This is a genomic window from Amycolatopsis sp. NPDC050768 (assembly GCF_040654155.1).
Lineage (GTDB): Bacteria > Actinomycetota > Actinomycetes > Mycobacteriales > Pseudonocardiaceae > Amycolatopsis.
Map to the genome: position 1 here is coordinate 57,672 of NZ_JBFAHL010000021.1, position 111,046 is coordinate 168,717.

At 71.3% G+C, this 111,046-nt stretch carries 117 protein-coding genes (2 of these 117 only partly in view); 41 read left to right on the forward strand and 76 right to left on the reverse strand.

Annotated elements, in window-relative coordinates; all coding sequences use genetic code 11:
• The 3 genes in view from AB0H62_RS41810 to AB0H62_RS41820 are tightly spaced (each overlapping or abutting the next) and all read right to left on the reverse strand, a layout consistent with a single transcriptional unit that may run on beyond the window.
• Positions 1–373, reverse strand: the 5' end (the start) of a protein-coding gene (locus AB0H62_RS41810; protein WP_220238038.1) for an amidohydrolase. The gene continues 803 nt to the left of window position 1, outside the view; the window shows 373 of its 1,176 coding nt (coding positions 1–373); the start codon lies at positions 371–373; the stop codon falls past the left edge of the window.
• The gene (locus tag AB0H62_RS41815) at positions 370–1,509 is read right to left on the reverse strand and encodes an amidohydrolase family protein (RefSeq protein WP_220238037.1); all 1,140 of its coding nucleotides are present in this window, start codon (positions 1,507–1,509) and stop codon (positions 370–372) included. Before AB0H62_RS41815 ends, AB0H62_RS41810 begins: the two co-directional genes overlap by 4 nt.
• Positions 1,506–2,945, reverse strand: a complete 1,440-nt coding sequence (locus tag AB0H62_RS41820) for an APC family permease (protein WP_255637674.1) — start codon at positions 2,943–2,945, stop codon at positions 1,506–1,508. Before AB0H62_RS41820 ends, AB0H62_RS41815 begins: the two co-directional genes overlap by 4 nt.
• 89 nt (positions 2,946–3,034) lie before the next feature.
• Here AB0H62_RS41820 and AB0H62_RS41825 point away from each other — a divergent pair, with 89 nt between their 5' ends.
• Entirely contained in the window at positions 3,035–4,399 is a 1,365-nt protein-coding gene (locus tag AB0H62_RS41825) for a glutamine synthetase family protein (protein WP_360592020.1), read from the forward strand.
• A 2-nt stretch (positions 4,400–4,401) separates the two neighbouring features.
• Here the strand turns inward: AB0H62_RS41825 and AB0H62_RS41830 are convergent, their stop codons facing one another.
• From AB0H62_RS41830 to AB0H62_RS41860, 7 genes are all read right to left on the reverse strand, one after another.
• Complete coding sequence (locus AB0H62_RS41830) at positions 4,402–5,070, reverse strand: peptidoglycan recognition family protein (RefSeq protein ID WP_360592021.1); 669 nt, start codon at positions 5,068–5,070, stop codon at positions 4,402–4,404.
• Between the two features lie 52 nt (positions 5,071–5,122).
• On the reverse strand, positions 5,123–5,950 hold the full coding sequence (locus AB0H62_RS41835) for a MarR family transcriptional regulator (protein ID WP_255637673.1): 828 nt from the start codon (positions 5,948–5,950) through the stop codon (positions 5,123–5,125).
• A gap of 49 nt (positions 5,951–5,999) precedes the next feature.
• Entirely contained in the window at positions 6,000–6,794 is a 795-nt protein-coding gene (gene trpA, locus AB0H62_RS41840; protein ID WP_220238034.1) for a tryptophan synthase subunit alpha, read from the reverse strand.
• Positions 6,791–8,011, reverse strand: a complete 1,221-nt coding sequence (trpB, locus tag AB0H62_RS41845; RefSeq protein ID WP_255637672.1) for a tryptophan synthase subunit beta — start codon at positions 8,009–8,011, stop codon at positions 6,791–6,793. The genes trpA and trpB overlap by 4 nt, the downstream gene beginning before the upstream one ends.
• On the reverse strand, positions 8,008–8,817 hold the full coding sequence (gene trpC / locus AB0H62_RS41850; protein ID WP_220238033.1) for an indole-3-glycerol phosphate synthase TrpC: 810 nt from the start codon (positions 8,815–8,817) through the stop codon (positions 8,008–8,010). The genes trpB and trpC overlap by 4 nt, the downstream gene beginning before the upstream one ends.
• Before the next feature lie 154 nt (positions 8,818–8,971).
• Positions 8,972–9,484: a Trp biosynthesis-associated membrane protein gene (locus tag AB0H62_RS41855; protein WP_220247480.1), complete on the reverse strand. Its 513-nt coding sequence runs from the start codon at positions 9,482–9,484 to the stop codon at positions 8,972–8,974.
• A gap of 82 nt (positions 9,485–9,566) precedes the next feature.
• Positions 9,567–11,129: an anthranilate synthase component I gene (locus tag AB0H62_RS41860; RefSeq protein ID WP_220238032.1), complete on the reverse strand. Its 1,563-nt coding sequence runs from the start codon at positions 11,127–11,129 to the stop codon at positions 9,567–9,569.
• A 96-nt stretch (positions 11,130–11,225) separates the two neighbouring features.
• On the opposite strand from AB0H62_RS41860, the gene AB0H62_RS41865 reads away from it, so the two are divergent.
• A complete protein-coding gene (locus AB0H62_RS41865) occupies positions 11,226–11,834 on the forward strand; it encodes a TetR family transcriptional regulator (RefSeq protein ID WP_220238031.1) in 609 nt (202 codons plus the stop codon).
• A 78-nt stretch (positions 11,835–11,912) separates the two neighbouring features.
• On the opposite strand, the gene AB0H62_RS41870 is transcribed toward AB0H62_RS41865, so the two are convergent.
• From AB0H62_RS41870 to AB0H62_RS41930, 13 genes are all read right to left on the reverse strand, one after another.
• Complete coding sequence (locus AB0H62_RS41870; protein WP_360592022.1) at positions 11,913–12,671, reverse strand: DUF3592 domain-containing protein; 759 nt, start codon at positions 12,669–12,671, stop codon at positions 11,913–11,915.
• On the reverse strand, positions 12,668–13,492 hold the full coding sequence (locus tag AB0H62_RS41875) for a DUF3592 domain-containing protein (protein ID WP_360592023.1): 825 nt from the start codon (positions 13,490–13,492) through the stop codon (positions 12,668–12,670). The genes AB0H62_RS41870 and AB0H62_RS41875 overlap by 4 nt, the downstream gene beginning before the upstream one ends.
• 7 nt (positions 13,493–13,499) lie before the next feature.
• Entirely contained in the window at positions 13,500–14,228 is a 729-nt protein-coding gene (locus tag AB0H62_RS41880) for a DUF3592 domain-containing protein (RefSeq protein ID WP_360592024.1), read from the reverse strand.
• Entirely contained in the window at positions 14,225–15,043 is an 819-nt protein-coding gene (locus AB0H62_RS41885; RefSeq protein WP_220238026.1) for a DUF3592 domain-containing protein, read from the reverse strand. The genes AB0H62_RS41880 and AB0H62_RS41885 overlap by 4 nt, the downstream gene beginning before the upstream one ends.
• A 117-nt stretch (positions 15,044–15,160) precedes the next feature.
• Entirely contained in the window at positions 15,161–15,829 is a 669-nt protein-coding gene (locus AB0H62_RS41890) for a DUF3592 domain-containing protein (RefSeq protein WP_360592025.1), read from the reverse strand.
• 142 nt (positions 15,830–15,971) lie between these two features.
• Positions 15,972–16,880, reverse strand: coding sequence for a DUF3592 domain-containing protein (locus AB0H62_RS41895; protein WP_360592026.1), 909 nt, complete (start codon positions 16,878–16,880; stop codon positions 15,972–15,974).
• Between the two features lie 103 nt (positions 16,881–16,983).
• Positions 16,984–17,193: a hypothetical protein gene (locus AB0H62_RS41900; RefSeq protein ID WP_360592027.1), complete on the reverse strand. Its 210-nt coding sequence runs from the start codon at positions 17,191–17,193 to the stop codon at positions 16,984–16,986.
• Positions 17,190–17,654 carry a DUF3592 domain-containing protein gene (locus tag AB0H62_RS41905; RefSeq protein ID WP_360592028.1) on the reverse strand — a complete coding sequence of 155 codons (465 nt, stop codon included), beginning with the start codon at positions 17,652–17,654 and terminating at the stop codon, positions 17,190–17,192. Before AB0H62_RS41905 ends, AB0H62_RS41900 begins: the two co-directional genes overlap by 4 nt.
• A gap of 68 nt (positions 17,655–17,722) precedes the next feature.
• Positions 17,723–18,085, reverse strand: a complete 363-nt coding sequence (locus AB0H62_RS41910; RefSeq protein WP_360592029.1) for a DUF1304 domain-containing protein — start codon at positions 18,083–18,085, stop codon at positions 17,723–17,725.
• Positions 18,082–18,447 (reverse strand): phosphoribosyl-AMP cyclohydrolase, encoded by a 366-nt coding sequence (gene hisI, locus AB0H62_RS41915; RefSeq protein WP_220238021.1) that lies wholly within the window; start codon positions 18,445–18,447, stop codon positions 18,082–18,084. The genes AB0H62_RS41910 and hisI overlap by 4 nt, the downstream gene beginning before the upstream one ends.
• A complete protein-coding gene (gene hisF / locus AB0H62_RS41920) occupies positions 18,444–19,217 on the reverse strand; it encodes an imidazole glycerol phosphate synthase subunit HisF (RefSeq protein WP_360592030.1) in 774 nt (257 codons plus the stop codon). Before hisF ends, hisI begins: the two co-directional genes overlap by 4 nt.
• Positions 19,218–19,275: 58 nt before the next feature.
• Positions 19,276–20,361, reverse strand: a complete 1,086-nt coding sequence (locus AB0H62_RS41925) for an FAD-dependent monooxygenase (protein WP_360592031.1) — start codon at positions 20,359–20,361, stop codon at positions 19,276–19,278.
• Positions 20,358–20,798, reverse strand: a complete 441-nt coding sequence (locus AB0H62_RS41930; RefSeq protein ID WP_255637671.1) for a MarR family transcriptional regulator — start codon at positions 20,796–20,798, stop codon at positions 20,358–20,360. The genes AB0H62_RS41925 and AB0H62_RS41930 overlap by 4 nt, the downstream gene beginning before the upstream one ends.
• Before the next feature lie 78 nt (positions 20,799–20,876).
• On the opposite strand from AB0H62_RS41930, the gene AB0H62_RS41935 reads away from it, so the two are divergent.
• The 3 genes from AB0H62_RS41935 to AB0H62_RS41945 are packed head-to-tail and all read left to right on the forward strand — an operon-like array spanning position 20,877 to position 22,718.
• Entirely contained in the window at positions 20,877–21,386 is a 510-nt protein-coding gene (locus AB0H62_RS41935) for a SigE family RNA polymerase sigma factor (RefSeq protein ID WP_220238017.1), read from the forward strand.
• A complete protein-coding gene (locus AB0H62_RS41940) occupies positions 21,383–22,312 on the forward strand; it encodes a hypothetical protein (RefSeq protein ID WP_220238016.1) in 930 nt (309 codons plus the stop codon). The genes AB0H62_RS41935 and AB0H62_RS41940 overlap by 4 nt, the downstream gene beginning before the upstream one ends.
• Positions 22,313–22,331: 19 nt before the next feature.
• Positions 22,332–22,718 carry a PPOX class F420-dependent oxidoreductase gene (locus tag AB0H62_RS41945; protein ID WP_220238015.1) on the forward strand — a complete coding sequence of 129 codons (387 nt, stop codon included), beginning with the start codon at positions 22,332–22,334 and terminating at the stop codon, positions 22,716–22,718.
• Positions 22,719–22,761: 43 nt separating this feature from the next.
• Here AB0H62_RS41945 and AB0H62_RS41950 read toward each other — a convergent pair whose 3' ends face one another.
• The 4 genes from AB0H62_RS41950 to AB0H62_RS41965 all read right to left on the reverse strand — a co-directional run bounded on the left by AB0H62_RS41950 (position 22,762) and on the right by AB0H62_RS41965 (position 25,540).
• Complete coding sequence (locus AB0H62_RS41950) at positions 22,762–23,103, reverse strand: DUF1330 domain-containing protein (protein WP_360592032.1); 342 nt, start codon at positions 23,101–23,103, stop codon at positions 22,762–22,764.
• Between the two features lie 86 nt (positions 23,104–23,189).
• Positions 23,190–23,921 (reverse strand): bifunctional 1-(5-phosphoribosyl)-5-((5-phosphoribosylamino)methylideneamino)imidazole-4-carboxamide isomerase/phosphoribosylanthranilate isomerase PriA, encoded by a 732-nt coding sequence (gene priA / locus AB0H62_RS41955; RefSeq protein WP_220238013.1) that lies wholly within the window; start codon positions 23,919–23,921, stop codon positions 23,190–23,192.
• A gap of 71 nt (positions 23,922–23,992) precedes the next feature.
• Positions 23,993–24,613 (reverse strand): imidazole glycerol phosphate synthase subunit HisH, encoded by a 621-nt coding sequence (gene hisH / locus AB0H62_RS41960; protein ID WP_220247479.1) that lies wholly within the window; start codon positions 24,611–24,613, stop codon positions 23,993–23,995.
• Between the two features lie 42 nt (positions 24,614–24,655).
• Positions 24,656–25,540: a hypothetical protein gene (locus AB0H62_RS41965; RefSeq protein ID WP_360592033.1), complete on the reverse strand. Its 885-nt coding sequence runs from the start codon at positions 25,538–25,540 to the stop codon at positions 24,656–24,658.
• Positions 25,541–25,680: 140 nt separating this feature from the next.
• Here AB0H62_RS41965 and AB0H62_RS41970 point away from each other — a divergent pair, with 140 nt between their 5' ends.
• Together AB0H62_RS41970 and AB0H62_RS41975 are read left to right on the forward strand one after the other, a co-directional pair.
• Positions 25,681–25,875 carry a hypothetical protein gene (locus tag AB0H62_RS41970; RefSeq protein WP_220238011.1) on the forward strand — a complete coding sequence of 65 codons (195 nt, stop codon included), beginning with the start codon at positions 25,681–25,683 and terminating at the stop codon, positions 25,873–25,875.
• A 44-nt stretch (positions 25,876–25,919) separates the two neighbouring features.
• Positions 25,920–27,092: an acyl-CoA dehydrogenase family protein gene (locus AB0H62_RS41975; RefSeq protein ID WP_360592034.1), complete on the forward strand. Its 1,173-nt coding sequence runs from the start codon at positions 25,920–25,922 to the stop codon at positions 27,090–27,092.
• A gap of 51 nt (positions 27,093–27,143) precedes the next feature.
• Here the strand turns inward: AB0H62_RS41975 and AB0H62_RS41980 are convergent, their stop codons facing one another.
• A complete protein-coding gene (locus tag AB0H62_RS41980) occupies positions 27,144–28,043 on the reverse strand; it encodes a transketolase (RefSeq protein ID WP_360592035.1) in 900 nt (299 codons plus the stop codon).
• A gap of 5 nt (positions 28,044–28,048) precedes the next feature.
• The gene (locus AB0H62_RS41985) at positions 28,049–28,735 is read right to left on the reverse strand and encodes a thiamine pyrophosphate-dependent enzyme (protein ID WP_220238008.1); all 687 of its coding nucleotides are present in this window, start codon (positions 28,733–28,735) and stop codon (positions 28,049–28,051) included.
• A gap of 53 nt (positions 28,736–28,788) precedes the next feature.
• On the opposite strand from AB0H62_RS41985, the gene soxR reads away from it, so the two are divergent.
• Together soxR and AB0H62_RS41995 are read left to right on the forward strand one after the other, a co-directional pair.
• On the forward strand, positions 28,789–29,250 hold the full coding sequence (gene soxR, locus AB0H62_RS41990) for a redox-sensitive transcriptional activator SoxR (RefSeq protein WP_360592036.1): 462 nt from the start codon (positions 28,789–28,791) through the stop codon (positions 29,248–29,250).
• Between the two features lie 61 nt (positions 29,251–29,311).
• The gene (locus tag AB0H62_RS41995; RefSeq protein ID WP_360592037.1) at positions 29,312–29,857 is read left to right on the forward strand and encodes an RNA 2'-phosphotransferase; all 546 of its coding nucleotides are present in this window, start codon (positions 29,312–29,314) and stop codon (positions 29,855–29,857) included.
• Here the strand turns inward: AB0H62_RS41995 and AB0H62_RS42000 are convergent.
• Positions 29,854–30,429: a TetR family transcriptional regulator gene (locus AB0H62_RS42000; protein WP_220238005.1), complete on the reverse strand. Its 576-nt coding sequence runs from the start codon at positions 30,427–30,429 to the stop codon at positions 29,854–29,856. The genes AB0H62_RS41995 and AB0H62_RS42000 overlap by 4 nt on opposite strands.
• Before the next feature lie 207 nt (positions 30,430–30,636).
• On the opposite strand from AB0H62_RS42000, the gene AB0H62_RS42005 reads away from it, so the two are divergent.
• Complete coding sequence (locus AB0H62_RS42005; RefSeq protein ID WP_360592038.1) at positions 30,637–32,838, forward strand: MMPL family transporter; 2,202 nt, start codon at positions 30,637–30,639, stop codon at positions 32,836–32,838.
• A 27-nt stretch (positions 32,839–32,865) separates the two neighbouring features.
• Here the strand turns inward: AB0H62_RS42005 and AB0H62_RS42010 are convergent, their stop codons facing one another.
• Entirely contained in the window at positions 32,866–33,024 is a 159-nt protein-coding gene (locus AB0H62_RS42010; RefSeq protein WP_220238003.1) for a hypothetical protein, read from the reverse strand.
• Between the two features lie 161 nt (positions 33,025–33,185).
• Here AB0H62_RS42010 and AB0H62_RS42015 point away from each other — a divergent pair, with 161 nt between their 5' ends.
• Positions 33,186–33,689, forward strand: coding sequence for a GNAT family N-acetyltransferase (locus tag AB0H62_RS42015; RefSeq protein ID WP_255637668.1), 504 nt, complete (start codon positions 33,186–33,188; stop codon positions 33,687–33,689).
• Between the two features lie 33 nt (positions 33,690–33,722).
• On the opposite strand, the gene hisB is transcribed toward AB0H62_RS42015, so the two are convergent.
• Genes hisB through hisD form a run of 3 tightly spaced genes read right to left on the reverse strand, consistent with a single transcriptional unit; the run spans position 33,723 to position 36,759 of the window.
• Positions 33,723–34,322 carry an imidazoleglycerol-phosphate dehydratase HisB gene (hisB, locus tag AB0H62_RS42020; protein WP_220238002.1) on the reverse strand — a complete coding sequence of 200 codons (600 nt, stop codon included), beginning with the start codon at positions 34,320–34,322 and terminating at the stop codon, positions 33,723–33,725.
• Entirely contained in the window at positions 34,319–35,437 is a 1,119-nt protein-coding gene (locus AB0H62_RS42025; RefSeq protein ID WP_360592039.1) for a histidinol-phosphate transaminase, read from the reverse strand. The genes hisB and AB0H62_RS42025 overlap by 4 nt, the downstream gene beginning before the upstream one ends.
• Positions 35,434–36,759, reverse strand: coding sequence for a histidinol dehydrogenase (hisD, locus tag AB0H62_RS42030; RefSeq protein WP_220238000.1), 1,326 nt, complete (start codon positions 36,757–36,759; stop codon positions 35,434–35,436). Before hisD ends, AB0H62_RS42025 begins: the two co-directional genes overlap by 4 nt.
• A gap of 84 nt (positions 36,760–36,843) precedes the next feature.
• Here hisD and AB0H62_RS42035 point away from each other — a divergent pair, with 84 nt between their 5' ends.
• On the forward strand, positions 36,844–37,638 hold the full coding sequence (locus AB0H62_RS42035) for a carbon-nitrogen hydrolase family protein (RefSeq protein WP_360592040.1): 795 nt from the start codon (positions 36,844–36,846) through the stop codon (positions 37,636–37,638).
• 445 nt (positions 37,639–38,083) lie between these two features.
• Here the strand turns inward: AB0H62_RS42035 and AB0H62_RS42040 are convergent, their stop codons facing one another.
• The 3 genes from AB0H62_RS42040 to eccB are packed head-to-tail and all read right to left on the reverse strand — an operon-like array spanning position 38,084 to position 40,873.
• The gene (locus AB0H62_RS42040) at positions 38,084–38,752 is read right to left on the reverse strand and encodes a response regulator transcription factor (protein ID WP_360592041.1); all 669 of its coding nucleotides are present in this window, start codon (positions 38,750–38,752) and stop codon (positions 38,084–38,086) included.
• Between the two features lies 1 nt (position 38,753).
• The gene (locus AB0H62_RS42045) at positions 38,754–39,437 is read right to left on the reverse strand and encodes a response regulator transcription factor (protein WP_360592076.1); all 684 of its coding nucleotides are present in this window, start codon (positions 39,435–39,437) and stop codon (positions 38,754–38,756) included.
• 14 nt (positions 39,438–39,451) lie between these two features.
• A complete protein-coding gene (eccB, locus tag AB0H62_RS42050; RefSeq protein WP_360592042.1) occupies positions 39,452–40,873 on the reverse strand; it encodes a type VII secretion protein EccB in 1,422 nt (473 codons plus the stop codon).
• A gap of 151 nt (positions 40,874–41,024) precedes the next feature.
• Here eccB and AB0H62_RS42055 point away from each other — a divergent pair, with 151 nt between their 5' ends.
• Positions 41,025–42,104, forward strand: coding sequence for a type VII secretion protein EccE (locus AB0H62_RS42055; RefSeq protein WP_220247477.1), 1,080 nt, complete (start codon positions 41,025–41,027; stop codon positions 42,102–42,104).
• Here AB0H62_RS42055 and AB0H62_RS42060 read toward each other — a convergent pair.
• Positions 42,059–43,399 (reverse strand): MFS transporter, encoded by a 1,341-nt coding sequence (locus AB0H62_RS42060; protein WP_220237995.1) that lies wholly within the window; start codon positions 43,397–43,399, stop codon positions 42,059–42,061. The two genes, AB0H62_RS42055 and AB0H62_RS42060, sit on opposite strands and share 46 nt — an antisense overlap.
• 97 nt (positions 43,400–43,496) lie before the next feature.
• On the opposite strand from AB0H62_RS42060, the gene AB0H62_RS42065 reads away from it, so the two are divergent.
• From AB0H62_RS42065 to AB0H62_RS42075, 3 genes are read left to right on the forward strand one after another with little or no spacing between them, the layout of a single operon-like run.
• Positions 43,497–44,471 carry an AsnC family transcriptional regulator gene (locus AB0H62_RS42065; protein ID WP_220237994.1) on the forward strand — a complete coding sequence of 325 codons (975 nt, stop codon included), beginning with the start codon at positions 43,497–43,499 and terminating at the stop codon, positions 44,469–44,471.
• 30 nt (positions 44,472–44,501) lie between these two features.
• Positions 44,502–45,203: a GNAT family N-acetyltransferase gene (locus AB0H62_RS42070; RefSeq protein ID WP_220237993.1), complete on the forward strand. Its 702-nt coding sequence runs from the start codon at positions 44,502–44,504 to the stop codon at positions 45,201–45,203.
• A gap of 13 nt (positions 45,204–45,216) precedes the next feature.
• The gene (locus tag AB0H62_RS42075) at positions 45,217–46,008 is read left to right on the forward strand and encodes an SAM-dependent methyltransferase (RefSeq protein ID WP_220237992.1); all 792 of its coding nucleotides are present in this window, start codon (positions 45,217–45,219) and stop codon (positions 46,006–46,008) included.
• Here AB0H62_RS42075 and eccD read toward each other — a convergent pair.
• The 6 genes from eccD to AB0H62_RS42105 are packed head-to-tail and all read right to left on the reverse strand — an operon-like array spanning position 46,005 to position 51,473.
• Positions 46,005–47,384: a type VII secretion integral membrane protein EccD gene (gene eccD, locus AB0H62_RS42080; protein WP_220237991.1), complete on the reverse strand. Its 1,380-nt coding sequence runs from the start codon at positions 47,382–47,384 to the stop codon at positions 46,005–46,007. The genes AB0H62_RS42075 and eccD overlap by 4 nt on opposite strands.
• Positions 47,381–47,704 (reverse strand): YbaB/EbfC family nucleoid-associated protein, encoded by a 324-nt coding sequence (locus AB0H62_RS42085; RefSeq protein ID WP_220237990.1) that lies wholly within the window; start codon positions 47,702–47,704, stop codon positions 47,381–47,383. Before AB0H62_RS42085 ends, eccD begins: the two co-directional genes overlap by 4 nt.
• Entirely contained in the window at positions 47,701–48,207 is a 507-nt protein-coding gene (locus AB0H62_RS42090) for a hypothetical protein (protein ID WP_220237989.1), read from the reverse strand. The genes AB0H62_RS42085 and AB0H62_RS42090 overlap by 4 nt, the downstream gene beginning before the upstream one ends.
• A 7-nt stretch (positions 48,208–48,214) precedes the next feature.
• Entirely contained in the window at positions 48,215–49,567 is a 1,353-nt protein-coding gene (locus tag AB0H62_RS42095; RefSeq protein WP_220237988.1) for a hypothetical protein, read from the reverse strand.
• Positions 49,568–49,570: 3 nt separating this feature from the next.
• On the reverse strand, positions 49,571–50,668 hold the full coding sequence (locus AB0H62_RS42100) for a hypothetical protein (protein ID WP_220237987.1): 1,098 nt from the start codon (positions 50,666–50,668) through the stop codon (positions 49,571–49,573).
• 28 nt (positions 50,669–50,696) lie between these two features.
• Complete coding sequence (locus tag AB0H62_RS42105) at positions 50,697–51,473, reverse strand: WXG100 family type VII secretion target (RefSeq protein WP_220237986.1); 777 nt, start codon at positions 51,471–51,473, stop codon at positions 50,697–50,699.
• Between the two features lie 135 nt (positions 51,474–51,608).
• On the opposite strand from AB0H62_RS42105, the gene eccCa reads away from it, so the two are divergent.
• Positions 51,609–55,556, forward strand: coding sequence for a type VII secretion protein EccCa (eccCa, locus tag AB0H62_RS42110; protein WP_360592043.1), 3,948 nt, complete (start codon positions 51,609–51,611; stop codon positions 55,554–55,556).
• Positions 55,557–55,625: 69 nt separating this feature from the next.
• Here the strand turns inward: eccCa and AB0H62_RS42115 are convergent, their stop codons facing one another.
• Together AB0H62_RS42115 and AB0H62_RS42120 are read right to left on the reverse strand one after the other, a co-directional pair.
• The gene (locus tag AB0H62_RS42115) at positions 55,626–55,955 is read right to left on the reverse strand and encodes a hypothetical protein (RefSeq protein ID WP_360592044.1); all 330 of its coding nucleotides are present in this window, start codon (positions 55,953–55,955) and stop codon (positions 55,626–55,628) included.
• Positions 55,956–55,970: 15 nt separating this feature from the next.
• Positions 55,971–57,749 (reverse strand): Hint domain-containing protein, encoded by a 1,779-nt coding sequence (locus AB0H62_RS42120; protein WP_360592045.1) that lies wholly within the window; start codon positions 57,747–57,749, stop codon positions 55,971–55,973.
• 72 nt (positions 57,750–57,821) lie between these two features.
• Here AB0H62_RS42120 and AB0H62_RS42125 point away from each other — a divergent pair, with 72 nt between their 5' ends.
• From AB0H62_RS42125 to AB0H62_RS42140, 4 genes are all read left to right on the forward strand, one after another.
• On the forward strand, positions 57,822–59,303 hold the full coding sequence (locus AB0H62_RS42125; RefSeq protein ID WP_360592046.1) for a trypsin-like serine protease: 1,482 nt from the start codon (positions 57,822–57,824) through the stop codon (positions 59,301–59,303).
• Positions 59,279–59,758 (forward strand): VCBS repeat-containing protein, encoded by a 480-nt coding sequence (locus tag AB0H62_RS42130; protein WP_360592047.1) that lies wholly within the window; start codon positions 59,279–59,281, stop codon positions 59,756–59,758. The genes AB0H62_RS42125 and AB0H62_RS42130 overlap by 25 nt, the downstream gene beginning before the upstream one ends.
• A 204-nt stretch (positions 59,759–59,962) precedes the next feature.
• Entirely contained in the window at positions 59,963–60,670 is a 708-nt protein-coding gene (locus AB0H62_RS42135) for a trypsin-like serine protease (RefSeq protein WP_360592048.1), read from the forward strand.
• An 87-nt stretch (positions 60,671–60,757) separates the two neighbouring features.
• Complete coding sequence (locus tag AB0H62_RS42140) at positions 60,758–61,240, forward strand: hypothetical protein (protein WP_360592049.1); 483 nt, start codon at positions 60,758–60,760, stop codon at positions 61,238–61,240.
• A 3-nt stretch (positions 61,241–61,243) separates the two neighbouring features.
• Here AB0H62_RS42140 and AB0H62_RS42145 read toward each other — a convergent pair whose 3' ends face one another.
• Positions 61,244–62,716 carry an AMP-binding protein gene (locus AB0H62_RS42145; RefSeq protein ID WP_360592050.1) on the reverse strand — a complete coding sequence of 491 codons (1,473 nt, stop codon included), beginning with the start codon at positions 62,714–62,716 and terminating at the stop codon, positions 61,244–61,246.
• A 55-nt stretch (positions 62,717–62,771) separates the two neighbouring features.
• A complete protein-coding gene (locus AB0H62_RS42150; RefSeq protein WP_360592051.1) occupies positions 62,772–63,731 on the reverse strand; it encodes a hypothetical protein in 960 nt (319 codons plus the stop codon).
• Between the two features lie 226 nt (positions 63,732–63,957).
• On the opposite strand from AB0H62_RS42150, the gene AB0H62_RS42155 reads away from it, so the two are divergent.
• The 6 genes from AB0H62_RS42155 to AB0H62_RS42180 all read left to right on the forward strand — a co-directional run bounded on the left by AB0H62_RS42155 (position 63,958) and on the right by AB0H62_RS42180 (position 68,094).
• Entirely contained in the window at positions 63,958–64,302 is a 345-nt protein-coding gene (locus AB0H62_RS42155) for a WXG100 family type VII secretion target (protein WP_220237978.1), read from the forward strand.
• A gap of 21 nt (positions 64,303–64,323) precedes the next feature.
• Positions 64,324–64,623 carry a hypothetical protein gene (locus AB0H62_RS42160; protein WP_220237977.1) on the forward strand — a complete coding sequence of 100 codons (300 nt, stop codon included), beginning with the start codon at positions 64,324–64,326 and terminating at the stop codon, positions 64,621–64,623.
• A gap of 97 nt (positions 64,624–64,720) precedes the next feature.
• Positions 64,721–65,119 (forward strand): hypothetical protein, encoded by a 399-nt coding sequence (locus AB0H62_RS42165; protein ID WP_220237976.1) that lies wholly within the window; start codon positions 64,721–64,723, stop codon positions 65,117–65,119.
• A complete protein-coding gene (locus tag AB0H62_RS42170) occupies positions 65,116–66,417 on the forward strand; it encodes a WXG100 family type VII secretion target (protein ID WP_220237975.1) in 1,302 nt (433 codons plus the stop codon). The genes AB0H62_RS42165 and AB0H62_RS42170 overlap by 4 nt, the downstream gene beginning before the upstream one ends.
• A gap of 16 nt (positions 66,418–66,433) precedes the next feature.
• Complete coding sequence (locus AB0H62_RS42175) at positions 66,434–67,735, forward strand: alpha/beta hydrolase (protein ID WP_360592052.1); 1,302 nt, start codon at positions 66,434–66,436, stop codon at positions 67,733–67,735.
• Positions 67,732–68,094: a hypothetical protein gene (locus tag AB0H62_RS42180; RefSeq protein ID WP_220237974.1), complete on the forward strand. Its 363-nt coding sequence runs from the start codon at positions 67,732–67,734 to the stop codon at positions 68,092–68,094. Before AB0H62_RS42175 ends, AB0H62_RS42180 begins: the two co-directional genes overlap by 4 nt.
• A gap of 30 nt (positions 68,095–68,124) precedes the next feature.
• Here AB0H62_RS42180 and AB0H62_RS42185 read toward each other — a convergent pair whose 3' ends face one another.
• The 5 genes from AB0H62_RS42185 to nadA form a co-directional block, all read right to left on the reverse strand.
• The gene (locus AB0H62_RS42185) at positions 68,125–68,484 is read right to left on the reverse strand and encodes a hypothetical protein (protein ID WP_360592053.1); all 360 of its coding nucleotides are present in this window, start codon (positions 68,482–68,484) and stop codon (positions 68,125–68,127) included.
• 5 nt (positions 68,485–68,489) lie between these two features.
• On the reverse strand, positions 68,490–69,662 hold the full coding sequence (locus AB0H62_RS42190; protein ID WP_360592054.1) for a S8 family serine peptidase: 1,173 nt from the start codon (positions 69,660–69,662) through the stop codon (positions 68,490–68,492).
• A gap of 72 nt (positions 69,663–69,734) precedes the next feature.
• Positions 69,735–70,634 (reverse strand): carboxylating nicotinate-nucleotide diphosphorylase, encoded by a 900-nt coding sequence (gene nadC, locus AB0H62_RS42195; RefSeq protein ID WP_220237971.1) that lies wholly within the window; start codon positions 70,632–70,634, stop codon positions 69,735–69,737.
• Positions 70,631–72,271, reverse strand: a complete 1,641-nt coding sequence (locus AB0H62_RS42200; protein WP_220237970.1) for an L-aspartate oxidase — start codon at positions 72,269–72,271, stop codon at positions 70,631–70,633. Before AB0H62_RS42200 ends, nadC begins: the two co-directional genes overlap by 4 nt.
• Positions 72,268–73,278, reverse strand: coding sequence for a quinolinate synthase NadA (gene nadA, locus AB0H62_RS42205; protein WP_354863911.1), 1,011 nt, complete (start codon positions 73,276–73,278; stop codon positions 72,268–72,270). The genes AB0H62_RS42200 and nadA overlap by 4 nt, the downstream gene beginning before the upstream one ends.
• A 113-nt stretch (positions 73,279–73,391) precedes the next feature.
• Between nadA and AB0H62_RS42210 the strand changes: the two genes are divergently transcribed.
• Together AB0H62_RS42210 and AB0H62_RS42215 are read left to right on the forward strand one after the other, a co-directional pair.
• Positions 73,392–74,027: an NUDIX domain-containing protein gene (locus AB0H62_RS42210; protein ID WP_220237968.1), complete on the forward strand. Its 636-nt coding sequence runs from the start codon at positions 73,392–73,394 to the stop codon at positions 74,025–74,027.
• 39 nt (positions 74,028–74,066) lie between these two features.
• Complete coding sequence (locus AB0H62_RS42215; RefSeq protein ID WP_360592055.1) at positions 74,067–74,789, forward strand: LON peptidase substrate-binding domain-containing protein; 723 nt, start codon at positions 74,067–74,069, stop codon at positions 74,787–74,789.
• A gap of 4 nt (positions 74,790–74,793) precedes the next feature.
• Here AB0H62_RS42215 and AB0H62_RS42220 read toward each other — a convergent pair whose 3' ends face one another.
• The 8 genes from AB0H62_RS42220 to AB0H62_RS42255 form a co-directional block, all read right to left on the reverse strand.
• Entirely contained in the window at positions 74,794–75,399 is a 606-nt protein-coding gene (locus AB0H62_RS42220; RefSeq protein ID WP_360592056.1) for a DUF2567 domain-containing protein, read from the reverse strand.
• 56 nt (positions 75,400–75,455) lie between these two features.
• Positions 75,456–75,662: a hypothetical protein gene (locus tag AB0H62_RS42225; RefSeq protein ID WP_360592057.1), complete on the reverse strand. Its 207-nt coding sequence runs from the start codon at positions 75,660–75,662 to the stop codon at positions 75,456–75,458.
• Positions 75,649–76,680: a biotin synthase BioB gene (bioB, locus tag AB0H62_RS42230; RefSeq protein WP_220237964.1), complete on the reverse strand. Its 1,032-nt coding sequence runs from the start codon at positions 76,678–76,680 to the stop codon at positions 75,649–75,651. The genes AB0H62_RS42225 and bioB overlap by 14 nt, the downstream gene beginning before the upstream one ends.
• An 85-nt stretch (positions 76,681–76,765) precedes the next feature.
• The gene (bioD, locus tag AB0H62_RS42235; RefSeq protein WP_220247475.1) at positions 76,766–77,485 is read right to left on the reverse strand and encodes a dethiobiotin synthase; all 720 of its coding nucleotides are present in this window, start codon (positions 77,483–77,485) and stop codon (positions 76,766–76,768) included.
• A gap of 57 nt (positions 77,486–77,542) precedes the next feature.
• Positions 77,543–79,717 (reverse strand): bifunctional SulP family inorganic anion transporter/carbonic anhydrase, encoded by a 2,175-nt coding sequence (locus tag AB0H62_RS42240; protein WP_360592058.1) that lies wholly within the window; start codon positions 79,715–79,717, stop codon positions 77,543–77,545.
• Between the two features lie 138 nt (positions 79,718–79,855).
• Positions 79,856–82,114, reverse strand: a complete 2,259-nt coding sequence (locus AB0H62_RS42245) for a bifunctional SulP family inorganic anion transporter/carbonic anhydrase (protein WP_360592059.1) — start codon at positions 82,112–82,114, stop codon at positions 79,856–79,858.
• 229 nt (positions 82,115–82,343) lie between these two features.
• Positions 82,344–83,630 (reverse strand): adenosylmethionine--8-amino-7-oxononanoate transaminase, encoded by a 1,287-nt coding sequence (locus tag AB0H62_RS42250; RefSeq protein WP_360592060.1) that lies wholly within the window; start codon positions 83,628–83,630, stop codon positions 82,344–82,346.
• A gap of 44 nt (positions 83,631–83,674) precedes the next feature.
• Positions 83,675–84,844, reverse strand: coding sequence for a cytochrome P450 (locus AB0H62_RS42255; RefSeq protein WP_220247474.1), 1,170 nt, complete (start codon positions 84,842–84,844; stop codon positions 83,675–83,677).
• Positions 84,845–84,978: 134 nt separating this feature from the next.
• Between AB0H62_RS42255 and AB0H62_RS42260 the strand changes: the two genes are divergently transcribed.
• Entirely contained in the window at positions 84,979–85,605 is a 627-nt protein-coding gene (locus AB0H62_RS42260; protein ID WP_360592061.1) for a uridine kinase, read from the forward strand.
• Positions 85,606–85,611: 6 nt separating this feature from the next.
• On the opposite strand, the gene AB0H62_RS42265 is transcribed toward AB0H62_RS42260, so the two are convergent.
• From AB0H62_RS42265 to AB0H62_RS42280, 4 genes are all read right to left on the reverse strand, one after another.
• Positions 85,612–86,769: a glycosyltransferase family 4 protein gene (locus tag AB0H62_RS42265; RefSeq protein ID WP_220237959.1), complete on the reverse strand. Its 1,158-nt coding sequence runs from the start codon at positions 86,767–86,769 to the stop codon at positions 85,612–85,614.
• Positions 86,770–86,873: 104 nt separating this feature from the next.
• On the reverse strand, positions 86,874–87,938 hold the full coding sequence (locus tag AB0H62_RS42270; protein ID WP_360592062.1) for an NlpC/P60 family protein: 1,065 nt from the start codon (positions 87,936–87,938) through the stop codon (positions 86,874–86,876).
• A gap of 427 nt (positions 87,939–88,365) precedes the next feature.
• Positions 88,366–88,557 (reverse strand): hypothetical protein, encoded by a 192-nt coding sequence (locus AB0H62_RS42275; protein ID WP_220247473.1) that lies wholly within the window; start codon positions 88,555–88,557, stop codon positions 88,366–88,368.
• Between the two features lie 257 nt (positions 88,558–88,814).
• Positions 88,815–90,239, reverse strand: a complete 1,425-nt coding sequence (locus tag AB0H62_RS42280; RefSeq protein WP_220237957.1) for an NYN domain-containing protein — start codon at positions 90,237–90,239, stop codon at positions 88,815–88,817.
• Positions 90,240–90,381: 142 nt separating this feature from the next.
• Between AB0H62_RS42280 and AB0H62_RS42285 the strand changes: the two genes are divergently transcribed.
• Entirely contained in the window at positions 90,382–92,100 is a 1,719-nt protein-coding gene (locus AB0H62_RS42285) for a DEDD exonuclease domain-containing protein (protein WP_360592063.1), read from the forward strand.
• Positions 92,101–92,152: 52 nt separating this feature from the next.
• A complete protein-coding gene (locus AB0H62_RS42290; protein WP_220237955.1) occupies positions 92,153–92,437 on the forward strand; it encodes an Lrp/AsnC ligand binding domain-containing protein in 285 nt (94 codons plus the stop codon).
• A 111-nt stretch (positions 92,438–92,548) separates the two neighbouring features.
• Here AB0H62_RS42290 and AB0H62_RS42295 read toward each other — a convergent pair whose 3' ends face one another.
• From AB0H62_RS42295 to AB0H62_RS42310, 4 genes are read right to left on the reverse strand one after another with little or no spacing between them, the layout of a single operon-like run.
• Complete coding sequence (locus tag AB0H62_RS42295) at positions 92,549–94,201, reverse strand: cytochrome bc complex cytochrome b subunit (RefSeq protein WP_220237954.1); 1,653 nt, start codon at positions 94,199–94,201, stop codon at positions 92,549–92,551.
• A complete protein-coding gene (locus AB0H62_RS42300) occupies positions 94,198–95,349 on the reverse strand; it encodes a ubiquinol-cytochrome c reductase iron-sulfur subunit (protein ID WP_220237953.1) in 1,152 nt (383 codons plus the stop codon). The genes AB0H62_RS42295 and AB0H62_RS42300 overlap by 4 nt, the downstream gene beginning before the upstream one ends.
• Positions 95,346–96,164 carry a c-type cytochrome gene (locus tag AB0H62_RS42305; protein WP_220237952.1) on the reverse strand — a complete coding sequence of 273 codons (819 nt, stop codon included), beginning with the start codon at positions 96,162–96,164 and terminating at the stop codon, positions 95,346–95,348. Before AB0H62_RS42305 ends, AB0H62_RS42300 begins: the two co-directional genes overlap by 4 nt.
• Positions 96,165–96,218: 54 nt before the next feature.
• Positions 96,219–96,845, reverse strand: a complete 627-nt coding sequence (locus AB0H62_RS42310; protein WP_220237951.1) for a heme-copper oxidase subunit III — start codon at positions 96,843–96,845, stop codon at positions 96,219–96,221.
• Positions 96,846–96,940: 95 nt separating this feature from the next.
• Between AB0H62_RS42310 and AB0H62_RS42315 the strand changes: the two genes are divergently transcribed.
• From AB0H62_RS42315 to trpD, 3 genes are read left to right on the forward strand one after another with little or no spacing between them, the layout of a single operon-like run.
• Positions 96,941–97,366 (forward strand): hypothetical protein, encoded by a 426-nt coding sequence (locus tag AB0H62_RS42315; protein WP_360592064.1) that lies wholly within the window; start codon positions 96,941–96,943, stop codon positions 97,364–97,366.
• A 60-nt stretch (positions 97,367–97,426) separates the two neighbouring features.
• Positions 97,427–97,837 carry a hypothetical protein gene (locus AB0H62_RS42320; protein WP_220237949.1) on the forward strand — a complete coding sequence of 137 codons (411 nt, stop codon included), beginning with the start codon at positions 97,427–97,429 and terminating at the stop codon, positions 97,835–97,837.
• Between the two features lie 7 nt (positions 97,838–97,844).
• Entirely contained in the window at positions 97,845–98,894 is a 1,050-nt protein-coding gene (trpD, locus tag AB0H62_RS42325) for an anthranilate phosphoribosyltransferase (protein WP_360592065.1), read from the forward strand.
• 82 nt (positions 98,895–98,976) lie between these two features.
• Here trpD and AB0H62_RS42330 read toward each other — a convergent pair whose 3' ends face one another.
• Positions 98,977–99,948, reverse strand: coding sequence for a helix-turn-helix domain-containing protein (locus tag AB0H62_RS42330; RefSeq protein WP_360592066.1), 972 nt, complete (start codon positions 99,946–99,948; stop codon positions 98,977–98,979).
• A gap of 83 nt (positions 99,949–100,031) precedes the next feature.
• Between AB0H62_RS42330 and AB0H62_RS42335 the strand changes: the two genes are divergently transcribed.
• Complete coding sequence (locus AB0H62_RS42335) at positions 100,032–100,976, forward strand: DMT family transporter (RefSeq protein ID WP_220237946.1); 945 nt, start codon at positions 100,032–100,034, stop codon at positions 100,974–100,976.
• On the opposite strand, the gene AB0H62_RS42340 is transcribed toward AB0H62_RS42335, so the two are convergent.
• Both AB0H62_RS42340 and coxB read right to left on the reverse strand, forming a co-directional pair.
• On the reverse strand, positions 100,921–101,343 hold the full coding sequence (locus tag AB0H62_RS42340; RefSeq protein WP_220237945.1) for a cytochrome c oxidase subunit 4: 423 nt from the start codon (positions 101,341–101,343) through the stop codon (positions 100,921–100,923). The two genes, AB0H62_RS42335 and AB0H62_RS42340, sit on opposite strands and share 56 nt — an antisense overlap.
• A 39-nt stretch (positions 101,344–101,382) precedes the next feature.
• Positions 101,383–102,330, reverse strand: coding sequence for a cytochrome c oxidase subunit II (gene coxB, locus AB0H62_RS42345; protein ID WP_220237944.1), 948 nt, complete (start codon positions 102,328–102,330; stop codon positions 101,383–101,385).
• Between the two features lie 196 nt (positions 102,331–102,526).
• On the opposite strand from coxB, the gene asnB reads away from it, so the two are divergent.
• Entirely contained in the window at positions 102,527–104,461 is a 1,935-nt protein-coding gene (gene asnB / locus AB0H62_RS42350; RefSeq protein ID WP_220237943.1) for an asparagine synthase (glutamine-hydrolyzing), read from the forward strand.
• A 257-nt stretch (positions 104,462–104,718) separates the two neighbouring features.
• Here the strand turns inward: asnB and AB0H62_RS42355 are convergent, their stop codons facing one another.
• Positions 104,719–105,711 (reverse strand): carbohydrate kinase family protein, encoded by a 993-nt coding sequence (locus tag AB0H62_RS42355; RefSeq protein ID WP_220237942.1) that lies wholly within the window; start codon positions 105,709–105,711, stop codon positions 104,719–104,721.
• 145 nt (positions 105,712–105,856) lie between these two features.
• Here AB0H62_RS42355 and AB0H62_RS42360 point away from each other — a divergent pair, with 145 nt between their 5' ends.
• Positions 105,857–106,039, forward strand: a complete 183-nt coding sequence (locus AB0H62_RS42360; RefSeq protein ID WP_220237941.1) for a hypothetical protein — start codon at positions 105,857–105,859, stop codon at positions 106,037–106,039.
• 113 nt (positions 106,040–106,152) lie between these two features.
• On the opposite strand, the gene AB0H62_RS42365 is transcribed toward AB0H62_RS42360, so the two are convergent.
• Positions 106,153–106,530: an iron-sulfur cluster assembly accessory protein gene (locus AB0H62_RS42365; RefSeq protein ID WP_220237940.1), complete on the reverse strand. Its 378-nt coding sequence runs from the start codon at positions 106,528–106,530 to the stop codon at positions 106,153–106,155.
• Between the two features lie 145 nt (positions 106,531–106,675).
• Between AB0H62_RS42365 and AB0H62_RS42370 the strand changes: the two genes are divergently transcribed.
• Positions 106,676–107,323 carry a DUF3043 domain-containing protein gene (locus AB0H62_RS42370; RefSeq protein WP_220237939.1) on the forward strand — a complete coding sequence of 216 codons (648 nt, stop codon included), beginning with the start codon at positions 106,676–106,678 and terminating at the stop codon, positions 107,321–107,323.
• 192 nt (positions 107,324–107,515) lie between these two features.
• Positions 107,516–108,511 (forward strand): aldo/keto reductase family protein, encoded by a 996-nt coding sequence (locus AB0H62_RS42375; RefSeq protein WP_360592067.1) that lies wholly within the window; start codon positions 107,516–107,518, stop codon positions 108,509–108,511.
• Positions 108,512–108,547: 36 nt separating this feature from the next.
• Here the strand turns inward: AB0H62_RS42375 and AB0H62_RS42380 are convergent, their stop codons facing one another.
• Together AB0H62_RS42380 and AB0H62_RS42385 are read right to left on the reverse strand one after the other, a co-directional pair.
• Positions 108,548–109,237 carry an IspD/TarI family cytidylyltransferase gene (locus tag AB0H62_RS42380; protein ID WP_360592068.1) on the reverse strand — a complete coding sequence of 230 codons (690 nt, stop codon included), beginning with the start codon at positions 109,235–109,237 and terminating at the stop codon, positions 108,548–108,550.
• Between the two features lie 11 nt (positions 109,238–109,248).
• Complete coding sequence (locus AB0H62_RS42385) at positions 109,249–109,818, reverse strand: dihydrofolate reductase family protein (protein ID WP_220237936.1); 570 nt, start codon at positions 109,816–109,818, stop codon at positions 109,249–109,251.
• Positions 109,819–109,970: 152 nt separating this feature from the next.
• On the opposite strand from AB0H62_RS42385, the gene cobT reads away from it, so the two are divergent.
• A protein-coding gene (gene cobT / locus AB0H62_RS42390) for a nicotinate-nucleotide--dimethylbenzimidazole phosphoribosyltransferase (protein WP_220237935.1) crosses the window boundary here: on the forward strand, positions 109,971–111,046 show its 5' portion. The gene runs 4 nt beyond the window's last position; the window shows 1,076 of its 1,080 coding nt (coding positions 1–1,076); it begins with the start codon at positions 109,971–109,973; its stop codon lies off the right edge, out of view.

Consider the following 111,046-nt stretch of genomic DNA (forward strand, 5'->3'; position numbering starts at 1 on the left):
GCGGCACGCCGACGCGCCGCGCCGCCCGGCAGACGGCGACCAGCGCGGCCAGGTGCACGTCGTGGCCGCACGCGTGCATCAGTCCGGAGTCCGAGGCCCACGCCGCACCCGTGCGCTCGACGATCGGCAACGCGTCCATCTCCGCCCGCAGTGCGACGGCGGGGCCGGCGTGCTCGCCGGGCAGCTCGACCAGCCGTCCCGTCTTGGCGACGCGCGCCCCTTCGCCGGCGCCCAGCGCGGCGGCCACCACGCGCGCGGTGTCCTCCTCGTCGCCGGACGCGCGCGGGTCGGCGTGGAGCCGGTGGCGCAGCTCGACGGCATCCGGCAGCTCGTCGGCGAGAGCGGCACGCCAGCGCGCGGCCAGGTCGGTCATCGGGGCTCCAGGCGGTAGATCCGGGTGGCGTTCTCGTGGCCGGCGAGGCGGACGAGGCGCCGCGCGTCCACTTCGGACAGTGCGTCGGCGGCAAAAGCGGACCGCAGGAAGTCGGAAAGTCCTTGGCGGAACAGGGTTGTGCCGAGGTGGTAGAGCTCCGCGAGGCCGAACGCGTCGGTCGAGAACAGCAGCTTGCCGAACGGCACGAGCTCCAGCGTCTCGGCCAGGATCGCCGGCGCGCGGAAGCCGGCGTTGTGCGTGATGAGGCCCGTGTCCACGAAGACGTGCTCGAAGACCTGCGCGAGGTAGGCGGCGTTGCGGTGGAACGGGTAGTTGTGCAGCAGCAGGATCGGCACGCCCGTCTCGCGCGTGGCACGCAGGAATCCGGTGAGCAGCAAGGGATCGCACCGGTGCAGGTCCACGTCGGAATCGCCGTAGCCCACGTGGAACTGCACGGGCAGCCCGAGGTCGATACCCGTCCAGACGAGGTGGCGGTGCAGCACCTCGTCGGCCAGGCGCAGCCCCAGCCCGGCCCCGAAGCGCGAGAGCCACCGCCCGGCCGCGTCGACCACCTCGACGGCGTCGGGCCGCTCACCCGACAGCTCCAGCCCCACCCGGTACGCGGCGATCGACTTCACCCCGGCCGCGTGTTTCGCTCGTTTTTCCAGCTCCGCCTCGAAGTCCGCGGCGAACCGGCTCGCGGTCGTGCCGGCGCGCACCACGTCCTCGGCGACCTGCTCGAGCCGCACCACGTCGTGGGCACGGGCGCCGGCGAGGCGGGCGAACTCGGTGGTGCCGGTGAGCTCGTCGGGCTGGAATCCGCCGTCGAGCAGGAAGTCGGTGGTCCCCGTGCCGCGCAGGAACCGCCGGTTGACCTCGTCGGCTCCCAGCTCCGCTCGCCGTGCGAGGTACTCGTCGGCCGGCGCGTGCTTCGGCAGGTCGAGCACCGGCGCGCACCGCTCGCGCACGGCGAGCCCGATGAGCGAGTCGAACAGCGACGTTCCCAGCGGCGACACCGCGTCGGCCTCCGTGAGCATCCGCTCGAAGCCCTCGCGTTCCACCTCGCCCGTCACCACTCCGTGGCAGTGGTGGTCCACCAGCGGCGCCTCCGCGACGAAGTCCAGCACCTCGCTCATCGGCCTCCTTCGGTGACGCCCAGCCGTTCCCCCACCCTACGGGCGAAGCCGGGCGCCGCGAGGACCAAGACCACGGCCAGCACGAGCACCGCGCCCGCCGCGACGGGGAACCAGCGGGCCGGGCCCTCGGTCGGGTAGGGGACGACGTTGACGTACACCGTGTAGCCCAGCAGCGCGAGCGCGCCGAGGGGGAAGATCAGGTGCCACCACGGGACGTGCATGCGGCGGCGCACGAAGAGCAACAGGATGGCGCCGAGGGTGGTCAGCAGGTAGATGACCAAAAGGATCAACGTGCCGATGGATCCCGACCACGCGAAGGTGTCCGCCGCCGTCGCGCCGAAGAACACGGCGCACACGACGATGATCAGCGCGGCCGCCAGGGCGACGGTCGTGACGGCGATGACCGGTGTGCCCTTCGGGGACGTGCGGCCGATGCCGCGGCCGTCGAAGGCGTCGCGGCCCAGGGCGAAGAGCAGGCGCGAGCCGCCGACCACGCAGGCGAGGCAGCAGCCGAACGCGCTGATCGCGGCGCCCACACTGATCACGTCGCCGGCCCACGAGCCGACGAACGTGCTGCCCAGGTCGCCGAGCAGGGAGGGCGAGTCGTGGAAGGCCTGGGCGTCGGAGCGGAACGCCATCATCTCCACGGCCGTCACGATCACGAAGAAGGCGCCGCCGAAGATGGCCGTGCCGAGGATGGCGCGCGGGATGTTGCGGCGCGGGTCGCGGGTCTCCTCGCCGAGCGTCGCGGCGGCTTCGAAGCCCGCGAAGGACAGGAAGCCGAACACGGCGCCGAGGAACACGCCGGACAGGCCGATGTCCGGCGTGAAGGTGAACACGGACATCGTGAAGTGGGCGTCGTTGGGTGCGTTGCCGGCGATCAGGCGGACCAGGATCACGGCGGTGACCAGGAGGATCACCGCGATCGTCGCGCCTTCCACGGCGAGCAGCGTCGACGTGCCTCGGCGCGCGGGCGCCACCGCGAGCAGCCAGCTGCCGACGAGCGCGACGCCCGTGAGCACGAACGGCCCCCACCAGGGCGGGTTCGGCCAGATCCCCACCTGCGTGAGGAACGCCGTGCCGAGCGTGCCCGCGGCCGAGCTCGTGACCACGGCGTAGAAGGTGTACGTGCCGAGCAGCCCGATGCCGGACACCACACCGGCGCGCGGGCCGAGCGTCGCGCCGACGAACGCGTAGACCGAGCCCGCGTGGTGGTAGTGCTGGCAGAGGCGGACGAAGCCGTAGGCGACCAGCAGCACGCCGGCGGCCGAGAGCAGGAAAGCCAGCGGCACGGCCCGCCCGGCGGCGGCCGCGGTCTGCTGGGGGTTGATGTTGGCGGCCATACTCGGCGCCATGAGCGCCACGGACAGGCCCACGGCCTGCCACACCGACAGGGTGCGCCGCAGCGCTGGACGGGTTTCGACGATGTCTGACACGATGCGCTCCTTCGTCCGGAAGCAGCAGGTGGTCCCACGGCCGCCGAGGACGACGGCGTGAACTACACAGTGAACATCGCGGGGGCAGGATGAGCCAGCTCGATCGGGTTGAACTTTCCAGGCGGGGTGCCGAGGAGGCTGCGCTGCTGGGCCGTTCGGGGGTCGAGCTGGTGGCGCTGACCTTCGTCGACAACTCCGGCATCTCCCGTGTGAAGGCGGTGCCGGTGAGCCGGCTCGCCGAGGCCGCGGCGTGGGGCGTGGGCGCGTCGAACTCGTTCGACTTCTTCCTGTGCACGGACACGATCACGTCGGGCGCGTACTCGCTCGGCCCCGTCGGCGACCTGCGGCTGCACCCGGACCTCGACGCGCTCACGGTGCTCGACGCGCAGCGGGGGTGGGCGTGGGCGCCGGCCCTGCGCTACGACCAGGAAGGCGAGCCGCACCCGCAGGACTCGCGGGCGCTGGCGGCGACGGCGGTGGCAAAACTGGCCGGCCGCGGGTACTCGGCGCGGATGGCGTTCGAGCTCGAGTGGGTGGTCGCCGGGCCGGGCGGGGCGCCGGTGGCGGGGCCCGCGTACGGGTATTCGCGGCTGGCCGAGCAATCGGCATACGTGCGGGATCTGGTGTCTGCTTTGGACAGTCAGGGCCTCGGCGTCGAGCAGGTGCACCCGGAATACGCGGCGGGGCAGTTCGAGGTTTCCGTGGCCGCCGACGATCCCGTGCGGGCGGCGGACGTCGCGGTGCTGGCGCGGGAGACGATCCGCGCGGTGGGGGTGAACCACGGGTTGAAAACGTCGTTCACGCCGAAGTTCGCGCCCGGCGGCGTGGGCAACGGCGGGCACGTGCACTGCAGCCTGTGGGAGGGCGAGCGGAACCTGTGCGCCGGCGGCGCCGGGGTGTTCGGGCTGAGCGAGGTCGCCGAGTCGTTCGCCGCGGGGATTTTCGGGCGGTTGCCGGCGTTGCTGGCCATCGGGGCTCCGTCGGTCGTGAGCTACCTGCGGCTCGAACCGCACCACTGGGCCGGGGTGTACACCGCGTGGGGCCTGGAAAACCGGGAAGCACCGCTGCGGTTGGTGCGCGGCCCGGCGGGGAAACGGGACACAGCCGCGAATTTCGAAGTGAAGTGTTTTGATCTCACGGCCAACCCGTATCTGGTCGTGGCCGCGTTGCTGTTCGCGGGAATCGCGGGGCTCGATTCCGCGACACGGTTGCCGGAGCCGGTGGAGGTGGATCCGGGGACGTTGTCGGCCGGGGACGCCGCCGCCGCGGGAGTGGTGCGCCTCCCCCGCTCACTGGAGCAGGCCGTGGCCGCGTTCGTCGCCGACGACGTGCTGAAATCGGCCTTCGGCGCGGAACTGGCGACGACGTTGATGGACGTGCGCCGCGGCGAGATCGACGAACTGGGCGGGCTCGACGCCGAAGAGCTGTGCGACGTGATGCGCTGGCTCCACTGAGTTCAGCCGAGCAGGCCGCCGACTTCCGCACGCAGCTGCGGCAGCTTCGCGTAGAGCTTGTCGCCCGGGCATTCGGTGTTGTAGTAGTCGCGGTGGCCCTTGATCTCCTCGACGGGGATGCCGTACTGCTCGCAGACGTACGCGATGAAGACGACCAGCGAATCCCACTGCGCTTGCGGCGGTTCGACCGAGGTGTACGTGCCTTCGTTCTCGATGCCGATCGCGTTGTCGTTCTGGCCCGGGCAGTGTGCGGCGCGCACGATCTGGTTGCCATTGCGCAGCGCGTCGAGGCTGCCGTGGCGGCCTTCCATGCGGTAGCCGCCGCGGGAGATCGTGAAGTGCTGACCGGTGTCGGACCAGCCGTTGTTGTCGATGTGGTCGGCCTGGTCGTCGCGCGCGACCTGAAACGCGTGGGCCAGCGAATAGTCCGTGCTGTTGGGGCACGCGATGTGGTGCACGAGCACGCGGTTCGCCGGGTGGTCGAGCGTCGTCAACGGATCGGCGGGCGGCCGGGCGCCCCATTCGGCGCAGCTGTAGATGCGGGGCTCTTGTTGTTGGCTTTGCCCGGCTGCTCGGGCAAGGCCAGGCAGGATCAGGCCCGCGGCGGTCGCGGCGGTGAGGCCGGCGGCGCCACGGAGGAACGAACGCCGAGGGAGGTGGGTGAAGGTCATGCAGCCGAGGGTCGGTGGTGGGCGTACATGATCCATACAAATGGCCCGTTCGTCACTGTGACCCCGTGGCCACCACCTTCGCCGTGATCGGCTCGAGTGCGGCGATCAGCTCGTCGAGCTCGGCGGGCGACAACGTGTCGTACGGCGCCGCGGCGAGGTCATCGGTCAGGGTCTCGATGCGTTGCTTGGTCTCGCGCCCCGCGTCGGTGAAATGGCCCGCCGCGTCGACGAGGCCGCGTGAGCGCAGGCCGGCCATGACCGCAGCCAGCCGAGCCTTCGGCAGGTGCTGGACACGCCCGAAGGATTCCGGGGGGTGGATGCCCATGTCGAGCGCCGAGAGCACATGGGCTTCCGTGCCGCCGATGCCCGCGGCGAGGAGGGCGGCGATGTGGCCGTCACCGCGGTGTTCGCGGAGCATGGTCGCCGAGTGCCACAGGCGGGCGACAGGGTCGGTGGGCACCGGGAGGGCGCGCATGCCGGCGAACATCACGCGGCCCGCGGTGGGCGTGTTGACCGCGGCCTGGGTCGTCAGCTCGGCGGCGCGTACCAAACCCGGCGAGGAAGCCAGCTCCTCACCGAGGATCCGGCGCAACGAGGCCGCGCTGCCTCGCTCGCGCGCGGCGAAGGAGGCCTCGGGCGGGATCGTCTCCCACGCACTCGGGATGTGCCGCTCGACCTCGCCGTCGGCGAAGTTGTAGAAGGCCGCGTGCACGACCTGCGCCGGCACGCGCCCCAGCGGAGCGGCGCGGCTGGCGAAGTAACCGTCCCAGTAGGTGCGGTGGCCGAGCGCGGCCAGCTCGTCGTTGCACTCGTCGGACAAGAAGGTGACCAGGCAGATCGGTTCGAGCAGGTCGAACATGCGACGGGCGGTGCGGGTCATGGCCCGCATCGTGCCAGCGACAGGTGGCCCCCGGAGCAGAACGCCGAAGTCAGGCCCGGGCCGGAGCCCGGCGCACGCCTTCCGCGAGCTCCTCCGCCAGCTTCCGCACCCCGTCGACACTGCCCTCGGCTGCGGCCGTGACCAGGGCCGACCCGACGATCACCGCGTCGGCGAAGCCGCCCACCTGGGCCGCCTGGTCGCCGGAGCGGACGCCGAGGCCGACGCCGATCGGGAGGTGCGTGTGGGCCCGCGTGCGGCGGACCAGGTCCTCCGCGTGCACGCCCACCGCGTCACGGGCGCCCGTGACGCCCATGACCGCCGTGGCGTAGACGAAGCCGGACGACGCGGCGGTGGTGAGCGCCAGGCGCTCCTCCGACGACGACGGCGCCACCAGGAAGATCCGGTCCAGACCGTGGGTCTCGGACACGGCCGTCCACTCGGCGGCCTCGTCGGGGATCAGGTCCGGCGTGATCATGCCCAGCCCGCCCGCCGACGCGAGGTCGCGCGCGAAGCGGTCGACGCCGTAGCGGTGCACCGGGTTCCAGTACGTCATCACCACGGCCTTGCCGCCGCGCGCCGACACCGACTCGACGACCTCGAAGAGCCGCTTGAGCTTGAACCCACCGGCCAGCGCCGACTCGGCGGCGGCCTGGATCGTGGGCCCGTCCATCACCGGGTCGGAGTACGGCACGCCGATCTCGAGCAGGTCCGCACCGCCGTCGATGGTGGCGGCCAGGAGATCCTTCGAGCCGTCGACCGACGGGAATCCGGCGGGCAGGTAGCCGACCAGCGCGGCCCGGCCTTCCGCCCGCGTCGCCGCGAACAGGTCGTCGAGCGCGCTCACTGGTCCTCCCCGTCCACGAGGCCGAACCACTTGGCCGCGGTGTCCATGTCCTTGTCGCCGCGCCCCGAGAGGTTCACGACGATGAGGCCCTCGGGCCCGAGCTCACGGCCGAGCACCAGGGCGCCGGCCAGCGCGTGGGCCGACTCGATCGCCGGGATGATGCCTTCGGTGCGCGAGAGCAGCCGGAACGCGTCCATGGCCTCGGCGTCAGTGACCGGGCGGTACTCGGCGCGGCCGGAGTCCTTGAGCCACGCGTGCTCCGGGCCGACGCCCGGGTAGTCGAGCCCGGCCGAGATGGAGTGCGACTCCACCGTCTGGCCGTCCTCGTCCTGCAGCAGGTACGACATCGCGCCGTGCAGGTTGCCCGGGGTGCCCTTGGTGAGCGTGGCGCCGTGGCGGTCGCCGTCGAGGCCCTCGCCGCCCGGCTCCAGGCCGACCAGCCGCACCGACGGGTCGTCGTAGAAGCCGGAGAAGATGCCGATGGCGTTGGAACCGCCGCCGACGCACGCGGCGACGACGTCGGGCAGCCGGCCGGCCTGCTCCAGGATCTGCTCGCGCGCTTCCTCGCCGATGACCTTGTGGAAGTTGCGCACCATCATCGGGAACGGGTACGGGCCCGCGGCGGTGCCGAACAGGTAGTGCGTGGTCTCGGAGTTGGTCACCCAGTCGCGCAAGGCCTCGTTGATCGCGTCCTTGAGCGTGCGGGAACCGGTCTTGACCGGCACGACCTCGGCGCCGAGCAGCTTCATGCGCGCGACGTTGAGCGCCTGGCGCTCGGTGTCGACCTCGCCCATGTAGACCAGGCACTCGAGGTCGAGCAGCGCGCACGCGGTGGCCGTGGCCACGCCGTGCTGGCCCGCGCCGGTCTCGGCGATCACGCGCTTCTTGCCCATGCGCTTGGTGAGCAGCGCCTGGCCGAGCACGTTGTTGATCTTGTGCGAACCGGTGTGGTTGAGGTCTTCGCGCTTGAGGAACACCCGCGCGCCCCCGGCGTGCGCGCCGAAGCGTTTGGCCTCGGTGAGCAGCGACGGGCGGCCCGCGTAGTCCTTGAGCAGGCGGCGCAGCTCACCGGTGAACTCCGGGTCGCGGCGCGCCTTCTCGTACTCAGCCGCGACCTCGTCGACGACGCCGATCAGCGCTTCCGGCATGAACCGGCCGCCGTAGGGGCCGTAGTAGCCCCGCTCGTCCGGGTCGTGCTTGCTGTGCTCCTCGGTCACCGCGACGGCCTCGGGCAGGCGGGGTGCGAACCGGCGGTGACGAGCTTCACCAGCGCGCCCTTCGGGTCGCCGGAGGCCACCAGGCCCTCGCCGACCAGCACGGCGTCGGCACCCTGGCCGGCGTAGGACATCAGGTCGCCGGGGCCGCGGACGCCGGACTCGGCGACCTTGAACACCTCGAACGGCAGCCCCGGGGCGAGGCGGGAGAACACGTCCCGGTCGACTTCCAGCGTGTGCAGGTTGCGGGCGTTGACGCCGATCACCTGGGCACCGGCCTCGAGGGCGCGGTCGGCCTCTTCGGCGTTGTGGATCTCCACGAGCGCGGTCATGCCGAGCGACTCGACGCGGTCGAGCAGCGCGGCCAGCGCGTTCTGCTCCAACGCGGCGACGATCAGCAGCACCATGTCCGCGCCGTGCAGGCGCGCCTCGTGCACCTGGTACGGGCTGACGATGAAGTCCTTGCGCAGCACGGGAACGTCGACGGCCGCGCGCACGGCGTCGAGGTCGGCGAGCGAGCCGCCGAAGCGGCGCTGCTCGGTGAGCACGCTGATCACGCGCGCGCCGCCGTCCTCGTAGTCCTTGGCCAGGGAGGCGGGGTCGGGAATCACGGCGAGGTCGCCCTTGGAAGGGCTGCGCCGCTTCACCTCGGCGATCACGCCGATGCCCGACTCACGCAGGGCGGCCATCACGTCTCGGGGTGCCGGGGCCTTGGCCGCGCGGGCCTTCAGCTCGTCGAAGGGCAGCACGGACTCGCGCACGGCGAGGTCCTCCCGCACACCGGCGACGATGTCTTCGAGCACGCTCACCGGGCGCACCCGTCCGTCGGCGAATTCATCGATCCCATCGCAAGTTCGCTCACAAAAACCTTCCCCTTCCCGCCGAAACGATGCTAACCCCCGCTCGAAGACCGGCCCGTTCCGGGTGCACGCCTTGCTCCGAATGCGCTTCGGTATCCGGCACTCACCTGCTCGCGGTGGGGTCCTCACCCTCGGAAAGCGCCTCCCACAGCTCGATGTCCGGATCACGCTTGGCGCGCTGGGCGCCCGGCGCCGCGTACCGGGTGCCGAGCCGCCGCGCGGCGCCCGCACCCTTGACTGCGACCAACCCCGCGACGACGAGGAGAATTCCGCCCAGCACGGCCAGCCCGCGGCCGAGAAGCATCTCGGTGACGGGCAATCCGGGCGCCCAGCCGCTGAACTTGACGCCGTTCACGCCGGTCCAGACGCCCGCGAGGCCCGCCAGCGCCAGCACCAAGCCCAGGATCCGCCGCGCCCAGCCGCCGGTCGCGATCACGCCCGCGACGCCGGCCAGCGCCAGCAACGCCAGCGGCACAAGCGCCGTGGCCCGCTGCTCGCCGTCTTCGGTGTAGAGCTGCGTACCGAGCACGCCGCCGTCGCGGAACTCGGCGAACCACGCGAGCTTGGAGGCGCCCCACAACGCGAGCGCGCCCAGCAACAGGCCGACGACGATCATCCACAGTGGACGGCGCGAGGGCTTAGCCTCGGTCTGTACCGGCTCGGACTGCCGCGGGCCCGCTGGTTCCGGCTCTCCCTGCTCAGACACCGGCGGAGTCCTCGGCTGGATCGAGCTCGCCCGCGGGGACCATGGTCTGGGCCGCCGCGACGGCCGAGAGCACCGTGCGCGCCTTGTTGAGCGACTCGGTGTCCTCGTAGTCGGCCACGGAGTCGGCGACCACGCCGCCGCCGGCCTGGACGTAGGCCACGCCGTCGCGCATCAGGGCGGTGCGGATGGCGATGGCCGTGTCGGCGTCGCCCGCGAAGTCGAGGTAGCCGACGACGCCGCCGTACAGGGCACGGCGCACGGGCTCGAGCTCCTCGATCAGCTGCATCGCGCGCACCTTGGGCGCGCCCGAGAGCGTGCCCGCCGGGAAGCAGGCGGTGACCGCGTCGAACGCCGTCTTGCCCTCGGCCAGCTCACCGGTGACGGTGGACACGATGTGCATCACGTGGCTGTAGCGCTCGATCTGGAAGAAGTCGACCACGTGCACGCTGCCGGGGCGGCAGACCTTGCCCAGGTCGTTGCGGCCGAGGTCGACGAGCATGAGGTGCTCGGCGCGTTCCTTCTCGTCGGCCAGCAGGTCCTTGGCCAGCTGCGCGTCCTCCTCCGGGTCGGCGCCGCGCCAGCGCGTGCCCGCGATGGGGTGCGTGGTCGCTCGGCCGTCGCGCACGGTGACCAGCGACTCGGGGCTGGAGCCGACGATGTCGAAGCCCTCCAGCCGCAGCAGGTACATGTACGGGCTCGGGTTGGAGTTGCGCAGCACGCGGTAGACGTCGAGCGCGTCGGCGCCGGTCTCGATCTCGAAGCGTTGCGAGGGTACGACCTGAAACGCTTCGCCGGCCTTGATCGCTTCCACGGCCTTGTCGACGGCGGCGTGGAAGTCTTCCTTCGTGCGGCGGCGCTTGAACTCCGGCGCCGGCCGGTCGAACGTCGCGACGGTCGGCGGCGCGGGCACGCGCAGCTGCTCGGTCATCGCCGACAGGCGCTCCAGCGCGCTGTCGTAGGCCGCGTCCACGCGCTCGGGCGAGTCGTCCCAGTTGACCGCGTTGGCGATCAGCGTGACGGTGCCCTCGTGGTGGTCGAACGCCGCGAGGTCGGTGGCCAGGAGCATGGTCAGCTCGGGGATGTCGAGGTCGCGCTCGGCGAGCTCTGGCAGCTTCTCCAGCCAGCGCACGGCGTCGTAGCCGATGTAGCCCACCATGCCGCCGGTCAACGGCGGCAGGCCCGGCAGCGGCTCGGTGTGCAGCGCCTCGACGGTGGCGCGCAGCACCTGCAGCGGGTCGCCTTCGGTGGGCAGGCCGACGGGCGGCGTGCCGGTCCACACGGCCTTGCCGTCGCGCACGGTCAGCGCGGCCGGGCTGCGCACGCCCACGAACGACCAGCGCGACCACGACTTGCCGTTCTCCGCCGACTCGAACAGGAACGTGCCGGGCCGGTCGGCACCGAGCTTGCGGTAGATCCCGAGCGGGGTCTCCCCGTCGGCGAGGACCTTGCGCACCACGGGGATCACGCGGCGGCCTTCGGCGAGGGCGCGGAACTCGGCGCGCGAGGGGCTGACCGGGCCGGGCCCGGTGGATTTGCCGGCTGCTGAGCTGACCATGGGCCCCATTGTGCCGCGCGGGCCTCGGCGGACCTTGGGCGGCCCTTGAATTCAGCACCTGTTGAATTCAAGGGGGCGACGAGTCATAGTGGACCCGTGAGCACCGAAGACACTACCTCCCGCAGGCGCGGCCGCCGGCCCGCCGGGCAGGACACCCGGACCGCCTTGATCGAGGCCGCGCGCGCGGTGTTCGCGGAACACGGCTACGAACGCGCCACTGTGCGCGCGATCGCCGCGCGCGCCGGCGTCGACGCGGCCATGGTCAACCACTGGTTCGGCGGCAAGGAGGGCCTGTTCGCCCAGGCCGTGCTGGAGCTGCCGTTCTCCCCGCATGAACTGCTCGCGACCCTGCGCGACGGCCCCGACGACAAGCTGGGCGAACGGATCGTCCGCGTCTTCGTCACCCGCTGGGACGGCGCCGGCGGCGACACGTTCCAGGCGCTCATCCGCAGCGTCGCGGGCCACGAGCTGGCCGCGACCGTGCTGCGGGACTTCTTCTCGCTGTTCTTCGCCGAGGTGATCGGCCACATCGGCTCCGACCAGCCCGGACTGCGGACCACGCTGTGCGCCTCGCAGGTCGTGGGGCTCGGCATGGTCCGCTACATCGCCCGCTTCGAGCCGATCGCGTCGGCCGAAGTCGAAACGCTCGTGACGGCGATCGCGCCGAACCTGCAGCGGTACCTGACGGGCGATCTCGGGCTTTAGGTCCGGCGGGTGTTGATCGTCTGCATCGAGACCGCCTCCGCCCCGACACGAACAGCATCGCCCGTCGCGGCCCGCCGCTCACCGGCCGGCCGGCCAGGTCCAGCCCAGCTGCGGGCGGACCTGGATCGGGCAGGGACGGGCTCTGCGCGGCCCCCGGGCGAGCACGAGGACCGTGGCCGAGCCCGCGCCGCCGATCCATGCTCGCGTCGGTTCGGGGCCCTGCAGGAAGGTGTAGCGGCCGGGCAGCATCGAGAGGGTCCGGACCCTCAGCCGCCCCGCGTCGTTGACCTTGAGAGCCAGCGCCTGGTGCGCCGCTTCGGGCGTCGCGTCGGTCACCGTGACGGGCACCCAGCTCGACCGCCGGGCCGCACGCCACCGGCGGACCCAGCGCACCGCGAACACCGTGCCCCAGGGGAAGAAGACCAGCGCCACGAGCGCCGGGGAGACCAGGCCCCACTTCCAGGCGTCGTTGTGGTTGCGCTCTTCGGCCGTGCGCACGTGCTGCGGATCGACCGGGTCGTAGTAGACCCACACGAGATCCCCCACGTGGTAGGCCAGCCCGGAGTCCCGGTTGACGACGGCTTCCCGGGGCGTGACACCCACGGTGTAGTCCACGGTGATGGTCGGCGTCCCTCGGCGCGGGTCCGCGACGCCGACCACCCGGCCGACCGCGCGCATCCCGCTCACGAGCAGCGCGTCCGCGGAAGCGTCCAGGGCGATCATGCCGCCCACCGTCGAAGCCAGGACGAGGAGCCAGAAGAAGGCGGCTGCGACGGATCGGCACGATCGCCTGCGCAGCACGCGGTTCCAGGCTGTCTCGTCCGCTTCGGGGCTCATCGGCCGGCCGGCCATCGTGATCCGCGCGGGACGCGCAGGGGGATCACGTAGGGCCCCTTCGCGTGGTGTGGCAGCGCGAGGGTGAAGCGGCGGCCTTCGCCGGAGACCCACGCTTCGACCGGCCCGTTGCGAAGGAAGGAGTAGCGCCCGCGCAGCGCCGCCACGGTGCGGGCGGCGAGCCGCCGGCCATCGGGGAAGTCGAGGCGCAGGAGCTGGTAGCCACCCGAGGAGTCGAAAACGACGGCGGTGACGGGTTCCCAGCCCGACTTGCGGGCGCATCGGCGCCGGCGGGCCCAGCCCAGCGTGTACGCGATCAGCCACGGGAAGACGAGCAAGGCCACGAGCATCGGGATCACGGCGAAAGCCATCCCCGCGTTGGTGACGTTCTCCTCGTCGTCGGTCCGCACGCGCTGCGGATCGGCCGGGTCGTAGTAGACCTGGACGCGCTCGTTCTCGACGTAGTCGTCGTCCGAGTCGCGGTTGATCACCGCTTGTGCGAGGACGTCGCCGACGGGGTAGTCCACGGTGACGGTCGGCGCGCCCCGCGCCGGGGTGTACACGGCGACCACGCGCCCCTCGACCTTCGTGCCGTGGTCGAGCAGCCAGGTGGACCTGTTGTGCAGCAAGGAAATCACGGTGACCGCCACCGGGATGATCAGGAACCACGCCGTCGCCGCGGCTGCCGCGCGCCAGAACCGCTTGCGCAGCGCGCGATCCCACCCCGTGGGGTCGGCGGGTCCCCGTTCGGCGCGTTGCCGGCGGGTTTGGTGGCGATGCCGTTTGGCGCGCGGCCGTCTCGCGGGCTGGTCTTCAGCGACCATCGTGCTGTCACCCTGGGGTTTTCCGTGGCTGGAGTTTGAGGCGGCGAAGCGGGATCGCGAACGGGCCCGCGCCCCGCGGGATCACCAGGACCAGGCGCCGGCCTTCGCCGGCGACCCAGCCTCGGGAGGGTTTTCCTTCGAGGTACGGGCAACGGCGGCGGGTGACCGTGCTGGTGCCGGTCGCCGTGCGCTCCCGGCCGGCGAGCACCAGCGACCCGTCGCTGAACGCGGTGACCTCGACCGGCTCCCAGCCGGAGCGGCGGGCGGCCCGGTGGCGCAGTGCCAGGAGCACGGGAAACACCACCGCCCACGGGAGGCAGCACAGCGAGCAGAGGGTCACGCCGCCCAGCAGCGCGAGCGCGAAACCGTCGTTGCGGTCGTCGTCGGTCCGGGCACGCCCGGGGTCGGCCGGGTCGTAGTACACCGTCAGGACTTCGCCGACGAAGTACCGCGTGTCGGAGTCGTGGTCGATCGTCGCCTGCCGGGCCGTCCCCCAGCCGAGGTAGTCCACCGCGAGGTCGGGGATCCGCGCAGCGGGTGGTCGTCGACCGCGGTCACCCGCGCGGGCACGGCCACCCACTGCCCGAGAAGCGCGTCGGACAACGCATCCACCAGCTGCGCCCCGAGAGGCCCCACCGCCGCCGCCGAGCGCCCACAGCACCGCGGCTGCCACGGCGCGCCGGATCCGCAGGCGTACCGCGCGGTTCAACGCGGCCGGGTCCGGTCCCCCGGTCATCGGCTCCGTCCCCGGCGTGGCGGCAGGATCGGGGACCAGCCGGGGCTGCGGCCGAGGGGGATGGCGTAGAGGCGGTTGCCGCGCGGGGCCACGAGGAGCAGGCGGGCGCCTTCGCCGGCTACCCAGGCGGAGACGGGCTGCTTGGCCAAGTACTCGTAACGACCGCGCAGCAGCGTGACGACGCGGGCCGACGTCCGTTCGCGGCCGGCGTGGTTCAGGACGTACGTGCCGTTGCGCAGGGACGTGACCTTGACCGGTCGCCACCCGGAGCGGCGCGCGATCCGCCGGCGCCGGTCCAGGACGACCGGGTACGCCACGGCCCACGAGAGCGCGCCCGCCTCGAGAACGACCACGACGACCGAGCCCAAGGCCCAGGAGTCGTCGCCGTTGGGCTCTTCCGTGGTGCGCACGTGCGCCGGATCGGCCGGGTCGTAGTACACCGTCAGGACTTCGCCGACGAAGTACCGGTTACCGGAGTCGAGGTCGATCCTGCCTTCGACGCCCGGTGCCAGGTAGTCCACGACGAGATAGGCCCCGGTTTTCCCGTCCTCCACGGCGACCACTCGCGCGGGCACCTTCACCCCGTCCGTGAGCAGGCGGTCCGCCCGGTCGAAGAGCACGGACGAGCCGACGATCGTCGCGGCCACCACGAGGACCCACAGCGCGGCCGCGCCGAGGGCGTGCCAGATCCGCGAGCGCACGGCCCGGTCCAAGATCACCGGGTCCGGCTTCGGCAGCCGCCCGGTGCGGGCTGGGAGAGGTTCGTCGTCTTCTTGGCGCGGGGTTTCGCCCGCGCCGGTCATCCCCAGATCCATCAGGAGAGCGTACGACCGGGAAATCTCGTTCCACCAGCTAAAAAGCTGCGATTCAGAACACCGGCCGGGAAGGCAACCGAGAGGGCCCATCGAGCGTGCTGACGGTCCCCTCGGCAGTCATCCGCCGCGGCGGGGATCGAACGCGCGCAAGGCCACCACGCGTGGCCCGCCGCGGCGGGAACCGCGGGGCAGCACCAAAACGAACCGGAGGCCCGACCCCGCGACCCTCGCGCCGGCCCGGCGGCTCCCCTCACGAGGCACGCGCGTCAGCGACGTCGTACGGGCGACGACCCGCCGGCCGCCGACGGTGAAGCGGACGACCTGCGCGTGGTCGGCGCGATCGTGGGCCTGGATGCGGACGGGCCGCCAACCCGTGCGGCGGGCGAGCCGGCGGCGACGCGCCCAGCCCACGGCGAGGGTGATCGTCAACGGCAGGAGAATCGCCACGAAGATCAGCGGGACCGAGAACACCGCCATCCACCCGTCGCCGACGTTCTGTTCGTCTTCGGTGCGCACACGGGCCGGGTCGGCGGGGTCGTAGAACACCGAGATCGGTTCGCCCACTTCGTATTCGCGGTCGGAGTCGCGGTTGATCTCGGCCTGTTCGGGGACGCCGGCGGCGGTGTAGGAGACCGTGATGGTGGGCGTGCCGTCGCCGTCCCGGGGCGTGTGGACCGCCACGACCTTGCCGGTGGCCTCGTCGCCGTGGTCGAGGAGCCAGTCGGCGCGCAGGTCCTGCCACCCGATGCCCAGTGCCGACGCCGGCACGACCAGCGCGCACAGCACGGCCCAGCCGACGGCCCGCCAGAACTGCCGGCGCAGCGCGCGGTCCTCGGACGCGGAGTCCGCGGCCGCACGAAGCGGTTCGCCGGCGTTTCGTTGGTCTTCCCCAGGGCCACGGCCAAAGCGTACGACAGCGGCGCGTGGTTCAGGCGAGCGTCCACTTCGAGGTGGACGTCAGGCGAAACGGGATCGCGGACGGCTCGCCGTCGCGGGGGCCGACGGGCAGGACCACGGCGAGCGTGCGGCCGGAACCGGAGACCCACACCTCTCGCCGGCCACGGTGGCGGAGGAACGCGTACCGGCCGGGCAGGACGGAGGTGGTCTTCGCCTCGATGGTGACGCCGCCGGGGAGGACGAACTCCAGTGTGTGGAACACCTCCGGGGCGTCGGGGCGCAGTCTCAGGGGCAGGACGATCGCCGTGGCGGGGTACCAGGGCGAGCCTCGGCGGCGGGCCCAGCCCACCACGTAGGCGACCTCGATCGGGATCGCGGCCAGGCTCGTGAGGACGAGGAGGAGGGACGGCGCCATCATCCCGAGGCTCAGGTTCACGTCGTCGCGCAGGCGCGCGGTGTGCGGGTCGGCGGGGTCGTAGAACACCGGCACGGTCTCCCCCGCGACGTACCGGTGGTCGGAGATGTGGTCGATCACCGCGCGCAGGCTCACCCCGGTGACCACGTAGTCGACGATCACGACCTCTTCGCTCACGGCCGTCACCTCGCCGTCCGCGCGGGCGCCGCGGGTCAGGAGCGCTTCGCCGGCGAAGCCCGTCAGCAGGACACCGGTGCCCCCGGTGAGCAGCACGACCAGCCACGCCACGGCGGTCCGCACGGAACGCCGGAACCGGCGGTGGACCGCGCCGTCCCACTTCCGCTGCTGCTCTGCAAGCCGCTTGGCCCGCCGGTGCTCGCGGCTGTTGCGAGGCCGCGCCGGCCCGCTCATCGGCGTCGCCCCGGCCCGGCCGAGGCGGACCACGGCGTTGGCCCGGTCCACCGGAAGAGACTGGTCGTCGTCACCGCCGGGGCGTTCGCTCCGGCCGGTCCTCCCCAGGTCCATCAGGAGAGGGTACGACCGGGAAATCGCGCTCCACCAGGGGAAAAGCTGCGATCGAAACCACCGCCGACGAAGGCAACCGAACGGGACCGTCCGGCGTTTCGGCTCACCCGCGCGCGACCACGGCCGGCACGGCGTACGGCGCTTCGCCGCAGCCGTGGCGGAAGAGGATCACCGACGCGGACCCGGTGCCGCCCAGCCAGGCGGGACGGTCGGTGTAGGTGCGCAGGAAGCGGGCGCCGTGGGTCGACGGCACGGCGCGCAGGCGGACGACCTCGCCGGAGAGCAGGCGCACGTGCACGTACGGCGGGTTCACGGTGCGGCCGGTGGGGGGGGCGCGAGGACGACGGTGGCCGTGCCCTCCTGCCAGCCCGTGCGGCGCACGGCGCGGGAGCGGCGGGACCAGCCGACGGCGCCCGCCGCGGCCACGACGAAGCCCAGCAGGACCACGCCGAGGCCGATCCAGGCGAAGCCCAGGCCGTTCTCGCTCAGGCCGTCCTCGGTGGTCGTGCGGGCGCGCGCGGGGTCGGCCGGGTCGAAGACCACCGTGACGCGTTCGCCCGGGGTGTAGGCGGCCATGGAGCTGCGGTCGACGCGTTCGGTCAGCACGCGGCCGTCGGCGCGGAAGGACACGTCGATCCAGCGCGTGCCCTTCGGCGGAGTGGCGACGGAAACGACCGTCCCCGGCACGCGCGTGCCGGTCGCCAGCAGGGTGTCCGCCGAGTGGAGGACGCCCAGCACCGCGACGAGCCCGCCCGCGGAAACCAAGCACCACACCGCGGCGAGCGCCCACGCCCGCCAGGCGACGGCACGCAGCCGCCGCGTCTCGCGGGCCAGGTCGGCGGTCAGCGCGCCAGCAGCACGAACACCAGCGCGAGGACGCCCGGCAGCACCTGCACCAGCAGGATCCGCTTCGAGGCCGTCGCGGCGCCGTACAGGCCGGCGACGATCACGCAGGCCAGGCCGTAGAGCTTGAACTGGAAGCCCGTCGGGTCGGTCGCGATGAGGCCCCAGATCAGGGCCGCCGCGAGGAAACCGTTGTAGAGCCCCTGGTTCGCGGCGAGCGCCTTGCTCTCCTGCGCGAATGACTCGGTGGTGCCGAACGCAGCGCGGGCACGCGGGGTCGTCCAGAGGAACATTTCGAGCACCACGATGTAAACGTGGATGAGGGCGACCAGCCCCACCAGCACGTTCGCGACAACCGTCACGGGGTGTTCTCACTCTCGTCGGCGAGGAGCAGACGCTCCGCGGAGTCGAAACAGGTGTGGGTGCCCGTGTGGCAGGCCGGGCCGGTCTGGTCCACACGCAGGAGCACTGTGTCACCGTCGCAGTCGATCCGCACTTCGCGGACGTGCTGGACGTGGCCCGAGGTCTCGCCCTTCACCCACAGCTCCTGGCGGCTGCGGGACCAGTAGGTCGCGCGCCGGGTGGTGAGGGTGGACTCCAGGGCCTCGTCGTTCATCCAGGCCATCATCAGCACGTCGGACGTCGAGTGCTCCACGACGACGGCCGCGATCAGGCCGTCGGAGTTGCGCTTGAGCCGCTGGGACAGGTCTGCGTCGAGGCTCATCGGACGACGACCCCGCCTTCGCGCAGGGCGCCCTTGACGTCGCCGATCTTCAGCTGTCCGAAGTGGAACACGCTCGCCGCGAGCACCGCGTCCGCACCGGCCTCCACGGCGGGCAGGAAGTGGTCGACGGCGCCCGCGCCGCCGCTGGCGATCACCGGCACACGCACGGCGCGGCGGACCATCTCGATCAAGGAAAGATCGAAGCCGGACTTGGTGCCGTCGGCGTCCATCGAGTTGAGCAGGATCTCGCCGACGCCCAGCTCCTCGCCGCGCGCCGCCCACTCGACCGCGTCGATGCCCGTGCCGCGGCGCCCGCCGTGGGTGGTCACCTCGAAGCCCGACGCCGTCGGCTCGCCGCCCTCCGGCACGCGCCGCGCGTCGACCGACAGCACGATGCACTGGGCCCCGAACCGGCGCGACGCCTCGCGCAGCAGCTCCGGGCGCGCGATCGCGGCCGTGTTGATGCTCACCTTGTCCGCGCCCGTGCGCAGCAGGCGGTTGACGTCGTCGTTCGAGCGCACGCCGCCGCCGACGGTCAGCGGGATGAAGACCTGCTCGGCCGTGCGGCGGACCACGTCGAAGGTGGTCTCGCGGTTGCCCGACGACGCGGTGACGTCGAGGAAAGTCAGCTCGTCGGCGCCTTCGTGGTCATACAGCCGGGCCAGCTCCACCGGGTCGCCGGCGTCGCGCAGATCGGCGAAGTTGACGCCCTTCACCACGCGACCCGCGTCGACGTCCAGACACGGGATCACCCTCACCGCCACAGCCATGCCACCAGCGTAGCCGTCCACCTGCGACGGTCCGCCCGCCCGGTCGGCGCACAGGTGCTCAGAGGACGGGCGGAGTCCAGTCCCACAAGGGCGCGGCCTGGCGCCGGATCACCGACGCGGGCATCAGCGGCACGGTCACCGCCAGCAGCGCGTGCAGCCACCACGCCGACGCCGTGTCGGCCGCCGCCTTGCTGCGCGCCTGCTTCGTGACGTACGCCGCACGCGGGCGGCGCGCGGCGTCGTATGCGGCGAGCGCCTCGGGCACGGGGTGGGCCCGCAGCGATGCGGCGAGGACCACGGCGTCCTCGATCGCCTGGCACGCGCCCTGGCCGAGGTCCGGCGGCACGGCGTGAGCCGCGTCACCGAGCAGCGCGACGCGTCCGCTCGTGAACGCGGGCAGCGGGTCGAGGTCGAGGATGTCGTTGTGCAGCACGGCGTCCGGCCGCGTCGCCGCCACGAGCTCGCGGGCCTCGGCCGGCCAGTCCGCCACGCGGCTGGTCACCTCGGCGTGCTCGCTCGGGTAGCGCACGCCGGGTGTGGACTCGGCGGCGCCGAGGGCCCAGCAGGCGCGGTCGCCGGGCAGCGGGTGGATCATGAAGTACGCGCCGCGGCCCATGGTGAAGCTGCCGCGCACCGGCGGCGCCGCACCCGGTTCGGTAACGCCGCGCCAGGCCGTGTAGCGAAACCCTGGTTCGGGTGCGGCAGGGAATGCCCGGCAGCGAAATCCACTGTGGACACCGTCGGCCGCCACGATCACGTCCGCGTCCACTTCGGATGGATCAGTTACGTCAATCCCTGTGCGCACCAAGGTTTCCGGCAGCTCCGCCAGCAAAGCCGAGTGCAGCTCCGCGCGGTGGAACGCGGCGAGCGGCTCGTCCCGCCCCTCCCGGAACCGGCGCAGGAACCGGCCCGACGACGTCCGCAGTGTGCCCGTGACCTCCGACGGAGCCGAGTGCTTCCGCACCCGCTCCCCGATCCCCAGCGCGTCGAGCGCCCGCATCGCGTTGGGCGCCAGGGAAAGCCCGGCCCCGATCTCCCGCAGCTCGGGCGCGCGCTCCAGCACTGTGACCTCGTGTCCGGTGCGGCGCAACGCGATCGCGGCCGTCAGCCCGCCGATCCCACCGCCCACCACCACAGCCTTCACTTCGGCTCGCCGGCTTCCGCGAACGCTTCGGCCAGCCACGCGAACGCCGCGTCGGCACTGCGGACGCGCGCCGCCCGGGCGCCGTCGCGTTCGAGCAGCTCGATGCCGGCGTTCGTGATGTCGCGGAACGAGCCCAGCGTGGCGATGCGGCGGCGGATCACGCGTTGCCACGCGTCATCGTCCACGCGGTAGTAGGCGGTGCGCTCGCCGCGGCCGAGCCGTTTGCCGACCAGCCCGGCGTCGAGCAGCAACCGCAGGTTGGTCGTGAGCGACGCGCGGCTCGCGCCCACCGCCTCGGCCAGCCGCGCCGCCGACTGCTCCGGCGGGTCGCACGCCATCAGCCAGCCGAGCACGCGCCCGGCGATCGGCGGCAGGCCGTACTCCTGCGTGAGGAAGTCCGCGACCCGCTCGACCCACTCGAGCACCTCGTCGTCCATGCGTGTCAGCATAGGCTAGTCATCACTGAAATTCGCTCGGAATGCATCAGAACTGGCCCCTCGCGCGTCTGAGAAAGCGTGACCACCAGCTTCGACGAGTTCGTGGCGGAGCGCCTCGACGGACTCCTGCGCTACGCGACCGTCCTCACCGACGATCCGCACCTGGCGCAGGACATCGTGCAGGACGTGCTGCTGCGGGCCCAGGAGCGCTGGGCGAAGATCGACTCGCCGCCCACCTACGTGCGCCGGATGGTCACCAACGAGTACCTGTCCTGGCGGCGGCGCGCGGTCCGGCGCGTGGTGCCGTCGAGCCACGAGGTGCTCGACGCGATCAGCCCGCCGACGGCCGACCCGTCGGTGGCCTACGACGAGCGTGACGAGATGCTGGCCCGCCTCGCGACGCTGCCGCGCAAGCAGCGCGCGGCGCTGGTGCTGCGCTACTACGAGAACTACTCCGACGAGGAGATCGGCGACCTCCTCAGATGCGCCACCTCCACCGTGCGAAGCCAGATCTCGCGCGCGCTCGCGACCCTGCGCGCCACGGCGTACCCCTTGCCCACCGCCCTGACCACCGGAGCCGGAGAATGAGCCAGCCCGCCCGCGACACCGAGACGCTGCTGCGCGACAGCCTCGAACGGCTCGCCGAACGCGCTCCCGACGGTCATGAGGTCCGCAACGCGCTGGTTCGCGCCCGCCAGTCGAGGCGCAGGCGGCCGAGGTTGGCGCTGGTCGCGGTGGCCGCCGCGGTGGCCGCGGTGACGGTCGGGGTGTCGGTGGTGGCCACGTGGCCCTCGCGGGTGCCGCCTGCCGCAGGTGAGCCGGTGCTGGGGTATGCGCCAGGGTGGCTGCCCGACGGGTTCACGGAGCAGTACCGGTCGGCCGGGCCGGAAACGGCACCGCAAGTGCGTCGGTGGTTCGCCGGGCCGAGCCGGATCGAGCTGACGGCGTTCTCGACGAAGGATCCCGAATGGTCCGCGACCGCGCTGCGCATCGCCGCGGTGCGTGACCAGGTGCTGGTGCACGGGCGGGTCGCGATGCTGACCGGATCGGCGACGTCGGCGGTGCTGACTTGGTCGCCGGATGAGACTCATGTGCTGCGGGCCGAGGTCGATGCGGTGCCGTCGGCGAAGGCGGTCGCACAGCGAATTGCGGAGGATGTTTCGGAGAGCCGGCCGATCCCGATTCGGGGAGAGGCGCGGTTCGGGCCACTGCCGGCCGGGCTTCGGGAGACGGCGACGACGGTGAGCGGGATCAGTGCCGGGGAAGCGACGACGACGTTGGAGGCTGCGCCGGTGCGGGTCACGGTGGGGGCGGCGTCGCCTGGTCTCGGCGGGTCGGTCCCGGTCACGGTCCGCGGTGTCCCCGGCGCCGCCGCGGCGGACCTGGTCACGGTGCGCCTGGCCTCCGGCCGCTGGCTCACCGTCTCCGGCAAGGTGCCGCGCGCTGAGCTGGTCGCGGTCGCCGGCGCTGTGGTGGTCGATCCGTCGCCTGACTACGGCTGGATCGGGTCCTGAATCCGGCTACTGTGGACACATGCCTACGGAGCTGGACCGGTTCGCCGGTGAGAAGTACGTCGTGCTCACCACGTTCCGCCGCGATGGGCGGGCTGTCCCCACTGCTGTGTGGTTCGGCCTCGACGGCGACGAGCTGCTGGTCTATTCCGAGCGGAAGGCGGGGAAGGTCAAGCGGCTTCGCAACAGTGGGCGGGTGGAGGTCCAGGCCGGCGACGTCCGCGGCCGCACCCACGGCCCGACGGTCGCCGGCACCGCCCGGCTGCTCGACGACGCCGGCACCGAGCGGGTGCGAAAGGCGATTCGGCGGCACTACCCGTTGGTCGGGCCGGTGTCGATGTTCTTCAGCAAGCTCCGCGGCGGCCCGCAGCGCACGATCGGGATCGCCGTGAAGCTCGACGAAGGCTGAGTGCCCTGGCAAGGGCTCGCCGCTACCGCTCACCGGGCACCGCTCATCCGGCGTCGATCAGCCCCGCGGCCAGCTTCGCCGGGTCGTGCCCCGGCTCCACGCCCCCGACCAGCACCACATCACCCACCAGGTGGTCGGTGCGCAGCGGCAGGATCTCGCGGTAGTCGGGCGAGTCGTACCAGCCCCGGGCCCGGCCCAGGTCCGGGAAGGCGACCACGACGATCGGCCCCGGCCACACCCCCTCGACGACCTGCGCTTGTGCTCCGTGCACCAGGAACCGACCCCCGAACGGGTCCAAAGTGGACTGGATGCGCCGCAGGTACTCACCCACCTGGGGGTGGATCACACCAGGCTGGCGAAGGTGGGCGATGGCGTAGGCGGTCATCTTTGTCTCCTCGGTCGGATCGGTCCCTGTCGAGAACCGATCCTGCCGAGAAGACGTAACCACGTCGATTACCCGCGGGGTAATGACTAGCGGACGGCGGCCAGTGCCTCCGGCAGGGTGAAGGCGCCGGCGTAGAGGGCCTTGCCGACGATGGCGCCTTCGATGCCGTCGCAGGCCAGGCCGGCCAGTGCCCTGAGGTCGTCCACACTGGACACCCCGCCCGAGGCGATCACGGGGGCGTCGGTGCGGGCTGCGACTTCGCGGAGGAGGTCGAGGTTCGGGCCCTTGAGGGTGCCGTCCTTGCTGACGTCGGTGACGACGTAGCGGGCGGCGCCGTCGCGGTCGAGGCGTTCCAGGACTTCCCACAGGTCGCCGCCGTCGGAGGTCCAGCCGCGGGACGCGACGCGGTGGCCGGCCTCGGTGATCCGGACGTCCAGCCCGATGGCGACGCGGTCGCCGTACGTGGTGACGACCTTGGCGGTCCAGGAGGGGTCCTCCAGGGCGGCGGTGCCCAGGTTCACGCGCCGCGCGCCGGTGGACAGGGCGGCTTCCAGCGAGGCGTCGTCGCGGATGCCGCCGGAGAGCTCCACCTGGACGTCGAGGCGGCCGATCACCTCCGCCAGCAGCTCGCGGTTCGAGCCCTTGCCGAAGGCCGCGTCGAGGTCCACGAGGTGGATCCACTCGGCGCCGTCGCGCTGCCAGGCGAGCGCGGCGTCGAGGGGGCTGCCGTAGGACGTCTCGGTCCCGGCCTCGCCCTGGACGAGTCGGACGGCCTGGCCATCGGCCACATCAACTGCGGGAAAGAGCGTGAAAGTCACCGCGACAGCGTAAAGGCGCCGGTCACGGTGCCGGACCACCGGGCCGACCTACCGCACCGAACCAGGCCGGACTAGAGAGTGGCCAGCCAGTTGCGCAGCAGCTTCGCGCCCGCGTCGCCCGACTTCTCGGGGTGGAACTGCGTGGCCCACAGCGGGCCGTTCTCCACCGCCGCCACGAAGTCCTCGCCGTGGTTGGCCCAGGTCACCTTCGGCTGCCGCCCGGCAAGGCCGGACTCCAGCTCCCACTCGCGCGCCGCGTAGGAGTGCACGAAGTAGAAGCGCTCCTCCGGGTCGATACCGGCGAACAGCTGCGAGTCCTCGGGCGCGCGCACGGTGTTCCAGCCCATGTGCGGCAGCACGTCGGCGTGCAGGCGCTCGACAGTGCCGGGCCACTCCCCCGTGCCCTCGGTCTCCTCGCCGTGCTCGACGCCGCGGCTGAAGAGGATCTGCATGCCCACGCAGATGCCGAGGACGGGACGGCCGCCGGCCAGGCGCTTGCCGATGATGCGGTTCCCGTGCACGTCGAGCAGCCCCGCCATGCAGGCGGAGAAGGCTCCCACCCCGGGCACGACCAGCCCGTCGGCCTCGAGCGCGGCATGCGGGTCGGCGGTGACCTCCACCTCGGCGCCCGCGCGCGCGACGGCGCGTTCGGCTGAGCGGAGGTTGCCGGAACCGTAGTCGAGAATCACCACACGAGACACACGGCAAGCCTAGTCCCGGGGCGGGAGCGCACGTCAGCCGCGGCGGAAGGAGTAGACGTCCGTCACGGTGTTGCAGGGCGCGGGCGGCACGACCTCCACGCGCAGGGTGCCCGTCGGCGCGTCGTAGTCCACGCCTTCCGGGGTGAACGCGCCGGCGCAGGTGCTCGACAGCGGCAGCTGGCCGAGCTCCTTCACGTGCGCCCGGACGTCGTGGCCGGTGAGCGCCTGGGGCAGGTCGACCTGCAGGAGCTGGTAGCTCGTCGGGTACAGGTCGTTGTTGGAGTCCGACGTCGCGCACAGCAGGCGCGTCGCCGAGACGAAGTCGCAGCCCTGGGCCGCCCGGATCGGGTGGTCGAGGCGGATCCGCGCCGCGAGCGGCAGGTCGCCGGCCACGCGCGGGGCGCGGTGGTTGAGGAACGGCGTGGGCGAGACGAACAGCTCCGTCGCGTCGCCGAGCGCGCCCGAGACGAGCCACTGGCCGTCGGGGCTCACGGCGACCTGGGCGCTGGCGTTGGGCGCGGGTTCGTCGGCCGCGAGCGGGTGCACGAACTCCGTGGTCTGCCCGGACGGCGAGGTGACCAGGTACATCTTCGACACCGCCGGGTTGGTGACGGTGTCCTGGTAGACGTCGAAGGTGTAGCCGCGCAGGGAGTCCGGGTCGCCGACGTGACCCCAGCCCTCGTCCTTCAGCGGCTGCGGGATCGTGGTGCCGTTGCGGTAGACCGTCTGCGGCGCCTGGCCCGGCAGCCGCAGCGTGGTGATGCCTTCGCCGCTGACGGAGTTGGCGACGGAGACCTTCCCGGTCTGGCGCCAGCCGCCGAGGGAAGCGGCGGGGCTCGCCGTGGCAAGGGAAGCGCAGCTCAGAACAGCCGCGGTGGACATTACGAGGGCTTTCGCCGCCGACGTCGACAGACGCATGGTTCGCTCCTTCGCGAACGTGACCTTGGCGGCGGCCCGCGAATTTTTGCACGCGACCCCGTTTCACCGGAGGCCCCGCTGGGTATTCACCCGTTCGGCTGAGGCGCCGCCGGCGCCCCCGGACGAGGGAAGAGGAAGACATGTCCGAGTCGGACCTCCTCTGCCAGATGTTCGAAGCGTGGCGGGACGACATCAACAGCGTGCCGTTTCCGCAGTTCACGACGCTGGTGATCCCTCCGCAACCCTCCCGCGCACACGTCGAGGCATGTCGTTCTCGTGACGCTCGCAAAGAGAACGTGATGAATCCCACGCACTGGAACCGGGGTCATCTGTGATTTCCTGCTCGCACCGCGTCGACGCGAGCCAGTAGGAGCAGCCGATGAGCAAGAACCCGGATCCACACGACTTCCTCGATCTCGACGCAGGACTGGCCGAGGAGGATCGGGCCATCCGGGACGCGGTCCGCGACTACGCCCGCGACCAGCTCCTCGACCACGTGGCCGAGTGGTACGAGTCGGGCTCGCTGCCCGCCCGTGACCTGGCCAAGGGCTTCGGGCAGCTCGGCCTGCTGGGCATGCACCTGGAGGGCTACGGCTGCGCCGGCACGAGCGCGGTGGCCTACGGCATCGCGTGCCGCGAGCTGGAGGCCGTCGACTCCGGCCTGCGCAGCTTCGTCTCCGTGCAGGGCTCGCTCGCGATGTTCGCGATCCACCGTTGGGGCAGCGAGGAACATCGGCAGGAGTGGCTACCGAAGATGGCCGCCGGCGAGGCGCTGGGCTGCTTCGGCCTCACCGAACCCGACGCCGGCAGCGACCCGGGCAGCATGCGCACCCGCGCGGTGCGCGACGGCTCCGACTGGGTGCTCAACGGCACGAAGATGTGGATCACCAACGGCACCGTCGCCGACGTGGCCGTGGTCTGGGCGCAGACCGACGAGGGCATCCGCGGCTTCGTGGTCCCGACGTCGACCCCGGGCTTCACCGCCAACGAGGTGAAGCACAAGCTTTCGCTGCGCGCGTCGCTCACGGCCGAGCTCGTGCTCGACACCGTGCGGCTGCCGGAATCCGCGGCGTTCCCGGAGGTGCGTGGCCTGCGCGGCCCGCTGTCCTGCCTCAACGAAGCGCGCTACGGCATCCTGTTCGGCGTCGTCGGCGCCGCCCGCGCGTGCTACGAAACGGCGCTGGACTACACGCTCACGCGCGAGCAGTTCGGCAAGCCGCTGGCGAGCTTCCAGCTCACGCAGCGCAAGCTGGCCGACCTGCTGGTCGAGGTCAACCGCTCAGGGCTCGTCGCGCTGCACATCGGCCGGCTCAAGGACGCCGGCGAGCTGCACCACAACCACGTGAGCTTCGGCAAGCTGGCCAACGTCCGCTCGGCGCTCGACGTCGCCCGCACCGCCCGCTCCATGCTGGGCGCCAACGGGATTTCGCTGGAGTACCCGGTGATGCGGCACATGGCGAACCTCGAGACGGTGCTGACGTACGAGGGCACCGAGGAGATGCACGCGCTGTCGCTGGGCCAGTCGGTGACGGGCATCGCGGCGTTCCGCTGACCGTCCGGAGTGGACGGGTCGCCGGGACCCCCAGCCCCGGCGACCCGAGACTCACGGTCGCAGGAAGTCCTTGAGGGACAACGCGATCGAGCCCGCGTCGAGGCCGTGCGCGAGGTCGTGGTCGGCCCGATTCCCGTAGGTGCGGACCTCCGTGTCGCGCAGCGTGCCGAGCGACAGCAGGCGGTGCGGAACGTCTCGCAGCGCTTCGCTCACGTGGTAGGCCGAAGTGCCCTTGAGGTACGGCTCCACGAGCACGATGTCGGCGATGTCCCCCACGGCGGCACGCAGCCCCGCGGCGTCGAACGGGCGGATCGTCGACGCGTACAGCACCGTCACGTCGAGGCCTTCGCTCGCGGCGAGCACCCGGTCGAGCGTCGGACCCACGGCGAGCACGACGCTGTTGCTGCCGCTGCGCACCCGCTGGAACCCGACGCCGAGGTGCGGTTCGGCGTTCTGGTCGGCCGAGAGCCGCAGGTACACGCGGCTGTCGCCGGGCACGGAGTCGAGCAGCAGGCGGCGGGCCTCGTCGGGGTGGCCGGGCACGTGGACGTACCAGCACGGCAGGGAGTCGATCAGCGCGACGTCGCCCGGCGACTGGTGCGTGCGTCCTTCGGCCGGCATGTCGTAGGACGAGCCGTAGGACACGAGCACGGCGCCGGCGTCCTGGTGGACCAGGTCGAGCTTGATCTGCTCGAACGCGCGCTCCACGAGGAACGACGAGAACGTGTGGATGATCGGGCGCAGGCCGGCCAGCGCGAACCCGGCGCCCGTGCTCACGAGCAGCTGCTCGCGGATGCCGACGTTCACCACCCGGTCCGGGTGCCGCCGCGCCACACCGGCGAGCTGGGCGGCGGAGATGTCGGCGAGCACGACTGCGACATCCGGGTCGGCGTCCACGATCTCCTCGGTGGTGGCGAGGAAGGTTTCGCGCATGTTCACAGTGGTCGGCATGTTCGTCAGCCCTTCGGTTCGACGACGGCGACCACGGCGAGCGGGCGCCCCGGGTGTTCGGTGGTGAACGCGTCGTAGAGCGCTTCGTGGTCGCGGCCGGAGACGGTGCGCGTGGCCCAGCCCTCGACCTCGAACCGGCGCGCGATGCCGCCGGGCCAGCCGTGCGTGGACGACTGGTTGTCCACGACCACGGTGGTCAGGTTGTCCAGGCCCAGGCGCGCGGCGACGACGATCGCTTCGGAGTTGGTGCCTTCGTCGAGTTCGGCGTCGCCGACGAGGGTCACCACGCGGCTGACGTAGCCGCGCGCCCGCAGGCCCAGCGCGGTGCCGAGGGCGATCGGCAGGCCGTGGCCCAGCGAACCGCTGGAGATCTCGACGCCGGGCGCGCGTTTGCGGTCCGGGTGGTGGCCGAGCCGTGAGCGGGCCGAGGACCAGTCGGCGAGCTCGGCCTCGTCGAGGAAACCCTTGACGGTGAGCACGGCGTAGTAGGCCATCGGTCCGTGTCCCTTGGAGAGCAGGAACCGGTCACGGCCGGGGTCGTGGAAGTTTTCGGGCGAGATGTCGAGCACGCGGTCGTAGAGCACCCAGAGAACGTCTACTGTGGACTCCGCCGCGGCCTGGTGCTTGTCGTCGCCGGTCATCAGCGAGATCAGCCTGGGCAGATCCGCGTATGCCGTTGCTGTGGTGGTCATGTTCCCACCGTGCAACCTCGACCAATGTCTAGGTCAAGCGCTAACCTGGACCAATGACGAGGTTGGCGGAGCACTTGAGCATCGGGCAGGTCGCCGAACGCAGCGGCGTTCCGCACACGGCCCTGCGGTTCTACGAGGACAAGGGGCTCATCACGTCCGAGCGCTCGGCCGGCAACCAGCGCCGCTACCCGCGTTCGATGCTGCGGCGCATCGCCTTCATCCGGGCCGCGCAGCGCGTGGGCCTTTCGCTGGAGGACATCAGCGGCGCGCTGGCCACGCTGCCCGCCGACCACGCGCCCACGAAAGCCGACTGGGCGCGGCTCTCGCGCGAGTGGCAGCACGAGCTCGACGCGCGCATCGACGCCCTGCAGCGCCTGCGCGACCGCCTCACCGGCTGCGTCGGCTGCGGTTGCCTCTCGCTGCGCAGCTGCAGCCTGTACAACGCCGACGACGAACTGGCCCGCTTCGGCCCCGGCGCGAGCAAGCTGCGCCCGGTCTCCGAGGGCGGCATCTGAGCTTCCCCGCGGCCGAATTTCCGTTGTGGTGCGGGCGCGGATGTGGGTCACTTGAGCCGTTATGGATGAGAAACACATGATCCGCGTCTCGAAGCGGCTGTCCCGCCACCTGCGCCACGAACCCGAGTCGATCGGCCTCACGCTCGATGCCGCCGGCTGGGTCGGGGTCGACGAGCTGCTGGCGGCGCTGCGCGCCCACGGCGTGCGGGTGAGCCGGGCCGAGCTGGCGGAAGTGGTGGAGCGCAGCAACAAACAGCGCTTCGCCTTCGACGGGAGCGGAACGAGGATCCGCGCGAACCAGGGGCACAGCGTCAGCGTCGAGCTGGGTCTGGAGCGCCTCGCTCCGCCCGAGGTGCTCTACCACGGCACCGCGACGCGCTTCCTGCCCGCGATCTACACCGAAGGACTGCGGCCGATGCGCCGCCACGCCGTGCACCTGTCGGCCGCCGTCGAAACCGCGCTCGCGGTCGGGGCCCGGCACGGTCGTCCGGTGGTCCTTCGCGTTGCCGCGGGCGAAATGGCCGTCGCGGGACACGAGTTCCAGCGCAGCGTGAACGGCGTGTGGCTGACCGCCGCCGTCGCGCCGGAGTACCTGACCGAGAACTAGTCGTGGTGCCGGCGGGGCCGGCCGAGCAGCCGGCGGCCGGCGTCGACGAGCTCGCGGCGCAAGCTTTCGTCGTCGAGCTGAGCGATGTCCGGCGAGCCGCCCGTCATGGCGAGGCCGGTGAGCGTGACCAGCGCCGCCACCCGTGAGGAGATGTCGGGCTCGGGCCCGGCCAGGATTTCGATGAGGGCGTTCTTGAAGCCCTCCATCCCGCGCGTCGAGTTCTCGATCGCGCGGTTGATGCCCGGGTCACTGGAGAACAGCGCGACGAGCACGCGGTGGCGCACCACCAGATCCACGAAGCCCTCGAGCAGGTAGTCGACCTGCGTGCCGCGGCGGCGCTGCTTCGCGGCCTCCGACACGATGTGGTCGAGCTCGCGGATGGCGGGCGCCGCGACGGCTTCGGTGATCTCCGCCTTGGTCTTGAAGTGGTAGTACACGGCCGCCTTGGTCACCCCGAGCGCGTCGGCGATCATCTGCAGCGACGTGCCCTCCACGCCGTGTTCGGCGAACAGCCGCAGCGCGGTGCCGAGCAGCCGCGTCCGAGTGTCCTCTGCCGGGGCGGCGGTAGTCATCGTTCCTCCTCGTCAAGCCCAGGAAGCGTACGTGACAGCTAGTCGATCGGCAAACCGAGATACTTGCCGATCGACAAGCAAACTCCTAGCCGTGCGGCTAGTCACATACTTGCCGATCGGCTTGGCAGCCTCCTTGCCGATCGGCTAGCTTCGGAATCACTGGTTCGTGTGACGAAGGCCCTATCCGGGCGAAACGGAGAAACACTCGTGGCGACATTTCTGTACCGGCTCGGCCGGTTGTCGTTCCGGCGCCGCGCTCTCGTCTCGGCCGTGTGGGCGGCCGTGCTCGTGGCGCTCGGCATCGGCGCGCTCACGCTGTCCGGCCAGCTCTCGGACTCGGTGACGATCCCCGGGACCGAGTCACAGCAGGCGATCGACCAGCTCCAGGCGAAGTTCCCGCAGGCCGCGGCCGGTGGCGCGACCGCGCGGGTCGTGATCGCGGCCCCGCAGGGCCACACCATGACCGACGCCGCCGGCAAGGCCGCGGTCGAGTCGACGGTGGCGAGCCTCAAGACGGCACCGAAGGTCTCGAGCGTGGCCGACCCGTTCCAGGCGAAGTCGATCTCACCGGACGGCCGCGTCGCGCTCGCCCAGGTGAGTTACCAGGTCAAGGGCTTCGAGCTCACGGACAGCGACCGCCAGGCGCTGCTCGACAGCGCGAACGGCGCCAAGCAGCGCGGTTTCGAAGTCGAGTTCGGCGGCGACGCGGTGCAGGCGATGCCCGCGACCGGCGCCACCGAGGGCCTCGGCGTGGCCGTCGCGGCCGTCGTGCTGATCATCACGTTCGGATCGCTGCTGGCCGCCGGCATCCCGTTGCTCACCGCGCTGATCGGTGTCGGCATCGGCATGGCGGGCATCATGCTGGCCTCGGGTTCGCTCGAGCTGAACTCCAACACCCCGGTGCTGGCCCTGATGATCGGGCTCGCCGTGGGCATCGACTACGCGTTGTTCATCGTCTCCCGCTACCGGCACGAGCTCAGCATCGGGCGAGAACCCGAGGAGGCCGCGGGCCGAGCCGCGGGCACGGCCGGGTCCGCGGTGGTGTTCGCCGGGCTCACCGTGATCATCGCCCTGGCCGGGCTCACCGTGGTCGGCATCCCGTTCCTCGGCCAGATGGGCATCGCCGCGGCCGCGACCGTCGCGATCGCCGTGCTCATCGCGCTCACGCTGCTGCCGGCCATCCTCGGTTTCGCCGGTACCCGGGTCATGGGCGGCCGGATCCGCTTGCGCCGCAAGACGGACAAGGCTTCGCACGGCGAGCGCTGGGCGCGGTTCGTCGCCCGGCACCGCTGGCCCGTGCTACTCACGGCGCTCGCCGGCCTCGTTGTGGTCGCCATCCCGGCGCTGAGCATGCAGCTCGGCCTGCCCAACGACAGCACCGCGGCGCCCGATTCCACACAGCGCAAGGCCTACGACCTCGTGAGCGAGAGCTTCGGTGCCGGCGCCAACGGCCCGCTGCTCGTCGTCGTCGACACCGGCGTGAACCACGACCCCGAGTCGCTGAAGCAGGCCGTCGCGGGCATCAGCACACTGCCCGACGTGGCCGGGGTGACGCCGCCGCGCGTGAACGCCGACGGGGACACGGCGCTGCTGACCGTGATCCCGAAGAGCGGGCCGAGCAGCAAGCAGACCGAGGACCTGGTGGCGGCGATCCGCTCGCAGTCCGAGGCGCTGCACGAGACCACCGGCGCGAGCCTCGCCGTGACCGGCCAGACGGCCGCGAACATCGACGTGTCCGAGAAGCTGTCCGACGCGATGATCCCCTACCTGGCGCTGATCGTCGGGCTCGCGTTCATCCTGCTGATGCTCGTGTTCCGCTCGATCGTCGTGCCGCTGAAGGCGACGCTCGGCTTCCTCGGCTCGGTGGTCGCGACGTTCGGCGCCGTGGTCGCGGTGTTCCAGTGGGGCTGGCTGACCGACCTGCTCGGCGTCGCGTCGACCGGGCCGATCATGAGCATGCTGCCGATCCTGCTCATCGGTGTCCTCTTCGGACTCGCGATGGACTACCAGGTGTTCCTGGTGACGCGGATGCGCGAGGAGCACGTGCACGGCGCCGACCCGCAGGAGGCCATGGTCACCGGCTTCCGTCACGGATCGCGCGTGGTCACGGCCGCGGCCCTGATCATGATCAGCGTGTTCGCGGGCTTCGTGCTGGCGGAGTCGACACTGATCCAGTCGATCGGCTTCGCGCTCGCGTTCGGCGTGCTGGTGGACGCGTTCGTGATCCGGATGACGATCGTGCCGGCCGTGATGTCGCTGCTCGGGCGCCACGCCTGGTGGCTGCCGCGCGGTCTGCACAAGGTGCTGCCGAACGTCGACGTGGAGGGTGAGGGCCTGGCCAAGGCGCTCGAAGCGTCCGACTCCCGCGGCAGCCGCGGTGACGACGAGCGCGAGCCCGCCCGCGTGTGAAGCCGCGCCGTCCGTCTGGCGGGTCGCTCAGCCGACCAGCCAGGCGACGGCGCCGCCGATCGCCAGCAGTGCCGCGACACCCAGGGCCACGGCGATGAACTTCGCCGTTTTCCACGTGGAGTAGACGCCACCGGCCAGGAAGCCGGCGAGCGCCAGCAGCAGGATGGCGACAATCTCTTTGCTCACGAAGCTCAGCGTGCCACACGACCTCCACCCGGCCAGGACTGGGCAGCGAGGCCGCGGCGCTCTCCGATGCGGAGTCGGCGTCGAGCACGTGACCCACGTCTCCCTCGTTCTGCGGACCCCCGGGCATCGCGTTCGGCGGCTCGACGTGGCAAGCTCTCCGGGTGAGCGGAGCCGCCGATGCCGAGATCGTCCTGACCCCGCTGGACGAGCAGGCCCTGGTCCGGCTGCTCGACGTCGCGGTCGAGGGCGCCGACCCGCTCGAGGTGTTGCCGCCGATGGACGGCCCACCGGGCTGGACCCCCGAGCGGCGTGAGGCGTTCCTGGTGTTCCACCGCCGGAATTCGCTCGACCCGGAGACGGCGACCACCTCGGCCTGGACCATCCAGGTCGGCGGCACCATCGTCGGCGGCGCGCGGCTGCACCCCGTCCACCGTGGCAAGTCGGTCGAGATCGAGGCCCAGGTCTGGGTCGCCCGCTGGGCCCGGGGCCGCGGGATCGGCAAGTGGGTCACCGAGACCCTGATCGACGCGGCCCGCGAAGGCGGCGGAGGCCGGTATGTCGCTTCGACCACCACGGACAACAAGGCGGCACAACGCCTGATGAAATCCGTCGGTGCGAACGTCGACCTGCACGACGGCGGCGTCGACTCGCACCTCGAGATCTAGTCAGGCGTTGTACCGGCCCCGGAGGAGCTTTCCCTAGAGCACGCCCTTCGTGGACGGGATCCCGGCCGCTCGCGGGTCGGGTTCCGTGGCAGCGCGCAGAGCCCGCGCGACGGCCTTGTACTCCGCCTCCGCGATGTGGTGCGGGTCGCGGCCGTGGATCACGCGCACGTGCAGCGCGATCTGCGCGTGGAACGACAGCGAGTCGAACACGTGGCGCGTGAGCACGAACGGGTAGTTGTTGCCGATCGTGAACGTGTTGAACTGCTCCGGCTCGCCCACGTGCACGCAGTACGGCCGGCCCGAGACGTCGATCGCCGCGTGGGCCAGGGTTTCGTCCATGGGGATCCACGCGTCGCCGAAGCGGCGGATGCCGCTCTTGTCGCCCAGGGCCTGGCGCAGAGCCTGGCCCAGGACGATGGCGGTGTCCTCGACGGTGTGGTGCGCGTCGATGTGGATGTCGCCGGTGGCCTCGACCTTGAGGTCCAGCGAGCCGTGCACGCCGAACGCCGTGAGCATGTGGTCGTAGAACGGCACGCCGGTGGAGATCTCGACCTGGCCGGAGCCGTCGAGGTCCAGCTGGACGAGGATCGACGACTCCTTGGTCGTGCGTTCCACCTTGCCGATGCGGGTCATCGCGGTACTTCCTTACTCGCCTCGAGGAACGCGTCGTTCTCTTCCGGGGTGCCGATGGTCACGCGCAGGTGACCTTCGATGCCGACGTCGCGGATCAGCACGCCGTGGTCCAGGTAGGACTGCCAGCTCGCCTTCGCGTCGGCGAACTGTCCGAAGAGGACGAAGTTCGCGTCGCTCGGCACCGGGGTGAACCCGAGTCCCAGCAAGGCTTCCACCACGCGGTCGCGTTCGGCGGAGAGCTTGTGGACGGTGGCGAGCGTGGCGTCGGCGTGGCGCAAGGCGGCGCGCGCGGCGGCCTGCGTGAGCTTGGACAGGTGATACGGCAGGCGCACGAGCTGCAGGGCGTCCACGATGGCCGGCGCGGCCGCGAGGTAACCCAGCCGTCCGCCGGCGAAGGCGAACGCCTTGCTCATGGTGCGCGAGACGATCAGCTTCGCCGGGTACTCGGCGATGAGCCGGACCGCACTGGGCTGCGAGGAGAACTCGGCGTAGGCCTCGTCCACCACGACGATGCCCGGCGCGGCTTCGAGGACCCCGCGCAGCTGCTCCAGCGGGATCGACCCACCGGTGGGGTTGTTCGGGCTCGTCACGAACACGATGTCCGGCTGCCGCTCGGCCACCAGCTCCGCGGCGCGCGCGGTGTCGAGCGTGAAGTCGGGCCGGCGCGGCACCGGCACCCACTCCGTGCGCGTGCCGGAGGAGATGATCGGGTGCATCGAGTACGACGGCTCGAAGCCGAGCGCGCTGCGGCCCGGCCCGCCGAAGGCCTGCAGGATCTGCTGCAGGATCTCGTTGGACCCGTTGGCGGCCCACACGTTCGCCTCCGACAGCACCACGCGCGTCGACACCGTGAGGTAGTCGGCGAGTTCGGTGCGCAGCGCGACGGCGTCGCGGTCCGGGTAGCGGTGCAGCGAAGCGGCTTCGGCGCGCACGGCCTCGGCCACGTCGGCCACCAGCTCGGGCGGCGGCGGGTACGGGTTCTCGTTGGTGTTGAGCCGCACGGGCACGTCGAGCTGCGGTGCACCGTAGGGGCTCTTGCCGCGCAGGTCCTCGCGCAGCGGCAGGGCGTCGAGGGTCACCTCGGCGCCGGGCACGGCCGGGGTCGCCTCGGTCATCGGCCCTCCCCCGCGAACCGCGCGGTCACGGCCTCGCCGTGGGCGGGCAGGTCCTCGGCGTCGGCGAGCGCAACGACGCGGCCGGCGACCTCGCGCAGCGCGTCCTCGCTGTAGTCGACCACGTGGATGCCCTTGAGGAAGCTCTGCACCGACAGGCCTGAGGAGTGCCGCGCGAAGCCGCCGGTGGGCAGCACGTGGTTGGAGCCGGCGCAGTAGTCGCCGAGCGACACCGGCGCGTAGGCCCCGACGAACACCGCGCCCGCGTTGCGCACGCGGCCGGCGACCTCCCGGGCGTGGGCGGTCTGGATCTCGAGGTGCTCGGCGGCGTAGGCGTCGACCACACGCAGGCCTTCGTCCACAGTGGACACCAGGATGATGCCGGACTGTTTGCCGCCCAGCGCCTGCCCGACGCGTTCGCTGTGCTTGGTGGCCGCGACGCGCTCGGCGAGCTGCTTGTCCACGGCGTCGGCGAGCTCCTCCGACGTGGTGACCAGGACGCTCGCGGCGAGCGGGTCGTGTTCCGCCTGGCTGATCAGGTCGGCCGCCACGTGGACCGGGTCGGCCGTCTCGTCGGCGAGGATCGCGATCTCGGTGGGCCCGGCCTCGGAGTCGATGCCGATCACGCCGCGCACGAGGCGCTTGGCGGCGGTGAGGTAGATGTTGCCCGGCCCGGTGACGATGTCCACGGGGGCGAGCTCGGCGCCGTCGGTGTCCGTGCCGCCGTACGCGAGCAGTGCCACGGCCTGCGCGCCGCCGACGGCCCACACCTCTTCGACGCCCAGCAGCGCGGCGGCCGCGAGGATCGTCGGGTGCGGCAGGCCGCCGAAGGCCGCCTGCGGGGGCGAGCAGACCACCAGCGAACGCACGCCCGCGAGCTGCGCGGGGACGACGTTCATGACCACGGTGGACGGGTACACGGCCAGCCCGCCCGGTGCGTACAGCCCGACGCGCTCCACCGGCACCCAGCGCTCGGTGACCGTGCCGCCGGGGACCACCTGCGTGGTCACGTCCTGGCGGCGCTGGTCGGCGTGCACCTTGCGGGCGCGGCTGATCGACTCCTCGAGCGCGGCGCGCACCTGCGGGTCCAGCGCTTCGAGGGCCTGGGTGAGCTCGCCCACGGGCACGCGCACGGTCGCCGGGCGGACCTTGTCGAACTGCTCGGTGTACTCGAGGGCGGCCTCCACACCGCGGTCGCGGACCGCCTCCACCACCGGCCGAACGTGATGCAGCGCCGCGTCCACGTCGTATTCGGCGCGCGGCAGGGCGGCGCGCAGTTCGGCGGCGGTCGGGACCTGCCCGCGCAGGTCGGTGCGGTTCAGCATGGTGACCAGGGTACGAGGTGGCTCTCGGGCTTCGGGCAGGGATACTCGGTGGTGACGACTTGTCCCACGATGAGGGAGTGCCCTGTGCCGCGGATCGCGTTGTGCCAGCTCAACTCGGGCGACGATCCGGAGGACAACCTGAAACTGGTTCGCTCCGGCGTCGAAGCCGCGGCGGCGGACGGCGCCCGCATCGTCGTATTCCCCGAAGCCACGATGGCGCGCTTCGGCCGACCCCTGGGGCCGGTCGCGCAGCCGCTGGACGGGCCGTGGGCCTCGGCCGTGTCGGCGATCGCCGAGGAGCACGGGGTGCTGGTGGTGGTGGGGATGTTCACGCCGGCCGAGGACGGACGGGTGCGGAACACGCTGCTGATCACCGGGCTCGGGCAGCGGCTGGGGTACGACAAGATCCACCTGTACGACGCGTTCGGGTTCGCGGAGTCGGACACGGTGGCGCCGGGTGAGACCCCTGTGACGTTTGAGGTCGAGGGGACGGTGTTCGGGGTGGCTACGTGTTACGACATGCGGTTTCCGGAGCTGTTCCGGAGTCTTGCCGATGATGGCGCGGACATCGTGCTGGTCCCCACCTCTTGGGGTGCTGGGGACGGGAAGCTGGACCAGTGGCGGGTGTTGGTGCGGGCGCGGGCGTTGGACTCGGGTTGCTGGGTCGTGGGGTGTGGGCAGGCTGATCCGGCGGCTTCGGGGATCGAGGTGAATCCGAAGGCGCCGACGGGGATCGGGCATTCGGTGGTGGCGGATGGGTTCGGGCGGGTGCTGGTGGAGTTGGGGGATGCGCCGGAGACGGTTGTGGTGGAGGTGGATCCGGCGGTGGCGGGGAAGGCTCGGGGGGCTACTGGGGCGTTGGCGAATCGGAGGCTTTAGAGGTCCCGTCGTGGGGCGTGTTGCGGTGGGTGCGGTTTCTGGTCCTCGCAGGGCGTGTTGCGTGAGGCTGTGCGGGGGATGCGGTCCTCGCGGGGGCGTGTTGCGTGGGGTGTGCACCCCGAAGCTGGATTGTGTTGACGGCCGGTGAGCCGTTGTCAAGGCGGGAAAGCGTGCCTTGACAACGGCTCGCCGGCCGCAAGAAGGCTTCGGATCGGGGTGCCGGGGCGGGTCTGGGTGCAGGTTCCGCTGCGTGGGGGGGGCGGCGGTCGTGAGGGTGGACGCGGCCAGGGTGCATGGTCAGTTGGGCAGGCGGGCGGCGGTTTGGTGGGGCCAAAGCGCCCCAATGTGGCGTTCGGTGCGCTGGGCGCACCCAATGTGGCGTTCGGTGCGTTGAGCGCAACCAATGCCGCGTTGGGGGGCGAGGGGAGAGCCGAGGCCGAGAGGGTTAGCGGAGCAGGCCTTCGCGGATGGCCACGCGGACGAAGCCCGCGCGGCGGCGTTCGCCCGTTTTGTCGCGGATGCGGTCCAGGTAGGAGCGCACGGTGCGGACGCTGATGTTCAGGATCTCGGCCACGTCGACGTCGCGTTCGCCGGCGGCGACCAGGCGCAGAACTTGCCTTTCGCGTTCCGACAGGACGATCTTGGGGCCCGCGTGGCGGTCTTCGCTGTCCTGGATGATCATGCCGGCCAGGGTGGGCGAGACGTAGGCGTTGTCCTGGGCGATGGTGCGGATGGCGCGCAGGAGCTCGTCGCCGTCGACGTCCTTGGACAGGAAGCCCTTGGCGCCCGCCTGCATGGCGCCGAGGACCTCGGGCTGTTCGGCATGGGCGGAGACGACGAGGACCTTGTGGCCCATGTGGCCGACCTCGAGGACGGCGGCCGCGTCCTGGACGCCGCGCAGTTTGAGGTCGAGGACGACCACGCTGCCCGGCGGCTGGTCCTGCACGGCGAAGCGGGCGACGGAGTCGGCGACGGCGCCGAGCTCGATGTCCGGGGCTTCGGTCAGTACCCGGGCGACGGCGTCGCGGTAGAGCGGGTGGTCTTCGATCACGCCGACGCGGATCCGGTCGATCCCGGCCGGCTCCTCCGCGGCGCCTCCCCCAGCGTCGGTCATGTCAGGAAGTCCTTCCCGCGCCGCCCACCAGCCCCCGGCGGATGGCTTCTTTCACCAGGCCCGGCCGGCGGCGTTCGCCTGTCTTGTCGCGGATGCGGTCGAGGTAGCCGCGCACCGTGCGGACACCGATGTCGAGAATGGCGGCGATGTCGATGTCCCGCTCGCCCGCCGCGACAAGGCGCAGCACCTGCTCCTCGCGGGGCGAGAGCTCCATCTCGGGCCGGGTCACCGGCCGCTCGGTGTTGTCCTTGATGATCATCCCGGCGACCACGGCCGACACGTACGAGCCGCCCTCGGCCACCGCGCGGATGGCGGTCAGCAGCTCGTCGATGTCCACGTCCTTGGACAGGAACCCCTTGGCCCCGGCGGAGATCGCGGCGAGCACCTGCTCCGACTCGGCCTGAGCCGAGACCACGAGCACGTGGTGCCCGAGCTCGCACACCTCCAGCACGGCGGCCGCGCCCGCGACACCCGGCAGCCCGAGGTCGAGCAACACGACCGAGCCCGGTGGCTGGCGTTCCACGTGGAAACGCGCGACGGAGTCGACGACCGCCCCCAGCTCGATGTCCGGCGACTCGGCGAGCACGCGCTCCACCGACCGCCGGTACAGCGGGTGGTCTTCGATCACCGCCACCCGGATCCGGGCGGACTGCGTCTCTTCGGCGCGTAGCCGTTCCTCTGTCATGTGCACCGACTCGCTCACCCCGTTCCACCCGACGGCACCGGCTGCCCGGCCGTGGCCGGATCCAGCGCGGGTCCCGTCGGCACCAGTGCCAGGAGACCGCTCGCGAGCGCTTGCCTGGCCACGGAACCGTAACCGAGCGAGGCGAGCGCCGGGGCGGTCGCGACCGGATATTTTCTCCCCAGGTCCGTGACCAGGTAGGTCGTGCCGGAACCGGTGTCGGAAACGACCGCGCCACCCGAGGGCGGCACGTACACCTCGTCGGCCACACGGGCGTCGCGCCGCGTCGTGACCGGAAGCGCGCGCCCGCCCGGCGGCACGGGCACGTCGGCGGAGACGAAGATCCGCCCGCCCTGCGCGCACAGCGTCACCGACGAGCCGGTGATCGGCGCCTTGCCGGGGATCCGGTCCGGGTAGGCGGCCGGGTCCGCGCCGCCGGCCCGGGAAGCCGCGACCTTCGGCACCGCGGCGACGTCGGCCGCGCGTACGCGCACCGGCGCCGGGTTGCCCTCATACGCGGACTCGTTGTCGGGCGTGGTGACGAGCAGGCTCGCCTCCGTCTGGCCGACTGGCTCGAGGCCGGCGGAGTGCACGAGGTAGTACGAAGTCGCGTCGCCGGCGCTGGCCATGGCGTCGACCACGGCGAGGACCTCGCCCACGCGGGTGTTGACGCCGCCGACGCGCGGACCGGGGCCGCCGGCGCCGGGAACGGCGATCTCGCCGAGGTCGCGTCCGGCGGGCACGGTGTCGATCCACCGCGACGACACGGCGATGGTCGGGTAGCTGTCGAACTGCAGCGCGGCCGCGGCTTCGTCGCTGAGCTGGTAGCGGCGCCCGTCGGTGACGAGGTAGCGCTGGCCCGCGGGCAGCCGGACGATCACGCCCGAGCCCCGCGGCAGCTCCGTTCCAGCGGCCGGCGCGCCGAGCACCACCGCCACGAGGGGTTCGGCCGACGCGGGCGCGTCCTGCGTCGTGCGGCTGCAGCTGGTCCACGGCGCCGAGACGAGCGCGGTCGTGGCCGGCAGCGAGTCGGGGGCGCCGGAGATGCCGATCTCCGTGCCGCGCGGGGCGGCGCCGAGGTCGGTGGAGGACACGGACACGGTCGCGTCGCCGTTGCCGCCCGCGAGCAGGCGGGCCGAGGCGTAGTTGAGGACGGGGTGCACCGCGCCGTCGGCGCCGAGCACGAACCGCGCGCCCGTGCCCTCCTCGACGATCACGTGGCCGCCGGCCAGCCAGTCTTTGCCGCCCGAGGGGTTGAGCAGGCCGATCACGCCGAACACGGCCGTCACCAGCAGCGCTGCGGCCAGGCCCAGCACCGTGCCGAGCACGAGCCGGCGGCTGGGCGACACGGGGTGGTTGGCGTCGGCGGCCACGAGCGCGGAGACGAGCCTCCGCCGAAGGAACTGGTAGGCCTGGATCTGGTCCCGCTGCGTCCACACGCTGCTTCGGCCCCCTGCCCTTCGCGCCTCTTCCGGGCGCGAGCGTAGGAGCGCACGAGCGCGGAGGACGAGGGTAATTTTTACGCCCACGCGACGGTGTGTGGGGCGCTAGCGTCGCCGGTACCGCCCGGGGAAGGGGACGCCTGTGTCCGTGTCAGCACCGCCGGCGCCGGTGGCCGTCACCGTGCCGGCTTCGCGGGCCGGCACCGCCGCGTTGCCGTGGCTGCTGCCGGTCCGGCCGCTGCAGGCCGGGCTGTGGGAGCTCGCGGCGATCGCGGTGCTGCTGGTGTTCGCCATGGATGGGGTCGCGCAGCCGGTGCGGATCGCCGTGGCCTCAGTCGCGGGGGTGCTGGTGCTGACCACGTCGGTGCGCGTCGGCGGCCGCCACTTCGCCGCGTGGGCCGGCGCGTGGCTCGGTTACCGGCTGCGGCGCCACGACAGCCGCCGCGACAGCCCCGATCCGCTGCACCGCGTTGCCGGGCCCGTGCGGGTGCGCCAGCACGTGGACCGCGCCGGCAACCGCTTCGGTGTCGCCGAGGTCGCCGGCGACTGGAGCGCCATCGTCCGCCTCACGCCCGGCGCGAGCGAGCCCCCGGCCGAGGCGCTGCTCGCCATCCTGCGCAAGTCCTTCCACGGCACCGACATCCCGCTCGCCGCCGTGCAGCTGCTCACCTGGGCCGTGCCCCGCGGCGCGCAGGTCTACCGCGCGCGCTGGCTCGCCGTCCGCTACCGCCCCGAAGACGCCCCCATCGCCGCCCTCGCCCGCGGCGGCGGCGAGCTCGGCGCACTGCGCAGCACGGCGAGCGCGGCGCTGAGCCTGATGGTCGCGCTGGCCGAGGCGGGCTATCCGTCCACTGTGCTCGAAGCCGGCGAACTGACCGCGGAACTGCGCGTCGCCCTCGGCGTCCCCGCCTCGCCGGTACCCCTGGAAACCGACGGCGACGGCTGGCGCGCCTGGTCCTGGGCCGGCGCCACCCAGTCCTGCTACCGCCCCCGCTCGACGCGCGACCTGCCCCGCATCCTCGGCCTCTCCGTGCCGGAAGCCGCGTTCACCGCCACGTCCGCCACCCTGCGCCGCACCCCGGGCGGCCGCGAACGCATCGATGTGACGCTGCGCGTAGGGGCCCGGTCGGGTGCGGAAACGCCGGTGGTGCAAGGAGTTTCGGCCGTTCCACTGCATGGGGGTCACGAAGCTGCGGTCCGGCGGACGCTCCCGCTCGCCCTGACCTGATCGCGGGTCATCCCGACGCCGGTCACCGCGGCGGCGGCCAGCAGCGCCACCGCGATCCAGCACGCGGTGGGCGCGCCCGCGGAGAAGAACACGCTGCCGAGAGACGCGACGCCCAGGGTGGCGCCCAGTTGCTGCACCGCGTTGAGCAGGCCCGCGGCCGAACCCGTTTCCTCTGGCCGCACACGGTGCAGGGCCACGGTGAAGAACGGCACGGTGAACAGCCCGATCCCCAAGCCGCCGACGGCGAGGGGCACCAGTGGTGACCAACCGGCCGCGAACGCCGCCGCCAGGCCCGCCACGCCGGCCGCCAGGAGGGCGAGGCCGGCGAACAACAACCGCCCTCCGAAACGGGGCACGAAGTAGGTGCCGGCCACCCAGGACGACACCGCGAGGCCGGCCGACCAGGGCAGCAGCGTCAGACCCGCCGTGCGGGGGCCGGCGTGTTCGGCGACCTGGAGGTGGAGCACGACGACCTGCATGAGGCCGTTCATCACCGCGAAGAACAGCACGGAAGTGAGCAGCGCGGCGGGGAAACCCGCGTCGCGGAAGAGGCCGGCTTCGATGAGGGGGCTGCGGTCGCGGCGCCAACGCTGGTGAAAGCCGAACACCACGAGCAGCACCAAGCCACCCGCGAAGATCCCGAGGTGCCAGCCGGCCACGAGCGGGTAGACGACCAGGCCCGCACCCGCCGCGACGAGTGCGGTGCCGACGAGGTCCAGGCGCGGCCGCGCCGAAGCCCGGTCTTCCACCAGCAGCCCCGCGGCCGCGAACACCGCGAGCCCCAGCGGCACCGTCACCAGGAACACCGCGCGCCACGACCAGGCCTGCGTGAGGACGCCGCCGAGGACCGGGCCGCACACGGCGGCGAGGCCCATCACGGGACCGATCGCGCCGAGCGCCTTGGCGCGGTCCGGGCCGTCGAACATTGCGCGGATGAGGCCGATGGTCTGTGGGATCACCAGCGCGGCCGCGGCGCCCTGGATCGCGCGGAACACCAGCAGCAGCACCGGCGAAGGCGCGAGCGCGCACGCCGCCGAGGCCAGCGTGAACACCGCCACGCCGATCCGGAACACCCGGCGCCGGCCCGCGATGTCGCCGAGGCGGCCGCCGGTGACGAGCAGCAAGGCGAACGGCAGGGTGTACGCCGCGCTGTACCAGCTGATCGTGGTCGCCGGGCCGCCCAGCTCGGCGTGGATCGCGGGTGCGGCGACCTGGACGATCGTCGCGTCGAGCAAGTTCATCGCCTCGGCGACGAGCAGGACGGCGAGTGCGGCCCAGCGGTGGTGATTCGGCATGCCACCGAGCTTGGGGAGAGCAGCGAGATCGTTCCAGCCACAAGACGATTTGTGGACAAAGATTCCACCAGTGCCCGATCGAGCGCAGAATTACTCCATGCTCGACGACCTCGACCGCGCTCTCGTCCACGCCCTCCAGCTCGACGGCCGCGCGCCGTTCGCCCGGATCGGTGCGGTGCTCGGCGTCTCGACGCAGACCGTCGCGCGCCGCTACCGGCGGCTGCGCGCGGAGGCGGGCCTGCGCGTGGTCGGGCTCGCCGACCCGCACCGCACCGGGCAGGCGCAGTGGCTCGTGCGGCTGACCGTGGTGCCCGGCGTGGCCCAGCGCGTCGCCACGGCTCTGGTGCGCCGCACGGACACGACGTGGGTGAAGCTCGCCGGCGGCGGCACCGAGATCTGCACGGTGGTCGTCACGCCGACCGACCGGGACCATTCCCTGCTGCTGCGCGACATCCCGCGCACGGCGGGCATCACCGGCGTCTCAGCGCACCGGATGCTGCACACCTACCTCGGCGGCCCGTCCGCGTGGCAGGGCCGCGTCGACGGGCTCACCGAGGAGCAGCAAGCGCGGCTGACCCAAGAAGTCAGCCCCAGCCCGGTCCCGCTCACCGAAGCCGACACACCGCTGTTCACCGCACTCGGCCAAGACGGCCGCGCCGGCCAGGCCGAGCTATCGGCCGCCACCGGACGCTCCCCCGCCGTCGTCGCAAGGCGGCTCGCGGACCTGCGGGCGGCCGGCGCGTTGTTCTTCGACGTCGAGATCGACGCGGGCCTCTTCGGCGCCACCACGCAGGCGCTGCTGTGGATGGCCGTCGCGCCGGCGGACCTCGACGCGGTGGGCACGACGCTCGCCGGGCACCGCGAGCTCGCGGTCGTCGCCGCGACGACCGGTCCCACCAACCTGCTCGCCCACGCCCTGTGCACCGACGCGTCCGACCTGCACCGGTACCTCACGCAACGCCTCGGCACGATCGACGGCATCCGCACCTGCGAGACGGCGCCGGTGCTCCGGACGCTCAAGTCAGCCAGTCCGATTGGCCCTCCGTTCGCCGGCCTGAATCGGCCCTTCTGAGAGTGCCACCGGCCGGTTAGGGTCGAACGCATGGCGCTCAACCTCGCGGTGGCGAACGCGGCCGCCTTCTGGACGATCGTCGCCGAGAGCCGCGGCCACGCCGTGACCACGCGGCCCGGCTTCGTGTGCGTGCACGGCAGCGAGCGCAGCGGGATGCGGATCGTGCTGAGGACCGCCACCCCGAGCGCCGACGACGTCGCCGAGCTCACCGAGCTGGCGAAGAACGCGCCAACTGTCCTGGTCGAAGACGCGTACGGCACTGTCGACATGTCGCTGCTCGGCCTCACGTCGCGCCAGCTGCCCGTGATGACCCGCACGGGCCCCGGCTTCGGTGAGCGCAGCGCCCTCCGCGTCGAGACCCCAGACCTGCTCGCGACGGTGGAAAACGTGGTCGTCCACGGCTTTCCGCTCGGGCGCCACCAGCCCTACGTCCGCGGCGAGGTCTTCCCGCCCGCCCTGCTGGCGCGCGACGGCGTCACCACCTGGCTCGTGACCCGCGACGCCGAACCCGCCGGCGCCTGCCTCGTCATCGACGACGGCGCGGCCGTCGGCCTCTACTGGGTCACGACCCTGCCGGCCCACCGCTCCCGCGGCGTCGGCCGCGCCCTCATGCACACCGTGCTGTCCGAAGTGGACGGACGAACCGTCACCCTCACCGCCGCCAAACCCGGCAAACCGCTCTACGAATCCCTCGGCTTCACGACGGTCGGCTCGGCCACCTGGTGGTCCTAGGTAGGTTGGCGCCATGACCGTGGGCAGTGCCTTCTGGATCGCCGCCGCCCGCGCTCGGGAGTCCGAGCGCGCGGACCGGCTCTTCGACGACCCCTTCGCCCGGGAACTGGCCGGAGAGCGCGGCTTCGCGACGATGGCCGCCTCCGAACGCGCCACCGGCGGCGAGAACCCGTACCTCCCCGTCCGCGTCCGCTGGTTCGACGACCTGGCCACGGCAGCACGGGACGTAACGCAGGTCGTGCTGCTGGGCGCGGGCCTGGACACCCGCCCGTACCGGCTGGACCTGCCGGCCACGCTCGACTGGTACGAAGTGGACCGTGCGGAAGTGTTCGCCACCAAGGAACCCGTCCTCGCGCAGGCCGCCCCTCGGTGCCGCCGCCACACCGTCGCGGCCGACCTCAACGCCGACTGGGCCACGCCTCTGCTCGACGCGGGCTACCAACCCGGCGCGCGAACGCTGTGGCTCGCCGAGGGGCTGTTCTTCTACTTCGCCGAAGACCAGATCGTCGCGCTGCTGAAGACCGCGGCACAGTTGTCTGCGCCGGGCAGCCGCTTCGCCGCCGACGTCTCCGGCACCACCGGCCTCGACTCCCCCGCCATGCAGCCCTACCGCAAGTGGTGCGCCGACAACGGTTTCCCACCACCGTTCGGCTCCGACGACCCGGCCGCGCTGTGCCGAGCCGGCGGCTGGACCGCGGACCACCTCACCGCCCCCGGCGCTGCGGACGCGAACCACGGCCGTCTCCACCCCCAGCCCGGAGGCGTCGTCCCCGGCCGCACCCACTTCGTGACCGCGACTACCTAGCCACGCACGGCTTCGTACACCCCCGCGATCATCCCCACGAACGGCACCAACGCCAGCAGCACCAGGAACTCGGAAACGTCCAGCAAACGCGACCAATACGGCGACCGCACGCCCTTCGCCACCCGCGTCGCGTACACCAGACAGACCACGGCGGCGATCAGCAAAGCCGCGCCGGCAGCAAGAAGCAGCGTGCGGTTGTCGGTCGCGATCAGCCACGCGCCGGCCGTGAGCACCGTGACCACGCCGAAACCGGCCAGCGCCAGGCGTTGCTGCCGGCCCGCGTAGGAACGCGATCGCTGCACCCACGCGACGCCCACCAAAGCCGCCAGCCCCGCCTCCCACGGCCCGCCCGAAGCGGCGAGCGTCACCGCCGAAGCCACGACGACGAGACCCAAAGCCACGAGCAACGCCGTCAGCAACATCTGCGCATACGTGGTCCGGCCGATGACCTCCGCGCCGAGGGACGGCTGTTCGTCGGCACGGAAGGATTCCATGTCGTCCGGCACCCGCGGCAGCGGCAGCCGGCCCAGGCGCAGCGCGAGCATCGGCGTCACGGCCGCCAACGCCGTCGCCAAGACCGCAGCGACAGCCGCCGCGGCGACCGGCGTCACCCCGGACAGCAACACCACGCCGGTCGTCAGCGCACCAAGACCGGCCGAACCCGTGATGGCCACGAAAATCGGCAGCCGGTCGGCCACCGACACCGCGGCCAGCACGCCGTACACCGTCACCGCGGCCAAACCCGCGGCCAACGGACCGGCCGACAGGGAGATCACGCCATGCGGTGGCAGGATCGACATCCCCGCCAGCAGTGCGACGAACACCCCCGCCACCGCACCGGCCGCACCCGCGCCCGAGTCACCGTAGGCGCGGCTCAACGCGCCGCCGCCGAGCAGAAGGATCAGCGACAACAGCCCCGTCGCGATCGGCGCCAGCACGCTGCCCGCCGTCGACGCCTGCACCAGCAGCCCACCGGCCGCCAGCAGCACTACGGCCGCCGCGATGCCCGCGCGCCGCGCGATGCGAGGGCCCCACGCGGTGGACGCGGCGTCGCCGACGCTGGCGATCGAGTCCACGACATCGTCGAACAGCAGGGGTCCGCGCGGACGTTCTCGCGGAGTCAGGTGCAGCACCTCACCGTCGCGCACCTGCGCGGCGGCCACGGTGAGCCCGAGCGCGAGCGGCGCGCCGCCGAGCCGCGAGAGCACCCACCCCGGGTGCTCGGCCGCGGCCTGGCCCGTCGCACCGGCGAGCCGCACGAGCTGCGGCACGAGCTCCGCGAACGTGCTTTGCTGCGGCAGCGCGACGTCCACGCGGGCGCGCGGCGTCACGATCGTCACGCGCCGGGTGGACCCGGCCAGCGCCGGGGCGCTCACTGCACGGACCTGGACGCCTCGATCACCGGGGCGAACTTCGCGCTGCTCGCCTCGGCCAGCTTCTGCAGGCCCGCGTTCACCGCCTCGAGCACGATCTCCGACAGGTTGCGCGCGTCGTACTCGCGGATCGCACGCGGGTCGATGTCGATGGAGGTGAAACGGCCGTCGCCGCGCAGCGACACCGTGACCTCGTTCTGCCGCGAAGCCGCCTTGACCTCCATGGCCTCGACCGAGCGCTGGATGCGCTGCACCTCTTCGGTCTGCCGGCGGACCTGCGCCAGCAGCTCGTCCATGTCCGGCACGGCGTACGGGTCGGTCACAGCTGTTCTCCTTCTCCTGCGGGGTGGTTGCGGCGGACGTGCACGCCGGCGACGAATCGGCGGAAGTCGGGCGTGAGGCGTTGCGCCGCCTCGGGTTCGGCGGTGAAGACGAGCTCGAGCACCACGCGCGCGATCGGCCCGTCGGCACCCGGCACGGTGAGGAACACCTGTGTCTGCACCAGATCCGTGCCCTCGCCGGTGCGCATGCGCAGCACCTGCGTGAGCCCGGGTGCGGTGGTGTCGCCGACGTCGTGGCGGCTCACCACGTCGAGCAGCGCCATGGTGCGGCCCAGGCGTTCCACGGCCTCGTCGGCGATCTCGGCCAGCGTTGCCGGGTCGGGGCGCTGACGCACGCCGAGCGTGATGTTGGGCGTGAAGCCCGCTTCGGGGTGCACCGCGACGAACGCGACGCCCGGCGCGCCCGCCCCCGCCGGGTCGAGCGGCATCCACCCCTCGGGGACGTCGAAACCCAGCGGGAGCGAGACGGTTTCAGGGACAGTCACGGTGTTTTCACCAAGATCCCACGTAGTTCACGGCGTCGTCCCACGTGTGGCCGACGTAGTCCGCCGCCTCGTTCGCGGCGCTGCCGACGGCGTCGACCGCCGCGCCGCCGTACTCGCCAATGGTGTGGCCCAGCTTCGGCAGGTCGATGTCGATCTTGGCCCCCACGCCCGCGCCGAGGCCGAGCGCGACGCCCGCCTTGAAGTTCACCTTGATGTGCCCCGCGTCGTACACGGCCTGGCCGTCGAGCTGCGCGCCGAGGCCGTACTGCAGCGTGCCGTTGGCGCCGACCCCGACGCCCGCGACGTCGGCCGAGACCTCGCCTTCGACCTTGCCGCCGACGAACGCGTTGCCGTGCAGCCCCAAGCCGTGGGCACCCAGCTGCGCCGAACCGCTCACCTCACCGCCGGCGAAGACCGAGGCCTTCCCTTGGGCCTCCGCGACGCCGTACTCGAGCTTGCCGTCCACGTCCTTGTCGAGCGCGGCGAGCTGGGCGTGGCCCGAGGCCTTGGCGTCCCAGCCTTCGGAGGTGATCTTCCCGTCGTACTCGGGAGACAAGCCGTCCTGGTCGTGCTTGGTCTTGAGGTAGGTGATCTCGGTGTTCTTGAATGCCTTGTCCTTCAAGGTTTCCGGCTCCGGCTGGCCGAAGGGCGTGTCGGCCTTCTTCGGCGCGCGCGTGCCCCGCAGGCCGTCCCAGGTGAGCTTCTTCCAGCCGGAGTTGCCGAACCACGAGGGCACGGTGCGCGGCCGTTTGCGCCCGTCGAGGGGTTCGCCGTTGAGCCAGCTCAGCGCGCCCGTGCTCCACTTGCCCAGCTCGTGTTCCAGCCGGCCGACTCCTTCGGGCGGGAAAAGCTGTGCCAGCGCTTCGGAAAGCTCGTCGGCCACCTGTTTCGCCATCGCGACGGCCTGCTCGCCGAGCTGGCGCGCGGCGGAGATGAACGCGCCGACGGCGTTGGGGTTGGCGGCCTTGGCCTGGCTGGTGAGCTGGGCGCCGTACTGGTCGAACTGCGCGAGCACGGAGTCGAGCGCCTGGCGGGCCCATTGCAGCAGTTGCGCGGCAGAGGCCAGGCGCTTGGCCTGGTCGGCCAGCAAGGTGGCGTCTTCGGTGAGCTCGTCGGCCGACTTCTGCGCGGCCGTGGCGTAGGCGGTGTAGGCGGCGCCGTCCCAGTCGGTGTGCAGGTCCTTGGCCGCCTGGGAAATCTCGGTCGCCTTGCCGGACACCGTCGACGCCTGCGTACCGCACTGCTGCGAAGCGGTGTTCAGCGCCGCCGGGTCGCCCGTGACCCGACGCTGGCACTCGACCAGCACCTGCCGGTAGGACGACAGGACCGAGCTGACAACCCCGGAGGCGTCGACGGCCATGGCCTAGGCGCCCTTCGCGTCGATGTCGACGTGCTGCTGGAAGTGCTGGCCGTTGTAGGTGAGGTCGAGGTTGATGTCGAGGTCCTGGCCGGCGGGCGCCTCGACGGTCGACTGGCCGGTGGACAGGTCGGTGTGGATCACGACCTCTCCTGCGCCGGCGGGGGCGATCGGGCTGACGGTGCCGCCCGGCGGAGCGGTGGGCGCGGTGGGCTGGATCGGCGTCGTGCTCGGCGCCGAAGTACTCGGGTCGACGGCGATCCAGCTGTTGGCCGGGTCGAGCGGAGTGCCGTTGGCCGTCACCGGTGTGGTCGGGGTGGTTCCCGTGGTCCCGGCCAGCGCGGGCGGCGTGTAGTTGGTGAACGGCGGCTGCCCGGCCGGCGCCGTCGCCCCACCGCCCACACCGCCGCCGGTGCCACCGGCGATCGTCTGCTGCCCGGCCGCGCTCGCCACCGACGGCGGCGCCTGCGGAGCGGTGACCGGGGTGCTCGACACGGCCGTGTTGCCGGTGGCGCCGGCCGCGGCGGCCGAACCGGCGTCACCGCCGTGGAAAAGCTTCTCGATCTCGCCGATGATCTGCGCGACCTGCGTGATCTGGTTCGCGAGGTCACCCGCGCCGAGCGCCTTGAGCAGCGCGCCGATCGCCGTGATGAACGCCTTCAGCGAAGCACTCGTGGCCGTGGACAGTGCCACGGCGGCGCCGTAGGTCCACCAGTTCGACATGAGCGACGCGACGGTGGGGTTCACCGCCGAGACCACCGAACGGTAGGCCTCCTGCGCCGTCTTCACGAGCGTGCCCGACACGCCGAGCAGCTGCGCGCCCTTCTCGATCACGCCGATGATCTTCGTGAGCTGGTCGAGCGAATCGGTGATCTTCTTCAGCGCCGACTCCGACGCGGTGCCGGACCAGACCTTGCCCAGCTGGTCGGCCGCCTTGCTCAGCTCGGTGTAGAGCGACGCGAACTCGCTCGCCTTGTGCAGCAGGTCGAGCACGTGCTTCGCGATCTGCTCCGGCTGGCCGGTGACGATCTGCGGCAGCGTGGTGATCGGGCCGCCCGAGGACGCCGTGGCGTCCATCGCGCTGGAGTTCGGGAATGTCAGCATCGGACCTCACTTGCTCGGGAGTCGGGAGTCAGACGGATGCGGGCCGGTAGACGCTGAGCTTGGCCAGGCCGCCGAGGCCGGGGTCGACGAGTCCGTGGTTGTAGAGGGCGCCGCCGTCGCCGGCCACGCCGATCACCGGGCCGGAGTCGGCGAACAGCAGGGGTTCGACCACCACGACGTCGCCCGCGTGCACGCCGCCGGGCACGTCGCCGAAGGTGCGCGCGGTGCCGGCGTAGACCTCGATCAGGCCGACCCGGGCCTGGTTGTCGGCGTCTCCGGCGAGCCAGTCGTTGAAGTCGGCGACGCCGTGGAAGCGGGCGTCGGTGATCGGGTGCTCGCCCAGCTTGCCGAGGTCGGCGTCGCCGAGATAGCGCAGCACGTTGCCGACGGAGCTCGGCTCGCCGTGGGCGCCGGCGCTGTCGTTGATCGCGATGGTGGCCAGCTCGCCGGCGTGCGGGGTGCCCCAGATCGACGACGAGGGCGCTGCCGCCGTGGAGGTGCCGCCGCCGTAACCGCTCGCCGCGGCCTCATCGGCCGCCTGGTAGGCGTCGGCGCTGGTCTTGACCAGGCCGTTGATCTGCTGCAGCAGCTGCAACAGCGTGCGCACGGCCGTGACCTGGGTCGACTGCAGCGCCGAGTTGGCCGCCGCGACGGCGCTGCCGAAGGCCGCGAACGACGTCGGCTGGACCACGAGTTTCTCGAGGTCGGCGACCGCGTTGATCCCGTGGGCGACGATGCCGCCGACGTTGCCCACGATCGAGCGCATGGCCTCGGGTTCCGCCCGGTACTCGCCCGCGGTGACCATGGCTCTCCTTCCTGGGTGCGGCGTGCTGCCTCCCCCGTGGGGGTGGCCTCGGCAGAGCGTAAAAGCGCTTCCGGCAGCGAGCGGACGGCAAAAGTACCCACCAGGACGGCCGCGGTGGTGGCGAAAATACGGGGTATGAGCCCGTCGGTCGACCGCCTGGACCTGCTCGGCGAGCAGCCCGGGGAGATCATGCTGCAGTCCCCGCCGATGCTTCCCAAGAGCGGCTCGGGCGGGCTGGTCCAGCTCATGATGTTCCTGCCGATGATGCTCGGCATGGGCGCGATGTCGTTCGTCTACATCGGACGCGACGGCGGGGTGATGACCTGGATTTTCGGCGCGCTGTTCGTGACCGCGATGGGCGGCATGGTCGTGATGTCGCTCGGGCGCGGCGGGATGGCCAAGAAGGCGCAGATCAACGAGGAGCGCCGCGACTACCAGCGTTACCTCGCCGGCCTGCGCACGAAGGTGCGCGCGGTCGCCGACGAGCAGCGCGCGGCGCTCATCGCGCAGCAGCCCGACCCGGCCGACCTGTGGGCGTACGTGGAGACGGGCCAGTACTGGGATCGCCGCCGCGGCGACCGGCACTTCGCGCTGGTGCGCGCGGCCACCGGCCCGCAACCGCTCGCGACGCCGTTGCGCGCGCCGCAGACGGTGCCGCTGGAGGACCTCGACCCGGTCTCGTCGACGAACCTCAAGTACTTCATCCGCACGTACTCCACTGTGGAGGGCCTGCCGGTTTCGGTGTCGCTGCGCTCCTACGCGGCGACGACGCTCTCGGGCCGGCGCCCCGAGGTGCTCGGGATGACGCGTTCGCTGCTGTCGCAGCTGGTGACCTTCCACTCCCCCACCGACCTGCGCGTCGCGTTCTGCGTGGCCCCGGACCGGCGGCACGACTGGGAGTGGGCGAAGTGGCTGCCGCACGCCACGGCGCCCGCCCTGACCGACGCGACGGGCCGGCGCCGGCTCGTGGCGTCCGGCCCGGTGGAGCTGGCCGAGCTGCTGGGCCCGGACCTGGGCGACCGTCCCGCGTTCACGCGCCGGCCGAGCACGCCGCAGGACCTGCCGCACGTGGTGGTCGTGGTCGACGGCGGCGGCACCCAGGGCGAGCCGCGGCTGCTCGCCGAGGAGGGCCGGCTCGGGATCACCGTGCTTGAGGTCGGCGGAGAACAGCCGCGCGCCGCGTCGAACGAGCAGCTGCTCAGCCTGCACGTGGCCCCCGACCAGCTCGGCATGGTCGTGCTCGACGGCGGTACCGAGGCACGGCTGGGTTTCCTCGGCACACCCGACCAGCTCGACCGCGGCGCGGCGGAGGCGCTCGCGCGCACGCTGACGCCGCTGTACCAGGGCACGGCAGTGGTCAGCGAGAAGCCGATGTCGGCGACGTTCGGGCTGGCCGGGCTGCTCGGCATCGGCGACCCGCGCGACACCGACACGACCGTGACGTGGGCGCCACGCGCGGCCCGCGACCGGCTGCGCATCCCGCTCGGCGTGAACCCCGAAGGCCGGTCGGTGGAGCTGGACTTCAAGGAGTCGGCCGAGGGCGGCATGGGCCCGCACGGGCTGGTGATCGGCGCGACGGGTTCGGGCAAGAGCGAGCTGCTGCGCACGCTCGTGACCGCGCTGGCCGTGACGCACTCGTCGGAGAAGCTGAACCTGGCGCTCATCGACTTCAAGGGCGGCGCGACGTTCGCGGGCATGACCGGGCTGCCGCACGTGTGCGCGGTGATCACCAACCTGTCCGACGACCTCACGCTCGTCGACCGCATGGCCGACGCGTTGAACGGCGAACTGCTGCGCCGCCAGGAACTCCTGCACTCGGCCGGCAACTACGCCTCGGTGCGCGACTACGAGAAGGCGCGCGCCGACGGGGTGCCGCTGCAGCCGTTGCCGTCGCTGCTGGTGATCATCGACGAGTTCTCCGAGCTGCTTTCGTCGCGGCCCGAGTTCATCGACCTGTTCGTGGCGATCGGCCGGCTGGGGCGTTCGCTGGGGATCCACCTGCTGCTGGCTTCGCAGCGGCTCGAGGAGGGCCGGCTGCGCGGGCTCGATTCCCACCTGTCGTACCGGATCGGGCTGCGGACGTTTTCCGCTTCGGAGAGCCGGGCGGTGCTCGGGGTGGCCGATGCGTATCACCTGCCGCCGGTGCCCGGGTCGGCGTATCTGAAGTCCGACAACGACACTTTGACGCGGTTCAAGGCTGCTTACGTGTCCGGTGAGCTTCCGCCGCGCAGCACGATCGTGCGTGAGGACGGACAGCAGGTGGGGGTGCTGCCGTTCACGTTCGAGGCAGTGGAGGTGCCGCTGGCGGCGTCGGTTCCTGTGGCCGAGACGGTCGAGAAGGGCACCGGGGAAACCATCATCGGCGCAATGCTTTCCCGTCTGGAAGGCCGCGGCCCGGAGGCCCACCAGATCTGGCTGCCGCCGCTGTCCGAACCACCCACCCTGGACCAGCTCCTGCCACCACTGGGCACGGACGTTGTTCGCGGCTTGTGTCCGCTGGGCTGGGGCGGCAACGGCAAGCTGACCATCCCCGTCGCCCTGGTGGACAAACCCTTCGAACAACGCCGCGACATGCTCTGGGCCGACTTCTCCGGCGCGGCCGGCAACGCCCTGGTCGTGGGCGCACCGCAAAGCGGCAAGTCGACTTTGCTGAAGTCCATCGCGGCGATGCTCGCCCTGACCCACACCCCTTCGGAAGTGCAGCTTTTTGTGCTGGACATGGGCGGCGGCGCGTTGGCACCGATCGCCGGCCTGCCCCACGTCTCGGGTTACGCGACCCGCCGTGATGCCCAGCGTTGCCGGCGTGTGGTGGCCGAACTGACGACGTTGCTGGAGCAGCGCGAGGAGTTCTTCGCGGCTCAGGGTCTGGAGTCGATGGCCGCGTTCCGTGCTCGGCGTGCTGATTTGGTCGAGAGCACCGACGGCCGAGAGTTCGGCGACGTGTTCCTCTTCGTGGACAACTGGACCACGATCCGGCAGGAGTACGAGCAGCTGGAGGAACAGATCACCGGGCTTGCCGCGCGGGGTCTGGGCTTCGGGATCCACGTGATCGTGACCGTCAACCAGTGGATCGGCGTGCGCGCCCAGCTGCGTGACGCGATCGGCACGCGGTTCGAGCTGCGCCTGGGTGATCCGGCGGATTCCTCGATTGATCGGAAGGTGGCCCTGAACGTTCCCGCGGACCGCCCCGGCCGTGGCCTGACTGCGGAGAAGCTGCACTTCCTCGCTGCCCTGCCCCGCGTCGACGGCGACCAACGCCCGGAGACGATCGGTGCCGGTGGTCTGGATCTGGTTCGTCGGGTTACGGCTGCGTGGCCTGGTGCTCGGGCTCCTCAGGTGCGGTTGCTGCCTTCGGAGGTCCCGCTGGAGTCCCTGCCGGCTTCTTCGCGGGTCGTGCTGGGCATCGCGGAGTCGACCCTGCGCCCGGTCGAACTGGACTTCGCCGCAGATCCGCACTTCCTGGCTTTCGGCGATGTGGAGTCGGGGAAGAGCTCTTTGCTGCGGGCGCTCGCCCTGGGCATCTCGTCAGTGTTTTCCCCCGACGAGGCCCTCATCCTGGTGGGCGACTACCGGCGGGGGTTGCTGGGCGCGGTGGACCAGCCGCACCTGCTGGGTTACGCCGGCGCGGAGAACACCTTGACGGACCTGGTGAGCCAATGCGCCACCGCCATGCGGAACCGCCTACCCGGCCCGGACGTGACGCCGGAGCAGCTGCGCTCCCGCTCTTGGTGGCGGGGTCCCGATCTGTACGTGATGATCGACGATTACGAGCTGGTTGCTACGGCGGGGAAGAATCCGTTGTTGCCGTTGCTGGAGTTCCTGCCGCAGGCTCGGGACATCGGGCTGCACGTGATCATCGCCCGCGCTTCCGGCGGGGCCGGGCGGGGGTTGTACGAGCCGGTTCTGCAGCGGGTTCGGGAGCTGGGGTCGCCGGGGTTGATCATGTCGGGGGCGAAGGAAGAAGGGCCGTTGCTGGGCGACGTGAAGCCGTCGCCACAGCCGCCGGGCCGGGGGACGCTGGTGTCGCGTCGGCATGGGACCGGGTTGGTGCAGGTGGCGTGGACGAAGCCGGTGGAGTCCTAGATTCGAGGATGCAGCCAGCGAACCACAGCTCCCGAGAACAAGAATCTGCGCCACCGATCTACGACAAGATCAGGCAACCGATGGGTTCTGCTTGAGGAATTCAGAGTAAAGGAGATGCATCAGTGCGGCGTACGCATGCTGATGATCTGCGGTGGTCCGCTCATCTCCTGTAACTCCAGCACTCACCGCCTCAATTCGCCCTATGATCTCGTCGAGGTTTGCCAGAACATCCACTGGAGCCAGGTTGAATTCACCCTTTTCAACGAACTTGATGACTGTAGTTACATGTTCATCAACTTCTGCCAGGTCACTATAAGTAGAAACAAGTTCGCGATTCCTCGTGGCAGCAGGAAACCGAACACGCCTCCACAATGTGTAAATATCAATGAAGCTCAGCATGAATCTCGCTAATTCTCACTTGTCGGGCCCGTACCAGTACGTGACAACCTTACCATCGGGTGCAGTAATCCCACCTTGAGTCCCGGTCACGCTGTCGTACTTGGTTCCGATATCACCAGTATCAAGCTCTACGCGTCGCTGGTTCCAGCCCACCTTTCCTCCTGGTTGTGCCAGCCCATCCGCCCAAGCCTTGACATCCTGCTGATACTGTTCGCGCGAAATGTTGTAACCCTCGGCATGCTTTTCCCAGTGCATCTCGAAAGTTTGCTGATACGTGTCGAAGTTTCGGCCTACATGCCAGGTCTCCTCAGCACCTTCCGGGCACGGCACCGTGTTGTGCACGAGGACCGGCGCGCTGCCGGCCAGCACGTAGTAGGTGTGAACGTCCTCGACGGTCAGGTTGTACGTCCGCTGAGCCGCGACGAAGTGACGGTTCGCGGCAACTGCCGCACTGCGGTCGCCGGGTGTATCGAGCTGATCACCGGGTTGAAGAGCTTCGGCGGCAGTCCAGGCGTGGGTGGTCTTGTTCCAGAACAGGTGGTGCGCGGTCGCCGTGACGGTTGCCGGGCCGGCCGGTGTCGCGACCGCGATGTCGTCGAAGTCCCGGTCGTCGTCGGTGACGTGAACGGCGCTGACGGTGTGTTTCTCGACGACCGGACTGTCCGGCTCGGCGTTCGAGATCCGGTCCCCGGGCTGGACGTTTTCGATGGGCTTGGCAGTGCCGTCCGCCATCAGCACGGGCGTGTCGCCGACGAAGCTGTTGGATCCGCAGGCTACGACGTCGGCTATGCCACGGCCTTCTTCTGCAATTCTCGCCGCGTCCGCGCTTGCTTCTTGCGACAACTGTTGCAGCTGGCCGAGCTCGGCGTTGATCTCGGCGCCAAGCACGTCGAAAGTGCTCTTTCCCTCGGCCAGAGCATCTGCGAGGGCGGCCGAGGTGCCGAGTGCGTCGGCGGCTCCGAGGTCAGCCCCGGCGCCGCCGAGCAGCGTGAGCAAGTCGCAGACACCTTCGCACGCGGCCGTGAGCAAACCAACGCCGATGAAGATGAAGAAGTCCTCTACGGGATCACTGCCGGGAGCAGGAATCAGGTCGGGGTACCGGGCCTGGAAGTTGGGGTTGAAGAGGTTCAGCGGGTCCAGGCAGGCATTGGCCTTCCAGCTGCCGTAGGCGTTGAGCTGCCGGCAGAGGGTCTGCAGGTGTTCGAGGATTTTGTGCTGCTGATCAGGAGTGCCGGTGATCAGGAGGAGGCAGTCCTCGGTGCTGTAGCCGTCCAGCAACGAAGCGGGTCTCATCGCGGGCTGGCACGCCTGCTTGCGCTGCTCGATGAACTGCGCCTTCTCCGCGTCGAGCTTCGTGACGACACCTTGCCAGGCGTCGTGCGCCGCCTGCGCCGCATCACTCGCGCTCTTGTTGGCGTCGATGGCCGCGTCGTACGCGTCATGGGCGTACGTCGCCGCGTCGCGGGCGTACCCCGCGGCCTCTGCTGCGGACTGCGTGGCCAACGCCGCCGAACGGCCGGCCGCGTCGGCGGCGGCGGTGGCGGACGTGGCTGCCGCGGCGGCCGTGTTCGCCGAAGCCTGTGCTTGCTGCGCGGAGGTCGCCGCGCGATTGGCAGCGTCCTGGGCTCTCGCGGCCGCCGCGTTGGCATCGGCAGCCGCGGTTGCGGCTTGGTCCGCGTAGTGCGCCGCTTCGTCGGCAGCGTTGCGGGCCCGTGCCGCGGCGGCTTGAGCATCGTAGGCATCGTGAGTGGCGCTGGCCGCGGCACTGGTTGCTTGCTCGAGGAGGCTGTCCACGGCCGCGTTGTGCGTGGCCGTGTTCTGGTCACGCTGCGCGGCAGAGAACTGGCCGACGCTCAGGAACTAGTTGTGGCCGCGCCGCAAGCGCAGGCTGTCTCCACTCCCACCAAAGCCACCACCACCTTCACCACCAAGATCACCATGGATGGCCGCTCCTGTAGTGGCGCGCTCGTCGCCCCGAGTTGGGTTGTCACGGCGGCCGCGTGTTTCGCCGAGATTCCGCAGGGCGGGGTGCCCGCGAAAGCGACGACCGCGGTCATCGGGCGGCCCGATCTCACGACGACGGCCGGGCACGAGGTGACGGTCTCCGCAGTCACGGTGCAGGCCGAGCGTGGGTTCGCGCTGGCGAAGCTCGAGACGCCGGTCACCGACGTCACTCCGCTGGCGCTGGGTAGCGCGGCGCCAGCGGCCGGGGACTCGGTCGGCATCGCGGGGTTCGGGCGCACGGACACCGAGTGGATCCCGAACCAGTTGCACTCCGCGTCGTTCAGTGTGGCGGCGGTCGGGAGTCTCGAGGATTCCCTCACCGGTGACAACGGAGTCGACACCTGCCGCGGTGACGCCGGCGCTCCGGTGATCCGCGACCAGGCCGGCGTTCCCACGCTGGTCGGTGTGGTCACGAAGTCGTGGCAGCACGGCTGTTTCGGAGAGACCGAAACCCGCCAGGGCACCACGGCTGCCCGCACCGACGACCTCACCGGCTGGGTGCGCGACCAGATCCTCGCGGCGACCGCGAAGGGGGACGGGCACTCGATCACCGTGAGCTGGAACGCACTGCCCGCCGCGGACAACGCGACGTACCGGGTCTACGGCTCAACGACGTCCGACGTGCCGGTGGACGCCGCGCATCTGCTGGCGACCACGCAGTCCACGTCGTACAGCCAGGGTTCGCTTGCCGGCCACCAGACCCGCTACTACAGGGTCGTCGCCGCCACCGCGGACGGGGTCGCCAACGCGCCGACCGACGTCTTCTCGGCCACGACTCCCGCGGCCGCGCACGACTTCACCGGTGATGGCAAGGACGACGTCGCCGCGGCGTACGACTTCGGGAGCAAGCGCACCGGCGTCTACGTGTGGCCGACCACCGGCACCGGTGCTCCGGCACTCAAGTGGGACAGCGGCGCCGGCCAGTTCAACGCCGCCCAGGCCCACTGGGTCACCGGCGACTTCAACGGTGACGGCCGGACCGACTTCGCCGCGGTGTACGACTACCTGAACAACACCGCGAACCTGTTCTTCTGGTACGGCAACGCTTCCGGTGGTTTCGACGCGCAGGGTGTCAAGTGGGGCGGCAGCTTCAACGCCACGAAGGCCAAGTTCGTGTCCGGTGACTTCGACGGCGACGGGCTCACCGACGTCGGCGCCGCCTACGACGACGGCAACTCGAACAACTCGTTCCTCGTCTGGCACACGACGGCCACAGGCGTCGACGCGCCGGTCACGAAGTGGTCGAGCGGCGCGGGCAACTGGGTCACCTCGCGGTCGTACTGGCTGACGGCGACTTCAACGGTGACGGCCGGGCCGACGTGGCCTCGTTCTACGACTACCTGAACAACACGACGAACCTGTTCATCTGGTACTCCAAGACCGACGGCAGCTTCACCGACCAGGCCGTGAAGTGGGGCGGCACGTTCTCCGACCCCAAGGCCCAGTTCGTGTCCGGCGACTTCGACGGCGACGGCCTCACTGACATCGGCGCCGCCTACGACAACGGCAACTCCGACACCTCGTTCCGTGTCTGGCGGGCCACCGCCGCGGGCGTCGACGCTCCGGTCACCCGCTGGGACAGCGGCGCGGGCGGGTGGACGTTCACCAAGTCGCACTGGTCCACCGGCGACCTCGACGGCGACGGCCGCACGGACGTGCTCGCGATGTACAACTACGGCAGCTCCAACACCGCGCTGTACTCCTGGCACAGCAACACCGGCGGCACGCTCGACGCATCGACCCACTACTGGGACAGCGGCGTCGGCAACTTCAACTCCACACCCGCCATCCTGTTCTGACAGCTCCCGAACAAAACGGCCCGCCCGGCACCTCCACGGCGCCGGGCGGGCCATTGCCGTTCTGGGACAACCCGGATCCCCTGGTGGCACAACGCCGCCGAGTACCCTATTTCCGTCGGTCCGAGACCCGACCGAAGTAGGTTATCAAGTTTCCACTTGCCACCTACGTTGGTGAAAACATTTCAACAACGTAGAGGGGCTTACATGCGTTTCGCGAAGGCAGTGGCCGTGGTGGCCGGGGCGGCCGCGGTGTTCGGCGTCGTGTCGGCGGGGGCGGCGAGCGCGGCCGGGCCGCGGATCATCGGCGGGGAGACGGTGGGCTCGGCGCCGTGGGGTGCGCAGGTTTTCTGGGACGACGCAACGGACTTCGGCGGCTTCGAGTGCTCCGGCACGATCATCGCGGCGCAGTGGGTGCTCACCGCGCAGCACTGCCTGAACGCCCCCGGCATGCACGTGAAGGTCGGCAACGTGGCGCTCGGCCAGGGCACCGAGGCGGCCGTGGACCAGCAGAAGGCCTCTCCCGACGGGGACATCGCGCTGCTGCACCTGTCGTCCGCGGTGGACGCGACGTTCATGAAACTCGGCGACGCCGATCCGGAAACCGGTGCCACCAACCAGATCTACGGCTGGGGCCGCACCGAGGGCAACAACCCGCCGTCCGACACGCTGAAGACCGCGGACGTCAAGGTCACGGGCCAGGGCACCGACGCATTCAACGGCACGGCCATCACCAGCGAGGGCGTCACGGGCGCCTCCTGGCACGGCGACTCCGGCGGCCCGCAGCTCGCCGACGGCGTGCAGGTCGGCGTGTGCTCGACGGGCGAGAACTCCGGCAGCGACAAGAACGGCACCCAGAACTACGCCAGCGTCGCCGCGAGCCGCGACTGGATCAAGCAGACCGCGGGCGTCTGACTCCGTTGCAATAGCGAGCCGCCCGCCGCGTCGGGCGGCTCGTTTATTGCGATGCGCCGGCCGGGCCGGTTCGGCACACTCGGTTCCGTGCTCACCGCCGAGATCGCCTTGGACGTGTTGTCCCGTCTGCGCGCTGCCGGCTGCCACGTCTGGATCGCCGGCGGCTGGGGTGTCGATGCGTTGCTGGGCCGCGAAACCCGCGCGCATTCGGACCTGGACCTGCTGCACCGGTTCGAGGAGGAGCCCACGGTTCTGGCCGCGCTGAACGACTTCACGGAGTCCGCGAACTTCCGCCCGGTGCGTTTCGTCCTCACCCGCCTCGACGGCGCGGCCCTCGACCTGCACCCGCTGCACTTCGAGGCCGACGGCTCCGCCACCCAGGCCGCCGACTCCGCCGGCGGTCTTTTCCGCTATCCGGCGGACTGTTTCGTCACGGGGACGATCGGCGGCGTCACCGTGCCATGTGTCTCGGCGGCGCAGCAGCTGAGATTCCACACGGGCTACGAACCGCGGCCCCACGACCTCGCCGACGTCGCCGCCCTGCACGCGGCCTTCGGCCCCGCGAAGTAGCCGTCAGCCCAACAACCCCAACAGCGCCGCCTTGTCCGGCTTTCCCGACGCCGCCACAGGGACCGCGTCGATCACGGTCACCGTCGACGGTACGGCGGCTTCGCCCAGAGAAGCCGCGACCACGCCGCGCAGAGCAACCACGTCCGGGACACGACCCGGTGCTGGGACGACAAAAGCGTGCGCCGCTTCGCCGGTGGAAGGGTCGGGAGCCGCCACGACGTAGGCCTGATCCACGTCGGCGTGCGAGGCGAGGGCGCGTTCGATCGGGCCGGTGTAGTGGATGACCGCGTTGACGATCACGACGTCGCGAGTCCGACCAGTCAGGTGGAGGAAACCGTCAGCGTCGACGTGGCCGATGTCCTGCGTACGGACCCAGCCGTCGCGCAGGACTTCCCCCGTCTGCGAAGGATTGCCCCAGTAGCCGGAGAACTGGCCGGCCGACCGGACGAAGATCTCGCCCGAAGCGCCGGCCGCAACGACGGCCCCCGAGGAGTCGCGCACGGAGATCTCGACGCCCGCGCAAGGACGGCCCGCGGAGCCCAGCGCGTCCGGGAACGCGGCGACGTCGGCCGGCGTCAGCACGGTCAGCTTGCCCACCTCGGTCTGGCCGTACGCTTGCTGCATTCCCGGCCCCACGCGGGAAAACGCCTCCGCCATCAGGCCCGGAGCGACGGGCGAGCCGGCCACCATCAGCATCCGCACGGAACTGACATCCACCGACGAAGTCCGCAGCACGTCGAGGATCTTGTACAGCCGCGGCACCGTCGTCAGAGCCGCCGTGATGTCGAGGCGCGGCAGGATCCACGGGAAGTCGGGCAGCGCGGAAGGGATCACCACCGTCCCGCCGGCCAGGAGGCACGAGCGCAGGTGCGTGATCATCACCGCGCTCGTCAAGGTGCCGAACAGCAGGAAACGCCGGTACCGCGCGGCCAGATCCGCGGGCGTCTCCTCAGGACGTTGCTCGATCCCCTGCGCCGTCAAGGCTTCGAAGCTGTACGTCACGCCCTTCGGCAACCCCGTGCTGCCGCTGGTGAACACCACCCAGCCGATGTCGGACGGCCGCCCACTCGGCACGGGTTCCTCGAACACCGACAACAACTCCGGCCCCACCCGAAGGATCTTCGCCCCCGCCGCCGTCGCGCGCAGTTCCGGCGTCTCGGAGGCCTCGTCGACGACGACCGCCGCCAGGTCGCCCACGACCGTCCGCAGGTGCGTGACCGGCAGGCCCGCCCGGATGCCGACGGTGCGGCACCCCAGCGTCTGCGCGGCGATCTGCGCGGCCCACCCCTCGGGCGTCACGGCGGTGGCGACCCCGACGCCGTCACCGCGCGAGACGCCCGCGCCCCGCAGGGCGGCGACGAAGCGGCCGATCAGGTCGCGCGCCTCACCCCGCGTGACCTTCCGCGGGCCGTGCTCGAACGCCACCGCGTCCGGCTCCGAATCGAGCGCGTCCAGCACCGCCTGCGGAAAGACCATCGCACCATCCTTTGTCCGACCCGGAAAACGCAGGACCATCCCTACCCGAAAGATCTCAGAATTCCGTCAGAGCGTGCACTCTCGGTGAGCGCAGCGAAAGCGCCACTCCCGCCGCCACCACCACGATCAGCCCCGCCGCCGCGGACAGCGTCCAGAAGTCCGGCCGGACGATCGACTGACCGCGCAACGCCTGCCACGTCACCAAAGCGAGCACGCCCGCGTAGCCGACGACCGCGGTCCACACCAGCCGCCGGCGCACGAGGTCGGACGACAGCACCGGGTACCGCCGCGCGAGCGCCGCGAGGCCCAGCGCGATCAGCGGCAGCGCCTGGATCGCATGGATGCCCACGAAGTGCGGGATCCGCAGGTCCCCGCCCACGGTGCTCCAGCCGAGCACGGGCAGCCCCGGCCCGCCGTCCGCCAGACCGACCGTGTGCCCGCCGATCGTCGGCGGCCGCTCCCCCGCCGCCTTCATCGCCTGCTGCGCCGGTGTCGGCGAGAACATCAGCAACGCCAAGCCCATCCCCACGGCCGCCAGCGCCGTCCCCCACCGCAGCGCCGACGCGAGAGCGCGGTCCGGCAGCTTCTGGAACAGCAGCAGCACGACGACAGCGGCCGTCGCGCCCCACGCTGTGAAGGCGCCGGTGGCGACGAAGTTGTTGATCGTGACGTCGGCCGGTGTCGCGTGGTTGAAGTGCAGCGTCCGGTCGCGGACCACGACCTGCCACACCAGCAAGGCCATGTCCGTGCCGATGCCGACGGCGAACACCGTGCCGATCCACCACCCGGCCCGCCGGCCGCGCCGCAGCAGCGTGAGCAGCCACGCGAGCGTCAGCGCGTACATCCCCACCGACACCGCGAACTTGAACGGTTTCGCCCACAGTGGCGCGTTGACGAGCGTGCGATCATCGAACAACAACCCGAGTGCCGACACCACCAGCAGCAGCGCCATCGCCCCCGCGAGCACCACGAGCGGCCGGTGCGGCCACTCCTTGACCATTCCCCCGAAATTCATGGTCACCAGGGTTGCGCGGGCGCCGGCGGAGGGCACTGGAGACCGCCCCCGTCCCCGCGGTGGGGCACGCCCCACCGCGTGTAGGTAATAGTGCCGTCAACGCGACCGGCAGTTGTGCCGTTTGACCACACCTCCTCATTTTCTAGCGTGACATTCACAACGCGCGGGCAGGGGCAAGCCTCTCGCGCACCGGGATCTTCCGCGAGAGGGAAGGAGGTGGCCCGTCATGTCCAGTCCGGGATTCCAGGCAGATTCCGCTGCGATGACGCGCGCCGTCCAGGGCTTCGAGGAAACCGCGTCGAACGCGAAGACGACCATGGCCAGCTTGGAGTCGGAGCTCACCGAGACTCTGCGCAACTACAAGGGCGACCAGGCCGTGGCGTTCTGGGACCTGCAGCGCCGGCTCCAGGAGAAGATGACGGCCGCCGTGAAGGAGCTCGACACCATGTCGCAGCTCGTGCACACGAGCCACACGAACTACAACACCGGCGACTCGGACGTGCACCAGAGCTTCCAGAGCGTCGGCCACAACCTCGAGGGCGCTTCGGTGATCCCTCGCCTCAACCTTTGAGTCACGGAGAGGACCGGCAAGATGGCTGACGTCGTCGAAATCAACTTCGCCGCGCTGCAGTACAGCTCGGCGTCGCTGGCCGCCAAGGCCAAGGCACTGACCTCGCAGCTCGAGCAGCTGCACCAGAACCTCCAGCCGATCACGGCCACGTGGTACGCCTCCGGCAGCTCCGCCGGTGAGGCCGCCCGTGCGGCCGAGACGCGGCTTCGGCAGGCCACCGCCGACATCGTCGCGATCATCGCGCAGTTCGGCGGCAAGGTGGGCGACGCCCACGACCTGCAGTCGCAGCTGGAGAACCGCAACCAGGGTCTGTTCGCCTGATCCGCTCCCGACGTCGGTCGGCCGGTGCGGGAAACCCCCCGCTCGCACCGGCCGGCCGGCTTTCCAGCGTCCGTTATGCACGAGAGGGTCGGGACCGATGCACGACCAGTCGTACTACGTTCACCTCGAATCGCTGAAGGACTTCGTGCGGGAACTGGAAACCCAGATCCACGCGATGTCCAAGCCCAACGACTTCCTCAGCACGCTCGGCGACCACCCGCTGCTGTTCGGGGAGTTCGGGGAAGCCGGCTCGCTCGTCGACGCCCACCGCGCCGCCGTCGCGGAGATGCGGGGGCTGCTCGAACAGGTCCGCAGCGCGATCACGTTCGCGCAGGACGTGACCACCACCGTCGCCGACGGTTACGAGCAGGCGGACCAGTCGGTGGCCGGCGACCTGCACCAGTCGGGCAGCGAGACCGGGCTGCTCGATCCGCTGCTTTCGCTGCTGGGCCTCGGGTCCGGTGGCTCGAACAACTCCGGGGGGACGGACGCATGAGCGGGGCGCACACCAACTTCGCCGCGTACACGCACCAGCAGCTGTACGCGATGCTGCAGGCCGGTGACCCCAGCAGCGCCCAGGCCGCGGCCGACCAGTGGAACTCCACCGCGATCGGGCTGCACGAGCAGGCCGAGAACCTGTCGAAGGAGCTGTCGGACTTCTCGGGCGAGTGGACCGGCGGCGCGGCGGACCAGTACTCGCACATGATCACCGACCTCGTCGGCGGCATCCGCAAGGTCGCGCAGACCGCGCAGGGCATGCAGCACATGCTCGAGGACGCGGCCGACGCGCTCGTGAAGGCCAAGGCCGAGATGCCGCCGCCGGTCTCGGTGCCCGACGTCTCGCCCGGCCAGGTCGCGCTGGCCGTGAACCCGCCGTTGCTGCCGTCCGACTCGTCGCCGGCCACTCTCGCCGCCGCAGCCCAGCAGCGGCAGCAGGCGATCGCCGACGTCGAGGCGCAGCAGCAGGCCGCGAACGCCGCGGGTTCCGCGCACGCCAAGGCGATCGTGGTCATGACCAACCTGGCCACGAACTACACCACCGCCGAGGACTCGATCCCCGTCTCGCCCAACGCGGTCGACACGCCGGCCGCTCCCCCGGCCGGCGGCGGCGCGTCCGGTGGCGGTGCGACCGGCAACGGCCTGGCCGACCCGGGTCTCGTCGTCGGCACCCCGGACGACTCGCACCCGCTGCCGGCCGACGGCTCGGTGGCGGGCGCACCGGGGGCTCCGGGCTCGGATCCGGCGACTTCGGGCAGTCCGCTGTTCGGCGACATGTTCACCGCGGGTCTCGCGGCGGCTTCGGCGGCGGCGTTCGGGCGGTTCGGCTCGATCATGCCGAAGGTGCCTTCGTGGGCGTCCGGAAAGGACTCCGACGACAAGAAGGACGAGCCGGCGGGCACGAAGCTCGGTGGCGGCGCGGGCACCGAAGGCGGTGCCGGCGGCGGCATCCCGATCGGCGGCGGTGACGCGCCTTCGCTCGACGGCGGCGGAATCCCCGGCGGCGGCGGGCTTTCCGGCGGCAGCGACGCCCCGGCGGCACACTCCGGCCTCGCGGGCGACGGCGGCGCGTCGAACGTCCTCAGTGGACTCGCGGGCGGCGCGGCCGGCGCCGCGGGCGCGGCGGCGAAGAGCGCGATGCCGATGATGCCCATGATGCCGATGGGCATGGGAGCCGGTGGTGACATGGGCTCCGGACGGCGGATCCCGGCGTGGCTCGTGGAGACGGAGAACGTATGGGGCCAGCAGGCGCCCGTGGCTCCGTCGGTGATCGGCGAAGAGCCGGAAACCTACTGATCGGGAGGACGGCTCGGTGACTGCTGCAGTGGACTCCGGGGGTTACCGGGTCGCTCCCGCCAAGCTCGACGCGGCCGCGGCGGACCTGGGCGGCCGCGCGGGCGCGCTCGAGACGGCGCAGAAGGCCGTAGCGGGGGTTTCCGTGCCCGCCACGGCGTTCGGCCAGGTGTCCGCTTCGGCGGACTGCGCCGCTACGTTGAAGAAGACGTTGTCCGAGCTCGGTGAGAAGATCGACGGTCAGGTACAGCGCGCGAAGGTGCTGCAGAACGGGCTCTCCGCGTCGGCCGCGGGCTACCGGCGCGCGGACGAGCAGGTGGCGGCTTCGTACCGGTCGTTGCTGCCGGAGGATCCGCTGCCGGCGGTGAGCGGCCCCGTCGGGGCGGCGGCGAGCGGGACCTGGGCGAATGCGATCGCTGCGAACCGCACCAAGGTTTCGGACGCGCTGACGGCGGAGCAGACGCGTTTGCAGCAGCTTCGGTCTTCTGGCGGCAGCGCCGACGACATCGCGAGCTCGCAGCGGAGGATCGCGCTGTACCAAGACATTCTGGCGAACAACCGCCAGATCCTGCGGTTCGACCCCGCGGCCGACGGCCGGATCGCCGAGCTCGTGGGCTCGATCCAGCCGGGGACGCGCAACGTCGGGCTGTTCGTGCCGGGCGTCAACACGCGGCTGGACAACTTCCAGGGCTACGCCGACCTCGGCCGCAGCCTGGTGGCCGCCGACCCGACGGGCCGCACGGCGATGGTCGTGTGGGCCGACGGCGACTTCCCGCAGAACCCCCTGGTCGAAGGCCCGGACGCGAGCTACGCGCAGACGATGGCCCCGGACCTCAAGACGTTCGGCAACGAGCTGCGCGCCCAGGTCGACACCCAGACCGGCGGCGCCGCGACCATCACCGCCATCGGCCACAGCTACGGCGGCGCGACCGTCGGATTGGCCGATTCACAAGGCCTGGCCGTCGACCGCGTGCTGCACGTCGAGTCGGCCGGCATGGGCCACGGCGTCTGGAGCCCGGCCGACCTGCCCGCGAGCCAGGCGGGCGTGCAGCGCTTCTCGATGACGGCGCCGCTCGACCCCATCGTGCTCGCCCAGGGCAACGCCTGGGGCGCCGAGTGGACCGGCATCGGCCACGGCGCCGACCCCGACACGTTCCCGGGCGTCACCGACCTCACGACGGGCAACGACGCGGCCGGCAACGAGCTCTGGGGCCTGTCCTCGCACAGCGACGTGCTCAAGCCCGGCTCCGACTCGTGGACCAACATCTACGGCGTCCTCACCGGCGGCGCGCTCACGACGGTGCCGGGGGTGCAGCGATGACCCTCTCGCTGCTGGCCCACGAGCTCACGGCCGTCATCGACGACGTCGCCGCCACCTTCGGCCCCGACGTGACACCCACGGTCGCCGGCGAGCTCGACTGCGACCCCGCCCACCCGGGCACCCTGGTGTGCTGGCAGTACGGCGTCCGACTCGACCACTGCGGCGACGCGGAACACCGCCTGGCGGAGTCCGTGCTGCCCTCGCTGGAAGCCGCGGGCTGGTCCGCACACGACCGCAGCACCCCCCGTGAACTCATCGCCCGCTTCAACCGCGACGGCGCCGACTTCACCGTCCACGTCGCCCGCGCCGGCGGCGGAGTGGCGATCATCGGCTCGACGCGCTGCGTGGTGCCGGTCTGAATCACCGGGCGTCACGCTGACCCCGCCGAGCTAACGCAGCCAGCGCAGGGCCGCTTCGGCGGTGTCTTCGGGTGTGCGGTTGAAGGCGATGGTCGCGGCGGGCGCGAGGCGGTGGACGAGGTTGACGACCTGCTCGAAGAGTTCCAGCAAAGGCTCGTAGCCGCGGATGCCGCCGCCGATGACGACGCAGGCGTAGTCGGCTCGGGTCAGAGCGGATTCGATGGCAGACAACGGATTGTCGTCCGGGGCGACGAGGCAGAGGTCGGATTCCAGGCCGTGGGCGGCGAAAGTGGCCTGGCCGCGCGCGATGGCGGCCTGGACCGGGGCGGGGTCCCAGCCGTCGAGCCGGGTGGGGTCCAAGCCGATGACCAGGACGCGGCCTTGAGGCACGGGAATCAAGACCCGAACCGGGAGGCGCGCCACGAGCGGCGGCGGCCGCGGCGCACGGTGGCGACGGCGAGGCCCGCGGCGGCGGCCAGGACGACCCCGCCGAGGGCGATGGCGGCGGCGGGGATGTCCACACCGGCGTCAACGGGGGCCGGGGCAGGGACAACCGCAGGCAAAGCAATCGGAGCGACCGAGCCGCCCGGGCCCGCGACGGAAGCGGGCAGCGTCGACGAGACGGCGGCATAGGCGTCCACGACGCCCCAGCCCCGGCGAGGGTCGTGGCCGCCCGACGGAGGGCGCGAGGCCGTCAGCGTCAAGCGGGTCACGACCTGGTCGCCAGTGAAGTCCGGGTGGGCGGCGCGCACCAGGGCGGCGACGCCGGCGACGTACGCGGCGGCCAGGCCCGGGTCCGTCACCGGCCAGCGGTGCGCGACGGCGCCGCCCGCGCCGGCCGAGGTGCTGACGAGGTCGGCGCCCGGGGCGGCGACGCCGAGGTAGTCGCCGGCTTCGGTCTGGACCGGGGCGCCCGCCTGGTTCGTGGAGCCGACGGCGAGTACACCCGACGAAGCGGTGGGATAGGTGTGCGCGCCCTGCTGGGTGGCGGCCGCGGCGGAGACCACGACGGCGCCGCGGGAATGGGCGCGCGCGACCGCCGCGTCCAAAGCCGGGCTGTCGAAAGCCGCCGGCACCGCGATGAGCAAAACCCCCGCGCCCCGGTCGAGGGCCGTGTTCATGGCGCCCGCCAGAGCGCCCGGGTCGCCGCCGTCGTGGGACGAAGCGTCGACGTATTGCAGCGGCACGAGCTTCGCGCCCGGTGCGACGCCGACGAAAGTCGTTTCCCCCGAAGGCTGCGCGGCGACGATCCCCGCGGCGATGGTGCCGCGGCCGTCGCAGTCGGACGGGGCCGTTCCGGGGCCGGTGAGGACCTGGCCGGGCGCGAACTGGCCGTTCTGCGCGTCGATGCCGGTGCCGATCACGGCCACGACCTGGCCGTCCCCGCGCGTGAGCGGCCAGAGGCGCTGCGGGTCGACGAGCCGCTGGCCCCACGACACGGCGCCGGTGTAGGTGCCGGACGGGTTCGCGCACGCCCCCACCGCGCTCGCGGACCCGGCGAAACCGACGGAAGACAGGGAAGACACGGCCACGAGACCGGCCACGGCGAAGACGGCTGGCCACCTCACCGCGGCACCCTCCCGGAGAATCTCGCTGTCCGACAACGGGATTCTAGTCGAGCGGGCGCCGCGGCAACAGGTTCAGCGCAGGTCCATCCCAAGGTCCAACGCGGGCGAGGAGTGCGTGAGCGCCCCCACCGCGAAGTAGTCCACACCGGACTCGGCGTAGGCCTTAGCACGGTCGAGGGTGAGGCCACCAGAGGATTCCAGCCGCGTTTTCGGCGAAACGGCGTTGCGCCGCTCCACGGCCTTCGCGCAGTCCTGCGGCGTGAAGTTGTCCAGCAGAACCTCGTCGGCGCCCGCGGCGAGCGCCTCCTCCAGCTGCGCCAGGTTGTCGACCTCCACCTCGCACGCCAGCTCCGGCGCGTGCTCGCGCGCCGCCGCCAGCGCGGCCGTGACGGAACCCGCGGCGACGACGTGGTTGTCCTTGATCAGCACGGCGTCGCCCAGACCCATGCGGTGGTTCACGCCGCCACCGCAACGCACGGCGTACTTCTCCAGCAACCGCAGGCCCGGCGTCGTCTTGCGGGTGTCGCGGATCGCCGTGCCCGAACCCTCCACTTCGGACACCCACCGGGCGGTCGCCGTCGCGATGCCCGAGAGGCGGCAGACGAGGTTCAGGGCCGTCCGCTCGGCCGTCAGGAGGCCGCGTACGGTGCCCCGCACCGCGAGCGCGGGCTCGCCCGCCGCCACCCGCGACCCGTCGGGCCGGCTGGACACCACCTCGTAGTCCGAACCCAGCACCGCGTCGAACACCGCCAGGGCCACAGGCAGCCCGGCCACGACACCTGGCGAACGCGGGGTCAGCTCGGCAACCGCGCGCGCGTCGGCCGGGACCGTCGACGCCGTGGTGGCGTCCGGCCCGTACCGCAGGTCCTCTTCAAGCGCCGTGGTCACCACGCGGCGGACGTCGGCGACCTCGAGCCCCGCGTCCACGAGGGCGCGTGAGACGGCGTCGGAAAACGGGAACAACTCGGTCATGCCACACCTTCCAGAGCGATCGGGTCGGCCAGCACGGGCTGGCCGGAAGGGCTGAGCCGGATGAGCTGGCTGCGCCGCCAGCCCTCTGCCCGCTCGGGAAAATCGGACCGCACGTGGCAGCCGCGCGATTCGGTGCGCCGCGCCGCCGCGGCGAGCAGCGCCTGCGCCACCACGGTGAGCGCCGCGTCCTCCACGGCCACGTGCGTCCACAACGGACTGTCCTGCGTGGACAGGTCCAGCACGGAACCCGCCGCCGCCAGGCCATCGGCGTCGCGGCCGATCGCGGCGTAGCGGCTCATCACGCGCTGCAAAGCGTCGCGCTCGGCCGCCGGCGCCGACGTCCGCGAGGGCAAGCGCCCACGCGACGGGTCCGGCAGCAGCCCGGCCGCGAGGTCGGCGGCCACGGCCTGCGCCACGCGGTGCCCCACCACGAGGCCTTCGAGCAGGCTGTTGGACGCCAGCCGGTTGGCCCCGTGCAGCCCGGTGCGGGCCACCTCGCCCGCCGCGTACAGCCCGGTGACGCTCGACCGTCCGTCCACAGTGGTCACCACTCCGCCGCACGCGAAGTGCGCCGCGGGTGTCACCGGGATCGCGTCCACGGCCGGGTCGAGGCCCAGCACCGCGCAGGCCGCGTGCACGGTCGGGAACCGCTTCGCGAAGCCGGAAATGCCGGTGGCGTCGAGGAAAACGTGGTCGTCGACCCCGCCCGGCGCCAGCCCCATCCGCCGGGTGATCGCGGCCGACACGACGTCGCGCGGCGCCAGGTCGCCCAGCGGGTGCACGCCGGCCATCACCGACTGGCCGGCGCCGTCGACGAGCGTGGCTCCCTCACCGCGAACGGCCTCGGTGACGAGCGGGCACCGGCCACGAGCCCCCGGCGTGTAGAGCACCGTGGGGTGGAACTGCACGAACTCGACGTCGGCCACGGTCGCGCCCGCCCGCAAGGCAAGGGCGAGACCGTCGCCGGTCGCGATCTCCGGGTTGGACGTCGCCTGGTAGAGCTGGCCGAACCCGCCGCTGGCCAGCAGCACGGCCGAGGCCCGCACCACGCCGGGCACGCCGTCGCGGTCCAGCACGGTCACGCCCGCCACCTCACCCACGGGCGTGAGCAACGCGTCGACCGCGATGTGGTGCTGCAGCACCGGCACGCGCCGGTCGCCGGCCTGCGCCACCAACGTGCGCTCCACCTCGGCGCCTGTGGCGTCGCCGCCCGCGTGGATCACGCGGAACGCGCTGTGGCCGCCCTCGCGAGCGCGCGCCAAGCCTTCGGCACCGGCGTCGAACTGAGCGCCGCTGGCCCGCAGCCACTCCACGGCCGCCGGGCCGCCGTCGAGGATCGATCGTGCCGCGTCCTCGTCGCACAGGCCGGCGCCCGCGGTGAAGGTGTCTTCGGCGTGCTTCGCGACCGAGTCGTCGCGGTCGTGCTCGCCTTCCAACACCACCGCGACGCCGCCCTGGGCCCAGCGCGTGTTGCCGTCGGACACCGCGGCCTTGGTCACCACGAGCACGTGCAGGCCGAGCTCCTGCGCCCGCAGCGCGGCCGTCAGCCCGGCCACCCCGCTGCCCACGACAACGAGGTCCGCACGGGCTTCCCACGCCGGGGTTTTCGCCTGTGAAGCGTTAACCGGGGTGGTCATTCGCCGCCGCCGGGCTGCCCGATCTCGATCATCCGCTGCACCGAGGCCCGCGCCCTGGCGGCGGTCTCGAGGTCCACGTGGACCTCGTCCGCGCCTTCGCGCAGGCTCCGCAGCAGCGCGGCCGGCGTGATCATCTTCATGTACCGGCAGGACGCCCGGTCGTTCACCGCGCGGAAGTCGATCTCCGGCGCGGCCTTGCGCAGCTGGTGGATCATGCCGATCTCGGTCGCCACCAGCACCGAGCGGGCCTTCGTGTCCCGAGCCGCGTGCACCATGTCGCCGGTGGACAGGATCTTCACCCGCTCCGGCGCCACCACGCCCTCGCCCGCGAGGTAGAGCGCCGACGTCGCGCAGCCGCACTCGGGGTGGATGAACAGGTCGGCGTCGGGGTTCTCCTCGGCCCGCGCGGCCAGCTCGGCCCCGTTGATGCCGGCGTGGACGTGGCACTCGCCGGCCCAGATGTGCATGTTCTGCCGGCCCGTCACGCGCTTCACGTGCGCGCCGAGGAACTGGTCGGGAAGAAAGAGAACTTCCTGGTCAGCGGGGATCGAAGCCACGACGTCGACCGCGTTCGACGACGTGCAGCAGATGTCCGTCTCCGCCTTCACCTCGGCGGTGGTGTTCACGTACGACACCACGACCGCGCCCGGGTGCTCGGCCTTCCAGGCCCGCAGCTCGGCGCCGGAAATGGAGTCGGCGAGCGAGCAGCCGGCCCGCGCGTCGGGAATCAGCACCGTCTTCTGCGGCGCCAGGATCTTCGCGGTCTCGGCCATGAAGTGCACGCCGCAGAAGACGATCGTGGACGCGTCGCTGCTCGCCGCGATGCGGCTCAGCGCCAGCGAGTCGCCGGTGAAGTCGGCGATGTCCTGGATCTCGGGGACCTGGTAGTTGTGCGCCAGCAGCACCGCGTCGCGCTGACGAGCGAGCTCGCGCACCTCCTCCGCCCAGTCCGCGTTCGCCTCGACCCCGCCGTACGGAGTCAGGTTCTGCTCAACCGTGGTGGTCATGTGTGGCCCTCCTGGACCGTCGACGGGTTTTCGCCTTATAATCGAAAACCGTGCGAAGTCATCTTAACACCCAGACCCCCTTGGCCCACGAGGTTCTGGGAGCAGTCCTGCAAGTGCGCTCGGACACACTGCGCGTGCTCCTGTGGCGCCGCGCGCTCGACCCGCACCTGGGCCGCTGGTCGCTCCCGGGCGGCCGGCTGCGCCCCGACGAGGACGTCGAAACGTCCATCCGCCGCCAGCTCGCCGAGAAGGTCGACGTGCGCCAGCTCAAGCACGTGGAGCAGCTCTCGGTCTTCAGCGCGCCTGACCGCGTGCCGGGGCCGCGCGTGGTCGCCACGGCGTTCCTCGGGCTCGTGCCGTCGGACGTCGACCCGGAGATCCCCGAGGACACGCAGTGGCACGACGTGACCGCGCTGCCGCGCACCGCGTTCGACCACGAGGCGATCGTGCTGCGCGCCCGCGACCGGCTGCGCTCGAAGCTCAGCTACACCAACCTCGGCTTCGCCCTGGCGCCCGAGCAGTTCACGATCTCGGCCCTGCGCGGGCTCTACTCCGCCGCGCTGGGCTACCGGGTGTCGGCGACGAACCTGCAACGCGTGCTCTCGCGCCGGGGACTCCTCGTGCCCACCGGCGACACCGCATCACCCGGTCGGGCCGGCGGGCGCCCGGCGGCGCTGTTCTCCTTCGCGGGCAAAGGGATGCAGATCACAGACCCGTTCGCAGTCCTCAAGCCGCCGCCGAAAAGGTGATGGACTGCGAGCGTGCCCCGGTACCCGTACGGTGGACGCGTGACCGAGCCGGAGCAGGAGCAGAACCCCAGTGGGACGGCGACACTGCCGTTGTTCCCACTGCAGACCGTGCTGCTCCCCGGTACGCACCTGCCGTTGCACATCTTCGAGCCGCGCTACCGCCAGCTGACCGCCGACCTCGTGGGCGGCGCCGTGCCGGGGCGCGAGTTCGGCGTGGTCTCGCTGCGTGCCCCGCTCGTGCGTGAAGTGCGTGGTCTGGACCATGTGTACGACGTGGGCTGCAGCACCGTGCTGCGCGAAGCGAAGCGGCTGCCGGACGGGCGCTACGACGTGGTCACCAAGGCCGCCCGGCGCTTCCGCCTGCGCGAGCTCGACTGCACGTCGGCGCCCTACCTGTTGGGCGTGGTCGACTGGCTGCCCGACGACGCCGTGCCCGCCAGCGCGGTCGAACCGGGGCAACGACTCGGCGAAGTCGCGCGTGCGGCCCACCGTCGCTACTGCGAGGCCGCCTGGCACGACGACGACTGGAGCACGCCGGACGACGACGCCGACGTCGACGAGCTCGCCTACCAGCTCGCCGCCGACTGCCTGTTGCCGCTGGAAGACCGCCAGCTGCTGCTGGAGGAGACGCACCCGTTGCGGCGCCTGCGCATCGTCTGCCGGCTGCTCACCCGCGAGGCGTGGTTCCTGGACACGCTCAGCGCCGTGCCGCTGCCGCCGACCGAGTTCGCCGACTTCTCGAAGCCGGCGAACCTCAACTAGCGCCTCAGCCGAGGCGACGGCCCAGGTCCTCGCGGCCGTTCCACGCCGCGAGCAGCGCGTAGACAAGCGAGGTCACCAACGGGGCCGCCAGCCAGATCCACCCGGACTCCAGCTGCGGCGGCGCCGAGATCACCGCGCCCAGCGCGGGTGCGGTGTCGATGGCGTACTTCGAGTTCACGAACGCCACGCCGATCTGGGTGCCGAGCCAGCCGGCCAGCGCGGCGCCCCCGGCGGCGGCCACGAACACGACCGGGCCCCGGCGTTCGCGCATCAGCCACACGATCACGCCGATCAGCAGCCCCGTGGCCAGCGCCAGGAAGCCGTAGATGGCGAGGTCGTCGAAGCGATGCCAGCTCTCCAGCTCCAGCGGCACGCGCTGCCCGTCGGCAGTGACCACGCGCTCGCGCTGCGGCGGCGCCATCAGCGACCACAGCCAGCCGAGCGGGATGCCGAGCAGGCCCGCCGTCGACAGCACGCTCACGGCCGGCAGCAGGTCGGCCTTCACCACGACCTTCGGCCGCGCGCGGTGCGGTGGGAAGAGGTTCGGCACCGACCAGGCGTCGGCCACGGCGGACGACCGGTGTGCTGCCTTGCCCGCGGAATCGACCACCCCGGACTCCCTCCCTGCGTTTGTGCGGACCGAGCGTAACCGGTCAGCACCCGCGGTCAACCACTGGCGGTCTCGCCGTGCCTGCTGCACCGCGCCGTCCAGCCGACGGGCGTCACCTGCACCACCATCCGGCGGGCGCAGAACACGCAGAACCGCGGCGGTTCGAGCGCCGTGCGCGGGTTGTGGCAGGCGTCGTGATCGGCGCCGCCGGGCGACGCCTGTCCACAGTGGACGCAGAAGGCGGGTGGGTCAGAGGCTGTCACTGAGGGCCTTGACCGGCATCTTCAGCTCGTCGAGCATCTTCAGGTCCGCGCTCGCGGGCCGACCGAGGTTCGTCAGGTAGTTGCCGACGATGATCGCGTTGATCCCGCCCAGCATGCCCTGCTCCGCGCCCAGGTCGCCCAGGGTCAGCTCACGGCCGCCGGCGAAGCGCAGCATCGTGCGCGGCATGGCGAGCCGAAACGCCGCGACCGTGCGCAGCGCGTCCTTGCCCTCGACGATCTCGAAGTTCTCGTACGGCGTGCCCGGCTGCGGGATGAGGAAGTTCATCGGCACCTCGTGCGGGCTCAGCTCGGCGAGCTGCACGGCGAACTCCGCGCGCTGCTCGACGGTCTCCCCCATGCCGATGATGCCGCCGCAGCAGACCTCCATGCCGGCCTCGGCGACCATCCGCAGAGTGTCCCAGCGCTCTTCCCACGAGTGCGTGGTCACGACGTCCGGGAAGTGCGAGCGCGCCGTCTCGAGGTTGTGGTTGTAGCGGTGCACGCCCATCTCGACGAGCTCGTCGACCTGCTCCTGGGTGAGCATGCCGAGCGAGCACGCGATCTGGATGTCGTTGCCGTCGGCACGGATCGCCTGCACGCCCTCACGGACCTGCGAGAGCAGCCGCTTGTCCGGACCGCGCACGGCGGCGACGATGCAGAACTCGGTCGCACCCGTCTCGGCGGTCTGGCGCGCGGCCTTGACCAGGCCGGGGATGTCGAGCCACGCCGAGCGCACCGGCGAGGGGAAGCGGCCCGACTGCGAGCAGAAGTGGCAGTCCTCGGGGCAGCCGCCGGTCTTGAGGCTGACGATGCCCTCGACCTCGACCTCCGGGCCGCACCAGCGCATGCGCACCTCGTGCGCGACCTGCAGCGCCTCGCCGAGCCGTTCGTCGGGCAGCCGGAGCACGGCCAGCACCTGTTCTTCAGACAATCCGACCCCGCGCTCGAGCACCTGCTCGCGCGCGACGGCCAGCACGTCCGAAATGTCCTGGGCCGGCTTTCCCGCCACTGCGGTCACGACGTCTCCTGTCTGTCGAACTTCTGCACGGACGCGCTCTCCGGTCATGGTGCCTGAGAGCCCGCCGCCTGGGCTGCGACGCCCGTCACTTATTCACGGAAGCGGCCCGCGTGAAAGCCTCCGGGTCGAACTCCCCGCCGAACCACGGCGAGAGCCCGGCGCGCGCCCGTTCCACGAACGTATCGTGATCCGTCGCCGCCAGCCCCCCGGGCAGCACCCCGAGCAGGGGTGCCCCTGCCGCGGTGGGCAGGTCGTGCAGGTTCTCCACGGACGCGAGATCCGGCTCGGCCGGCCACGCGCCGACCACCACACCCACGACGTTGAGGCCGCGCCGCGTCGCGACCTCAGCGGTCAGCGCCGTCGCGTTGAGCGTGCCGAGGCCCGGCTGGGCCACGATCACGATCGGCGCGCCGAGCGCCCACGCGACGTCGGCCAGCCCGCTGCCGTCGGCGTCGAAGCGCACCAGCAAGCCACCGGCACCCTCCACGAGCGTGAGGTCGTGCTCGGCGTCGAGTGCGGTGGCGGCGGCCGCGATCTCGCCCGGGCCCAGCGTCGGCAGGCCGCTGCGCCGAGCCGCCGCCTCCGGGGAGAGCGGGTCGGGGTAGCGCCGCAGCTCACGCGTGGTCACGCCCTTGCCGGCCAGGCGCACGACCTCGTCGAGGTCGCCCGCCTCGCCCGGCACGACCCCGGTCTGGGCCGGCTTGAGCACCGCGACGCGCTGCCCTTGCCCGAGCGCCAGCGCCGCGATCGCCGCCGTGGTGATCGTCTTGCCGACCTCGGTCCCGGTCCCCGTCATCACCAGCATGGTCACGGGCCATCAACTTAGTCACCCGCACCCGGTGCGCACCACGTCCGGGTGGGATCACCCACGATGTGGGGTGACCGGCGTCCCCGCCGCCACGAACGCGCCCGCCACCGGGTCGGACAGGTAGACCTGGGCCGCGCCGACGTCGAAGTACAGGCCCGTGAGGAGCAGCTCGCCGCGGGCTTCGGCCTCGGCGACCAGCGGGTACGCGCGCAGGTGGTCGAGCTGCTGCAGCACGTTGTGCAGGGCCAACCGGTCGGGTTCACGGGCGGGAAGCTCGCCGCCGAGCGTGATCGGGCCGCCGCGGCGCAGGCTGGGCTCGGCGTGGCGCAGCCAGCCCTCCAGCGCCGTGCCGGCCGGCGGCCCGTCGGCGAGCGCGCCCATCGCGCCGCACGAGGAGTGCCCGCACACCACGATCTCGCGCACGTGCAGCACCCCCACCGCGTACTCGACGGCGGCGTTCATCGACGGGTCGGCCTGCGCGGGCGGCACGAGGTTGCCGATGTTGCGGACGGTGAACAGGTCGCCCGGCCCCGACGTGGTGATCAGGTTGGGCACGATGCGCGAGTCGCCGCAGGTGATGAACAGCGTGTGCGGGCGCTGGCCGTCGGCGAGGCCCGAGAGCGTCTCCTTCAGCAGCGGCGCGGCCCGGCGCTGGAACTCCGTGGCGCCGCGGTGGGTCCGCTGGCCGGGCAGGCGGACGTCGACGGCCTGCCAGTCGGACCACGGCGCGAGCCAGCGGGGCACGGCGCCGGCCGCAGCCGTGCGCCGCAGCGTCGGGGTGCCCTCCTTGCCCTTGCCGAACCACGGGTGGCCGACCTCGTCGACGACCACGGTGCCGCCGGCCCGTTCGTGGGCCTGCTGCCAGCTCGACAGGCTTTCGAAGGCGGCGTGGTCGAGGTAGTCGGCGACCAGCTCGAGGGTCACGACCGTGCCGGGCGGGACGGCGCCGAGCACCTTCGACAGGCGCGGCACGGACAGGAATGTGAGCACGCCCTCCACGACCACGCGCCACTCGTCGCCGTCCCGCTCGGCGTGGACACCGGACCACACCGTGCGGCGCAGCATGAGGGCCACGGCCAGCACGATCCCGGCGAGCACGCCCGTGAGCAGATCGAACACCACCACCCCGGCGAGCGTCACGAGGTAGAGCGCGAGGTCGCCGTGGCGCAGGACCTGCCTGAGGTGGCCGGGGTTCACGAGCTTCACGCCGACGTGCACGAGCAGGCCGGCGAGCGCGGCCAGCGGGATGTTCCCGATCAGCCCGGCGAGCGCGACGACGAAGACCAGCACCCACACGCCGTGCAGGATGGCGGACGCGCGGGTCTTGGCGCCCGCGGCGACGTTGGTGGAGCTGCGCACGATCACGCCGGTCACGGGCAGGCCGCCGAGCGCGCCGGACACGAGGTTGGCCGCGCCCTGGCCCACGAGCTCGCGGTCGAGGTTCGCGCGCGGGCCGGTGTGCAGCTTGTCCACGGCGACGGCCGAGAGCAGGCTCTCGACGCTCGCGATCAACGCGATGGTCACCGCCGCCAGCGCGACGTCGGTCCAGCCGTCGCCGGGCAGCTGCGGCGCGAAGCGGATCTGCAGCAGGTCGCCGGGCAGCTCCACGCGCGGCAACGTCATGCCCGCGACGAGCGAGATCACCGTGGCGAAAGCGATCGCCGCGAGCGGCCCGGGCACCTTGCGCACAGCGGCGGGCAGGCGCGGCCAGACCACGAGGATCACGATGGTGAGCAGCCCGATCACGGCCGCCGCGTCGTGGTGGGCCACGACCTGCGCGGGCAGCTCGGCGATGTTCTCCAGCGCGGAGCTCTGCGCCTGCCCGCCGAGCACGACGTGGAGCTGGCCCAGCACGATCGTCACGCCGATGCCGGCGAGCATCCCGTGCACGATGGCCGGCGAGATCGCCAGCGCCGCCCGTGCGATGCGGCTCAGGCCCAGCAGCACCTGCAGCGCACCGGCGAGCACCGTGATCAAGCAGGTGACGGCCCACCCGAAGGTGGCGATCGTCTCGGCCATGATCACCGTCAGGCCGGCCGCGGGCCCGCTGACCTGCAGCGGCGAGCCGCCCAGCGCTCCGGCGACCACACCGCCGACCACAGCGGCGATCAGCCCGGCGACGATCGGCGCCCCGGACGCGAGCGCGATGCCCAGCGAGAGCGGCACGGCGACGAGGAAGACCACGAGCGAGGCGGGCACGTCGTGGCGAAGCACGGCAAGTCGGCTCATGATCACCAGGTAACCCGAGTGTGGGTTAAATGTCCGCTATGTCCCACCTGATGGCATGAATTTTTATCGGACACCCCACTCTCGGGTTGCGCGGGAGCTCGACCACTAGCCGGTGCGTGTGCGCACCGGCCCAGCTGGTCAGTGCACCGTCGAGCCGGCCGGGACGAAGCTGCGGTGAGCTGCGTCCAGCAACGAGACCTGGGCGGCGCCGACGTCGAAGTACATGCCCGTCAGCGTCAGGTCGCCGGCGGCCAGGGCGTCGGCCACGACCGGGTGGGTGCGGAGGTGGTCGAGTTGCTGGACGACGTTGTGCAGCGCCAGCTGGTCGCACTCGGCGGTCGGGCGCCGGCCGTCGAGCAGCAAGGCCGCCTCCGATGCGCGGCGACGGAGGGTGGGTTCGCCGTGGCGCAGCCAGTTGCCGAGGCGCGTGAGGCCCTCGGGGGCCTGCCCGAGGAGCGCCTTCATCGCGCCGCACGAGGAGTGGCCGCACACCACGATCTCGGGCACCTTGAGCACCCCCACGGCGTACTCGACGGCCGCGCCCACCGAGGAGTCGGTTCCGTCGCCGGCGGCGGGGACGAGGTTGCCGATGTTGCGCACCGCGAACAGGTCGCCCGGGCCCGACGTGGTGATCAGGTTGGGCACGATCCGCGCGTCGCCACAGGTGATGAAAAGGGTGTGCGGCTGCTGGCCGTGCGCGAGACCGCTGAGGGTGTCGCGCAGCAGTGGCGCGGTGCGGCGTTGGAACTCCGATGCGCCACGGGACAACGGCGAGGCGCCGTCCCGCGGTCCAGGCAGCGAAACGTGCTCGGCCTGCCACTGCGACCACGGCGCGAGCCACCGCGGCAGCACGCGCGCCGCGAGGCTGCGTCGCACGGTGGGCTCGCCGGAGCTGCCGCGGCCGTACCAGGGGTGCCCGATCTCGTCGACGGTCACCGTGCCGCCGGCTTTCACGTGCGCCTGCTGCCAGCCGCGCAGGCAGTCGAACGCCGCGTGGTCGAGGTAGTCCACGAGCAGCTCCAGCGTCACGTCGGCGCGCTCGGGCACGCCGGCGAGCACCTTCGTCAAGCGGGGCACCGAAAGGAACGTGAGCGCGCCCTCGATCACCACGCGCGTACCGCGCTCGCCCGTCTCCACGTGCACGCCGGAGTGGACCATCCGCCGCAGCATGAACGCGAGCGCCAGCAGCACGCCGGCCGCGACGCCGGTCAGCAGGTTCACGAACACCGCGCCGACGAGCGTCACCGCATACACCGCGAGGTCGCCGTGGCGCAGCACTTCCTTCAGCGCCGGGAGGTTCACGAGCTTGGCGCCCACGTACACGAGCAGCCCGGCCAGCGCGGCGAGCGGAATGTAGCGCAGCACGCCGGTGAGCAGCAGGCAGAACCCGAGGATCCAGCACGAGTGCAGCAGCGCCGACGCGCGGGTCTTCGCGCCGGCCTCGTAGTTGGTCATGGTCCGCACGATCACGCCGGTCACGGGCAGCCCGCCGAGCGCGCCGGACGCGACGTTGCCGGCGCCCTGGCCGATGAGCTCACGGTTGAGGTCCGTGCGGCGCCCGCCGCGCAGCTTGTCGATGGACACCGCGGAAAGCAGGCTCTCCAGGCTCGCGATGAGCGCGACCGTGACGGCCGCGAACGCCACGCCGCTCCAGCCGCCCGAAGGCAGCTGCGGCACGAACCCGAACGACGGCAGCGCAGCGGGCAGGTCCACGCGCGGCAACGACATCCCGGCGGCGACGGACAGCCCCGTCGCGACCGTGACGGCGGCCAGCGGCCCCGGCACCTTCCGCACCGGCGCCGGCAGCTTCGGCCACACCAGCAGGATCGCGACGGTGAGCACGCCGATCAGCACGGCCTGGTCGTGGTGGCCGACGATCTGCCCGGGCAGCGCCGCGAGGTTCGCGAGCGCGGAGCCCTGGGCCCGGCCGCCGAGCACCACGTGGAGCTGGCCGAGCACGATCGTCACGCCGATGCCGGCCAGGAGGCCGTGGACGATCGCGGGTGAGATGGCCAGCGCGGCGCGGGCGAAGCGCAGGAGCCCGAAAAGGATCTGCAGCAGGCCGGCGCCGACGGTCACGGCGCAGGTGACGGCCCAGCCGTAGGTGGCGATGGTGTCGGCGAGCACCACGGTCAGGGCTGCGGACGGCCCGCTGACCTGCAGGGCCGACCCGCCGAGCAGGCTCGCGACCAAGCCGCCGACGACGGCGGAGACGAGGCCCGCGAGGAGTGGCGCGCCGACAGCGAGGGCGACGCCGAGAGAGAGCGGCACGGCCACGAGGAAGACGACCAGCGAGGCCGGCACGTCGTGGCGCAGGATGTTCTGGAGGGTCCGGTTGACTTGGGCGCGGCGCGACGGGGGTCCGGTGTCGTGCTCGCCACGAACGATCTCGATCATGGCGACAGGAAAGCGGAAAAAGATCGAAAAGTCCGCTACGCGAACGATCTTCAGGTTTGCTTGTGAACCGGAGAACTAGGACGTTTCCGGCAAAGCTCACCAATCCGTCAGAAACTCACGAAGCGGCCCAGACCTGATCGCGTGGAAACCCCAGAGTTCCGACGACTTTACGTGACTCACGGTATACAGCTCGTATCTTATGGCCGCGGTCACACTCGACCGGGTGAATTCAGGCTTTTTCAGCCGCCGCGAGCATCGCACCGGTGATCACGGCCAGGTCCGCGTCGTCCGTGACGTACGGCGGCATCGCGTACACGAGGTCGCGGAACGGCCGCAGCCACGCGCCCTCCGCCGTCACGATGTCGGTGGCCACGCCGAGGTCGACCTCGTGGTCGAGCTGCAGCACGCCGATCGCGCCGAGCACCCGCACATCGCGCACGTTCGGCAGGTCCCACGCCGGCTCGAGACCACGCCGCAACCCCGCCTCGATCCGCGAGACGTCCGAGCGCCACCGGCCCTCGGCCAGCAGCCCGAGCGACGCGTTGGCGACGGCGGAGGCCAGCGGGTTGCCCATGAACGTCGGCCCGTGGGCCAGCACCGGCAGGTCACCTCGCGCGATGCCGGCGGCGATCTCGGGCGTGCACAGCGCCGCGGCCATCGTGAGGTAGCCGCCGGTGAGCGCCTTGCCGAGGCACAGCACGTCGGGCGTCACGCCGGCGTGCTCGGCCGCGAACATCCGGCCCGTGCGCCCGAAGCCGGTGGCGATCTCGTCGAACACGAGCAGCACGTCGTGCTCGCGCGTGAGCTCGCGCAGCGCGCGCAAGTAGCCGGGGTGGTGGAAACGCATCCCGCCCGCGCCCTGCACCACGGGTTCCACGATCACCGCGGCCAGCTCGTGCGCGTGCTTCTCCAGCGCGGTGGCGAGAATGTCCACATAGGACTGGTCAACCGGCGCGTCGAAGCCGGCCGGCGGTTCGGGCACGAACACCTGTTCCGGCAGGACTCCGCGCCACAGCGAATGCATGCCGCCGTCGGGGTCGCAGACGCTCATGGGCGTGAACGTGTCACCGTGGTAGCCACCGCGCCACGTGAGCAGCCGCCGCTTCTCCGGCAACCCGCGCGAACGCTGGTACTGCAGGCACATCTTGACGGCGACCTCGACCGAGACCGAGCCGGAGTCGCACAGGAACACGTGCTCGAGACCCTCGGGCGTGAGGTCCACAAGGGTCTTGGCGAGCGTGATCGCCGGCTCGTGCGTGAGGCCGCCGAACATCACGTGGCTCATCCGCCCGGCCTGCTCGGCCAGCGCCGCGTCGAGCACCGGGTGCCGGTAGCCGTGCACCGCCGCCCACCAAGACGACATGCCGTCGACGAGCTCACGGCCGTCCGCCAGCTTCAGCCGCACCCCGCTCGCCTCGGAGACGAGCAGCGGCGCCACCCGTCCCGGCATCGGCGCGTACGGGTGCCACACGTGCGCGGCGTCGAGGGCGAGCAGGTGGTCGGCGCTGGAGTCCACGCGCCGACCCTACGTGCCGCCCCGCCCGCTCTGCGCACAAGAGCTCAGCGGAGCAGCACGGGCAGCGTCTTGACGCCGTGCACCAGCGGGCTCGTGCGGTAGACCAGGTCCTCCTCCGGCACGGCCGCTCGCAGCTGCGGGAAGCGCGCGAGCAGCGCCGTGAGCGCGATCTCCGCCTCCATGCGCGCCAGCGGGGCGCCGACGCAGTAGTGGATGCCGTGGCCGAAGGCGAGGTGGCCGCCGGCCGCGCGCGTGACGTCGAGGTCGGCCGGGTCGGGGAAGCGGCCCTCGTCGCGGTTGGCGGCGAGCAGCGAGACCTGCACGAACTCACCCGCGGGGATCTTGTGGTCGCCGACCTCCACGTCCTCGACGGTGTAGCGGAGGGTGGCGATGTTGATGGGCCCGTCGAAACGCAGGAACTCCTCGACGGCGCCGGGCATCAGCGACGGGTCCGCCACCAGCTTCGCGCGCTGCTCGGGCGCGCGAAGCAACGCCACCACCGCGTTGCCGATCAGGTTCACGGTGGTCTCGTGGCCCGCGACGAGCAGCAGGAAGGCCATCGCGACGAGCTCTTCCTCGCTCAGCGAATCGCCTTCGTCGGTGGCCTGCACGAGGCCCGAGAGCAGATCCTCGCCCGGTTCGGCGCGCTTCTGCGCGACCAGCCCCACGAGGTAGGTGTGCATGGCCACCGCGGCCGCCTGCATCTCGTCGAGGTCGCCCGCGCCCAGCAGGATGTTGGACCAGCCGGTGAACTCGCCGCGGTCCTCCTCGCGCACGCCGAGCAGCTCGCAGATCACGGTGATCGGCACCGGGCCCGCGAACGCGGCCATGAGGTCGACCTGCTCGTGCTCCTCCATCGCGTCGAGCAGCTCGGTGGTGATCTGCTCGATGCGCGGGCGCAGCCCGGCGATCGCCCGCGAGGTGAACGCCTTGTTCACGAGCTTGCGCAGCCGTGTGTGGTCCGGCGCGTCGGTGTTGAGCATGTGCGCGCCGAGCAGCTGGCCGAAGGACCGGTTGATGTTCTCGCCCCCGGCCTTCGCGATCATCAGGTCGTAGGCGCCGCGATTGTCCTTGCTCAGCCGCGGGTCCGCGAGCAGCGCCCGCGCCTCGTCGTAGCCCGTCACGAGGTAAGACGGTGTGCCGTGCGGCATGCGGATCGGGCACACGGCGCCCTGGTCGTGAAACCGCCCCAGCGTCTCGTGCGTGTGCTGCATGAACTTGTCGTCGATCACGGGAATTTCTTCGACGGCCACTTCGCCCCCAAGGTTTCCGTCTGACTGGTCACGTGCCTCCCAGTATGCCCACGCGCCGGTGTGCTGTGTGGCGCTCGCGGGCAGGATGGGTTTCCGTGCGCTACCGACCCATCTCCCCCGACGTGCTGTCCGCCGAGCTGACCGAGCGCGTCGCGGCCCTGCCGCACCGCCGGCTGGCGGTCGCCGTGGACGGCGCCGACGGTGCCGCCGACACCGCGGGTCTCGCCGATGCGCTCGTGGACCCGTTGCGGCTGCTGGGCCGCGCCGCGGTCCGCGTGCCCGCGCGCGGGTTCCTGCGCCCGGCGTCGCTGCGGTTCGAGCACGGCAAGCGCAACCCCGACGCGCGCTACAGCGACTGGCTCGACCTCGGCGCCCTGCGCCGGGAAGTCCTCGACCCGCTCGCCGGCGAAGGCAGCGGCGAGGTGCTGCCGGCGCTGTGGGACACCGAGCGCGACCGCGCCACGCGGATGGCGCGCGTGCCCGTGCCGGAAGGCGGCGTGGTCCTCGTCAACGGCGAGTTCCTGCTCGGCGCCGGCCTCGCGTTCGACCTCGTGGTGCACCTGTGGCTCTCCCCCGCCGCGCTACACCGCCGCCTGCCCGACGACGACGCGTGGGCGCTGCCCGCGTACGAGCGCTACGAGTCGGAGGTCGACCCGGGCGCGCTCGCCGACGTCACGGTCCGCGTCGACGACCCGCGCCACCCGGCCGTGTACGAGCCCTGACGAGCCCTAGCGCACGGCGGCGACCGGATCGCCGTCCAGCAGGCCGGACAGGCGCTGCGCCATCGTGTCCCAGCGCCAGTTCTCCGCGACCCACGCGCGCCCTGCCTCGCCCATCCGGCGGGCCCGCACGGGGTCGGACAGGAGGGCCTCGAGGGTGTCGCGCAGCTGGCCGACGTCGCGACCGTCCACGACGTGACCGGTCACCTCGTCGAGCACCGCCTCGGGCGCGCCGCCCGACGTGCCGGCCACCACGGGCAAGCCGGTCGCCGACGCCTCCAGGTAGACGATCCCCAGCGCCTCCACGTCGAGCCCCTTGCCGCGGGTGCGCGCGGGCATCGCGAAGACGTCGCCCGCGTTGTAGTGCGCCGGCAGCTCGGCCCACGGCACGGAGCCGGTGATGACCACGTTGTCGGCCACGTCGAGCTCGGCGACGAGCTCCGTGAGCCGCTTGCGGTACGGACCGCCGCCGACCAGCAGCAGCGCCACGTCCGGCACGCGCTTGCGCAGCTCCGGCAGCGTGCGGATGAGCATGTCCTGGCCCTTGCGCGGCACGAGCCTCGACACGCACACGACCGTCGGCCGGTCGCCCAGGCCGTGGCGGGCGCGGATCTCCTCGCGCGCCCCCGCGTCGGGCGCGAAGAGCGTGGTGTCGACGCCGGACGGCAGCATCTCGAGCCCCGCCATCGGCCCGAACGCCGCGCCGAAGCGGCGGCGCGTGTACTTGCTGACGTAGGTGAGCACGTCGACCGTGTCGCCGATGCGCCGCAGCGCCTGGCGCGAACCCGGCAGCATCGACCAGCCGACCTCGTGCCCGTGCGTGGACGCGACGACCCGCCTCGCGCCGGCCTGGCGCAGCGGGTGCCCCAGCAGCGCCAGCGGCGCGGCCGCACCGAACCACACGGCTTCGCAGTCGCGGGCCCGCATGATCTGCTTCGCGCGGCGCAGCACGTCGGGCGTCGGCAGCATCAGCGACGTCGGGTGCCGCACGACCTCGAACGGCGCCTCGGCGTCGAAGTCGACGTGCGAGCCGGCTTTCCCTTCCCACGACGGCGCGTAGACCACCAGGTCGTCGGCCGGGAGCCGCGTGGCGAGCGAGTTGAGGTAGTTCTGGATCCCCCCGGGCCGCGGCGGGAAGTCGTTGGTCACGAGCAGCGTCCTCAGCACACGGGCAGGCTACTGGGCACGCTCGCCGGCGCTGTGGCCCACCAACGACCACGGGGCGGCACCGCGTGTGCGGTACCGCCCCGTGGTCAGGGAAGGGTTGCTGCTCAGCTGCTGGGGCGGCGGGCGCCCACGTACTGGCTCTGCAGCGGCGAGATCTTCACGACGTCGCCGGTGGTCGGAGCGTGCACCATCTTGCCTTCGCCGATGTACATGCCCACGTGGGAGACCGGGGTGTAGTAGAACACCAGGTCGCCCGGCTGGAGCTGGCTGCGCGGGATCGGGGTGCCGAAGGTCGACTGCTCCCGGCTCGAGCGAGGCAGCGTGATGCCCGCCTGCCGGTAGGCCCACTGCATCAGGCCCGAGCAGTCGAACGTGCTCGGGCCGGTGGCGCCCCACACGTAGGCGTCGCCGAGACGGCTCAGCGCCGCGTCCACGGCCGCCTGGGCTGCGGGCCCGGGCGCCTTGATGTTCACCGGCGGGGCGCTGCCCTTGTCGCCGCGCAGGGCCTGGTCCAGTGTGGACAGCGCGGGCTCGGTCTTCTTGAGCTGGTCGATCTGGTCTTTGAGCGTCTTCTGCTTGGTCTTGATGTCGTTCGCCAGCTTCGCAGCCGCGTCACGGGCGTCCGTCGCGCGCTTGGCGGCGTCGGCGGCCAGCTTCGTGGCGTCCTGAGCCTGCTTCGCGGCACCGGCCAGCGCGTCGAGCGCGGCGTCCTTCTGGGACGCGATCTGGTCCAGCGCGGAAGAACGCTCGAGGAACTCCTGCGTCGACGTGCCCGCGAGCAGCGCCGAGAGCTTGTTCATCTGCACGCCGCTGAGGAACGAGGCGCCGGCGAACTTGTCGACGTCGACGCGGTAGAGCTTCTCGTTGTTCTCGGCCTGCTGCGCGGACTTCTTCGCGTTCTCGACGTCGCCGTTGGCCTTGTCGAGGTCCTTCTGGCGGGCCGCTTGGTCGTCCTGGGCCTTGAGGAGGTCCTCGTTGGCCTTTTCGGCCTGCGAGGCGAGGTCGCGGTACTTCGCGAGGGCGTCCGAACCGGAGTCGGGCGGGGTCTGGAGGGCGGGGATGGGAGCTGCGATGGCCGTGGCCGAGGGCTGGGCGATGGTGACCATGGCGATCACCGAAGCTGCCGCGAGGGCACCTGACACCACGCGCTTCACTGGATGCGACTGCACGGTCGCGCGTGTCTCCTTTGCTGTCGGGCCGCCGTCGGAACCTCGTGACGCCGAAGAGGTCGGGGGCCCTCTTCCGTGCGTCCACCCCGCGCGTTTCCGGGCCGCGTTTCACTGCAACAGCCTCACGCGCACGGTGTGGTTCCGGTGTTGGCTCCCCGACAAAGCCTTTTCCGGCGGCGATCTCGCGTCGCCGTCTTGCCGACGGCTGCTGGCCACGAGATCTCGGACAGGTTACGAAAAGACCGTCACCGCGTCCACCGGGCCCCACATAAAAACTCTCCGTAGTTCGCCGAAACACCATCGGACCAGCGAGGGAGGGTTTGTGTGATCGCGGTCATACTCTGTGGTGTCTAAATTGCGTGAATTCGCTACCGACCGTTCATCCGACTAGATCGACCACTCGTCGCGCCGTTATCACCCAGAAGTGTCACGCTGGCTTACGTTCGGGCTCCGAAACCAAGCGCAGCCGGGGCACCATCCCCGCCTCGGCGAGCGCGTCGACGGCTCGCCGTTCGTCCGCGTCCCACGCCAGGGCGACCGGCGGGCCGAGCAGCACGCTCACCACACAGTCGTGGCACGCGTGGCCCCGCACGGCGCAGCGGTCGCAGTCGACGACCAGCGTGTCGAGGTCCGCCGGATCGACGTCGCTGAGATCGACACTATCGAGGTCAACGTCGCCGAAATCAACGCTGTCGAGATCGAGGTCGCGGTCGGCCGGTTCGTCGAAGTCGGTCCAGTCGGGCGGGTGGTGGTTCGTGTTCTCGGTCACGGGAGGCTCCTCACCGCAAGTTGGCTGTCGTGCTTCCTGGGACGCACGGTAGGAGCCACCACCGACAGTTTCCGTCCCGTCGGCCTCAGCCGTCCCCCGGACGGGTCTCAGACGCGGCTCAGGCGGCTGACCAGCACCGCCGAGGGCGCCGAGTGGGCACCGGTCGCGCGGACCGAGTCGGCGACCGCCCGGTCGGACGTCGCCACGACCATCGGCCGGCCCTTCGGCTCGGCCGCCACGATCGAGCGGATCACGTCGTCGGCCAGCACGCCGCGGTCGGAGAACAGCACGCGCACACCGCGCGGCACCGACGCCGGTACGGACAGCACGCCTGCCCCGTCGAACACCACTGTGACCTCGGCGCTCGTGCGCGCGGCGAGGGCGGAGAGCTGGTGGATGAGCCGGTCGCGCTGATCGGCCAGCGCCAGCTCGGGGTAGCCGGTCTTGGTGACGTTGTAGCCGTCGACGATGAGGTGCACGTTGGGCAGCGCGAGGTAGCGGTCGAGCGCCCCGACGTCCTGCACGCGCCCGCCCGGGCCGAGCCCCGACGTGGCGCCGCGCACCATGTCGGCAGGCCGCGCGCCGCGGTCGCTCAGCATCAGCTCGCGGCGCAGGCCGGTCACGGCGCCGTCGATCGTGTCGACCAGCAGCGCCAGGCGCACCTCGTCGGCTTCCCGGGCCTCACGGGCCGACTGACGGGCGATCTCGGCGTCGGTGACCGCCCGCTCCGCCCGCGCGCGCTCGGCCGCCACGCGGCGACGCTCGCGGTCCAGCTGCGTGGTCAGGGCGTCGATCTCCTCGGCCTTCGCCGTGCCGCCGCGCGCGACCTCGGCGAGGGCCTGCTCGGCGGCGTCTCGGGCCTGCCGCAGCTGCACGCCCTGCTCACGCAGCCGGCGCAGCAGCTTCTCGACCTCGGCCTCGCGTTCACCGCGAGCGGCCTCCACGGCGCCGCGCGCCTGGTCCAGTTCCCCGCGCAGCTCGGCGAGCTCCGCCTCGAGCTTCTGGTTACGAGCCAGCGCGGCGTCGCGTTCTGCCCGCAGCGCCGTCTCTTCCGCGTTCTTCGCGACGAGCCGCACGCGCCCAGCCGCGCCCGACTCCCCCAGCAGCACGGCGGCGGCCGCGCCGACGACGGAATCGGCGGCGTTGGGGTCCAGCGCGTCGGTGCGGTGCTCGCGCAGCCACTCGATCACGGCGGTGCGGAACTGCGCTGAGTCGCCCAGCGCGGCCAGCAACGCGGCGCCGCCGAGCTTCGCGCGCTTCGCGGGCGCGAACTTCGCGACGGGACGCAGCTGCCGCGGCACGTCGGTGGGCGGCAGCTTCGCGACGGCAGTGGCCGCCAGCTCGGCGATACGCTCGCGCACGGCGTCCGGCAGGCCCGTCCAGGAAGCGGGCTCGGGCGCCGCCATGTCGGCTTCGGGGATCTCGGCCGCGCCGGTCTCGGCCGGCACCGCGGTCGCGTCAGCCCGCGCCGGCACGGCCGAGGGGCCGACGGCGTCCTCGGGTGCGACCGGATCCACGGGCTGGGGGTGCATTGGTCCAGGGTAGGCCCCGGGGCCGGATCGCGCGCCGCTGGTCACCGGACGTGGGAACCACCCCACCAGGCACCCGCGCCACACCCGTCACACGGATCGCGCCGTCCGGGATTGTCGGTGGGCGGTCCTAAAGTGCGCGATCATGGACACCCGACCGCGGCCCGGCCAGGCTCAGCTGGCCTTCGACGAGCTCGGCACCCCGTTGCGGGACATCACGTTCGTCGTCTTCGACCTCGAGACCACGGGCACGAAGCCGGGACCGGACGCGATCACCGAGATCGGGGCCGTGAAGGTGCGCGGCGGTGAGGTGGTGGCCGAGTTCGCGACGCTGGTGAACCCGGGTTCGCCGATCCCGCCGCAGGTGGTGGAGCTCACGGGCATCACGCAGGCGATGGTCTACGACGCGCCGCGCATCGAGCGCGTGCTGCCCGCGTTCCTCGAGTTCATCTCCGGCGCGGTGCTCGTGGCCCACAACTCGGGGTTCGACACGGGCTTCATGCGGGCCGCGTGCGAGGGCCACGGCTATGTCTGGCCGCGCGCCACGGTGATCTGCACGGTGAAGCTCGCCCGGCGCGTGATCCCGCGCGAGGAGGCGCGCAGCTACCGGCTCTCGAACCTGGCGATGCTGCTCGGCTCCCGCACCCGGCCCACGCACCGAGCGCTCGACGACGCCCGTGCCACCGTCGACGTGCTCCACGCGCTGCTGGAGCGGGTCGGCAACGTCGGCGTGCACACGGTCGAAGAGCTCGTCGACTACCTGCCCGAGGTGACCACCGCGCAGCGGCGCAAACGCCACCTCGCGGCCGACCTGCCTGCGCGGCCCGGGGTGTACCTGTTCCGCGGCCCGCGTGAGGAGGTCCTCTACGTCGGCACCGCGCGGGACCTGCGCCGGCGCGTGCGGCAGTACTTCACGGGCTCGGAAAGCCGCGGGCGCATCCGCGAGATGGTGGCCCTGGCCGAACGCGTGGAGGCCATCGAATGCGCCCACTCGCTGGAGGCCGAGATCCGCGAGCTGCGGCTCATCGCGGCCCACCGGCCGATGTACAACCGGCGCTCGAAGAACCCGCACCACGCGTGGTGGGTCGGGCTCACCGACGAGGCCTTCCCGCGCCTGTCCGTGGTCCGGCTGCCGCGCGAAGGCACCCTCGGCCCCTTCCGCAGCCAGGCCGACGCCCGCACGGCCGCCGACACGCTCGCGGGCGCCGCCGGGCTGCGCACGTGCACGATGCGGATCTCGGCCCGCGGCGGCTCCGCGACCCCGTGTGTGCTGGCCGAGCTGGGCCGCTGCGGCGCGCCGTGCGCCGGCCGCCAGAGCGTGGACGACTACTCCCCCGCCGTCACGGCCGCGCGCGACCTCATCTCCGGCGACGACGGGCGTCCCCTGAAGATCGCCGCGGCCCAGCTCGACCGGCTCTCGGAGGGCCGGCACTACGAGCAGGCCGCCCGCCATCGCGACGAGCTGGCGGACCTCGTGCGTGCCGTCGGCCGGTCCCACCGGCAAGCCGCGCTCGCCGACATTGCCGAACTCATCGCCGCCAACCCGGACGGCAACGGCGGCTGGGAGCTGTCGGTGATCCGCCACGGCCGCCTGGCGTCCGCGGGGGTAGCCCGCCGCGGAGTGCCGCCGATGCCGGTGGTGGAACACCTGGTCGCCGCCGCGGAAACCGTGCTGCCCGGCGAAGGGCCGTTGCGCGGCGCGTCCGGAGAAGAAGTCACGGTGCTGCTGCGCTGGCTCGCCCGGCCCGGCGTGCGGCTCGTGCGCACCACGCGGCCCTGGGCCGAACCCACCGCCGTCGCCGGCTGGCGCGGGTGGCTCGACCTGGCGGCCGGTGCGCGGACGCTGGAACGGGTGGCGGGGTGATGAAGGCTACGATCAGCGCTCGTCGGGTACCGCCAGGGAGTGGAGGAACGCTGTGATCACGGCGATCGTGCTGATCAACGTAGAGGCCGAGGAGATCCCGCAGGCCGCACAGGCGATCGCGGACCTCGAAGGGGTCAACGAGGTCTACTCGTGCGCCGGTGACGTCGACCTGATCGCCACAGTGCGCGTGAAGGCCCACGAGGACCTCGCCGACCTCATCCCCGGCCGCATCGGCAAGGTGAGCGGCGTGCTGGACACCGTCACGCACATCGCGTTCCGCTCGTACTCACGGGCCGACACGGACTCCGCGTTCGAGATCGGCGTCGAAGGCGCCTGATCGTTTATGTAAAAGGCCCTGCGCTGCGAACAACTTCGGACAACACAGCTCCGGACAACGAGGAAGGCCCCTCCACCCGCCTGGGTGAAGGGGCCTCCGTCGTATGGAGAGCTAGTGCTTGGTCCCGACCTCGTGCGACTCGGACTCCGAGCTTTCCAGCTCGGCGTGCCCGTTGCCGTGCGACGCCCGCTCGAGAGCGGCCGACTCCTCCGGCGGGTCCGGGGTCCAGATCGAACCCGGGACGGCGTGCCCGGCGGTGCCGAGCTTGTTCATCTTCTTCGGCACTGCGGCGCCCTGATACTCGAGCGGGACCGCGTGGCCGTGGCTGTCCACGCCGGCCAGCGGCTGGTGGACCTCGATGAACTCACCGTGCGGCAGGCGCTTGATGATGCCCGTTTCCACGCCGTGCTCCAGCACCTCGCGGTCGGCCCGCTGCAGACCCAGGCAGATCCGGTAGGTGATGTAGTAGGCGATCGGCGGCACGATCAGCACGCCGATGCGGCCGGCCCATGTGGTGGCGTTCAGGGAGATGTCGAACTGGTCGGCGATGATGTCGTTGAAGCCCGACAGCTCGATGACCAGGAAGAACCCGAGCGCCATCATGCCCAGCGCGGTGCGGACCGGTGCGTCGCGCGGCCGCTGGAGCAGGTTGTGCGCCGCGTTGTCCTTCGACAGCTTGCGTTCCATGAACGGGTACGCCAGCAGCAGCCCGATCAGCAGCGGCATGCCCACCGCGCCGGGGAAGAACACCGCCGGGATCGTGTAGTTCCCGAGGTAGACCTCCCACGCGGGCCAGATGCGCAGCATGCCGTCGGCCCAGGCCATGTAGAAGTCAGGCTGCGACCCGGCCGACACCATCGACGGGTTGTACGGCCCGAAGTTCCAGACCGGGTTGATCTGGAACAGGCCGGACATCAGCGCGATGACACCGGTGACCAGCGTGAAGAAGGCGCCGCCCTTGAGGGCGAAGTACGGCATGATCCGCACGCCGACGACGTTGGTCTCCTTGCGCCGCACACCCGGGAACTGCGTGTGCTTCTGGTACCAGACCAGCGCCAGGTGCACACCGACGAGCGCGAGCATGATGCCTGGGATCAGCAGAATGTGCAGTGTGTACAGGCGCGGGATGATCTGGTCGCCCGGGAACTCGCCGCCGAACAGCGCCCAGTGGATCCAGGTGCCGATGACCGGCACCGAGAGGACGATGCCCGACAGGGTCGCGCGGATACCGGTACCGGAGAGCAGGTCGTCCGGGAGCGAGTAGCCGAAGAAGCCCTCGAACATTCCCAGGACCAGCAGCAGGCCACCGATGATCCAGTTGGCCTCACGCGGCTTGCGGAACGCGCCGGTGAAGAAGATCCGGAACATGTGGATCATCATCGAGGCGACGAAGATCAGCGCGGCCCAGTGGTGCAGCTGCCGCACGAAGAGGCCGCCGCGCACGTCGAACGAGATGTCCAGCGTGGTGCGGAACGCCTGCGACATCTCGACGCCCTGCAGGTTCTGGAAGCTCCCGTGGTAGGTGACTTCCTGCATGGAGGGGTCGAAGAACAGCGTCAGGTACACACCCGAGAGCAGGATGATGATGAAGCTGTACAGCGCGATCTCGCCCAGCAGGAACGACCAGTGCGTGGGGAAGACCTTGTTCATCTGGTGACGCAGGCCCTTGGCCAGCTTGTACCGCTGGTCCGCGTTGTCCGCGGCCTCGCCGAGGTGTTGCTCGAGCGCGCTCGTGCCCTTGGTGGGCGTGGTCAGTGAGCTCATGACTTACGCTCCCAAAAGGCCGGACCGATGGCCTCGTTGAAGTCGCCCCGTGCGATCAAGTATCCCTCTGAGTCAACCGTGATCGGCAGCTGGGCCAGCGGACGCGTCGCCGGGCCGAAGATGGGCTTGGCGTAGTGCAGGGCGTCGAACTGCGACTGGTGGCACGGGCAGAGGATGCGGTTCGTGCGCTGCTCGTACAGGGAGGTCGGGCAGCCGACGTGGCTGCAGATCTTCGTGTACGCGTAGTAGTCGCCGAAGTTGTAGTCCTCCTGGCCCTTCCGCTTCACCACGCGCGCGGCGTCGGTGGGGCGCAGCCGGATGAGCATCACCGGGTTGTCGACGCGGGTCAGCGCGGCGGCCAGCGCCTCGCGGTTGCCCGCCTCGGTCTTGCGGTACGGGAACACCGTCTCCATGCCGCCGGCGTCGAGGTCTTCGACGCGCAGCAGGGTCACGCCCTTCTCGACGTCGTCGTCCAGGCTGCCGGTGTTGGCGCGCAGGTAGACGACCTCACCCGGGTGCTGCGGCTGCCAGCCGGTGTGCCACAGCGAGTTCTCGTTCTCGGTGTCCTTCCACGGGTCCTTGATGAAGGACGCCAGCGGCAGGGCCGCGACCGCGAGACCCAGCACTCCGGCACTCGCACCGGCGGTGCGCTTGATCAGCGACCGGCGGGCGATGGTGCTGCGGGCCCCGGCGTCGGCCAGGTGCGCGAGGATCGTGGCGCGGTCGACCTCGGCCGACGGACCGTCGCTGCGCTGCTGCACCGCGGTCTCCTGCGGCACGAACTTCTTCGTGTACAGGATCACGCCGATGCCGAGCGCGAGCACCGCGATGCCCAGCGTGACGCCCAGTGCCGGGGTGTACAGGCTGTAGGTGGCGTGCCCGCTCGCGTCGCTCGGGTCCTTGTACTCCCACCAATGCGGCCAGGCGACGACCACGACGAACGCCAGGCCCGCGAGCGCGGACAGGGCGAACCAGAACGCGACGAGCCGCTGCGCGCGGCGTTCGGCGCGGGTGTCCTTGACCGGCCACGGTTCCGGGTAGTCGACGATCTCGACGCCGTCCAGCTGACCGCCCAGCTTGAGCAGCTGGTCGCGGTCCATCTCGGCCAGTTCCGCCTCCGAGGGCGGCTGGGGCCCTTCGGCACTCATGCCTTCGATCCAATCCACAGTGTGATGCCCACGAGCGCGGCAATTCCGACGACGAAAGCGATAAGGCCTTCGGAAGCGGGACCGAACCCGCCGAGGCCGTTACCACCCGGGTTGTTGTTGCCGTCCGACACCGACTTTACATAAGCGATGATGTCTTTCTTCTCCTCCGGGTTGAGCTGCCGGTCGGAGAATTTCGGCATGTTCTGCGGCCCCGTGAGCATCGCGTCGTAGATCTGCTCTTCGGTGGCCGGGTCGAGGTCCGGCGCGTACTTGCCCGCCGACAGCGCGCCACCGCGACCGGTGAAGTTGTGGCACGACGCGCAGTTGAGGCGGAACAGCTCGCCACCGCGCGCCGGGTCGCTGCCGCGCAGCGCGGCACCGGTCTCGTCGGGGCGCTGCGCGCCGCCACCGTGGGCCTGCACGAAGGCGCCGACGGCATCGATCTCGCTCGGCGTGAGCTTCGGCGGCTTGCGCTCGATCTGCGCCTCCTGGCGCGCGGCGGGCATGCGGCCGGACGAGGTCTGGAAGTACACGGCCGCGTCGCCGACGCCGATGAGGCTCGGACCGCGGTCCTGCACGCCCTCGAGGTTCTTGCCGTGGCACTCGATGCAGGTGTTGTTGTAGACCTGCTCACCCTGCCGCAGCAGAGCCGGGTCGCCCTGGGCCTGCGCGGTCTGGGGCTCGGGCGCGAACACGGCGTACAGGGCGCCGGCTCCCACCAGCGCGACACCGAGTGCGAGCAGGCCGGCGAAACGCCTGCGCAGCTTCGAACGCGCGCGGAACCGGCGCTCCGGGGACTTCTTGCTGGTGGTCATCTTGCGGCAACCCTTGCTGTCAGTTCAGGCCGATGGTGGTGGCGGCGGGCGGGATCAGGGGAGGATGTAGATCACCGCGAAGAGGCCCACCCACACGATGTCGACGAAGTGCCAGTAGTACGACACGACGATCGCCGAGGTGGCCTGTGCGGGCGTGAACTTGCTGAGCTTGGTGCGGATCAGCAGATACACGAACGCGATGAGCCCGCCGATCACGTGCAGGCCGTGGAAACCGGTGGCGAGGTAGAACACCGTGCCGAACGGGCCGGACGGGATCGTCAGCCCCTCCTCCACCAGGTTGTGGTACTCGTTGGCCTGGCCCGCGACGAAGATCGCGCCCATGATCAACGTGACGATGTACCAGCGCCGGAGCCCGTAGACGTCGCCGCGCTCCGCGGCGAAGACGCCGAACTGGCACGTCAGCGAGGACAGCACCAGGATCACCGTGAACGGGATCGCGTACGGGATGTTGAGGTGGAATTCCTCGCCGTGCAGGGGAGGCGGCCAGGGTGCGCCGGCCGCGTTCTGCGCCTTGACGGTGAAGAACATGGCGAACAGTCCGGCGAAGAACATCAGTTCGCTGGACAGCCACACGACTGTGCCGACGCTGACCATGTTCGGCCGGTTCAGCGAGTGGACCCGCTGGCTGATGGTGGAAGCTGCCGTTGTCACGGATCGCATTATGTCCTCCCGCGCGGGCACCCCGCCCTTCGGGTCCACGGCGGGTCGTGGGAGCTTCGCATCACACCCGAACCCGGCACAGGCAGGAGCTACTCGTGAGTTTGCTCGGTCGGCTTCGTGACCTGGCCCGAAAGCGCGAAAGTCCCGGTCTGACGCCTGATGCGCCCGGTTTGATGATCGTCGCGGAGGCGTTCGACCCCGCCGTGGCCGACTCGGCGGTGCTCGCGAATTCACCCGGCTGGGTCGCATCCGCGCCCGCCGTCTTCGTCCACCACCTGAGCCTGCCGCCCGATCGCGTGGCCGAGGCGGCGGCGATCCTCGCGCAGGACGGGTGGGAGCTGCGCGAGCAAGGCCCCGACGGCGACCGAGTGCTGGTCCACGCCCTGCGGGTGCAGGTGCTCGACGCCCTGCACTGCGCCCAGGAACGCTCGCGGATGGCCGGTCTGGCGCAGCGCCTCGGCGGCGACGCGCTCGGCTGGGACGCCCGGCAACCGGGTGAGTCGCCCACCGCGTCCGCGTGAGATGCATCTCGGCCGATACGATCGCGAAGTTCCACCCGTGACGAGACGGAGGCGTGCTCAATGGGCGAGCAGACGAAGCGGATCCTGGTGTTCAGCCACAAGGCCGAGGTCCGCGACGCGATCATCAACGCCGTCGGCCGGCGGCCCGCCGCCGACCTGGACCGCGTGGAGTACGTCGAGGCGGCCGGGATCGCCGACGTGCTGTCCGAGGTGGACGCCGGCACCGTCGACCTCGCGATCCTCGACGGCGAGGCCCAGCCCACCGGCGGCATCGGCCTGACCCGCCAGCTCAAGAACGAGATCACCGACTGCCCGCCGATCGTGGTGGCCGTGCGGCGCAAGGACGACCGCTGGCTCGCCACCTGGTCGCAGGCCGACGCCGTGCTGGTGCACCCACTCGACCCGCTGACCGCGGCGGAGACCGTCGCCGGCGTGCTGCGCGCCGGGCGTGTGCCCGCCGTCAACGGCTGAGCCGGGGATGGGCACCACCCCGGTCCCCCACACCTGGTCCGGCCTGCTGACGCAGCTGATCGGGCGCTCGGACCTGTCCGCCGACGACACGGCGTGGGCCATGGACCAGATCATGTCCGGAGCGGCCACGCAGGCGCAGATCGCCGGGTTCGCGATCGCGTTGCGCGCCAAGGGCGAGACGCCGGAGGAGATCTCTGGCATGGCCGAGGCGATGCTGGCGCACGCGCGCCGCATCGAACTGGACGCGCCCGCCGTCGACATCGTCGGCACGGGCGGCGACCGGTCCAACTCGGTCAACATCTCCACGATGGCGACGATCGTCACAGCGGCCGCGGGCGCGCCCGTTGCCAAGCACGGCAACCGCAGCGCTTCGTCGAAGTCGGGCGCGGCCGACGTTTTGGAGACGCTCGGCGTCGCGATCGACTTGGCACCGGACGCGGTGCACCGGTCGTTGCGCGAGATCGGCATCGGCTTCTGCTTCGCGCCCGCGTTCCACCCGGCGTTCCGCCACACCGGCCCGCCGCGGCGGGAGCTGGGCGTGCCGACGACGTTCAACCTGCTCGGCCCGCTCACCAACCCGGCCCAGCCGCGCAGCGCGCTGATCGGCTGCGCGTACGCGGACAAGACCCGTGTGCTGGCGGAAGTGTTCGCACAGCGCGGTTTCTCGGTGCTCGTGGCCCGCGGCGACGACGGCCTCGACGAGATCACCACCACCACGACCACGTCGGTCTGGATGGTCTCGGACGGCACCGTGACCGAACGCAGCTTCGACCCCAGTGCGCTCGGCATCCCGCGCGCCACGGCCGAGGACCTGCGCGGCGGCGACGCGACGGCCAACGCCGAAGTGGTGCGCCAGTTCGTGGCCGGCAAGACCGGTCCGGTGCGCGACGCCGTGGTGCTCAACGCGGCGGCCGCGCTAGCCGCGTTCCGGGGCTTCTCCGGTTCGCTGGAGGACGATCTGGCCACCGGGCTGGAGCAGGCCAACCGCGCCATCGACTCCGGCGCGGCGGCGGCCCTGCTGGAGCGCTGGATCACGTTCTCCTCGGCGTCTCGCTGACCTGACCACGACGAAGGCGGCACCGGAATCTTCCGGTGCCGCCTTCGTCGTGTGCGGGAGCGGTGCCGGGGAGAAAAGCGGCTCAGGAGCCCTGGAAGGCCGCACGGTAGGCGCTCGGGGTGGTTGCCCGCAGGCGCGTGAACTGGTGGCGCAGCGCGGCCGCTGAGGCGTAGCCACAGGCCGACGCGATGTCCTCGACAGACAGCCGGCCCTCCTCCAGTAGCGCCTGCGCGCGGTCGAGCCGGCGTTCGGTGAGCCAGCGGTGCGGCGTGGTGCCCGTCGCGGCGGAGAACCGGCGCAGGAACGTCCGCTCCCCCAGCCCGCTGCGGCGCGCGAGCTCCGCGACCGTGAACGGCCGGTCCAGCCGCCGTTCCACCCACTCCAGCGCCTCGGCGACCACGGCGTCGTCCGGCGAGGCGGTGGCGGGCAGCGGTGCCTCGACGAACTGCGCCTGCCCGCCCGCGCGGTGCGGGGCCGCGACCATCCGCCGCGCGAGCGTGGTGGCCGCCGCGACGCCGCGCAGCCGCCGCACGAGGTGCAGGCACAGGTCCACGGCCGCGACGGTGCCCGCGCTCGTCGACACGCCGCCGTCGTCCGCGTACAGCGCCTGCGGGTCCACGAGAGCCTTCGGGAAGAGCCGGCGGAAGTCCTGTTCGTACACCCAGTGCACGGTGCAGCGGCGGCCGTCGAGCAGGCCCGCGTAGCCGAGGGAGAACACGCCGGCGCAGAACCCGGCGACCCACGCGCCGCGCTCCCGGGCGTCACGGAGGACCTCAAGAACCGGTTCCGGCGGCGCCACCGTGCGCGGTTCGCACGTCGGCACGATCAGCAGATCGGCCGTCGCGGCGAAGTCCAATCCGGACAGTCCCGTGAGCCCGAAACCGGACCAGGTGTCCACTGTGTGGTTTTCGGACCCCTTCGGCGAGCACACGCCGAACTCCCAGCCCTCGATTCCGTCCGCACTGCGGTCGGTGCCGAACACCTCGCACGCGACGCCCAGCTCGAACGGTGAGACCCGGTCGGCCAGCACCACCGCGACCCGTTGCACATCCACGCACCCCAGCGTGTCACAAGTTTTGCGGTCGTTGTCATCTCTGACACTGTTCGCGCGGGCCTCGTGGGCCGAATCTGTGACGCATGAAGAACCCCGAAACCCGCCCGGTCCTGCAGTGGTCGGCTGCCATGGCCCTGTCGGGCACGATCGGCGCGGTAGTGCTGGAAAGCGGTGCCGCCGCGCCCGCCGTCGCGTTCGCCCGCTGTCTCGTCGGCGGTGTCCTGCTCGTGGTGTGGTGCCTCGCGCGCGGTTATCTGCGCAGCTGGCGACCGTCCTTGCGCGACCTGCTGCTGGCCGCGCTCGGCGGAGTGCTGCTGGTGGCCAACTGGGTGCTGCTGTTCACGTCGTACACGCTGTCGTCGATCGGCGTGAGCACCGTCGTCTACCACACGCAGCCGCTCATCCTGGTGGGTCTGGCGGCGGCGTTCCTGGGTGAAAAAGTCGCGAAGACGCACCTGGCCCGGGCGGGCGTCGCGTTCGCCGGCGTGGTGGTGATCTCCCTCTCGGCCCACGGCGACGACGGGCAACCGGTGCGGTTCGCGGGGATCGCGCTCGCGCTGGGCGCGGCGGTGCTCTACGCCGGCACGTCGTTCGTGGCGAAGCAGCTCACCCACGTGCGCCCGCACCTGCTCGCGGCGGTGCAGTTGGCGGTGGGGACGGTGCTGCTGGCCCCGGCGCTGGCGTTCACGCCGTTACCGCACTCGGTTCCGGGGCTGCTGTGGCTGGTGCTGCTCGGCACCGTGCACACAGCGGTGATGTACGTGCTGATGTACGCGAGCATCGGCAAGCTGCCCACCACGACGGTGGCGCTGCTGTCCTACCTGTACCCGGTGGTCGCGGTGGTGGTGGACGTGCTGGCGTTCGGCCACCGGCTGTCGTGGCCGGAGGGCCTGGGAATGCTGGCGGTGCTCGCCGCCGCGCTGGCACCCCAGCGCGGCGGCAGGTCCCGGTCGCGAACGACCGGGGAAAACGTCACTCGTGGTTCGGACCCGTGTGGTACTCGAACACCAGCCCGCCCACGGCGATGAGCAGGGCGACGAGCGCCATGACCAGCAGCCAGATGTGGAAGAACGCGAGCGCGAGACCACCCAGCGCGGCCGAGGCCGCCATGGCGATCGGCCAGTAGCTGCCCGGGCTGAAGAAGCCGAGCTCGCCCGCACCGTCGCTGATCTCGGCGTCCTCGCGGTCCTCGGGGCGCGGTTCGATCCGGCGGGACACGAACTGCATGTAGCTGCCCGCGAGGAACGCGAGACCACCGGTCAGGAAGAGCGAGACGATGCCGACGGGCTCGGCCTTCTGGTCGGTCGCGTAGAGGGCGGTCATGACCCAGTAGATGACGGCCATGACGACGGCGAACGCCGCCACCATGTAGAAAATCCGGGCTTCGACCTTCATGGGACTTTCTCCCCTACTCCTCTGGTTCGCCGGAACCGGTCAGTTGGACGCGGTGCGCGCGGTGCGGTCGGTGTTGAACGGCTGCGTGGTCACCGAGTGCGGGGTGCACAGCACGCCGCAGTTCATCGCCGTCAGCGCCTCGGAAGCCGTGTTCGGCAGGCCCGTCTTCGGGTTGGTTTCCGTGCGCAGCTTGATGTACTGGTCGTACTTGTCCGGCGAGAGCGCGCGGACCTCGAAGTTCATCACCGAGTGGTACGTGCCGCAGAGTTCCGCGCACCGGCCGACGAAGGAGCCTTCGCGGTCGATCGAGTTCTGGAACGAGCTGTCCTGATTGTTCTTCTCGGGGTCCGGGAACACGTCGCGCTTGAAGTGGAACTCCGGGACCCAGAACGAGTGGATGACGTCGGTGGACCGCAAGCGGTACTCGATCGTCTTGTTCGTGGGGAGCACGAGCAGCGGGATCTCGCCGGACGAGCCGACGGTGCTCACCTGGGTGCCGTCCGGGCGCTTCGCGTTCGCGTCGTCGTACTTGAACTCCCAGTTCCACTGGAAGGCCACCACGTCGACGGTCACGTCCGGGTCGGGCTTCTTGTCGAGGACGTTGCTCTCGGTCGTCGCCGTGAAGAAGAACAGGACGCAGACCATGATCGTCGGGACGACGACCGTGAAGATCTCGAGCGGAATGTTGTACTGGAACTGCCGCGGGAGGTCGTCGGGACCCTCGACCGCGGAGTTCTTCTTCTTGCGGTGGAACGTCGCGGTCCAGAAGATCAGGGCCCACACGATGACACCGACGGCGAGCGCCGCGACGACCGTCCACGTCCAGAGGTTCTGCATCTCCTCGGCCTGCGGGGTGACCCCGACCGGCCAGCCGAATCGGAGGATCTCGTCCCCGGAGCAGCCCGTCGCGGTCAGCGCCACCAGCGCGGCGAGCGCAGCAACGCGGCCGACTCGCTTACCCCTGTGGGTGTGCACTGGTTTTCCCACTGCGCCTCGCCCTTTCACCCAGAGCCTCCTCGACCGATCTTCGTGACAGGCGGAGCCTAGCCGAGTTCACGGTTCCCGCTGTCCAAGGGGTGACCACAACGCGCGCGCGTCCACCCGATGCGGTCCGCGGTGCACGGTTCGCGGCATACTGGGCCCTTCCCCGGACCGGCGAAGACCCTGAGGTGTGTGAGTACGCGTGTGCGGCCTGCTTGGACTGATCTGCGGTACCGAGACCGACGCGGCGAACGCCCGTGAAGCAGTGGGCGCGGCGATGCGCTGCCAGCGCCACCGCGGCCCCGACGAGCAGGACACCTGGGCCGACGGCGAGGTCGTCTACGGCTTCAACCGGCTGGCGTTCATCGACGTCGACCACGCCCACCAGCCGCTGCACTGGGGTCCGCCGGAGGCGCCGGGCCGCTACACCATGAACTTCAACGGCGAGATCTACAACTACCGTGAGCTGCGCGAAGAGCTGGCTGAAAAGTTCGGCGCGAAGTTCGAAACCGAGGGCGACGGCGAAGCGATCGTCGCGGCTTACCACTACCTGGGCGCCGACGCGGTGAAGAAGCTGCGCGGCATGTTCGCCTTCATGATCTGGGACTCCGCCGAGAAGGTCGTGTTCGGCGCGCGGGACCCGTTCGGCATCAAGCCGCTGTTCTACGCCGCCGGCCCCGGCGGCGTCGCGTTCTCCAGCGAGAAGAAGAGCCTGCTGGAGCTCACCGACACGCTCGGCGTGGCCCAGGAGCTGGACCGCAAGGCCCTGCAGCACTACCTGGTGCTGCAGTACGTGCCGGAGCCCGAGTCGCTGCACACGGCGGTGCGCCGCGTCGAGTCGGGCACCTCGTTCCGCGTGGTGCCGGGCGGGCAGGTCGAGTTCACCCGCTACTTCCACCCGCAGTTCGCGGCGAAGCCGGTGAACGGCGCCGGTGAGGCCGAAGCGCTGTACGAGCGCATCGCGAATGTGATGCGCGACTCGGTGGGCAAGCACATGATCTCCGACCCGGACGTGACGGTCGGCGCGTTCCTGTCCGGCGGCATCGACTCCACGGCCACCGCGACGCTGGCGAAGGAGCACAATCCGAACCTCATCGCGTTCACCACCGGGTTCGAGCGCGAGGGTTACTCCGAAGTGGACGTGGCCGCCGAGTCGGCCGCGGCGATCGGCGTGAAGCACGTGGTGCGCACGGTTTCCGCCGACGAGATGATGGAGGCGCTGCCGCTCATCGTCTGGTACCTCGACGACCCGGTGGCCGACCCGGCGCTGGTGCCGCTGTGGTTCATCGCCCGCGAGGCGCGCAAGCACGTGAAGGCCGTGCTGTCCGGCGAGGGCGCCGACGAGCTGTTCGGCGGCTACACGATCTACAACGAGCCGATTTCGCTGGCACCGTTCGAAAAGGTGCCCGGCGGTGTGCGCAAGCTCATCGGCAAGGTGTCCACGAAGATCCCGGAAGGCACGCGGGGCAAAGACTTGCTGCGCCGCGGCGCGCTGCCGCTGGAGGACCGTTACTACGGCAACGCCCGCAACTTCCGTGACGACCAGTTGCGCAACGTGCTGCGGACCTATCAGGACGGTGTGGGCTTCAAGGACGTCACCGCGCCCTGGTACGACATCTCGCGCGGCTGGGACCCGGTGGCGCGCATGCAGCACGTGGACCTGTTCACCTGGCTGCGCGGCGACATCCTCGTGAAGGCCGACAAGGTCACCATGGCCAACTCGCTGGAGCTGCGCGTGCCGTTCCTCGACGCCGAGGTGTTCAAGGTCGCCGCTTCCATTCCCCTGGACCAGAAACTCGCGCACGGCACCACGAAGTACGCGCTGCGCCAGGCACTCGCGAAGATCATCCCCGCCCACGTGCTCAACCGACGCAAGCTCGGCTTCCCCGTGCCGATCCGCCTGTGGCTGCGCAACGAGATGTACGACTGGGCGCGCGGCATCATCAACGACTCGAAGACCGACGAGCTGCTCGACAAGCCCGCCGTGCTGCGCCTGCTGGAGGAGCACAAGGCCGGCCAGCTCGACCGCAGCCGCCAGATCTGGGCGCTGCTGGTGTTCATGCTGTGGCACGGCATCTTCGTCGAGCACCGCATCAAGCCGGAGATTCCGGAACCGGCCTACCCGGTGAAGCTCTGACGCGGTTTCCGCCAGATCCGAACGGGGATTTCGACGCAGCTTGAACAGCTTGGCGGCGAGATCCTCGTCCGGCAGCGTGCTTCACCTGAAACTTTTCGGAAAGTGATTCTGACCACGGCCGGCTCGGACGGCACGCTGCACTCGTTGCGGGTCGACCTGAGGTACTACGGCGCGTGAACCGGTTGGTGCGGATCCGCTGATACGAGAGTGGCCGCCCTGCGCATCCGGGGGCGGCCACTCTCGTGTTGCGCGGGACGTCAGGCGGCGGGCAGCACCGTGGCGATCTCGTCCGCCGCTTCCGGGCCGAACGCGTCGCCGAGGCGGGCCAGGGCGTCGGTGCGGTCGAAGATCCACTCCTGCGTGCCGACGGTCTCCAGGACCAGCACGGCGATGAGCGAGCCGAGCTGCGCGGCGCGCTCCAGCTCCAGGCCGCCTTCGAGCGCGGCGAGGAAGCCGGCGCGGAAGCCGTCGCCGACGCCCGTCGGATCGGCCTTGCCGCGCTCCGGGACGGCGCCGATCTGCAGGGCGAGGCCGTCGCGGCCGATGATCTCCACGCCCTTCTCGCCCAGCGTCGTGATGCGCATGCCCACGCGCTCCAGCACGTCGGCCTCGGTCCAGCCCGACTTCTGGAGCAGCAGCTCCCACTCGTAGTCGTTGCTGAACAGATACTTGGCGCCCGCGATGAAGTCGCGCACCTGGGCGCCGTCCATGCGGGCCAGCTGCTGCGAGGGGTCGACGGCGAAGGTGTAGCCGCGCTGGCGGCACTCCTGCGCGTGGCGGACCATGCCCTCGGGGTCGTCCGGGCTGATCAGCACGAGGCTCAGCTCGCCGGTGCGGTCGGCGATGGGCTTGAGCTCGATGTTGCGCGACTCGGCCATGGCGCCGGCGTAGAACGTCGCGATCTGGCACAGGTCCTCGTCGGTGGTGCACACGAACCGCGCGGTGTGCGCGACCTCGGACACCAGCACCCCGGAGGTGTCCACGCCATGGCGCTCCAGCCACGACGCGTAGTCGGCCCAGTCGGAGCCCACGGCACCCACGAGCACGGGGTTCACGCCCAGCACGCCGAGGCCGAACGCGATGTTGGCGCCGATGCCGCCGCGGCGGACGACGAGGTCGTCGGCCAGGAAGCTCAGGGACACCCGGTGGAGCTGTTCCTTCACGAGCTGCTCGGCGAACCTGCCGGGGAAGTGCATCAGGTGATCGGTTGCGATGCTGCCGGACACGGCGATCCTGGCCTTGTCTGCCACCGGTTCTCCTCTGGCTGTCGTGTGCGTGCGACTCTGGCGTGGTTACCCGCAGGTCATGACCCGTCCGGGTAGTTCCCGCGCCTCGGCCGACACTACCGGCTGGTACCGCTTTCCCAGTCGCTGAAGGATCAATAGCGTTACGGAAGTGAACACGGCCACTGAACCGGAAGACCTCGGCGAGCTCATCGCCGACTGCGCCCACATCCCGTCCGCGCTCCGCAGCGAGGGACTCACGACCGACCGGATGCCGCACCCGCGGGCCGCGCGGCCGTGGCAGGTCGACGACGCCTGCCACGCGCAGGTCGCCGACCTCGACGCCTACGTCTGAGGCCCCGGCACCCCGCCTTCGAGCACGAAGAAGGGCCCCGGCCGAGTCGGCTGGGGCCCTTCTTCGTGTCTCTGCTTGCTGACTGATCTGTGCTTGCTGACCGAGCGCGCGGCTCAGTGGAAGCTGTCACCGCACGCGCACGAGCCGGTCGCGTTCGGGTTGTCGATCGTGAAGCCCTGCTTCTCGATCGAGTCGACGAAGTCGATCACAGCCTCGGACACGTACGGAGCGCTCATCCGGTCGACCGCCACGCGCAGACCGTCGAAGTCGCGGAAGAGGTCACCGTCGAGCTCGCGCTCGTCGAAGAACAGCTGGTAGCGCAGACCCGCGCAGCCACCGGGCTGGACGGCGATGCGCAGGTGCATGTCGTCGCGGCCCTCCTGCTCGAGCAGGGCCTTCGCCTTGACCGCCGCGGCGTCGGTCAAGGTCACGCCGTGGGTCTCCTCGGCGGTCTCGGCCTGCGCCGCACCGGTCTGCTCAGCGGTCGTCATGGCACTCCCTCTAGGTCGAACTCACTGCGGGTACTTGTCGTCCGAAACAGTTCAACTCTCCGGGTACCCGATCTGTTCCCCCTCCATCGTCGCACATCGCACGACCTGCCGAACATCGTCGTGACGCCTGCAATACCCTGGTGAGGTGAGGTTCCTGCGCCGAAGCACCACCAAGACCCCCGCCGACGACGTCGACGCCGACGTCGTCGACCCCGCGTCGACCACCGGGAAGGCGTACACGCCGGGCAAAGGCCGGGCGACACCGTCGCGGCGGGAAGCGGAAGGGCGCAAGCGCGGACCGGTCGCCCCGCCGCCCACCAGCATGCGCGAGGCGATGAAGCGCAACAAGCAGCTCCGCAAGGAGAACCCGGTCAGCAAGGACGACCGCCGGGCTGCCGCCAAAGAGCGCCGCGAACGCATGATGTCGGGTGACGACAAGTACCTGCCCGTGCGCGACCGCGGCCCGGTCAAGGCGTATGTGCGCGACCTCGTGGACTCCCGCCGCAACATCCTGGGCCTGTTCATGCCGCTCGCGATCCTCGTGTTCCTCGCGCTGCTGATCCCGGTGCCCGCGGCGCAGCAGTACATCACCCTCATCTGCATGGCGATGCTGCTGGTCATGGCCATCGAGGGCGTGGTCAACGGCCGCAAGATCTCCCGCCTGGCCCGCGAGCGGTTCCCGAAGGAGCCCACCCGCGGCGTCGGCTGGTACGCCTTCGTGCGCGCGAGCCAGATCCGCAAGCTGCGGGTCCCGAAGCCGCGCCTGCGCCCGGGCGACCCGATCCCCGGCTGAGCGCTTTCGTGACGGCCGCCACACCTTCGCAGGTGAGGCGGCCGTTGTCGTATCCGGCTATCTGCCGGCGAGTACCCGGTGAGCGCTGTGAACGCACCTTGAACGGCGGGGCCGACCACCCGTGAGCACCACCACTGCCCGATCGGGGAGGTTCGTTAGCAAGGCGAACAACCTCCGCCTAGGCTGAGCGGCATGGAGTTTCGACGACTCGGCCGCAGCGGCCTCAACATCAGTGAGATCTCCTACGGCAACTGGCTCACCCACGGGTCCCAGGTCGAAGAGGAGCAGGCCCAGGCCTGCATCAAGGCGGCGCTCGACGCCGGCATCACGACCTTCGACACGGCCGACGTGTACGCCAACACGGCGGCGGAGTCCGTGCTCGGGCGGGGCCTGAAGGGCCAGCGCCGAGAGAGCCTCGAGATCTTCACGAAGGTGTTCTGGCCCACCGGGCCGAAGGGCCAGAACGACAAGGGCCTCTCGCGCAAGCACATCATGGAGTCGGCCACCGCGTCCCTGCAGCGGCTCGGCACCGACTACCTCGACCTCTACCAGGCGCACCGCTTCGACCACGGCACCCCGCTGGAAGAGACGATGCTCGCCTTCTCCGACCTGGTCCGCCAGGGCAAGGTGCTCTACGTGGGCGTCTCGGAGTGGTCGGCCGACCAGATCACGCAGGGCGCGGCGCTCGCGCGTGAGCTGAAGGTGCCGTTCATCTCCAACCAGCCGCAGTACTCGATGCTGTGGCGCGTCATCGAGTCGCAGGTCGTGCCGGCGTCCGAGCGCGAGGGGCTGAGCCAGATCGTCTGGTCGCCGATCGCGCAGGGCGTGCTCACCGGAAAGTACAAGGCGGGCCAGCCCCTGCCGGAGGGTTCGCGCGCGACCGACGAGAACGGCGGCGCGAACATGGTCAAGCGTTTCCTCAACGACGAGACGCTGACCGCGGTCGCCAAGCTGGAGCCGCTGGCCGCGCAGGCCGGGCTGAGCATGGCGCAGCTGGCCGTGGCGTGGGTCCTGCAGAACCCGAACGTCGCCTCGGCGATCATCGGCGCCTCCCGCCCGGAGCAGGTGCACGAGAACGTCAAGGCCGCCGGCGTGAAGCTGGACGAGGACCTGATGACGGCGATCGACGAGGCTCTCGAGTCCGTCGTCGAGCGCGACGCGACACTGACCCGCAGCCCGGCGCTGTGATCTCCGCCGCTGAGCGGGCACGGGCCAGGCGTCCGCTCAGCGGGAGAGCAACCGCTCGGCCACCGCGAGGTCGTGCGGGTAGGTGATCTTCAGGTTCTCCGCGCCGCCGGGCACCCAGTGCACCGGCAGCGCGGAGAACCGTTCCATGCACGAAGCCGTGTCCGTGCCCAGGAAGCCCTCGGTTTCGGCCTGTTCGTAGGCCGCCAGCAGCGACGCGGCGCGGAAGCCCTGCGGCGTCTGCACGCGGATCGCGCCCGGCAGCGGCGCGGCGACCGAACCGTCGGCGGCCATCGAGACCACGTCGTCGGCGGCCAGTCCCGGCACGGCGCCGCCGAACTCGCGGGTCCTGGCGAGGACGTCGCCGATCAACGCCGGAGTCGCGAGCGGGCGGGCGGCGTCGTGGATCAGCACGGCGTCGACGGCGCCCGACTCGATGCGCGGGGCGAGGTGGCGCAGGGCATTCAGCTCGGACCCTTGCCGCGTCGCACCGCCGGTGACGACCTCGACCTTCCCCGGGTGCGCGGCCAGCACCTCGTCGGCCAGCTCGGTGTCCTGCTCGCGGATCACGAGCACCAGCACGCCGACCTCGGGCACCGCGGCGAACGCCGCCAGCGACCACGCCACGACGCGGCGGCCCGCCATCGGCAGGTACACCTTGTTGAGCGCCGCGCCGACCCTCGTGCCGGCGCCGCTGGCCAGCACGACCCCTGCCGCTGTCGTCTCCACGGTCGGCGACCCTACTGGGCCGCGTTCGCCGGGGTGTAGCTGAGGATCACCATCCCGTTGCCGAACACTTCGCTGCCGTTGAACGTGAAGTTCGCCTTCGCGGTGTCGCGGTAAAGCAGCTCGTCGGGCTTGGCCGCACCGGAGATCACGGGGTGCAGCCACACGCGCAGCTCGTCGAGCAGGCCGTTGGCCAGCAGCAGCCGCGTGACGTCGCCGAAGCCGTACTGCAGGATGTCGCGGTCGGTGCGCTCCTTGACCTCGCGCACCGCGGCCACGGCGTCGCCACCGGCACCGCCGAGCACGTGGCTGTTCGTCCACTGGGGATCGGTCAGCGACGAGGAGACGACGTACTTGTCGATCGAGTTCATCCGGTCGGCGAACAGGTCGGTGCCGCCCCGCTGTGGCCACGCGGCGGAGAACCCGTCGTAGGTCTTGCGGCCCATGATGAGCGCGTCGCTGCGGTCGAGCTGGGCCTGCGCGGCGGCGGTGGCCTCCTCACTGAAGTAGTCCCAGTGCCAGGCGGCCATGTTGGTGATGTCGCCGTCGAGCGTCATGAACGTGGCGTTGACGATCCTGCCCATCGGGGGCTCCCCTCCGTCCGGTTCCGCCCACGCTGGGCGGCTCTCGAAGACGCGTCGAACGGTACCGCCGCGGTTCGACACGGTCGCGGAAGTTTTTTCTCCGGCGGCCGGTAGGTTGACCCGTGAGGACTCCCGCGAGAGAAAGGCCTGGCGTGGACGCGGACACCAGCATCGAGTTCGGCGAGATCGAACCACCCAGCGACCAGGCCCGGTCGGCGGCGATCGCCCTGCACGGCAAGCTCGTGAAGCCCGCGGGGTCGCTGGGGCGGCTCGAGGAGCTCGGCGTGTGGATCTCGTCGTGCCAGGGCCAGGCGCCGCCGCGGCCGTTCACGCGGCCCCGGGTCGTGGTGTTCGCCGGCGACCACGGCATCGCGAAGAAGGGCGTGTCCGCGTATCCGGCGGAGGTCACGTCGCAGCTCGTCGGCACGATGCTGACCGGCGGCGCGGCCATCAACGTGCTCGCCGCCGCGGCCGGCGCCAGCGTGCGCGTGGTCGACATGGCCGTGGACACCGAAGAGTCGGCCATGCGCTCCATCGGCGAGTACAAGGTCCGGCGCGGCTCCGGCTCGATCGACGTCGAGGACGCCCTCACCGACGACGAGGTGCGCGCAGCCGTGCTGGCCGGCATCAAGGTCGCCGACGCCGAGGTGGACGGCGGCGCCGACCTCCTCATCGCGGGCGACCTGGGCATCGGCAACAGCACCCCGGCGTCCGTGCTGGTCGCCGCGCTCACCGGCACCGAGCCCGTGGCCGTGGTCGGGCGCGGTTCGGGCATCGACGACAACGCGTGGATGCGCAAAGCCACCGCCGTGCGCGACGCGCTGCGCCGCGCCCGCGTGGTCCTCGCCGACCCGCTGGCCCTGCTGCGCACCTCCAGCGGCGCCGACATCGCCGCCATGGCAGGTTTCCTGGCCCAGGCGGCCGTCCGCCGTACCCCGGTCGTCCTCGACAGTCTCGTCGTCTGCGCGGCGGCGATGGTGGCCGAGGAGCTCGCGCCCGGTGCGCGCCGCTGGTGGATGTCCGGCCAGCTCACCGGCGAGCCCGCCCACGCCCTCGCGCTGGAGCACCTCGACCTCGGCGCGCTGCTCGACCTCGACGTCCGCCTCGGCGAGGGCACCGGCGCCGTCACCGCGCTGCCGCTGCTGATGATGGCCGCGCGCGTGCTCGCGGAGATGACCACGCACGAGCAGTCCGGGGTGTCCGGCCCGCTCACGCCGGTGCCGGCTTC

Bases quoted from the DNA above. Each gene is read 5' to 3' on its own strand.
- AB0H62_RS41815 (WP_220238037.1), bottom strand. From the start codon at position 1,509: ATGAGCGAGGTGCTGGACTTCGTCGCGGAGGCGCCGCTGGTGGACCAC.
- AB0H62_RS41825 (WP_360592020.1), top strand. From the start codon at position 3,035: ATGAGCCAGCTCGATCGGGTTGAACTTTCCAGGCGGGGTGCCGAGGAG.
- AB0H62_RS41830 (WP_360592021.1), bottom strand. From the start codon at position 5,070: ATGACCTTCACCCACCTCCCTCGGCGTTCGTTCCTCCGTGGCGCCGCC.
- AB0H62_RS41835 (WP_255637673.1), bottom strand. From the start codon at position 5,950: ATGACCCGCACCGCCCGTCGCATGTTCGACCTGCTCGAACCGATCTGC.
- AB0H62_RS41855 (WP_220247480.1), bottom strand. From the start codon at position 9,484: ATGATCGTCGTCGGCCTGTTGCTGGGCGCGCTCGCGTTGTGGGGCGCC.
- AB0H62_RS41860 (WP_220238032.1), bottom strand. From the start codon at position 11,129: ATGGTCAGCTCAGCAGCCGGCAAATCCACCGGGCCCGGCCCGGTCAGC.
- AB0H62_RS41870 (WP_360592022.1), bottom strand. From the start codon at position 12,671: ATGAGCCCCGAAGCGGACGAGACAGCCTGGAACCGCGTGCTGCGCAGG.
- AB0H62_RS41875 (WP_360592023.1), bottom strand. From the start codon at position 13,492: ATGGTCGCTGAAGACCAGCCCGCGAGACGGCCGCGCGCCAAACGGCAT.
- AB0H62_RS41880 (WP_360592024.1), bottom strand. From the start codon at position 14,228: ATGACCGGGGGACCGGACCCGGCCGCGTTGAACCGCGCGGTACGCCTG.
- AB0H62_RS41885 (WP_220238026.1), bottom strand. From the start codon at position 15,043: ATGGATCTGGGGATGACCGGCGCGGGCGAAACCCCGCGCCAAGAAGAC.
- AB0H62_RS41895 (WP_360592026.1), bottom strand. From the start codon at position 16,880: ATGGACCTGGGGAGGACCGGCCGGAGCGAACGCCCCGGCGGTGACGAC.
- hisI (WP_220238021.1), bottom strand. From the start codon at position 18,447: ATGAGCCTCGACGCAGACCTGTCCCAGCGGCTCAAGCGCAACTCCGAC.
- hisF (WP_360592030.1), bottom strand. From the start codon at position 19,217: ATGGCTGTGGCGGTGAGGGTGATCCCGTGTCTGGACGTCGACGCGGGT.
- AB0H62_RS41930 (WP_255637671.1), bottom strand. From the start codon at position 20,798: ATGGACGACGAGGTGCTCGAGTGGGTCGAGCGGGTCGCGGACTTCCTC.
- AB0H62_RS41940 (WP_220238016.1), top strand. From the start codon at position 21,383: ATGAGCCAGCCCGCCCGCGACACCGAGACGCTGCTGCGCGACAGCCTC.
- AB0H62_RS41945 (WP_220238015.1), top strand. From the start codon at position 22,332: ATGCCTACGGAGCTGGACCGGTTCGCCGGTGAGAAGTACGTCGTGCTC.
- AB0H62_RS41950 (WP_360592032.1), bottom strand. From the start codon at position 23,103: ATGACCGCCTACGCCATCGCCCACCTTCGCCAGCCTGGTGTGATCCAC.
- AB0H62_RS41965 (WP_360592033.1), bottom strand. From the start codon at position 25,540: ATGCGTCTGTCGACGTCGGCGGCGAAAGCCCTCGTAATGTCCACCGCG.
- AB0H62_RS41970 (WP_220238011.1), top strand. From the start codon at position 25,681: ATGTCCGAGTCGGACCTCCTCTGCCAGATGTTCGAAGCGTGGCGGGAC.
- AB0H62_RS41975 (WP_360592034.1), top strand. From the start codon at position 25,920: ATGAGCAAGAACCCGGATCCACACGACTTCCTCGATCTCGACGCAGGA.
- AB0H62_RS41980 (WP_360592035.1), bottom strand. From the start codon at position 28,043: ATGCCGACCACTGTGAACATGCGCGAAACCTTCCTCGCCACCACCGAG.
- AB0H62_RS41985 (WP_220238008.1), bottom strand. From the start codon at position 28,735: ATGACCACCACAGCAACGGCATACGCGGATCTGCCCAGGCTGATCTCG.
- soxR (WP_360592036.1), top strand. From the start codon at position 28,789: ATGACGAGGTTGGCGGAGCACTTGAGCATCGGGCAGGTCGCCGAACGC.
- AB0H62_RS41995 (WP_360592037.1), top strand. From the start codon at position 29,312: ATGGATGAGAAACACATGATCCGCGTCTCGAAGCGGCTGTCCCGCCAC.
- AB0H62_RS42000 (WP_220238005.1), bottom strand. From the start codon at position 30,429: ATGACTACCGCCGCCCCGGCAGAGGACACTCGGACGCGGCTGCTCGGC.
- hisB (WP_220238002.1), bottom strand. From the start codon at position 34,322: ATGACCCGCATCGGCAAGGTGGAACGCACGACCAAGGAGTCGTCGATC.
- AB0H62_RS42025 (WP_360592039.1), bottom strand. From the start codon at position 35,437: ATGACCGAGGCGACCCCGGCCGTGCCCGGCGCCGAGGTGACCCTCGAC.
- hisD (WP_220238000.1), bottom strand. From the start codon at position 36,759: ATGCTGAACCGCACCGACCTGCGCGGGCAGGTCCCGACCGCCGCCGAA.
- AB0H62_RS42040 (WP_360592041.1), bottom strand. From the start codon at position 38,752: ATGACCGACGCTGGGGGAGGCGCCGCGGAGGAGCCGGCCGGGATCGAC.
- AB0H62_RS42045 (WP_360592076.1), bottom strand. From the start codon at position 39,437: ATGACAGAGGAACGGCTACGCGCCGAAGAGACGCAGTCCGCCCGGATC.
- AB0H62_RS42060 (WP_220237995.1), bottom strand. From the start codon at position 43,399: ATGCCGAATCACCACCGCTGGGCCGCACTCGCCGTCCTGCTCGTCGCC.
- AB0H62_RS42065 (WP_220237994.1), top strand. From the start codon at position 43,497: ATGCTCGACGACCTCGACCGCGCTCTCGTCCACGCCCTCCAGCTCGAC.
- AB0H62_RS42070 (WP_220237993.1), top strand. From the start codon at position 44,502: ATGGCGCTCAACCTCGCGGTGGCGAACGCGGCCGCCTTCTGGACGATC.
- AB0H62_RS42075 (WP_220237992.1), top strand. From the start codon at position 45,217: ATGACCGTGGGCAGTGCCTTCTGGATCGCCGCCGCCCGCGCTCGGGAG.
- AB0H62_RS42095 (WP_220237988.1), bottom strand. From the start codon at position 49,567: ATGGCCGTCGACGCCTCCGGGGTTGTCAGCTCGGTCCTGTCGTCCTAC.
- AB0H62_RS42100 (WP_220237987.1), bottom strand. From the start codon at position 50,668: ATGCTGACATTCCCGAACTCCAGCGCGATGGACGCCACGGCGTCCTCG.
- AB0H62_RS42105 (WP_220237986.1), bottom strand. From the start codon at position 51,473: ATGGTCACCGCGGGCGAGTACCGGGCGGAACCCGAGGCCATGCGCTCG.
- eccCa (WP_360592043.1), top strand. From the start codon at position 51,609: ATGAGCCCGTCGGTCGACCGCCTGGACCTGCTCGGCGAGCAGCCCGGG.
- AB0H62_RS42115 (WP_360592044.1), bottom strand. From the start codon at position 55,955: ATGCTGAGCTTCATTGATATTTACACATTGTGGAGGCGTGTTCGGTTT.
- AB0H62_RS42135 (WP_360592048.1), top strand. From the start codon at position 59,963: ATGCGTTTCGCGAAGGCAGTGGCCGTGGTGGCCGGGGCGGCCGCGGTG.
- AB0H62_RS42145 (WP_360592050.1), bottom strand. From the start codon at position 62,716: ATGGTCTTTCCGCAGGCGGTGCTGGACGCGCTCGATTCGGAGCCGGAC.
- AB0H62_RS42150 (WP_360592051.1), bottom strand. From the start codon at position 63,731: ATGAATTTCGGGGGAATGGTCAAGGAGTGGCCGCACCGGCCGCTCGTG.
- AB0H62_RS42155 (WP_220237978.1), top strand. From the start codon at position 63,958: ATGTCCAGTCCGGGATTCCAGGCAGATTCCGCTGCGATGACGCGCGCC.
- AB0H62_RS42160 (WP_220237977.1), top strand. From the start codon at position 64,324: ATGGCTGACGTCGTCGAAATCAACTTCGCCGCGCTGCAGTACAGCTCG.
- AB0H62_RS42165 (WP_220237976.1), top strand. From the start codon at position 64,721: ATGCACGACCAGTCGTACTACGTTCACCTCGAATCGCTGAAGGACTTC.
- AB0H62_RS42170 (WP_220237975.1), top strand. From the start codon at position 65,116: ATGAGCGGGGCGCACACCAACTTCGCCGCGTACACGCACCAGCAGCTG.
- AB0H62_RS42180 (WP_220237974.1), top strand. From the start codon at position 67,732: ATGACCCTCTCGCTGCTGGCCCACGAGCTCACGGCCGTCATCGACGAC.
- nadC (WP_220237971.1), bottom strand. From the start codon at position 70,634: ATGACCGAGTTGTTCCCGTTTTCCGACGCCGTCTCACGCGCCCTCGTG.
- AB0H62_RS42200 (WP_220237970.1), bottom strand. From the start codon at position 72,271: ATGACCACCCCGGTTAACGCTTCACAGGCGAAAACCCCGGCGTGGGAA.
- nadA (WP_354863911.1), bottom strand. From the start codon at position 73,278: ATGACCACCACGGTTGAGCAGAACCTGACTCCGTACGGCGGGGTCGAG.
- bioD (WP_220247475.1), bottom strand. From the start codon at position 77,485: ATGCTGGTGATGACGGGGACCGGGACCGAGGTCGGCAAGACGATCACC.
- AB0H62_RS42240 (WP_360592058.1), bottom strand. From the start codon at position 79,717: ATGAGCCGACTTGCCGTGCTTCGCCACGACGTGCCCGCCTCGCTCGTG.
- AB0H62_RS42245 (WP_360592059.1), bottom strand. From the start codon at position 82,114: ATGATCGAGATCGTTCGTGGCGAGCACGACACCGGACCCCCGTCGCGC.
- AB0H62_RS42255 (WP_220247474.1), bottom strand. From the start codon at position 84,844: ATGCAGCACACGCACGAGACGCTGGGGCGGTTTCACGACCAGGGCGCC.
- AB0H62_RS42280 (WP_220237957.1), bottom strand. From the start codon at position 90,239: ATGCACCCCCAGCCCGTGGATCCGGTCGCACCCGAGGACGCCGTCGGC.
- AB0H62_RS42285 (WP_360592063.1), top strand. From the start codon at position 90,382: ATGGACACCCGACCGCGGCCCGGCCAGGCTCAGCTGGCCTTCGACGAG.
- AB0H62_RS42295 (WP_220237954.1), bottom strand. From the start codon at position 94,201: ATGAGCTCACTGACCACGCCCACCAAGGGCACGAGCGCGCTCGAGCAA.
- AB0H62_RS42300 (WP_220237953.1), bottom strand. From the start codon at position 95,349: ATGAGTGCCGAAGGGCCCCAGCCGCCCTCGGAGGCGGAACTGGCCGAG.
- AB0H62_RS42305 (WP_220237952.1), bottom strand. From the start codon at position 96,164: ATGACCACCAGCAAGAAGTCCCCGGAGCGCCGGTTCCGCGCGCGTTCG.
- AB0H62_RS42310 (WP_220237951.1), bottom strand. From the start codon at position 96,845: ATGCGATCCGTGACAACGGCAGCTTCCACCATCAGCCAGCGGGTCCAC.
- AB0H62_RS42320 (WP_220237949.1), top strand. From the start codon at position 97,427: ATGGGCGAGCAGACGAAGCGGATCCTGGTGTTCAGCCACAAGGCCGAG.
- trpD (WP_360592065.1), top strand. From the start codon at position 97,845: ATGGGCACCACCCCGGTCCCCCACACCTGGTCCGGCCTGCTGACGCAG.
- AB0H62_RS42335 (WP_220237946.1), top strand. From the start codon at position 100,032: ATGAAGAACCCCGAAACCCGCCCGGTCCTGCAGTGGTCGGCTGCCATG.
- AB0H62_RS42340 (WP_220237945.1), bottom strand. From the start codon at position 101,343: ATGAAGGTCGAAGCCCGGATTTTCTACATGGTGGCGGCGTTCGCCGTC.
- AB0H62_RS42365 (WP_220237940.1), bottom strand. From the start codon at position 106,530: ATGACGACCGCTGAGCAGACCGGTGCGGCGCAGGCCGAGACCGCCGAG.
- AB0H62_RS42375 (WP_360592067.1), top strand. From the start codon at position 107,516: ATGGAGTTTCGACGACTCGGCCGCAGCGGCCTCAACATCAGTGAGATC.
- AB0H62_RS42385 (WP_220237936.1), bottom strand. From the start codon at position 109,818: ATGGGCAGGATCGTCAACGCCACGTTCATGACGCTCGACGGCGACATC.